General features: G+C 58.5%; 106 protein-coding genes, 2 tRNA genes and 1 pseudogene (1 of these 109 running past the window's edge). 49 read left to right on the top strand and 60 right to left on the bottom strand.

Features of this window, described 5'->3' with window-relative positions; genetic code table 11:
• Positions 1-120, top strand: partial view of a response regulator gene (locus IG617_RS00535; protein ID WP_209008182.1) — the end only. Its footprint begins 657 nt before the window's first position; 120 of the gene's 777 nt are visible here — the last part of the coding sequence; its start codon lies beyond the left edge, outside the window; the stop codon is at positions 118-120.
• Positions 117-1,529: an ATP-binding protein gene (locus IG617_RS00530; RefSeq protein ID WP_192106346.1), complete on the top strand. Its 1,413-nt coding sequence runs from the start codon at positions 117-119 to the stop codon at positions 1,527-1,529. Before IG617_RS00535 ends, IG617_RS00530 begins: the two co-directional genes overlap by 4 nt.
• Positions 1,530-1,542: 13 nt before the next feature.
• Here IG617_RS00530 and IG617_RS00525 read toward each other — a convergent pair whose 3' ends face one another.
• Both IG617_RS00525 and IG617_RS00520 read right to left on the bottom strand, forming a co-directional pair.
• Positions 1,543-1,884, bottom strand: a complete 342-nt coding sequence (locus tag IG617_RS00525; RefSeq protein ID WP_192106344.1) for an antibiotic biosynthesis monooxygenase family protein — start codon at positions 1,882-1,884, stop codon at positions 1,543-1,545.
• Positions 1,881-2,225 carry an NIPSNAP family protein gene (locus tag IG617_RS00520; protein ID WP_192106342.1) on the bottom strand — a complete coding sequence of 115 codons (345 nt, stop codon included), beginning with the start codon at positions 2,223-2,225 and terminating at the stop codon, positions 1,881-1,883. Before IG617_RS00520 ends, IG617_RS00525 begins: the two co-directional genes overlap by 4 nt.
• 76 nt (positions 2,226-2,301) lie before the next feature.
• On the opposite strand from IG617_RS00520, the gene IG617_RS00515 reads away from it, so the two are divergent.
• Positions 2,302-2,994 carry an ArsR/SmtB family transcription factor gene (locus IG617_RS00515; RefSeq protein ID WP_192106340.1) on the top strand — a complete coding sequence of 231 codons (693 nt, stop codon included), beginning with the start codon at positions 2,302-2,304 and terminating at the stop codon, positions 2,992-2,994.
• A gap of 103 nt (positions 2,995-3,097) precedes the next feature.
• Here the strand turns inward: IG617_RS00515 and IG617_RS21760 are convergent, their stop codons facing one another.
• Both IG617_RS21760 and IG617_RS00510 read right to left on the bottom strand, forming a co-directional pair.
• Entirely contained in the window at positions 3,098-3,226 is a 129-nt protein-coding gene (locus IG617_RS21760; RefSeq protein WP_274611753.1) for a hypothetical protein, read from the bottom strand.
• A gap of 225 nt (positions 3,227-3,451) precedes the next feature.
• Positions 3,452-5,614 (bottom strand): malate synthase G, encoded by a 2,163-nt coding sequence (locus tag IG617_RS00510; RefSeq protein ID WP_192106338.1) that lies wholly within the window; start codon positions 5,612-5,614, stop codon positions 3,452-3,454.
• Positions 5,615-5,962: 348 nt separating this feature from the next.
• Between IG617_RS00510 and IG617_RS00505 the strand changes: the two genes are divergently transcribed.
• Positions 5,963-6,880 carry a DMT family transporter gene (locus tag IG617_RS00505; RefSeq protein ID WP_192106336.1) on the top strand — a complete coding sequence of 306 codons (918 nt, stop codon included), beginning with the start codon at positions 5,963-5,965 and terminating at the stop codon, positions 6,878-6,880.
• An 86-nt stretch (positions 6,881-6,966) separates the two neighbouring features.
• Positions 6,967-9,498, top strand: coding sequence for a cation:proton antiporter (locus tag IG617_RS00500; protein WP_192106334.1), 2,532 nt, complete (start codon positions 6,967-6,969; stop codon positions 9,496-9,498).
• Positions 9,499-9,528: 30 nt separating this feature from the next.
• Here the strand turns inward: IG617_RS00500 and IG617_RS00495 are convergent, their stop codons facing one another.
• The 9 genes from IG617_RS00495 to IG617_RS00455 form a co-directional block, all read right to left on the bottom strand.
• Positions 9,529-9,735: a hypothetical protein gene (locus tag IG617_RS00495; protein ID WP_192106332.1), complete on the bottom strand. Its 207-nt coding sequence runs from the start codon at positions 9,733-9,735 to the stop codon at positions 9,529-9,531.
• A gap of 60 nt (positions 9,736-9,795) precedes the next feature.
• The gene (locus tag IG617_RS00490; protein WP_192106330.1) at positions 9,796-10,341 is read right to left on the bottom strand and encodes an SRPBCC family protein; all 546 of its coding nucleotides are present in this window, start codon (positions 10,339-10,341) and stop codon (positions 9,796-9,798) included.
• A 27-nt stretch (positions 10,342-10,368) separates the two neighbouring features.
• A complete protein-coding gene (locus IG617_RS00485; RefSeq protein ID WP_192106327.1) occupies positions 10,369-11,235 on the bottom strand; it encodes an XdhC family protein in 867 nt (288 codons plus the stop codon).
• A gap of 10 nt (positions 11,236-11,245) precedes the next feature.
• Entirely contained in the window at positions 11,246-12,448 is a 1,203-nt protein-coding gene (locus IG617_RS00480) for a vWA domain-containing protein (protein WP_192106325.1), read from the bottom strand.
• Between the two features lies 1 nt (position 12,449).
• Positions 12,450-13,334, bottom strand: a complete 885-nt coding sequence (locus IG617_RS00475; protein ID WP_192106324.1) for an AAA family ATPase — start codon at positions 13,332-13,334, stop codon at positions 12,450-12,452.
• A gap of 82 nt (positions 13,335-13,416) precedes the next feature.
• Entirely contained in the window at positions 13,417-15,837 is a 2,421-nt protein-coding gene (locus tag IG617_RS00470; RefSeq protein WP_192106322.1) for an aerobic carbon-monoxide dehydrogenase large subunit, read from the bottom strand.
• Positions 15,834-16,343, bottom strand: coding sequence for a (2Fe-2S)-binding protein (locus tag IG617_RS00465; protein WP_153769895.1), 510 nt, complete (start codon positions 16,341-16,343; stop codon positions 15,834-15,836). Before IG617_RS00465 ends, IG617_RS00470 begins: the two co-directional genes overlap by 4 nt.
• 14 nt (positions 16,344-16,357) lie before the next feature.
• Entirely contained in the window at positions 16,358-17,224 is an 867-nt protein-coding gene (locus IG617_RS00460) for an FAD binding domain-containing protein (protein ID WP_192106319.1), read from the bottom strand.
• A 490-nt stretch (positions 17,225-17,714) separates the two neighbouring features.
• Positions 17,715-18,989: an MHYT domain-containing protein gene (locus IG617_RS00455; RefSeq protein WP_192106317.1), complete on the bottom strand. Its 1,275-nt coding sequence runs from the start codon at positions 18,987-18,989 to the stop codon at positions 17,715-17,717.
• 370 nt (positions 18,990-19,359) lie between these two features.
• Here IG617_RS00455 and IG617_RS00450 point away from each other — a divergent pair, with 370 nt between their 5' ends.
• Positions 19,360-20,109 carry an SDR family oxidoreductase gene (locus tag IG617_RS00450; RefSeq protein ID WP_192106315.1) on the top strand — a complete coding sequence of 250 codons (750 nt, stop codon included), beginning with the start codon at positions 19,360-19,362 and terminating at the stop codon, positions 20,107-20,109.
• Between the two features lie 3 nt (positions 20,110-20,112).
• Here IG617_RS00450 and mnmC2 read toward each other — a convergent pair whose 3' ends face one another.
• Positions 20,113-20,853 (bottom strand): tRNA (5-methylaminomethyl-2-thiouridine)(34)-methyltransferase MnmC2, encoded by a 741-nt coding sequence (mnmC2, locus tag IG617_RS00445; RefSeq protein WP_192106312.1) that lies wholly within the window; start codon positions 20,851-20,853, stop codon positions 20,113-20,115.
• A 120-nt stretch (positions 20,854-20,973) separates the two neighbouring features.
• On the opposite strand from mnmC2, the gene IG617_RS00440 reads away from it, so the two are divergent.
• Positions 20,974-22,134 (top strand): NAD(P)/FAD-dependent oxidoreductase, encoded by a 1,161-nt coding sequence (locus tag IG617_RS00440; protein ID WP_192106310.1) that lies wholly within the window; start codon positions 20,974-20,976, stop codon positions 22,132-22,134.
• Between the two features lie 83 nt (positions 22,135-22,217).
• Here IG617_RS00440 and IG617_RS00435 read toward each other — a convergent pair whose 3' ends face one another.
• Positions 22,218-22,472, bottom strand: coding sequence for a hypothetical protein (locus IG617_RS00435; RefSeq protein ID WP_192106308.1), 255 nt, complete (start codon positions 22,470-22,472; stop codon positions 22,218-22,220).
• Between the two features lie 108 nt (positions 22,473-22,580).
• Between IG617_RS00435 and IG617_RS00430 the strand changes: the two genes are divergently transcribed.
• The 12 genes from IG617_RS00430 to IG617_RS00375 all read left to right on the top strand — a co-directional run bounded on the left by IG617_RS00430 (position 22,581) and on the right by IG617_RS00375 (position 32,984).
• Positions 22,581-23,051, top strand: a complete 471-nt coding sequence (locus IG617_RS00430; RefSeq protein WP_192106306.1) for a YbaK/EbsC family protein — start codon at positions 22,581-22,583, stop codon at positions 23,049-23,051.
• Positions 23,052-23,173: 122 nt separating this feature from the next.
• Positions 23,174-24,559 carry a multicopper oxidase family protein gene (locus tag IG617_RS00425; protein WP_192106304.1) on the top strand — a complete coding sequence of 462 codons (1,386 nt, stop codon included), beginning with the start codon at positions 23,174-23,176 and terminating at the stop codon, positions 24,557-24,559.
• A 130-nt stretch (positions 24,560-24,689) separates the two neighbouring features.
• Positions 24,690-25,517: an amidohydrolase family protein gene (locus IG617_RS00420; protein ID WP_192106302.1), complete on the top strand. Its 828-nt coding sequence runs from the start codon at positions 24,690-24,692 to the stop codon at positions 25,515-25,517.
• Positions 25,514-25,924: a hypothetical protein gene (locus IG617_RS00415; protein WP_192106300.1), complete on the top strand. Its 411-nt coding sequence runs from the start codon at positions 25,514-25,516 to the stop codon at positions 25,922-25,924. The genes IG617_RS00420 and IG617_RS00415 overlap by 4 nt, the downstream gene beginning before the upstream one ends.
• Positions 25,921-27,102 carry a cytochrome-c peroxidase gene (locus IG617_RS00410; RefSeq protein WP_192106297.1) on the top strand — a complete coding sequence of 394 codons (1,182 nt, stop codon included), beginning with the start codon at positions 25,921-25,923 and terminating at the stop codon, positions 27,100-27,102. Before IG617_RS00415 ends, IG617_RS00410 begins: the two co-directional genes overlap by 4 nt.
• Before the next feature lie 178 nt (positions 27,103-27,280).
• Positions 27,281-27,778 (top strand): peptidase associated/transthyretin-like domain-containing protein, encoded by a 498-nt coding sequence (locus tag IG617_RS00405; protein ID WP_153769907.1) that lies wholly within the window; start codon positions 27,281-27,283, stop codon positions 27,776-27,778.
• Positions 27,765-28,481, top strand: coding sequence for a ferric reductase (locus IG617_RS00400; RefSeq protein WP_254170397.1), 717 nt, complete (start codon positions 27,765-27,767; stop codon positions 28,479-28,481). The genes IG617_RS00405 and IG617_RS00400 overlap by 14 nt, the downstream gene beginning before the upstream one ends.
• A gap of 132 nt (positions 28,482-28,613) precedes the next feature.
• On the top strand, positions 28,614-29,243 hold the full coding sequence (locus tag IG617_RS00395) for a TetR/AcrR family transcriptional regulator (RefSeq protein ID WP_254170412.1): 630 nt from the start codon (positions 28,614-28,616) through the stop codon (positions 29,241-29,243).
• A 138-nt stretch (positions 29,244-29,381) separates the two neighbouring features.
• The gene (locus IG617_RS00390) at positions 29,382-30,290 is read left to right on the top strand and encodes a siderophore ABC transporter substrate-binding protein (RefSeq protein ID WP_192106294.1); all 909 of its coding nucleotides are present in this window, start codon (positions 29,382-29,384) and stop codon (positions 30,288-30,290) included.
• 15 nt (positions 30,291-30,305) lie between these two features.
• Entirely contained in the window at positions 30,306-31,295 is a 990-nt protein-coding gene (locus IG617_RS00385) for an ABC transporter permease (RefSeq protein WP_254170396.1), read from the top strand.
• On the top strand, positions 31,288-32,229 hold the full coding sequence (locus IG617_RS00380) for an iron chelate uptake ABC transporter family permease subunit (protein WP_338109925.1): 942 nt from the start codon (positions 31,288-31,290) through the stop codon (positions 32,227-32,229). The genes IG617_RS00385 and IG617_RS00380 overlap by 8 nt, the downstream gene beginning before the upstream one ends.
• Positions 32,226-32,984 (top strand): iron ABC transporter ATP-binding protein, encoded by a 759-nt coding sequence (locus tag IG617_RS00375; protein WP_192106291.1) that lies wholly within the window; start codon positions 32,226-32,228, stop codon positions 32,982-32,984. Before IG617_RS00380 ends, IG617_RS00375 begins: the two co-directional genes overlap by 4 nt.
• A 101-nt stretch (positions 32,985-33,085) precedes the next feature.
• Here IG617_RS00375 and IG617_RS00370 read toward each other — a convergent pair whose 3' ends face one another.
• The 3 genes from IG617_RS00370 to IG617_RS00360 all read right to left on the bottom strand — a co-directional run bounded on the left by IG617_RS00370 (position 33,086) and on the right by IG617_RS00360 (position 37,981).
• Positions 33,086-35,053 (bottom strand): TonB-dependent receptor domain-containing protein, encoded by a 1,968-nt coding sequence (locus tag IG617_RS00370; RefSeq protein WP_192106289.1) that lies wholly within the window; start codon positions 35,051-35,053, stop codon positions 33,086-33,088.
• 576 nt (positions 35,054-35,629) lie between these two features.
• The gene (locus IG617_RS00365) at positions 35,630-35,917 is read right to left on the bottom strand and encodes a DUF2218 domain-containing protein (protein ID WP_192106287.1); all 288 of its coding nucleotides are present in this window, start codon (positions 35,915-35,917) and stop codon (positions 35,630-35,632) included.
• Between the two features lie 78 nt (positions 35,918-35,995).
• Positions 35,996-37,981, bottom strand: coding sequence for a TonB-dependent receptor domain-containing protein (locus IG617_RS00360; protein ID WP_192106285.1), 1,986 nt, complete (start codon positions 37,979-37,981; stop codon positions 35,996-35,998).
• Between the two features lie 268 nt (positions 37,982-38,249).
• Here IG617_RS00360 and IG617_RS00355 point away from each other — a divergent pair, with 268 nt between their 5' ends.
• Positions 38,250-39,245 carry a helix-turn-helix domain-containing protein gene (locus IG617_RS00355; RefSeq protein WP_192106283.1) on the top strand — a complete coding sequence of 332 codons (996 nt, stop codon included), beginning with the start codon at positions 38,250-38,252 and terminating at the stop codon, positions 39,243-39,245.
• A 190-nt stretch (positions 39,246-39,435) separates the two neighbouring features.
• On the opposite strand, the gene IG617_RS21560 is transcribed toward IG617_RS00355, so the two are convergent.
• The 4 genes and pseudogenes from IG617_RS21560 to IG617_RS00340 form a co-directional block, all read right to left on the bottom strand.
• Positions 39,436-40,770, bottom strand: a complete 1,335-nt coding sequence (locus IG617_RS21560; RefSeq protein ID WP_338109933.1) for a TRAP transporter permease — start codon at positions 40,768-40,770, stop codon at positions 39,436-39,438.
• Positions 40,771-40,773: 3 nt separating this feature from the next.
• Positions 40,774-41,601 (bottom strand): hypothetical protein, encoded by an 828-nt coding sequence (locus tag IG617_RS21555; protein WP_254170395.1) that lies wholly within the window; start codon positions 41,599-41,601, stop codon positions 40,774-40,776.
• Between the two features lie 121 nt (positions 41,602-41,722).
• Positions 41,723-42,687, bottom strand: a pseudogene (locus IG617_RS00345) (TAXI family TRAP transporter solute-binding subunit).
• Positions 42,688-42,811: 124 nt separating this feature from the next.
• Complete coding sequence (locus tag IG617_RS00340; protein WP_192106281.1) at positions 42,812-43,726, bottom strand: LysR family transcriptional regulator; 915 nt, start codon at positions 43,724-43,726, stop codon at positions 42,812-42,814.
• A gap of 144 nt (positions 43,727-43,870) precedes the next feature.
• On the opposite strand from IG617_RS00340, the gene IG617_RS00335 reads away from it, so the two are divergent.
• From IG617_RS00335 to pyk, 3 genes are read left to right on the top strand one after another with little or no spacing between them, the layout of a single operon-like run.
• A complete protein-coding gene (locus IG617_RS00335; protein WP_192106279.1) occupies positions 43,871-44,944 on the top strand; it encodes a tartrate dehydrogenase in 1,074 nt (357 codons plus the stop codon).
• A gap of 6 nt (positions 44,945-44,950) precedes the next feature.
• The gene (locus tag IG617_RS00330) at positions 44,951-46,207 is read left to right on the top strand and encodes a glycerate kinase type-2 family protein (RefSeq protein ID WP_192106277.1); all 1,257 of its coding nucleotides are present in this window, start codon (positions 44,951-44,953) and stop codon (positions 46,205-46,207) included.
• 32 nt (positions 46,208-46,239) lie between these two features.
• Complete coding sequence (gene pyk / locus IG617_RS00325; protein ID WP_192106275.1) at positions 46,240-47,652, top strand: pyruvate kinase; 1,413 nt, start codon at positions 46,240-46,242, stop codon at positions 47,650-47,652.
• A 264-nt stretch (positions 47,653-47,916) separates the two neighbouring features.
• Here the strand turns inward: pyk and IG617_RS00320 are convergent, their stop codons facing one another.
• The 5 genes from IG617_RS00320 to IG617_RS00300 form a co-directional block, all read right to left on the bottom strand.
• A complete protein-coding gene (locus IG617_RS00320; protein WP_192107316.1) occupies positions 47,917-48,885 on the bottom strand; it encodes an oligopeptide/dipeptide ABC transporter ATP-binding protein in 969 nt (322 codons plus the stop codon).
• Between the two features lie 2 nt (positions 48,886-48,887).
• Positions 48,888-49,937: an ABC transporter ATP-binding protein gene (locus tag IG617_RS00315; protein WP_192106274.1), complete on the bottom strand. Its 1,050-nt coding sequence runs from the start codon at positions 49,935-49,937 to the stop codon at positions 48,888-48,890.
• A complete protein-coding gene (locus tag IG617_RS00310) occupies positions 49,924-50,811 on the bottom strand; it encodes an ABC transporter permease (RefSeq protein ID WP_192106273.1) in 888 nt (295 codons plus the stop codon). Before IG617_RS00310 ends, IG617_RS00315 begins: the two co-directional genes overlap by 14 nt.
• 2 nt (positions 50,812-50,813) lie before the next feature.
• Entirely contained in the window at positions 50,814-51,767 is a 954-nt protein-coding gene (locus IG617_RS00305) for an ABC transporter permease (protein WP_192106272.1), read from the bottom strand.
• Between the two features lie 125 nt (positions 51,768-51,892).
• On the bottom strand, positions 51,893-53,506 hold the full coding sequence (locus IG617_RS00300; RefSeq protein WP_192106271.1) for an ABC transporter substrate-binding protein: 1,614 nt from the start codon (positions 53,504-53,506) through the stop codon (positions 51,893-51,895).
• 390 nt (positions 53,507-53,896) lie between these two features.
• Between IG617_RS00300 and IG617_RS00295 the strand changes: the two genes are divergently transcribed.
• The 3 genes from IG617_RS00295 (at position 53,897) to IG617_RS00285 (ending at position 56,835) form a co-directional block, all read left to right on the top strand.
• Positions 53,897-54,628: a FadR/GntR family transcriptional regulator gene (locus tag IG617_RS00295; protein ID WP_276529797.1), complete on the top strand. Its 732-nt coding sequence runs from the start codon at positions 53,897-53,899 to the stop codon at positions 54,626-54,628.
• Positions 54,629-54,656: 28 nt separating this feature from the next.
• Entirely contained in the window at positions 54,657-55,820 is a 1,164-nt protein-coding gene (locus IG617_RS00290; protein ID WP_192106267.1) for an amidase, read from the top strand.
• Between the two features lie 94 nt (positions 55,821-55,914).
• Positions 55,915-56,835, top strand: a complete 921-nt coding sequence (locus IG617_RS00285; RefSeq protein WP_192106265.1) for an N-carbamoyl-D-amino-acid hydrolase — start codon at positions 55,915-55,917, stop codon at positions 56,833-56,835.
• Here IG617_RS00285 and IG617_RS00280 read toward each other — a convergent pair.
• Positions 56,832-57,569 (bottom strand): hypothetical protein, encoded by a 738-nt coding sequence (locus IG617_RS00280; RefSeq protein WP_192106262.1) that lies wholly within the window; start codon positions 57,567-57,569, stop codon positions 56,832-56,834. The genes IG617_RS00285 and IG617_RS00280 overlap by 4 nt on opposite strands.
• A 136-nt stretch (positions 57,570-57,705) precedes the next feature.
• Here IG617_RS00280 and IG617_RS00275 point away from each other — a divergent pair, with 136 nt between their 5' ends.
• Positions 57,706-58,401, top strand: a complete 696-nt coding sequence (locus IG617_RS00275; RefSeq protein ID WP_192106260.1) for an aspartate/glutamate racemase family protein — start codon at positions 57,706-57,708, stop codon at positions 58,399-58,401.
• 870 nt (positions 58,402-59,271) lie between these two features.
• On the opposite strand, the gene IG617_RS00270 is transcribed toward IG617_RS00275, so the two are convergent.
• A tRNA-Gln gene (locus IG617_RS00270) sits at positions 59,272-59,346 on the bottom strand.
• A 392-nt stretch (positions 59,347-59,738) separates the two neighbouring features.
• On the opposite strand from IG617_RS00270, the gene IG617_RS00265 reads away from it, so the two are divergent.
• The 4 genes from IG617_RS00265 to IG617_RS00250 all read left to right on the top strand — a co-directional run bounded on the left by IG617_RS00265 (position 59,739) and on the right by IG617_RS00250 (position 65,210).
• A tRNA-Pro gene (locus IG617_RS00265) sits at positions 59,739-59,815 on the top strand.
• Between the two features lie 417 nt (positions 59,816-60,232).
• Positions 60,233-62,410 (top strand): caspase family protein, encoded by a 2,178-nt coding sequence (locus tag IG617_RS00260; protein WP_192106258.1) that lies wholly within the window; start codon positions 60,233-60,235, stop codon positions 62,408-62,410.
• A 52-nt stretch (positions 62,411-62,462) separates the two neighbouring features.
• Positions 62,463-64,412, top strand: coding sequence for an adenylate/guanylate cyclase domain-containing protein (locus IG617_RS00255; protein ID WP_192106255.1), 1,950 nt, complete (start codon positions 62,463-62,465; stop codon positions 64,410-64,412).
• A gap of 69 nt (positions 64,413-64,481) precedes the next feature.
• Positions 64,482-65,210, top strand: a complete 729-nt coding sequence (locus IG617_RS00250; RefSeq protein WP_192106253.1) for a hypothetical protein — start codon at positions 64,482-64,484, stop codon at positions 65,208-65,210.
• Between the two features lie 18 nt (positions 65,211-65,228).
• On the opposite strand, the gene cysG is transcribed toward IG617_RS00250, so the two are convergent.
• The 10 genes from cysG to IG617_RS00200 form a co-directional block, all read right to left on the bottom strand.
• Positions 65,229-66,665 carry a siroheme synthase CysG gene (gene cysG / locus IG617_RS00245; RefSeq protein ID WP_192107315.1) on the bottom strand — a complete coding sequence of 479 codons (1,437 nt, stop codon included), beginning with the start codon at positions 66,663-66,665 and terminating at the stop codon, positions 65,229-65,231.
• 52 nt (positions 66,666-66,717) lie between these two features.
• Positions 66,718-69,414: a molybdopterin-dependent oxidoreductase gene (locus IG617_RS00240; RefSeq protein WP_192106251.1), complete on the bottom strand. Its 2,697-nt coding sequence runs from the start codon at positions 69,412-69,414 to the stop codon at positions 66,718-66,720.
• Between the two features lie 114 nt (positions 69,415-69,528).
• Positions 69,529-69,876 (bottom strand): nitrite reductase small subunit NirD, encoded by a 348-nt coding sequence (nirD, locus tag IG617_RS00235; RefSeq protein ID WP_192106249.1) that lies wholly within the window; start codon positions 69,874-69,876, stop codon positions 69,529-69,531.
• Positions 69,873-72,326: a nitrite reductase large subunit NirB gene (nirB, locus tag IG617_RS00230; RefSeq protein ID WP_192106247.1), complete on the bottom strand. Its 2,454-nt coding sequence runs from the start codon at positions 72,324-72,326 to the stop codon at positions 69,873-69,875. Before nirB ends, nirD begins: the two co-directional genes overlap by 4 nt.
• Before the next feature lie 5 nt (positions 72,327-72,331).
• The gene (locus IG617_RS00225) at positions 72,332-72,760 is read right to left on the bottom strand and encodes a globin family protein (RefSeq protein ID WP_192106245.1); all 429 of its coding nucleotides are present in this window, start codon (positions 72,758-72,760) and stop codon (positions 72,332-72,334) included.
• A 16-nt stretch (positions 72,761-72,776) separates the two neighbouring features.
• Positions 72,777-74,546: an ABC transporter ATP-binding protein gene (locus IG617_RS00220; protein ID WP_192106243.1), complete on the bottom strand. Its 1,770-nt coding sequence runs from the start codon at positions 74,544-74,546 to the stop codon at positions 72,777-72,779.
• Between the two features lie 9 nt (positions 74,547-74,555).
• Positions 74,556-75,638: an ABC transporter permease gene (locus IG617_RS00215; protein WP_192106241.1), complete on the bottom strand. Its 1,083-nt coding sequence runs from the start codon at positions 75,636-75,638 to the stop codon at positions 74,556-74,558.
• A gap of 92 nt (positions 75,639-75,730) precedes the next feature.
• The gene (locus IG617_RS00210) at positions 75,731-77,137 is read right to left on the bottom strand and encodes a CmpA/NrtA family ABC transporter substrate-binding protein (protein ID WP_192106239.1); all 1,407 of its coding nucleotides are present in this window, start codon (positions 77,135-77,137) and stop codon (positions 75,731-75,733) included.
• A gap of 350 nt (positions 77,138-77,487) precedes the next feature.
• Positions 77,488-78,657 (bottom strand): CmpA/NrtA family ABC transporter substrate-binding protein, encoded by a 1,170-nt coding sequence (locus IG617_RS00205; protein WP_192106236.1) that lies wholly within the window; start codon positions 78,655-78,657, stop codon positions 77,488-77,490.
• Between the two features lie 53 nt (positions 78,658-78,710).
• The gene (locus IG617_RS00200; RefSeq protein WP_192106234.1) at positions 78,711-79,298 is read right to left on the bottom strand and encodes an ANTAR domain-containing response regulator; all 588 of its coding nucleotides are present in this window, start codon (positions 79,296-79,298) and stop codon (positions 78,711-78,713) included.
• A 133-nt stretch (positions 79,299-79,431) separates the two neighbouring features.
• Between IG617_RS00200 and IG617_RS00195 the strand changes: the two genes are divergently transcribed.
• The 5 genes from IG617_RS00195 to kce all read left to right on the top strand — a co-directional run bounded on the left by IG617_RS00195 (position 79,432) and on the right by kce (position 83,504).
• Positions 79,432-79,692: a DUF7218 family protein gene (locus IG617_RS00195; protein ID WP_192106232.1), complete on the top strand. Its 261-nt coding sequence runs from the start codon at positions 79,432-79,434 to the stop codon at positions 79,690-79,692.
• Between the two features lie 68 nt (positions 79,693-79,760).
• The gene (locus IG617_RS00190) at positions 79,761-80,342 is read left to right on the top strand and encodes an exopolysaccharide biosynthesis protein (protein WP_192106230.1); all 582 of its coding nucleotides are present in this window, start codon (positions 79,761-79,763) and stop codon (positions 80,340-80,342) included.
• A 16-nt stretch (positions 80,343-80,358) separates the two neighbouring features.
• Positions 80,359-81,378, top strand: coding sequence for a YihY/virulence factor BrkB family protein (locus IG617_RS00185; RefSeq protein WP_192106228.1), 1,020 nt, complete (start codon positions 80,359-80,361; stop codon positions 81,376-81,378).
• Positions 81,379-81,606: 228 nt separating this feature from the next.
• Entirely contained in the window at positions 81,607-82,554 is a 948-nt protein-coding gene (locus IG617_RS00180; RefSeq protein WP_192106226.1) for a 3-hydroxyacyl-CoA dehydrogenase, read from the top strand.
• Positions 82,551-83,504 (top strand): 3,5-dioxohexanoate:acetyl-CoA acetone transferase, encoded by a 954-nt coding sequence (gene kce, locus IG617_RS00175; protein ID WP_192106224.1) that lies wholly within the window; start codon positions 82,551-82,553, stop codon positions 83,502-83,504. The genes IG617_RS00180 and kce overlap by 4 nt, the downstream gene beginning before the upstream one ends.
• A gap of 24 nt (positions 83,505-83,528) precedes the next feature.
• Here kce and IG617_RS00170 read toward each other — a convergent pair whose 3' ends face one another.
• The 8 genes from IG617_RS00170 to hmgA form a co-directional block, all read right to left on the bottom strand.
• On the bottom strand, positions 83,529-85,778 hold the full coding sequence (locus IG617_RS00170) for a sensor domain-containing phosphodiesterase (protein WP_192106222.1): 2,250 nt from the start codon (positions 85,776-85,778) through the stop codon (positions 83,529-83,531).
• Between the two features lie 254 nt (positions 85,779-86,032).
• Complete coding sequence (locus IG617_RS00165) at positions 86,033-86,230, bottom strand: DUF2783 domain-containing protein (RefSeq protein ID WP_192106220.1); 198 nt, start codon at positions 86,228-86,230, stop codon at positions 86,033-86,035.
• A 17-nt stretch (positions 86,231-86,247) separates the two neighbouring features.
• Complete coding sequence (locus IG617_RS00160; protein WP_192106219.1) at positions 86,248-87,864, bottom strand: FAD-dependent oxidoreductase; 1,617 nt, start codon at positions 87,862-87,864, stop codon at positions 86,248-86,250.
• Positions 87,865-87,894: 30 nt separating this feature from the next.
• A complete protein-coding gene (locus tag IG617_RS00155) occupies positions 87,895-88,416 on the bottom strand; it encodes a DinB family protein (RefSeq protein ID WP_192106218.1) in 522 nt (173 codons plus the stop codon).
• 5 nt (positions 88,417-88,421) lie between these two features.
• Entirely contained in the window at positions 88,422-89,372 is a 951-nt protein-coding gene (locus tag IG617_RS00150) for an MBL fold metallo-hydrolase (RefSeq protein WP_192106217.1), read from the bottom strand.
• Positions 89,373-89,510: 138 nt separating this feature from the next.
• Positions 89,511-90,527, bottom strand: coding sequence for a fumarylacetoacetate hydrolase family protein (locus tag IG617_RS00145; protein ID WP_192106216.1), 1,017 nt, complete (start codon positions 90,525-90,527; stop codon positions 89,511-89,513).
• A complete protein-coding gene (locus IG617_RS00140; RefSeq protein ID WP_192106214.1) occupies positions 90,524-91,423 on the bottom strand; it encodes an MBL fold metallo-hydrolase in 900 nt (299 codons plus the stop codon). The genes IG617_RS00145 and IG617_RS00140 overlap by 4 nt, the downstream gene beginning before the upstream one ends.
• Entirely contained in the window at positions 91,423-92,772 is a 1,350-nt protein-coding gene (gene hmgA / locus IG617_RS00135) for a homogentisate 1,2-dioxygenase (protein ID WP_192106212.1), read from the bottom strand. Before hmgA ends, IG617_RS00140 begins: the two co-directional genes overlap by 1 nt.
• A gap of 279 nt (positions 92,773-93,051) precedes the next feature.
• On the opposite strand from hmgA, the gene IG617_RS00130 reads away from it, so the two are divergent.
• Both IG617_RS00130 and IG617_RS00125 read left to right on the top strand, forming a co-directional pair.
• Complete coding sequence (locus IG617_RS00130; RefSeq protein WP_192106210.1) at positions 93,052-93,420, top strand: hypothetical protein; 369 nt, start codon at positions 93,052-93,054, stop codon at positions 93,418-93,420.
• 171 nt (positions 93,421-93,591) lie between these two features.
• Positions 93,592-93,852: a hypothetical protein gene (locus IG617_RS00125; RefSeq protein WP_192106208.1), complete on the top strand. Its 261-nt coding sequence runs from the start codon at positions 93,592-93,594 to the stop codon at positions 93,850-93,852.
• Here the strand turns inward: IG617_RS00125 and IG617_RS00120 are convergent, their stop codons facing one another.
• Together IG617_RS00120 and IG617_RS00115 are read right to left on the bottom strand one after the other, a co-directional pair.
• Positions 93,853-95,328: a helicase HerA domain-containing protein gene (locus IG617_RS00120; RefSeq protein WP_192106205.1), complete on the bottom strand. Its 1,476-nt coding sequence runs from the start codon at positions 95,326-95,328 to the stop codon at positions 93,853-93,855.
• 505 nt (positions 95,329-95,833) lie between these two features.
• Positions 95,834-96,052: a hypothetical protein gene (locus tag IG617_RS00115; RefSeq protein WP_192106203.1), complete on the bottom strand. Its 219-nt coding sequence runs from the start codon at positions 96,050-96,052 to the stop codon at positions 95,834-95,836.
• A 162-nt stretch (positions 96,053-96,214) separates the two neighbouring features.
• On the opposite strand from IG617_RS00115, the gene IG617_RS00110 reads away from it, so the two are divergent.
• The 3 genes from IG617_RS00110 (at position 96,215) to IG617_RS00100 (ending at position 99,101) form a co-directional block, all read left to right on the top strand.
• Positions 96,215-97,570 (top strand): tetratricopeptide repeat protein, encoded by a 1,356-nt coding sequence (locus IG617_RS00110; RefSeq protein ID WP_192106201.1) that lies wholly within the window; start codon positions 96,215-96,217, stop codon positions 97,568-97,570.
• Positions 97,571-97,727: 157 nt separating this feature from the next.
• Complete coding sequence (locus IG617_RS00105) at positions 97,728-98,420, top strand: cupin domain-containing protein (RefSeq protein WP_209008176.1); 693 nt, start codon at positions 97,728-97,730, stop codon at positions 98,418-98,420.
• Positions 98,421-98,540: 120 nt separating this feature from the next.
• Positions 98,541-99,101 carry a rhodanese-like domain-containing protein gene (locus IG617_RS00100; protein ID WP_192106199.1) on the top strand — a complete coding sequence of 187 codons (561 nt, stop codon included), beginning with the start codon at positions 98,541-98,543 and terminating at the stop codon, positions 99,099-99,101.
• 78 nt (positions 99,102-99,179) lie between these two features.
• Here the strand turns inward: IG617_RS00100 and IG617_RS00095 are convergent, their stop codons facing one another.
• Both IG617_RS00095 and IG617_RS00090 read right to left on the bottom strand, forming a co-directional pair.
• On the bottom strand, positions 99,180-99,797 hold the full coding sequence (locus IG617_RS00095) for a nitroreductase family protein (RefSeq protein WP_192106196.1): 618 nt from the start codon (positions 99,795-99,797) through the stop codon (positions 99,180-99,182).
• Positions 99,798-99,969: 172 nt separating this feature from the next.
• Positions 99,970-100,890, bottom strand: a complete 921-nt coding sequence (locus IG617_RS00090; RefSeq protein WP_192106194.1) for an AraC family transcriptional regulator — start codon at positions 100,888-100,890, stop codon at positions 99,970-99,972.
• Between the two features lie 95 nt (positions 100,891-100,985).
• Here IG617_RS00090 and IG617_RS00085 point away from each other — a divergent pair, with 95 nt between their 5' ends.
• Positions 100,986-101,735: an SDR family oxidoreductase gene (locus tag IG617_RS00085; RefSeq protein WP_192106192.1), complete on the top strand. Its 750-nt coding sequence runs from the start codon at positions 100,986-100,988 to the stop codon at positions 101,733-101,735.
• Between the two features lie 79 nt (positions 101,736-101,814).
• Here IG617_RS00085 and IG617_RS00080 read toward each other — a convergent pair whose 3' ends face one another.
• The 5 genes from IG617_RS00080 to IG617_RS00060 form a co-directional block, all read right to left on the bottom strand.
• Positions 101,815-103,329 (bottom strand): malonate--CoA ligase, encoded by a 1,515-nt coding sequence (locus IG617_RS00080; protein ID WP_192106190.1) that lies wholly within the window; start codon positions 103,327-103,329, stop codon positions 101,815-101,817.
• Positions 103,330-103,331: 2 nt separating this feature from the next.
• The gene (locus IG617_RS00075; RefSeq protein WP_192106187.1) at positions 103,332-104,690 is read right to left on the bottom strand and encodes a malonyl-CoA decarboxylase; all 1,359 of its coding nucleotides are present in this window, start codon (positions 104,688-104,690) and stop codon (positions 103,332-103,334) included.
• A complete protein-coding gene (locus IG617_RS00070; RefSeq protein ID WP_192106185.1) occupies positions 104,687-106,003 on the bottom strand; it encodes a TRAP transporter large permease in 1,317 nt (438 codons plus the stop codon). Before IG617_RS00070 ends, IG617_RS00075 begins: the two co-directional genes overlap by 4 nt.
• Complete coding sequence (locus IG617_RS00065; protein WP_192106183.1) at positions 106,000-106,488, bottom strand: TRAP transporter small permease subunit; 489 nt, start codon at positions 106,486-106,488, stop codon at positions 106,000-106,002. The genes IG617_RS00070 and IG617_RS00065 overlap by 4 nt, the downstream gene beginning before the upstream one ends.
• A 139-nt stretch (positions 106,489-106,627) precedes the next feature.
• Positions 106,628-107,596, bottom strand: a complete 969-nt coding sequence (locus tag IG617_RS00060) for a TRAP transporter substrate-binding protein (RefSeq protein ID WP_420826130.1) — start codon at positions 107,594-107,596, stop codon at positions 106,628-106,630.
• Between the two features lie 185 nt (positions 107,597-107,781).
• Between IG617_RS00060 and IG617_RS00055 the strand changes: the two genes are divergently transcribed.
• Positions 107,782-108,486, top strand: coding sequence for a GntR family transcriptional regulator (locus tag IG617_RS00055; protein ID WP_192106179.1), 705 nt, complete (start codon positions 107,782-107,784; stop codon positions 108,484-108,486).
• A gap of 43 nt (positions 108,487-108,529) precedes the next feature.
• On the opposite strand, the gene IG617_RS00050 is transcribed toward IG617_RS00055, so the two are convergent.
• Positions 108,530-108,880, bottom strand: a complete 351-nt coding sequence (locus IG617_RS00050) for a hypothetical protein (RefSeq protein ID WP_192106177.1) — start codon at positions 108,878-108,880, stop codon at positions 108,530-108,532.
• Between the two features lie 68 nt (positions 108,881-108,948).
• The gene (locus IG617_RS00045; protein ID WP_192106175.1) at positions 108,949-109,998 is read right to left on the bottom strand and encodes a YHYH protein; all 1,050 of its coding nucleotides are present in this window, start codon (positions 109,996-109,998) and stop codon (positions 108,949-108,951) included.
• A 76-nt stretch (positions 109,999-110,074) separates the two neighbouring features.
• On the opposite strand from IG617_RS00045, the gene IG617_RS00040 reads away from it, so the two are divergent.
• Positions 110,075-110,539, top strand: coding sequence for a MarR family winged helix-turn-helix transcriptional regulator (locus IG617_RS00040; protein ID WP_192106172.1), 465 nt, complete (start codon positions 110,075-110,077; stop codon positions 110,537-110,539).
• A 29-nt stretch (positions 110,540-110,568) separates the two neighbouring features.
• Here IG617_RS00040 and IG617_RS00035 read toward each other — a convergent pair whose 3' ends face one another.
• On the bottom strand, positions 110,569-111,000 hold the full coding sequence (locus IG617_RS00035; protein WP_192106170.1) for a MarR family winged helix-turn-helix transcriptional regulator: 432 nt from the start codon (positions 110,998-111,000) through the stop codon (positions 110,569-110,571).
• 78 nt (positions 111,001-111,078) lie between these two features.
• On the opposite strand from IG617_RS00035, the gene IG617_RS00030 reads away from it, so the two are divergent.
• The gene (locus IG617_RS00030; protein WP_192106168.1) at positions 111,079-111,444 is read left to right on the top strand and encodes an antibiotic biosynthesis monooxygenase family protein; all 366 of its coding nucleotides are present in this window, start codon (positions 111,079-111,081) and stop codon (positions 111,442-111,444) included.
• A 10-nt stretch (positions 111,445-111,454) separates the two neighbouring features.
• Positions 111,455-112,003, top strand: coding sequence for a cytochrome b (locus IG617_RS00025; protein WP_209008175.1), 549 nt, complete (start codon positions 111,455-111,457; stop codon positions 112,001-112,003).
• Positions 112,004-112,162: 159 nt separating this feature from the next.
• Here IG617_RS00025 and IG617_RS00020 read toward each other — a convergent pair whose 3' ends face one another.
• Positions 112,163-113,368, bottom strand: a complete 1,206-nt coding sequence (locus IG617_RS00020; protein ID WP_192106166.1) for a YHYH protein — start codon at positions 113,366-113,368, stop codon at positions 112,163-112,165.
• A gap of 132 nt (positions 113,369-113,500) precedes the next feature.
• Between IG617_RS00020 and IG617_RS00015 the strand changes: the two genes are divergently transcribed.
• From IG617_RS00015 to IG617_RS00005, 3 genes are all read left to right on the top strand, one after another.
• The gene (locus IG617_RS00015; RefSeq protein ID WP_192106164.1) at positions 113,501-114,091 is read left to right on the top strand and encodes a MarR family winged helix-turn-helix transcriptional regulator; all 591 of its coding nucleotides are present in this window, start codon (positions 113,501-113,503) and stop codon (positions 114,089-114,091) included.
• Between the two features lie 151 nt (positions 114,092-114,242).
• Positions 114,243-114,512: a hypothetical protein gene (locus IG617_RS00010; protein ID WP_192106162.1), complete on the top strand. Its 270-nt coding sequence runs from the start codon at positions 114,243-114,245 to the stop codon at positions 114,510-114,512.
• Complete coding sequence (locus tag IG617_RS00005) at positions 114,505-115,068, top strand: hypothetical protein (RefSeq protein WP_192106159.1); 564 nt, start codon at positions 114,505-114,507, stop codon at positions 115,066-115,068. The genes IG617_RS00010 and IG617_RS00005 overlap by 8 nt, the downstream gene beginning before the upstream one ends.
• Positions 115,069-115,343 lie beyond the last annotated feature (275 nt).

Here is a 115,343-nt window from a genome sequence, read left to right as displayed (position 1 = left end):
AATCAGGTTTCCAGGCTTCGTCGGAAGATCGAGAGCGATCCCAAGAACCCGACCCTGATCAAGACGGTCTGGGGCGGCGGCTACATGTTCACATCGGATGTGGACGGAGTTCACGGATGATCAGACGGATCGCAGATCGACTAAGGGCGACGAGCCTCGGCACTCAGCTTGTCGGCCTCTTGCTGCTCGCTGTCGTCGCCGCTCAGGTTATCAGCATCTGGCTGTTTCATGACGAGCGCAGGCTCGCGCTCCTCGAGGTCGCGCGGGACAATATCCTGATGCGCTCGATCTCGATGGTCCAGCTTCTGGAAAGCACCCCGGCCACATATCATACAAGCATCCTGAAAGCCTCGAGCAGCCGCTTCACCGCCTTCTGGACCAGTGAAAACCCGGTCGTGAAGGAAGACGCCGACACCCAGACCGAGCAGCGTCTCGAAACCTATCTGGGCAGCCAGCTGACGCCAGACCGTGAGGTCAATCTGGACCTGCTCGCAATCGGCCATGGCAAACAACCGAACCACCAGAATGCCGACCCGGCACAGGTCAAACGCGGCTTTCCTGCACGTCTGAAGCGCCTGGCGAAGCGGCAGGTTGATCTTGTGCTATCGATTCAGCTCGCGGACGGTGGCTGGCTGAACGTTGCGACCGACTACAAGCCGCCGCCCCGGACATTGTATCCGCTTCTGGTGCAGATGGTCCTGACGATCGGTGCGATCTTTATTATCGTTTTCCTGGCGGTGCGCCGTGTGGCGAAGCCCTTGCGGCACCTGGCTGGTGCTGCCGAAAAGCTCGGCCGCGGCGAGGATCTTCCCGCATTGACCGTGGAAGGTCCCAGCGAAGTCAGGGCGGTGACCCGGGCGTTTAACGAGATGCAGGACCGCCTCACCCGCTTCGTCTCGGATCGCACAAGAATGCTGGCGGCGATCAGTCATGATCTGCGGACCCCGATCACGTCGCTCCGCCTGCGTGCCGAGTTCATCGATGACGAGGAAAATCGAGAAAAAATCATCGAAACACTCGATGAGATGAGCCAGATGACGGAAGCGACGCTCGAGTTTGCGCGTGACGAAGCAAACAAGGAAGACGCGGTCCGTACGGATCTCACCAGCCTTTTGGAAAGCATTGCCGCTGACCAACAGGATCTCGGCCATTCGGTTTCGGTCTCGGACGGCGACAGGATCATCTTGTCCTGCCGGCCGCTTTCCCTCAAGAGAGCGATCCGAAACCTGATCGAAAACGGCATCCGTTATGGCGAAAGGGTCGAGGCGACCATCGCACGCGACGACAGCGAAGCAGTCATCCGTTTCCGGGACTTCGGTCCAGGCATTCCGGGCGCGCGGCTGGCAGATGTGTTCGAGCCCTTCGTCCGCCTAGAGGAGTCGCGCAGCGAGGAGACGGGCGGCATTGGACTGGGCTTGTCCATTACGCGCTCGATCATTCATGCGCACGGCGGCGAAATCACGCTTCGGAACCATCCGGACGGCGGGCTGGAAGCAACGGTTCGGCTTCCGGTCGAACCGTCCTCCTGAAGGCCACGAGGCCCTAGAGCACAGCACAGCTGTCGCTTGGGGCCTCGTCGCGCTCGGTCATCCCATAGTCGCGAATAACGCCCGTGACGCGCAGCCGATAGTCCTTGAACAGGAAATTGCGGCCCGCTGTCTGCGCCTTGCGATGGGCCATGACATTACGCCAGTCATCGAGGGCCTTCTCATCACGAAAGACCGAAAAAGACAGCAACTTTCCCGGTGTGGTCAGGCTTTCAAACCGCTCGACCGAAATGAAGCCGTCGATTTCTTCCAGAACCGGGCGCAAGTTGGCAGCAATGTCCAGATAGCGCGCCTTGTGCTCTTCATGAGGGTAGACTTCGAAAATCACGGCAATCATTGCTGGCCTTCTTCCTGTGCCAATTGGCTCGGTTGCGGAGTGGACGCGAGCTTGAGGAATGTCCGGTCCTCCCTCAAGAGAAATCTCTCCCGCTGCGCAAATTCATAGTTCTCTCGGCCAAGCGGATCCTCCGACAAGCGCTTGCGATAGGCTTCATAGGCGGCAAGGCTCTCGATGTTGTAAACGCCGTAGGCCAGAGTGCTCGAGCCTTCATGCGGGGCATAATAGCCGATGAGATCCGCACCGCAGCGGGGAATGGCGACGCTCCAGTTGCGGGCATAGGTCTCGAAAGCGGCCCGTTTTGTCGGATCGATGTGGTAGCGAATGAAGCAGGTGATCATGGCATTCTCCTTTGCGCTCAAGATCGCATCTCATTGCCATGTTGAAGGCGCACTATGCTTCGACTAGGATCGAAGTATGAGAGACGGACCTGACATTGCCCTCATCGGCTCGCTCATCGGAGACCCTGCCCGCGCGAACATGTTGACCGCGCTCATGAGCGGCAAGGCGCTGACGGCAAGCGAACTTGCCGCGGAAGCTGGCATCACGGCACAAACAGCCAGCTCTCACCTGGGCAAGCTGGCCAATGCCGGGCTGGTCGACCAGCGCAAACAGGGGCGTCACCGCTACTATGTGCTGTCCGATGACGATGTTGGCCAGGCACTCGAAAGCCTCATGGGGCTAGCGGCCAAGAAGGGACACTTGCGGGTTCGCACCGGCCCCAACGACCCTGCGCTTCGAAAAGCGAGGGTCTGCTACGATCATCTGGCGGGGGATTTGGGCGTGCGCATCTATGACAGCCTGCTTTCACAGAGCCACGTTGTGCCTGCAGATGACGGCAGCATTCGCCTGACGGAAAGCGGCGATGCCTTCCTGCAGTCGTTTGGTATCAATCCGGCCCAATCCTCGCGATCCCGCCGCCCCCAATGCCGCTCCTGTCTCGACTGGAGCGAACGGCGATATCATCTGGCGGGCTCTACCGGCCATGCCATCTATTTGAGGCTGCTTGAGCTTGGCTGGGCACAGCGCCTGGAGGCATCGCGGGTCATTCAGTTTTCCTCCTCCAGCGAAAAGAACCTTTTGGCTCAGTTTCCGATCTTGAACGGCTGACACCTGCAGAACACAAAAAACCCGGCACAAGGCCGGGTTCTTGAGTTTGAACGAATGCGTCCGATGGGACCCAAGCATTCGGGTGCTCTATCCTGACTTGCTGTCAGCTGTTCTTGTTTTTGTTCACTTCCGAAAGGAAGCGATAGAGCTTTTGGGGAAGCCACGGCAGGCGGTCACGATTGTAATCCTGACGATGGTTCACCAGTAGTGTTCGGGCGGTATGCACATTCATTTTCGGTCTCCTTCGACTTCTTTTTTTCGTTCTGCTCGACCTTACCCCTGCATAATATGCGCACTTTGTGCACTTTTACAAGGCGTACTTTGTGCACCTCACAATTATTTTTCTTTTGTTTGCTGGAAAAGCTGACTTCAGGTGCAGCTACGAAAACAGCCTTCACACTCAATGCGTGAAGGCTGCAAAAGTTTCAGAAAATCTGCTCAGACTGGGAAGATTCGGTCAGGCTGCCGTCTTCGCCTTGAACTCGATCCGCCGGCGATGCAGCACTGGCTCGGTGTAACCGTTGGGCTGTTCGGTGCCCTTGAAGACAAGATCGCAAGCGGCCTGGAAACCGATGGAACCATCAAAGTCATCCGACATCGCCTTGTAGAGCGGATCACCTGCGTTCTGCTCATCGACGAGCTTCGCCATGCGCTTCATGGTTTCCATGACCTGGTCCTCGGAGCACACGCCGTGACGCAGCCAGTTGGCGATATGCTGAGAGGAAATGCGCAAGGTCGCGCGATCTTCCATCAGGCCGACGTTGTTGATGTCGGGGACCTTGGAGCAGCCAACGCCCTGCTCGACCCAGCGCACCACATAACCGAGGATGCCCTGAGCGTTGTTGTCGAGCTCGGCCTGAATGTCTTCTGGAGACCAGTTCGGACGGGTCGCGACAGGCACAGACAAGATGTCCTCCAGCTTCGCAGCCTCGCGGGATTTCAACTCGGCCTGACGCTCGGCGACATTGACCTTGTAATAGTGCATGGCGTGAAGGGTGGCCGCCGTTGGCGATGGCACCCAGGCTGTATTGGCACCAGACATCGGATGACCGATCTTCTGCTCCAGCATCGCTTCCATCAGATCGGGCATGGCCCACATGCCCTTGCCAATCTGGGCGTGGCCCGGCAGGCCGCAGGCAAGACCGACATCGACATTGTTGTTCTCATAGGCGCTGATCCAGGGGGCCGCCTTCATGTCGCCCTTTCGGATCATCGGGCCAGCTTCCATCGAGGTGTGCATTTCATCGCCGGTGCGATCCAGGAAACCGGTGTTGATGAAGAACACACGATCCTTGGCGGCACGGATGCATTCCTTGAGGTTGACCGTCGTGCGGCGCTCCTCATCCATGATGCCCATCTTGAGGGTGTTGCGGGCCATGCCCAACGCATCCTCGATCCGGTCGAACAGCTCAACGGCGAATGCGACTTCTTCCGGTCCGTGCATCTTCGGCTTGACGATATAGACCGAGCCGGCGCGGGAGTTCGTGTTGCCGCCGTTCGGGCCGATGTCATGGAGGCCGATCAGCGAGGTGATCATGCCGTCGAGAATGCCTTCCGGCACCTCATTGCAGTCCTTGTCCAGCACCGCGTCGATGGTCATCAGGTGGCCGACGTTGCGCACCAACAGCAAGGAGCGGCCATGCAGGGTCACCTCACTACCATCCGGGGCGGTGTAGACACGATCCCCGTTCATGCGGCGGGTGACGCTCTTGCCGCCCTTCTCGAAGGTCTCTTCCAGATCGCCTTTCAGCAGGCCAAGCCAGTTGCTGTAGACAACAACCTTGTCTTCCGCGTCGACCGCCGCGACTGAATCCTCGCAATCCATGATGGTGGACATGGCAGATTCCAGAATGACGTCGGCGATATGGGCCTTGTCCGTCTTGCCGATCGGATGGTCCGCCTTGATGACGATTTCCAGATGCAGGCCATTCTTGGACAGAAGCACCTTGGACGGCGCGCCAGCCTCACCGACGTAGCCGACAAACTGGGCCACATCCTTCAGCGCGACGGCTCCCGACGCGGTCGCGACCTTCAGGGCAGCTCCCTCGACGGACAGACCCGTGATATCGGACCAGGAGCCGCTTGCCAGCGGAGCGCTCTCATCGAGAACCTTGCGCGCATAGGCAATGACTTCCGCGCCGCGGGCCGCATCGAAGCCGCCGGCCTGTGGCTTGGAGCCCATGGCGTCCGTTCCGTAAAGCGCGTCATAAAGCGAGCCCCAGCGGGCGTTGGCAGCGTTGAGCGCATAGCGGGCGTTCATGACCGGAACAACAAGCTGGGCCCCTGCAACGCTGGAGATTTCGGGATCGACGTTGTCGGTCGTGACGGAGAACGGCTTGCCCTCTGGCACAAGGTAGCCGATTTCAGTCAGGAAGGCCTTGTAGGCGGCCATGTCCGGCACGCCCGGATTGGCCTTGTGCCAGGCATCGATCTTGGCCTGAAGATCGTCGCGCTTGGCAACCAGGGCGCGGTTCTTGGGCGCAAGGTCATGCACGATTGCCGAAAGAGCTGACCAGAAGGAGGCTTGCTCTACGCCGGTTCCCGGCAACGCCTTGTCATTGACGAAATCGTATAGCTCTCGTGCAACCTGAAGGCCGTCTGCGTCAATGCGCGCCGTCATATCCCTGTCTCCTTGCTCGCTCAGTCTTTTCGATCATTCGATCGTGTCTTGGCTTTTCGACCATTCGATCGTGAATTTGGTTCGCGTGACGGTCGGATCTCGCGCGCGCGCAACCCCGCCCATCGAAGCCCTCTTTTTCGCGGCAACGACCCGCTGCGTCAATCCAGCGCGGACCGCAAGTACCTTTTCTATTTTGGAAAAGATAATTTCTATTTTCTCCCATCAACTTAGTTCGGAACCCTTATCAAATGCCCTTGCAACGCTCCGTTATTTCTGCGAAGCCGTTCAGGTGGCCGCATTCCGCCGCCAGCTGCTCCGACATTCACGCCAACCGTTTCTGGTAAACTAATGAGCTTCGCCGCCACGCTCTTTCGAGGCTATATTTTCGGCAATGCCGCACTGCTTTTGATCCTCACGACCTTGATGTGGGGCGGAAACACGGTGGCCGGGCGTCTGGCAATCGACGAAGTCTCTCCCATGGCCGTCGTGGCTCTGCGCTGGTTCATCGTCAGCGTCGTCATGGTCAGCGTGACCCTGCCACGGCTCAAAGCTGAATGGCCGCTGATAAAGGCTCATCTGGGCCGTCTGTCGCTGATGGCCCTTTTCGGCTTTACCGGCTTCAACTCGCTCTTTTATGTCGCTGCTCATCGCACGACCGCCGTCAATCTTGGGATCATTCAGGGCGCAATGCCTGTTCTTGTCCTGATTGGCGCCGTGCTTGCCTTCGGAGTCCGGGTCCGTCCCTTGCAGGTGGTCGGCATCCTGATCACACTTGCCGGCGTGGCGATGGTCGCCGCTCAGGGAGATCCGGACGTTCTCCTGCATCTGTCGATCAATCCGGGCGACGGCATCATGCTGATCGCCTGCCTGTTCTATGCGGGTTACACGCTTTCGCTTCGAAACCGGCCACAGGTCTCAGGCCTGGTTTTCTTTGCCGTTCTGTCGGTCGTGGCGGCACTCACGTCCATTCCTGGACTGTTTTACGAGCATGCCGTCGACACCCTTCAATGGCCGACCTTTCAGGGCTGGCTCGTGGTGCTCTACATCGCCCTTTTCCCATCAAGCCTTGCGCAGATCTTTTTCATGCGCGGCGTCGAGCTGATCGGACCTGCACGCGCTGGGGTCTTTATCAATCTGGTGCCGATCTTCGCCGCCGGTCTCGGCATTTTGATCCTGGGCGAGCCGTTTCATGCTTATCATGCAATTGCCCTTGTCATGGTGCTGGGCGGCATCTGGCTGTCAGAGCGCAAAACCGAGAAAAAGTAATAAATTCCAAAGCATGATGCCATTCGCCTCGCAATTGACCCAAGACGGCCTTGGCTTTACCGCAAGGGCTTGGCAAATTAGCGGATATGGAAACACCGATCATCGTTGCGGCCTTTGCCGGCCTGCTTGTCACCATTTCCCTTTTGCAACCACTGGCAAGAAAGCTCGGGCTTTCTCCCAGCGTGCTTCTGGCAATGGTCGGCACATTGATCGGGATCGCTGCAACCTACCTTCTCTACACGCCGCGCACTGACGCCTTCAACGAACTTGCTCTGGTGTTCGTCGACCCACCGATCGATTCAGAGAAGATCCTCTATATTTTCCTTCCGATCCTGCTGTTTCAAACCACTTTGACGCTCGACGTCCGGCGGATCTTTGAAGATATCGGCCCGATTTTGGTGATGGCGATCGTCGCTGTCTTTGTCGCCACCTTCTTCATCGGGTTCGCGCTCTATCCGCTTGCAGGTTTCTCCCTCGTGACGTGCCTGTTGCTTGGTTCGATCGTCGCAACCACGGACCCGGTCGCCGTGGTCGGCATCTTCCGGGACATCGGCGCACCTCCACGTCTTGGGCGAATCGTCGAGGGCGAAAGCCTTCTGAACGATGCGGCCGCGATCGTTCTCTTCGTCATCCTCCTCGGCATCCTGACCGGCACCCAGTCGCCCGATGCCAGCGAGGCGGCAATCGCCTTCTTCAGATCCTTCATCGGCGGTGTGATTGTCGGCACCTTGATGGCCCGCGCCTGCGTCATGGCGCTGCCGATCATGCGCGACCTGCCTCTGGCACAGGTGACGCTCAGCCTCGCCCTGCCCTACCTCATCTATGTCATCTCGGACCAGTTTGCCGATGTTTCAGCCGTGGTTGCCGTTGTGGCCGCCGGCATCGTGTTCAACCTTTATGGCCCCTCCCGTATTGCGCCCAAGAACTGGACCTTCCTTCAGGACGTTTGGGAGCAGATCGCGTTCTGGGCTTCGTCCCTGATCTTCGTGCTGGCATCGATCATGATCCCGAAACTGGTCGCCGGTTTCACGGAGCTTGATATTCTGCTCCTGCTCATTCTCGTGGTTGCAGCCCTTGCCGCTCGGGCGGTCGTGATCTTCGGCCTCTTGCCGATCCTTTCCGTGCTCAAGGTCGGCGAGCGAGTCAACGTGAAGTTCAAGACGGTGATGCTGTGGGGCGGCATGCGCGGCGCTGTCACGCTGACGCTTGCCTTGAGCGTTTCGGAACATGCTGCCCTGAGCGACGAGATTTCTTCCTTCATCACCAAGCTGGCCACCGGCTTCGTGCTGTTCACGCTTCTGGTCTATGGCTCCAGCCTGAAGCCCCTGATCAAGCTCTTGAAGCTGAACAGGCTGTCGCCGCGTGATGAAGCCCTCAGAAACCAGTTCCTCGTGTTGGCGCTTTCGGACGTGCGACAGGGCATCACTGAGGCCGCAAACGCCTATCAGATCGCGCCAGAGCTGTCTGAACGGGTGACGACCATATATGAAGAGCGAACGAAGACCGCGTCTGAATCCTCGGTGTCCCTGAAGGACCTCAAGGACAAGGAACGCGTGATCCTGGGCCTCGTCGCGCTGGCCGACCGGGAACGGGAGCTGGTGCTCAAGCATTTTCACGAGAAAACGATTTCCAATCGTGCGGTCTCCAAACATCTGGCGGCGGCCGGACGAATTGGCGATCTGACACGGACCGAGGGCCGTGCCGGCTACAACCGGGCGACCCGTGCGCCTCTGCAGTTCGGCATTCGCTTGCGCTTCGCTCAATGGCTGCATCGCAGACTGAAGATCCAGTGGTTTCTTTCGAACCAGATATCGGACCGGTTCGAATTTTTGCTGGTCAGCCGGATCGTCGCGGGGGAACTCATTGCATTCAACCAGCGCCGGATCCGGCCTCTGGTTGGGGATCGTGTCGGCGGCATTCTCAATGACACGCTCTGCGCCCGGCGCGAGGAAATCCTGCGCGCCATCGAAGCCCTTCGATTGCAGTATCCGGACTATGCCGATGCCCAGGAAGTGCTCTTCCTCCGCAACACCGGTCTTCGGCTTGAGGAGACGGCCTACGCCGATGCGCATTCGCAGGCGCTGATCGGCGCCGAACTTTACAATGATCTGACGGGAGAACTCTCAAACGCCCGGTTGAAGACACATCAGCGGCCAAAGCTCGATCTGGGCATGAGGACCGAAGACCTTCTCGGACAACACGAATTGTTCTCGAGCTTGAGCGACGCCCGGCGGCGAGCCGTCGCCAAATTGATGCGGCCCAGGTTCGCCATTCCCGGAGAGAAGCTGATCCAGATGGGAGACAAGGGCGACACGGCCTTCTTCATCTCCTCCGGCGCAGTCGAAGTGCGGACCGCCAACAGTTCTTTCAGGCTGGGGCGCGGAGAGATGTTCGGAGAAATCGCCCTGATTACCGGCAAGCCGCGTAGTGCGGACGTCAAGGCGCTTGGCTATTGCCAGCTGCTCACGCTTTCAGCGGCGGACTACCGGACGCTCGTGGATCAAGCGCCCGACATCAAGGCTCATATGGACAGTCTCTCGTCACGACGTCAGAGCATCAATGCCGGCAAGCATCTGGACACTGACGCTGACGAGAGTGCAGACAAAGAATCGACCTAGAAGTCAATAAGTGTTCTGTTTCTCAGAGACTTACCCTGCGGTGGTGCAGATGACCGACAGAGACTTGAGCATGGCCGCCTCGGCGCCGAAGCAACATGCATGGAGCATGAAAAAGCCGACTGAAAGAAGCGTGCCAGTCGCAAGCGCGCCAAGCAACCAGGGATCCTGACGGATTTCATCCAAGATATTGGCGGCCTCAAGCTCCTGTGACAGTCCAGCCTGTGCGTATGCGCTCATGATATTCCCCTCCACTCAGTGACAAGAGATCAGGCGCAAAAGCGCCTGATCGTATGATCGTCAGGCGTCTTCTTCAGCCGCCGTGTCCTTCTTGCCGAACATGCCCGACAACCAGCCTTTTTTGCCTTCAGCCTGATCTTCATCAGCCTCGTCCTCCGACTGACTTGGCGCAACGGTTTCGCCAAAGGTCTTGAAGAATTCCCCGGCAAGACGTTTCGACGTTGAATCGATGAGGCGCGAGCCGAGCTGTGCAATCTTGCCCCCGATTTGCGCATCGACATCATAGTGAAGAATGGTGGCGTCCGGGCCATCTTCTTCCAGGCGGACAACGGCGCCACCTTTGGCAAAGCCGGCAACCCCTCCGGACCCTTCGCCGACAATGCGATAGCTCTCCGGAGGAATCAGGTCCTCAAGGGTCACCTTGCCGCCGAACTTGGCCTTGACCGGACCAACTTTCAGCAGAACCTTGGCTTCCATTTCCGTATCGGAGTGCTTTACGAGCTCCTCACAGCCAGGGATGCAGGCCTTCAAGACATCCGCATCGTTCAGTGCCGCCCAAACGGTCTCGCGCGGGGCTTCGATGCGTTGGCTGTCTTCCATTTTCATGAGAAATTTCTCCAGTTTTCTTGAACGTCAGACGTAAACGGTTTCATTTGTTCCGCGCTGGTCTTTCCGGCGGATACGAAGAATTTCAGCGAGGATGGAGAGGGCAATCTCCTCCGGGGTGATCGCACCAAGGTCGAGCCCGGCGGGAGCCTTGACCCGGTCGAGTGCAGCCGGATCAATTCCCTCCGTCAGCAACTTGGCGCGCAGACTTTCAGCCTTCCGGTGACTTCCGACAAAAGCCACGTGCTCGGCCCCAACCGAAACGGCCGCCTTGAGGGCTGCCTGATCGCCGCGCCCTTGTGTCGCCACGACGAGGTAGCGGTGCGCCGTCGCTTCAACAGGAAGCGCATAGCCTTCGATGCGCTCATTGGCGGCGGCAAAAGCTTCCTGATCTTCCGAAGGGGCGCAGACGGTGACATCGAAGCCGACCCGTGGTCCGAGATCGGCAAGTGCGATTGCCACGGGGCTGGCTCCAAGGATCACCAGAGAAGGACGTGGCAGAACCGGCTCGACGAAAATATCCATGGTTCCCTGGCTCGGACACATGTTGCTGGCGAAACGGATGCCGTCCTTTTCTTCGCCGGCGGAAACACCGCGATCCTTGAGCAGGTCTTCCGGCTGAATGGAAATCAGGCGCGTTTCGCCGTCAGCCAAAGCTTCGCGCGAGGCCTTCAGCACTGCGCCACGGGCACAGCCGCCGCCGATCCATCCGCCAGCGATGGAGCCATCGGCACGGATCACCGCCTTTGCTCCGGCCTTGGCAGCTGTCACGGAAATGGTCCTAACGACTGTCGCGAGGCTGAAAGGCTCGCCTGCGCGCCGCAGGCGGCTCATGAGATCGTGTAGATCCTCGTGATCTCGTTGAGGCAAATTGAGGCTGTGGGAAGGTTTCATCGGATCGTCCTCAGAGCTTCGCGAGATAGGGTTCGAGCGCCGCCAGGGTGTCCAGATTGTGCGCCGGGGCAAACAGGTCAACATGGGGAAGTGCAGCGGACATCCCCCCTGCCGTCGGCTCATAGCCCTGCCACCCGATCAGCGGATTGAGCCAGACAATGCGTTTGCACCTCCGTCGCAGTGCCGCCATTTCCGCGCCAAGCTGCTGCGGATCGCCAGTGTCATAGCCATCAGACAGGATCATGACGCAGGTACGCGAATGGATGACCCTCGCCGCGTGCCAGCGGTTGAACTCGGCGATGGCCTCGCCGATCTTGGTGCCACCACCCACGCCCTGTGCCATCAATCCCATGCGATCGAGCGCTCTGGCTGCATCGCGTTCGCTCAGTGCCGAAGAGACATGCACAAGACGCGTGTGGAACAGAAACGCCTCCGCCTCGCGGAAATTGTCGAGGATGCCGTGAACAAACCGGGTGAAGACACCGGTGTAATTGTTCATCGACCCTGAGGCATCCAGAAGCACGACCAGACGCAGCTGGCGCTCCCGAGGCCCCTTTCGGATCAATTCAATTGGCGTGCCGCCGTGCGAGATCGAATGACGAATGGTGCGGCGCAGATCGAGGCGCGGGCCCTTGCGCTTTTGCCGGTCACGGCGGGTCAGCCGGACCCGCATGGAATGCGCGAGACGTTCGGCGAGCTGGTGTGCCCGTTCCATCGCCTCTGGATCGTGGATCTTTCGGAAGTCAGTCTGGCCAAGATTGTCGGCAATGCTTGCGCCCTCGCGCTTCGCATCGGTCTCGGCGTCGCTGTCCTCGTCTTCTTCCTCACCGGCTGTGCGCTCGACATCACCAGCGGGACCGTCGTTGGTTTGAACGCTTGCGTCGGCCAACTCGCGGATGGTCTTCACGCCCTTCTTGGGGCTATCGCCGACGCTCTTGATCGCTCCCTTGAGCCCCTTGGCAAACCAGTAGACGTCGAAGATCTCGTCAAAGGCGTTCCAGTCCGAACGGCGCCCGCAGAAAAGTGCGCGGAAGGCACCCTTCAGCTCATGGGGCCGCGAGGACAAGGGAGATCGGAGCAAGGCGAGCGCATCATTTGTTTCTGCCAAGCCAACCTTGAAACCGCTGTCACGCAGGGATCGCACGAAACCGGCAAGCCGCATGCGCAATGCGGCGCCGATGTCATCGCGGGTATCAAGGACAAGGGCGGACATGTCAGGCCACCTTGCCCAGGAGCCGGTCGGTCACGTCCTTGGTAACACGCGCCTGGTCTTCTCTTGTCTTCAGCACGCAGGCCAGCGTTTCAAAGATGAGCTCGCGCTGATCATGCAGGTTGTTGCGTCCGCCAAGACCAATCAGCGCAGAGGCCCAGTCGATGGTCTCGGCAACGCCGGGTACCTTGGCCAGATCTTCCTTGCGCAAATTGCCCATCAGTTCTGCGATCTGCAGCGCCAACTTGGCATCGAGACCCTCGACACGGCTGAGCAGGATCCGTGCCTCACGATCTGGCGCCGGATAGTCAACATAGTGATAGAGACAACGGCGCCGCAGGGCATCGGAGAGTTCGCGGGTGCCATTGGAGGTCAGCACGACACGCGGAATGCTCTTCGCCCCGACGGTCCCGAGCTCGGGGATCGACACCTGATAATCCGACAGGATCTCTAGGAGGAAGGCTTCAAACTCTTCGTCAGCCCGGTCAATCTCGTCGATCAGCAGAACCGGCGCCTTGTCCTGCCGGATGGCCGCCAGCAAGGGACGCTCCAGCAGGTATTTTTCGGAAAACACCGCTTCCTCGATCGCATCGGCGGTTTCGCCCGAGCCCTCATGAGCCTTGATCGCCAGAAGCTGGCGTTGATAATTCCATTCGTAAATAGCGTCCGAACGATCCAGTCCTTCATAGCACTGCAGGCGGATCAGATCGGTGTTTTCAAGCTTGGCCAATGCCTTGGCAACTTCGGTCTTGCCGACGCCGGCCTCGCCCTCAAGAAGCAGTGGCCGCTTCAGCATTTCGGTCAGGACCAGCGCTGTTGCGAGACCTTCGTCTGCCACATAGCCGGTTTCGGCCAGTGCCGTTGCCAGTTGCTGCTTGGTTGTTGTCATGGGACTGACTTCATCGTCACAAGGTGATCAAAAGGACTGAGCCACCGGCCGCGGGTCAGACCCGCGACCGGCATATTCAAACTCAGCCGTGTGCGCCCAGATTCTTGGCGACCTGCCAGACGCGCCATGCATCATGCGGCATCTGGATGTGCGTCGAGCCAAGGAAGCCGAAGGCGTCGTTGACCGCATTGGAGAAGGCCGGGACACCGCCCACATTGGGGCTTTCGCCAACGCCCTTTGCACCAATCGGGTGATGCGGGCTTGGTGTCACCGTGTGGTCTGTCTCCCAATGCGGGGTCTCCACCGCAGTCGGCAGGAAGAAGTCCATAAAGGACGCGCCCATGACATTGCCCATCTCGTCGTAGCTGATCTCCTGACCCATCGCGATGGCGAAGGCTTCTGTCAGGCCGCCGTGAACCTGCCCCTCAATGATCATCGGGTTGATGCGCGTGCCGCAATCATCCAGAGCATAGAAGCGACGGGTTTTGGCGACGCCAGTGTCGACATCGATGTCCATAACGCAGAAATAGGCGCCGAACGGATAGGTCATGTTGGGCGGGTCGTAGTAGGATACGGCCTCAAGGCCCGGCTCAATGCCGGGGGGCGGCGCGTTGTAGGCTGCCCAGGCGATTTCTTTCATCGACTTGCGCGCTTCCGGATTGCCCTTCACCTGGAACCCATCGATGTCCCACTCGAGATCGAACTCAGAGACTTCGAGCATGTGTGCCGCAATCATCTGCGCTTTCGCGCGGATCTTGCGAGCCGCAAGGGCGATGGCTGCACCTGCGACCGGTGTCGAACGCGAACCGTAGGTCCCAAGACCATATGGCGCGGTGTCCGTATCACCTTCCTCGACCATGATGTCCGCTGCCGGAATACCAATCTCGGTGGCAATGATCTGCGCCCAGGTGGTTTCGTGACCCTGGCCCTGGGACTTGCTGCCCATGCGAGAGATCACGGAGCCGGTTGGGTGAATGCGTATTTCCGCACTGTCAAACATGGCCACGCCGAGAATGTCGCAGTTCTTGGAAGGACCTGCACCGACGATCTCGGTGAAGAAGCAGACGCCGATACCCATGATTTCCCGGGTTTCGCCGCGTTTGAAAGCTTCCTGCTTGGCTTTCTGCTCCTCGCGCAAACCGCGGTAGTCGATGGCATCCATCGCCTTGTGCATGGCGGTGTGATAATCGCCGCTGTCATACTCCCAGCCGAGAGCCGAGTTGTAGGGGAACTGCTCCGCCTTGATGAAGTTCTTCAGGCGAAGGTCCGCAGGATCCATCCCAAGCTTTTGCGCCAGAACATCCATACCGCGTTCGATGCAGTAAGCTGCCTCGGTCACGCGGAAGGAGCAGCGATAGGCCACACCGCCCGGCGCCTTGTTGGTGTAGACACCGTCAACGGACAGATGCGCGACCGGGAAGTCGTAAGACCCGGTGACGATGTTGAAGAAGCCGGCAGGCCACTTGCTGGGATCGGCGCAGGCGTCGAAGCCACCATGATCACCCAGAACGTGGACCTTGAGGCCTGTTACAGTGCCGTCCTTCTTGGCCGCAATCTCGGTGGTCATGTGATAGTCGCGCGCAAAGGACGTGGTGGAGAGATTCTCCATGCGGTCCTCAACCCACTTCACAGGCTGGCCCGTTACAATCGATGCAACAATCGAGCAGATGTAGCCCGGATAGGCACCCACCTTGTTGCCGAAGCCGCCACCGACATCGGGCGCAATCACATGGATCTTGTGCTCGGGGATGGTCGAAAGCAGTGAGGCGACCGTGCGAATGACGTGAGGCGCCTGGAAGGTGCCGTAAAGGGTCAGCTCACCGTTCACCTTGTCCATGGACGCAAGGCACTGGCAGGTCTCCAATGGAGATGGATGGGTCCGGTGATAGGAGATCATCTCCTTGACCGTGACCTCGGCCTCGGCAAAGGCCTTGTCCGTGGCGTCTTCATCACCAACCGACCAGTTGAAGATATGGTTGTGATGCTTACGCGGTCCGTGAGCCCCTTCCATCTTGCCTTCCAGGTCGGGCCGCAGCACCGGAGCATCCGGGTCCATCGACTTGAACGGATCTACCAAGACAGGCAGTTCTTCGTACTCGACCTCGATCAGCTGGATCGCATCGTCGGCGATATAGCGGTCTTCGGCGACGACGAAGGCGACTTCCTGGTTCTGGTACAGCACCTTGCCGTCGGCCAGAACCATCTGGACGTCACCGGCCAATGTCGGCATCCAGGCCAGGTTCACACCCTTCAGGTCTTCCGCAGTCAGCACCGCGATCACGCCTGGTATTTTCAGCGCCTCGGTCGCATCGATCTTGGTGACCTTGGCGTGGGCATAGGGAGAGCGGACAAAATCGCCATGCAGCATGCCGGGCATCTTGATGTCGTCGACATACTTGCCCTTGCCCTGGGTGAAACGAATGTCTTCAACGCGCTTGCGCTTGCAGCCCATGCCTTCGAGGGCGGCTTCGCGCTGTTCCCGTGACGGGGTCATGTCATTCATTCTGCAGCCTCCTGATAGTCACGGCCGTTCAGCTTCGCTGCGGCGTATTGGATGGCCTTCACGATGTTCTGGTAACCGGTGCAACGACACAGGTTGCCCGCAATGCCAAAGCGGATTTCCTCTTCTGTCGGATCCGGATTTTCCTGAAGCAAAGTATGCGCACGGGTGATCATGCCTGGTGTACAGAACCCGCACTGCAGCCCATGCATCTGGCGGAAACCTTCCTGGAGCGCAGACAATGTACCGTCCGCGTTTGCCATACCCTCGATCGTGGTCAGCTCGGCATTGTTCGCCTGGGCGGCAAAGAGCGTGCAGGACTTGACTGACATGCCGTTCATATCAACGGTGCAGGCGCCGCAATGGGACGTCTCGCAGCCGATGTGCGGGCCGGTCAGGTTCAGGTCTTCGCGCAAAAAATGGATCAGAAGCGTACGCGGCTCAACGAAGCGCTGCACCTTCTTGCCGTTGACGGTCATCGTCACCGGGATCTGTTCAATCTCGCTCATGGTGTCTCTCTCCCTCAGCCTTTTGCGCGTTCTGCGGCACGGGCCAGAGCCCGCTCCAGCATGACGCCGGCCATTTTCGTGCGATACTCGGCAGGTCCACGGCCATCGGCCGCCGGCATGGTGATGGCTTCGGCTGCTGCGACAGCGCGCGTGACCGTGTCTGCATCGAGTGTCGACCCGTTGAGGATCTCACTCGCCTGAGCGGCATAAAGCGGTGTGTCAGCCACATTCGTCAGCGCGACCGAACAGCTTGAAACCGTGTCGCCGGACATGGTGACCAACACGGCGGCGGCAGCGGTCGCATAGTCGCCGACCTTGCGTTTCAGTTTTTCATAGGCAAAGCCATGGCCTGCCGGCGGGGTCGGGATTTTGACTGCCGTCACCAGTTCTTCGGGAGCAAGTGCCGTGAAGTAGGCCGCCTCGTAGAAATCGCGAGCTGCGACTTCCCGCTCACCATCCGGACCGGCGAGCACGTAGACCGCGTTCAGACATTGCATAAGACCAGGCAAGTCGTTGCCCGGATCGCCGTTGGCAACGTTGCCGCCGATTGTTCCCATGTACCTGATTTGAGGGTCTGCGATCATCAGGGACGTTTCGCGAATGATCGGCAGCTTGGCAATCAGCAGATCCGAGTTGACCAATTCGTGCTGGGTTGTCATGGCGCCGATAACGATCGTGTCGCCGACTTCCTGCATACCCTTGAGATCCGCAACGCCGCTCAAATCAATGAGATGTTCAGGCGCTGCCATCCGCAGCTTCATCATGGGGATCAGGCTGTGTCCGCCGGCCAGAGGCCGAGCTTCATCGCCGTGGCTGACCAGAAGCGATACGGCTTCCGCAACAGACGACGGCCTGTGATAGATAAACTCTCCGGGGATCACGTGCTTCCCTCCCTCATTCGCCAAACCGTCAGGCGATGACGATCAGCTTAAACCTCTCCAAGGTGGTCACCGCGTTCCCAGTTTGCCGGCCTGCGGATCCGCTCGCGAATGCGGATTGAACCGGAGGCGTTTCAGCATCGACTGGGCCAACTGCGACAACCGACCACAGGGTGCAAAGCAGTGCACTGCAAAAACAACGAGGCCTGCACGGACGGAGCGAAAAACGCATGGATTGCGAGATCTACGCACGAAATACGTCAGTAACATTGACGCATTTCATGACCTAGATCGAAGGCGCAAGGAAAATTAATTCCATATAAATCGGATACTTATAGGAAAATCTCAAAACCTGAAGGTGGTGATGGCCTAGACTCGGACGGCTTTGAACGCATCTGCACGAAATGCCGCTCCTGGGCATTTCGGACGCACCGCACATACACCTTATACGTGTCACGATAGGGAAGCCGCCATGAAACCTGACGCTGGCGCGCTATTGCGCGGCGGCCGTTGACTGCAGCTCATTGTCCCTATCATCGCGATCAGCGAGACGGGCTTTCACGCGGCTCCAACGGGAACGGCTGACGGGAACCTGGTGTGGCTCTTCGCCCTGCAGCGTCAGCACACCGCTGTCCCCGGCGCGCTTGTAGCCATCCACGCGCGTGAGGTTGACGATATGGCTGCGATGCACCCGGCTGAACAGTTTTGGATCCAGGAGCCGCTCGACTTCACTGATCGCCAGTGGGCAGAAAAGCGTTCGTGTTCCGTCGAACAACTGGGTGTAATGCGCATCGGCCTGGACCGAGACAACATCCTGAATACCGATCTGGCATTTCACACCATCACGCTCAACCGGCAGCGTTCGCTTGAAACCGGAGCTTCCTCGTTGACCTGGCGCTGCCTGCAGTCCCGCCGGCGGCCTCTTGGCATCAGTTCCCGCCGCCTGCTCCCTTGCCTCCGCGGGGATGGCATCTTCCATTTCTGCGTCAACATCATTCGCAGCAAGGCTCTGCGCTGCTGCTTCGAAGTCGCTGCCTAGGCTTTGCGAACCAGCCACCGCTTCCTCGCGGGCAGGCACGAGGGCAAGAAGGAAGAGGCCCGAGACCAGGAAGGCGACGCATGCCACCACAATTGCAAGCGTACCGGGCGAAACGGACGGTGACCCGAAGCCGACCACCGTGTCGCGCGGTGTGAGCGTCATGCCCGCCATCGCCGTGTAATGCATCGCCGAAATGGCAAGTGCGAGCACAAGGGCTGAAACGACCATTGGCGGCTGCCGGCCAACGCCGAAGGAGAGCCAGAGCGCGAGGCCGGCAGCGTTAAAGGCAACGAGAAAACTTGCAACGATATAGACGGGATCGTGGCTCATGTTCGAAGACGCATGGAGGGCGTACATGCCCAGATAATGCATGATGCAGATACCCGCCCCCATCACCAGGGCTGACAGGCCGAGACGAAGGGCCGTGAGAGACCCATGGCTGGCGGCAAATACGGCCAGACCAACGACGAGAACACACACCAGAAACGAGAGCAGCGTCGGCAACACGAGAAAATCGACGGCCACGGGCAGTTGCGCAGCGAGCATGCCGACGAAGTGCATCGACCAAATCGCCAGGGCCAATGTCAAAGCGGCGCCGGCAAGCAGCAACCTTCTGCGCGGATCAACCGCATCTGTCACCTGAACAGAAAGGCTCAAGCCAACGAAGCTGCCTTGAAAAGCAACCACCAGGGACAATGCAACGAGCCAGGGCTCGTGCGAAACGGACATGCAGGCTCTCCTCCCTCATGCGGTCGTTTAAGCGTCTTGCCAACCAGATTGAAGTTTAGACTATTGAAGCTGCGTCACCAAGCAACGAGACAAAAACAAATTCACGCCTCAAAGAATAACAGCGTTTCACAAAGCTGCTCAAAATTTAAATTCGCGCGGAAAATCACAGAAAATTTCGAGCGATACTCGCTCAAAACCAAGCAGAACCTAAGGGTGGAAAAGAAATCGGCGTAAATTCACAACCGAGACCTCGCGTTAAAGCTGTTGCCTGATTGCAAGGTCAAGATCCAGGACCGCGAACCGCCCTTGTCCATGTGTCTTTTGGCAAGGTATCTCTTGTCTCTCAACCATCCATCTGGAGGAAATAGCGATGGCCCTTGCAGGAAAAACCGTTCTCGTCACCGGCGCAAGTTCGGGAATTGGACGGCAAACAGCCAAGGCGTTTCTGCAAGCTGGCGCGAGCGTCATCCTCACGGGCCGGCGCCAGGAGCGCCTTCAGGAGACCGCCGATGAAAGCGGTGGGGATGCATTCTGCGTTCCCTGCGACGTTTCGGATGCCGATCAGATCGAGGACCTCTTCAAGGCGATCAAGCACCGATTCGGTCGGCTCGACGTCTGCTTCAACAACGCCGGAAACAACGTGCCCGCGAAGACCATCGACGAAATCACGGTGGCGGAATGGCAGACGGTGTTGAACGTCAATCTGCACGGCGCGTTTCTGATCGCACGCGGGGCCTTCGAGATCATGCGCCATCAGAGCCCGCAAGGCGGACGCATCATCAACAACGGCTCGATCTCCGCGCATGTGCCTCGTCCTGGTTCGGCGCCCTATACTGCGACGAAACACGCCATCACCGGGCTGACGAAGTCATTGTCTCTGGACGGACGGCCGTTCGACATTGCCTGCGGCCAGATCGACATTGGCAATGCAGCGTCTGAGATGACCGCCAACTTCTCGCAAGGTCTGCCACAAGCGAACGGCAGCGTCATGCCCGAACCGGTGATGGATGTGTCCCATATCGCCGACGCGGTACTCCATATGGCGGATCTCCCGCTTTCGGCCAATGTGCAGTTCATGACCATCATGGCGACAAAAATGCCCTTCGTTGGACGCGGCTGATCCTCAGCCTTTTTTTCCGACAGCCATCTCCCGCTTGCCGGCGAAGCCCTTGCACTTGTTGATGGCAAAGCCGGCAGTCTGAAGATTGCGGCGAACCCAGCCGGCGGAGGTGTAAGTCGCAAGGGTGCCGTCTACTGCCGTTAGCTTAAAAGCGGCTTTGAGCAACTCCTCGCCCCAAAGCTCCGGGTTTTTTGAGGGGCTGAACCCGTCAAGATACCAGGCATCAATTTCAGGCACGACGACCTTTCCGCGAACAGGTTCGTCGACCATCTCCCGCGCATCACCGACCGCCAAAAGAAGCTCGGCGCCCTCGAAGGCGAAGCGACACCAACCGGGTTCCGGAGCCCATGTCTGAAGAAGTTCTTTCGTTTCAGCTGCCAGTTCCGGAAAGGCGCCCAGCGCACGTTCCAGCTGATCTTTGGTCATTGGAAACAATTCGAACGACAGAAATGTCAGCTTTGGAGCCGTTCCAAGCCTACGCAGCGCTTGAAGCGTGGTGAGAAAGTTCAGCCCAGTTCCAAAACCGAACTCGGCGATTGCAAAAGTCTCGCGATCCTGCCAGCGCTCCGGAAGACCATTGCCGCCCAGGAAGACGTGGCGTGTTTCTTCGAGTCCGCCAGCGCGAGAGAAATAGGTATCCTGAAAGGCAGATGCTCTTGGCACGTTTTCCTCCAGCCACTCGAGGTCAGGCGCTGAATGCAACGCCGACACTGTATCAGGTGGCTTTGATGTCGTTTTGCTCATCGGGTGGTGTCCGGCAGCTCTTGAGTTCTTCCGCCTGTCCTTTTAAGCGGGCAGTTCCGGCGGATAAAGTCCGTTGCTTGTCTGTCCACCGTCCCCAGCTTGCTGGGCGAAAGGCCCGCCATGCCCACTGCCCTGCTCAAACGCTATGATCTTGCCTTGGTTGGAGGAGGTATATTCGGCCTCTCCATCGCTTATGAGGCCCTTCAACAGGGCATGAGCGTTGTCGTGCTGGAGGCAGACAAGGTGGGCGCCGGTGCGAGCGGCGGACTTCTGGGGGCGCTCATGCCGCATATGCCAGCGCGCTGGAACCCCAAAAAGGAGTTTCAGTTCCAGGCACTTTCCAGTCTCGAAGCCCACGCACGTGTGCTGGAAGCTGAGACAGGCCTTACCACGGGCTACAAGCGCTGCGGCCGGATCCTTCCACTGACCACCCAGGATAAACTGGATCATCATATTGAGCGCGCAGAGGAAGCGCTGGAGCGCTGGCAGCCCCAGAACACCGGCTTTAGCTATGAAGTCGAACCTGCCGGCAGCCGATCTGACTGGCTTTGCGCCGATGCTGCACCTTTCGGCATTGTCTATGAAACCCTTGCGGCCCGGATCTCGCCAAGAGCGTATTTGGGTGCGCTTGCCTCTTATGTCCAAGACCACGGCCTGCTGCTCGAGGGGACAGCCTATGAAGGATACGATGAAGCATCTGGCTCATTGCACCTTTCAAACATGGGACAAAAGCTTGCCGCCGACAGACTGGTTCTCGCGAGCGGCCCTGCCTGTTTCAAGCAGATTGAAGCCCTCACCGGTGAGATGATCGGGCGTGGTGAAAAGGGGCAAGCGCTCCTGCTGGAAGGGGCCGGCCTCGAAAATCACCCAGCCATTTATTGCGATGGCCTCTACGTTGTTCCCCATGACGATGGAACAATCGCGGTCGGCAGCACATCAGATCGCGACTTCACCACCGCGACCGTTGACCCGGAACGCACCGACGAGCTGATACGACGTGCCACGGCGTTCTGCCCTGCTCTGAAGGGACGCGAGCTTTTAACGGTTTGGGCAGGCATTCGCCCTCGCTGCAACAAGCGCGACGCCCTGGTCGGCCAATTGCCCAACAGTTCACGGGTCTTCGCAGCCACCGGTGGCTTCAAGATTTCTTTCGGCATCGCCCATCTGATCGCAAAGTGCCTGGTCGCAGAGCTCATGGGACAGGAGTCCGAGATTTCACTTCCGCCGAGCTACTTGCCTGGACACCATTTTTCGGAATTCGGCCAAGACCACACGCGTTGAAGAAGTCAGGTTCTAAATTGCTCGATCAAAATAAAAAAGGCGCCAAATTGGCGCCCTTCAGAAACTAGCGATTACGGCTTGGATCAGCCAAACACCAAGCTTGCCATGAAAAACAGAAGATAGCCAGTCAAGGCCATGGAGCCCCAGAACAGAACGTTCTTAACGACCAAAAAAGCATGCGCCGGCGGCGACTTCCGTCTGGTTTCGCCGATGTGTGCAGCCGTGAAAGCCATGGCCAGGAAACTCCGAAGTTCGGGTGTAATCTGCGAGAACACCCTAGCCAGGCCAAGTTTAACGGCGCGTAAAACAGGTTGGTTAATCTTTTGTAAATTTTCCACATCAACTGCCGCCTAAAAAGGGCGTACCGCTTCTGCTCCATTCGTCCTTGTTCACCTCTTCCAAGACATTACTCTCTGCCGCTCTAGTGCCAATCAAGGAAGCATGAAATGAGCCTCAACAGCGTTCGCAACCATCTTGCCGAGGCTGCGCCGGAGCTTCGCGTCCTCGAGACAGATGCCAGCAGCGCGACGGTTGAGCTCGCCGCAGCAGCCCATGGTGTTGAGCCGGCACAGATCGCAAAGACACTGTCCTTTCGATTGAAGGACGAGGTTTTCCTCGTTGTTGCGCGCGGCGATGCGCGGCTGGACAACAAGAAGGCCAAGACCGCATTTGGCGGCAAGGTCAAAATGCTGGGCCGTGAAGAGGTCGAGGAGATAACGGGTCACCCTGTCGGCGGTGTCTGCCCCTTCGGTCTCGCCAGCCCCCTGAAAGTCTACCTGGACGAGAGCCTCAAGGCCTTTGACGAAGTCATCCCTGCGGCGGGCGCAACCAACGCAGCGGTCCGCGTTTCACCGGTCCGCATGGCGGAGATCACGTCAGGCACCTGGGTCGATGTTTGTCAGGACCCTGCCAGCTGAGAACTGCCAGCGTTCTTGCACATCATATGTAAGCGGATGCGGCGATTGGGCGCCTTCGAACTCGTTGCAGGAAAACTTGAGCCTGCTAGGATAGTTTTCATCAACAAACGATGAGGCCCCAAATGCTTGGCATGTCCCGCCGGGAGTTTCTCCTTGGCAGTGCAGGAACTCTGACGGCCTTTGCCGGCGGAAGTCTGATTGCGAACCATGCGAGCGCCGCGGACCTGACGCTGCCGATCAAAACGCTGAGCCACAGCCTCCTGCCCGATACCGTCACGGAAAACATGATGGGATTTGGGGCGGGCGGACCACCACCTGTGCTTCGGCTCAAGCAAGGTGAAGCCTTCACCATCGATGTGGTCAATCAGCTGGATGAGGCCTCCATCGTGCATTGGCATGGCCTGCGCATCGACAACCGCATGGACGGTGTCCCCTATCTGACCCAGCAGCCCATTGAGCCCGGGGAGCAGTTTCGCTACACGCTCGTCGCACCCGATGCAGGCACGTTCTGGTATCATCCGCATTGCAACACGCTGGAACAGATGGCCAGGGGTCTGACCGGTGTCATGGTTGTGGAAGAGACAGAAGATCCCGGCTTCGATCAGGACCTGCCGCTGAACATTCGTGACTTTCGCCTCGCCGGTGATGGCCAATTCACCAGCCTCTTTAAGCCGCGCAATGCTGCAAGAGGCGGTACGCTTGGCACCGTGTCGACAGTGAACTGGCAGAGTGAGCCGGTCTATGATCTGCCTGCCGGCAGCCTCACCCGCCTGCGGCTCGCTGTCACCGACCTCACGCGGGTCGGCACCTATGATCTCAGCAAGGCTGATGCTGCCGTCATCGCGCTTGATTCCAATCCGCTTTCGAAGCCGATTGCCCCGGAAGGCATCGTGCTGTCACCGGGACAAAGGGCGGACATCGCCCTGCGTGTTCCCGAAACCGAGGGCGAGATCGTCACCTTGACCCGGCGCTCAGCCAAGGGCCCGAAGGTCATCGCCCGTTTTCGCGCAATTGGAACCAGCGCCGGCAGAAGCCTTTCCGAGCTGCGCCCACTGGCTCCCAACCCCGTGCCAGAAGCCGATCTTGCAAATGCAGAGGTTCTCGATTTCGTTTTCGGCTGGTCGCCGGAGAGCACGGCGCCCCAGCCCGGCATCTGCGGCAGCCTCGGATACACATTCTGGTCGATCAACCGCGTCGCCTGGGAGGGTGACACGCCTAACCCGGTTGAACCGCTTGCGCTCATGCGGCTTGGGAAATCCTATATCCTGCGGTTCCGCAACGAGACTCCCAACGCCCATCCCATCCACTTGCATGGTCTGTCGTTCAAGCTGCTGCGATCGAACAAGCGGGCCTTGCCTCCGCTGGTGACGGATACGGCGCTTCTCCTGGCCGAAGAAACCATGGAAGTCTCGCTCGTGGCCGACAATCCGGGCAACTGGGCTTTCCATTGCCATGTAATCGAACACCAGAAGACAGGCCTCACCGGCTACATCCGTGTTGATGCTTGAAAGAGCTTCCGCTCTGGTCCCGGCAATGTAATCAAATGCCCGGCCTTGATACATTTTATTGCTGCGGATCCTCTGGTCTCGCGGCACAAGGCCATTATAACCTTAATTCAGGTTCATCGGGGTTCTGGCTATGATTAGGCAAATATCGACTTTTTTCGCAATCGGCCTGCTGTCGCTTTCGCCGCTCGGATCACAGGCGCAAGAATTGACGATCGCGGATGCACACATCCACTACAGTCACGACGCCTGGGATATTTTTCCGCCCGCCAGGGCTATCGAGATCCTCAGGGACGCCAACATCCGCAAGGCTTTCGTTTCAAGCTCCAGCGATGATGGCACCCAGATGCTTTACGAGGAAGCGCCTGACCTGATTGTGCCCGTCCTGCGCCCCTATCGCCGCCGCGGCGAGACACGCAGCTGGCTGCATGATCCAACTGTCCTCGATCACGTCCGAAGCCGTCTCGAAGTCAATGAATACGCCGGCATCGGTGAGTTTCACGCCTATGGCGAGGACATCAACGGCGACGTGATGCAAGGCATCATCGCGCTGGCACGGCAGTACGATCTGTTCCTGCACGCTCATTCGGACGCCGAAGCGGTCCACCTGATTTTCAAGCATTTTCCTGAAGCACGAGTTCTCTGGGCCCACTCGGGGTTTGACAGTCCGGATGAGATCCGCGCAGTTCTGGAGCAATATGACACGCTCTGGGCCGACCTTGCCTTTAGATCAGACCACGCGTCTGGAAGCGCGGTGGACGAAGACTGGCAGAAGCTCTTTGAAGACTTTCCGGATCGCTTCATGCTCGGAACCGACACCTATACGCCAGAACGCTGGCCCTATATCGCCGCAAACGCGGACTGGAGCCGGGAATGGCTTGCCACCCTGCCGCCGGAGCTCGCCGCAAACATTGGCCACCGCAATGCGGAGGCACTCCTGACCGCGTCGAACAGCCAATGACGGCGAATATCGCCAGAGCAATCTGCTTTGTCGCGATGGCGGCCTTGCTCTCGGTTGCGCCGGCACTTGCAGATTGCGGCGATGAGACAGGTCTTTTGATCAAGGGCGACACCGCAGTTCTGCACGCCACGCCACCGCCATCTGCTCTTGAGGTCGGTGAGCCCTTTGCGCTGACCCTTGAGATCTGCGAGGCGGCGGCAGGCATGGAGGTCATCCGTTTAAACGCCCGCATGCCAGCCCATGGCCATGGCATGAATTATGAGCCGGAACTCTCACGTTTGGACGATGGACGATATCTCGCCGAAGGGATGCTCTTGCACATGCCCGGGGAATGGGAGTTCGTCGTGGATGTCCGGAGCTCCGATCAAAGCGAGCGGCTGACTGCAGCCGTTGACCTCAAGCCATGACCGGCCGGGCAGCGTCCATTGCCCTATTGATCTGCGTTGCAAGTTCGTCCTTTTTTGCGAGGACGGCGGCTCACGCCAACGATCGTTTCACCTCCGACGAACGGGCGATGATCAGTGCAAATGGTCCCTGGCCGCTGAATCCCACTCCCGACCCTTCCAATCGCTTTTCTGGCGACCAAACCGCGATTGCGTTCGGAAAGGACCTGTTTTCGGACCCTCGACTTTCGCGCGACGAAAATCTCTCCTGCACAAGCTGTCACGTACCAGAACTCGGTTTCACCGACGGTCTTGAGAGAAGCACGGGCATCGGCGAAGTTGATCGCAATGCGCCCGCGATCGCCAATCTCGCGAATTTTCGTTGGTTTGGCTGGGACGGACGGTCCGACACACTTTGGGGCCAGAGCATACATCCCATTCTCAACGACCTGGAGATGGCAGCAACGGCCGCTGACATCGCCGCTCAAATGGCTGGCCAGGAAGATCTGGCCGCGCGATATGAGCAGGCGACCCAGACCAACCCGGCTGATGAGACACCGGAGGCCATTCTCGTCAACACGGGCAAGATCCTGGCAGCCTATCAAGAGACACTGCGGACCCCTCGCACGCGTTTTGATGATTATCGTGATGCACTCGTTACGGGTGCCACAGCCGGTCAGGTCGCCTACCCCGATGCTGCCAAACGCGGCCTGAAGATCTTCACCGGCAAGGGCAAATGCAGCATCTGCCATTTCGGCCCGCTGTTCACGAATGGCGAGTTTCATAGCATCGGTATCAAGCACTTTGCAGCAGCAGATCGGGTCGACACCGGGCGATACGGCGGCCTGAAAGCCTTTCGCGAGAGCAAGCTCAACCGTCTCGGCCCCCATAGCGACGAAGACCAGGCGCTCGCGGCCAAAGCGCCAAGCGCCTACGCAGCCTTCCTTCACAGCAACTGGGGTGCCTATCGCGTGCCCTCCTTGCGAAATGTTGGCGCGACCGCTCCCTACATGCATGACGGCAGCCTGGCGACGCTTGAGGATGTTGTCGACCATTACTCCGACATGAACATGGACCGTCTCCACTCGGACGGCGAAACTCTTCTGAGGCCGCTCGATTTGTCGGCGCAAGAACGCGCGGACATCGTTGCGTTTCTGCACACGCTGACCGCCGCACCTGTCGCTTCTGCGGCCGGAGATTAGTCCGCGCTATCGATCGACAACCTTGTTCGAGAAAACGTGAAGAGAAATCCACGCCGCTGACATTACTTCGGCCCGCAAGAGCTCTATACTTACACCGTGGTGTTTCCATTCGCGCCCCACCGCTCTCGGTTCATTTGGCATCGGGCAAAGCGTCAAGTTATTCGAAGGAGAAACAGGCATGAAAGCCCCAGCCTACAACCGTCGTTCCTTTCTGATTGGTGCTGGTCTCTGCAGCGCCTCCCTCATCCGTCCTCCTTTGGGCCTCGTGTCCGCAGCAAATGCGGCAACCGGTGTGGCTCCGACAGCCTCCATGCGCGGCGGCAGCAACAACTACAGTCCAAACGCACCGCTGGTCGACAATCTGGGCAAGGGTTTCTGGGTCTCTGGAACAGTCAGAAAGGCTGGCGGCGGTGAGCCCCTTTCCAATGTGCGCATTCAGATCTGGGCGGCTACTGAGCGCGGCGGCGAGCGCGAACCGAGCAACCATGGCAGCGTTTTGACCGCCGCCGACGGAACCTTCCGGCTCGAGATGTCCCAGATTCTGCCCAACTTCGGCCAGCCTCATGCGCATCTGGCCTATGATGACGGAGCCTTCAAAACGGTATTTCTGCGCCCCGTGATGGGCAGCAGAAGCGATACCAGCGTCCAGGCCCATTTCGTCCTTGCATCAGCCTGACGCCGAGCGCCAAGGCGTGCTGCCAGACAACAAGCAAGCCGTCACCCGGCGCCTCGCCGGCTGCTTGGTCTGGGCAGCAGTGGCGGGACTTTCGCTCTGGCCGGTTCTGATTGCCGCTGCGAGCCCATACATCGTCGGCCGCAGCGCAGTCTACATCGCGGCAGGACTTGCTGGCGCGCTGTCGCTGGCGCTCCTCTTCGTCCAGCCGCTTCTGGCAGCAGGCCTTCTTCCTGGTCTGACCGGTCTACACGGTCGCCGGTGGCATCGTGTCGCCGGCTTTCTGATTGTGGCGGCCGTGGCGGTCCACATTGGCGGGCTTTACATCACCAGCCCGCCGGACGCCCTTGATGCCCTGCTTCTGGTCTCGCCAACTCCCTTTTCCATCTACGGTGTGGCCGCCATGTGGGGCCTCGTCCTGACGGTTGTGCTGGTGGCTTTTCGAAAGCACCTCCGCCTGCGCCCATTGGCCTGGCGCATCATCCACAACGCCCTGGTCGCGGGCGTGGTGGCGACCAGTGTCGCCCATGCCCTTCTGATCGAGGGCACAATGGGCAGCCTGTCGAAGATCGTCCTTTGCAGCTGCGCTGTGCTCACCACAGCCGCAGTTACCCTCTACCTTCGGGTGATCAAACCACGCCGCAAGCGAGAGGCTTTGGCCCAAAAGGCCCATGGAACGGCTTCTGACCTTTCCGCAAGATCGTGACTTCCTCAGCTTGAGACCTGCCATTGCCGAGAAATTCCAGACCCGTTTTCAGGACAGCATCAAACCATTCAAACAACGTTTGAAATTTTCCATCAATCAGTCTAAATCGATGGGGGGAAATGGGGAGTGGAAATGGTCTCGGAAACAACGGCACAACGCATTCTTCGGAACGCAGAACATCTGATGGCGTCAAATGGGATTGCGTCGACTTCTGTCCGACAAATTACGGACGCCTCCGAGGCCAATGTTGCTTCTGTGAACTATTACTTCGGCAGCAAATCAGAGCTTCTGCTGGAGTTGTTGAAAGACCGGTTCTCACAATTGGATGCTGAACTTCTGGCAAGGGTGAATGCCGTCGAGAAGAATGCCGCGGGAGCACGTCCCAAGGTGCGTGATCTGACAGCGGCCTATTTTGACGCTCTGGCGCATCTGGGTTTCAATTCGGAAACCGGGCAGCTGGATCCTTTTATTCTTCTTATTCAAAGAGCCGCTGCTGAGCAGGAAGAAGTTCTAGAGAAAGCCCAGGATTTTAGCGCGCCGGGCCTCTCCAAATTGATGTCTTTGTTGGCTGAAAGCATTCCTGAGAACCAGGGGCAGGACATTGAGATTAAAACACTTCTACGTCTGATGTTTACAACATCTGTTGCTGCGATGCCGACGATGAACGCCGAGCGCAAGAACGACATGCAGTTTTCAGCTGTCCGGGACTTCTTGTTTGCGGGGGTAGAAGCCTACCTGATGCGGATCGCAGGCAAAACCTGAGTTTAATGCTCTTGTAAAACCAGCCCACTTTTGGCATCACCGGACGACTTCAATTTTCGGCTTTCGTAAAGCCGCAATTCAAAACGAACGCTCAGCCAATCGATAGACATAGCCAGGCGTCCAGATATGGAGACGACAATGCGCGCATTTCGTTGGGCTGCTGTTATTTTGGCGTGTGGGCTCGGGAGTCAAATTGCGCTCGCTGATACCTTGTCGATCGAAACCGCCACGGGAAATGTCGATGTCCCACGCGGTCCCCAGAAGTTGGTTGTCTTCGACATTGCAGCCCTGGACACACTGAACGCCCTCGGGGTTCCGGTCGCTGGAACGCCTGAACAGGTTTATGTCGACTACCTGAAGCCTGTGGCTAAAGACGCCGAGAAAGTAGGGTCACTCTTCGAACCTGACTTTGAAGCCATAAATGCCCTGCAGCCTGATCTGATTGTCGCAGGTGGGCGATCCTCCAAACAAGTTGACGCGCTTTCAGAATTCGCACCGACCATCGATATGACGATTTGGGGCGATGGCCTTTTGACACAGGCGATCACACGGCTGCACGCTTATGGGGCACTGTTTGGCAAGGAAGACGCTGCTCAAAAATTGGAAGATGATCTCAATAGCGCCGTCAATGCAGTAAAAACACAAAGCACCGTTGCCGGGAAAGCTCTCATAGTGCTGACAAACGGACCAAAGATCAGCGTCTATGGCAAAGGGTCTCGCTTCGGCTGGCTCCATACAGAACTGGGAATCGAGCCGGTGATCGAAGACGTTAAATCGTCGACCCACGGCGAAGCGGTTTCCTTCGAGTTCATTCGAGATGCGAACCCGGATTGGCTTATCGTGATTGATCGTGCTGCTGCGATTGGTCAAGACGCAACGTTGGCGGCCGAGACTCTCGACAACAAACTGGTTGCCGAAACCACGGCCTGGAAGTCCGGACAGGTTATCTTTCTTGATGCGAGCAAGATCTACATTGCGGCAGGTGGCTATCAATCGCTGATGGGCACTTTGGCGGAAATTTCAGCGGCATTCCAGAAAGCCGACTAGTCGGATACCAATAGCTTGCGCCATCACTTTGCTCCCTTGCAACGGACATCGGCACTTTGGCCGATTGTCCTTGCGGTTGTCCTTCTCGGACTGGTCGCCGGGAGCCTCGTGACCGGAGCAGCGAATGTGTCAGCTCTCGACCTCTTTCGCCGCGGCGAAAGTGGCGACATCTTGCTTGTCAGCAGATTGCCCAGGACACTGGCGACCATCCTTACCGGAGCGTCTTTGGCTGTCGCTGGCGTCATTATGCAGACGCTGGTCCGCAACCGCTTCGTAGAACCGGCCACAACCGGAACCGGCGAATGCGCAGCCCTTGGGTTGTTGGCAACACTGCTTCTGGTTCCGGGCGCTCCCCTTTTGGCCAAGATGGCGATTTCCAGCGCCGCGGCATTTGCAGGAACGGCAATCTTCCTCGCATTGGTGAGCAGGCTGCCTCCGACCCAACCTCTCCTCGTTCCCCTGACTGGCATCGTCTACGGCGGAATAATCGGGTCTATCTCGATATTCATCGCTTATGAAAATGATCTGCTTCAATACATCTCCGTCTGGATGAATGGCGAGTTTTCCGGGGTTCTCCAAGGCCGCTATGAATTGCTTTGGGCGTCCGGTGCGGCCGCTCTGGCTGCCTATTTCTATGCTGATCAATTCACGGTCGCCGGGTTTGGGAAGGACACTGCACATGGTCTCGGACTGAGCTACCGGGCCGTCATGATCGCCGGCCTGAGCATCGTCGCCCTGATTACGTCTTTTACGGTTCTCACGGTCGGCATGCTGCCTTTTGTCGGACTGGTTGTGCCGAATATCATCAGCCGATTCCGCGGCGACAATACCAAGGAAACCTTGCCTCTTGTCGCTATCTTGGGGGGCGCTCTTGTGCTCGCAAGTGACCTTATTGGCCGCCTGATACGCTACCCTTACGAGATTCCCGCGGGAACAATTTTTGGCGTCCTCGGCACAGGCGTTTTCCTCTGGCTGTTGTTTGCGAGGCCAGCTCGCCGTGGCTAGAACCTTCTGCATTCTTGGCTTGTGCACCCTCCTTTCAATCACTGCTTTCATGGTCCTTGGCGCCCGTGGGAATTGGGATTTCATCCTGGTTTTCAGAGGCACGAAGCTGGTCGCGCTCGTCCTTGTCGCCACAGCAATCGCGGTTGCCACCATCGTCTTCCAGACCCTGACGAGCAACCGGATACTGACGCCGTCGATCATGGGTTTTGATGCGCTCTACATCCTGTTGCAGACTGCACTTGTGTTCATCCTTGGCGGCTTCGGGTTTGCGTCGCTCGCGCCGGAGTTAAAGTTCGCCCTGGAACTCTGCCTGTTGTCCGCAGCGTCCCTGGCGCTGTTCGGCAGTCTGATTGGCCAAGGCATGCATGACCTGTTTCGCATGCTTCTGGTTGGCGTTGTGTTCGGCGTCCTTTTTCGAAGCCTTACCGGGCTCCTGCAGCGGATGATCGATCCAAATGAATTTTCGGTACTTCAAGGATCCTTGTTCGCCAGCTTCAACAAGGTGGACACCACTCTTATCGCTCTTGCAACGCCATTGGTTCTCGCGTGCTGCGCCCTGGCCTGGCACAAGCGCAATGTTTGGGACGTGATGGCTCTGGGGCGCGAACAGGCCATCAGTCTTGGTCTCAACTACAAACGCGAGCTGATGGTGGGGCTTGCGTTGGTCACAGCGCTGATCGCCACCTCAACGGCGCTGGTCGGGCCGGTCGCCTTCTTCGGACTTCTGGTCAGCGCAATCAGCTATGAAGTGACGAAAACGCATCATCATGGTCCGATCTTCCTGTCGTCCATCCTGATTTCCATCATCGTTCTGGTCGGCGGTCAGGCCATCTTCGAACGCGTACTCGGGTTGGGGGCGACGTTGAGTATTGTCGTCGAATTCCTCGGCGGATTGGTGTTCCTGTTTCTAATCCTGAGGAGGGTTCGAGTTTGATCGAAATCGAAAATGTCACCTTCCATCATGGCAAGTCGCCAATCTTGAAGGACGTCTCGCTCACAATCAAAAGAGGCGGCATCACCGCACTGATTGGTCCAAACGGAGCAGGCAAATCAACACTGTTTGCTTTGATGGCAAGGCTGCTTCCCCTTCAGTCTGGCAAGATCTCTTTCGATGCCATGGACATCCGACAAACGCCTTCAAGGGAGCTTGCGAAAAAGCTGGCGATCTTGCGGCAGGACACCCATGTGGCATCCAGAATTACCGTGCAAGACATGGTTGGGTTTGGAAGGTTCCCACATCACCAGGGTCGCGCAACCAGCCTGGACCATGACAAGGTTCAAGCCGCTTTGAATGTCTTTGACCTCGCTGACATTGCAGAGCGCTTCATCGATGAATTGTCCGGCGGACAGCGACAACGCGTTCTTGTGGCGATGGCCTATGCACAGGACACGGAATATCTTCTCCTGGACGAGCCGCTCAACAATCTGGACATGCATTTTGCCCGCAATCTCATGCATCAGTTGCGCGATCTTGCCGACAACCACGGCAAGACGATCGTCGTCGTGCTGCATGAGATCAACTACGCGGCTGCTCATGCGGACACAATCATCGCCTTGAAAAACGGTGAGGTCGCCGCCCACTCCAGGACCGATGAGTTTATGACCGAGGAAGCCATTTCCCGGATCTATGACATGAGCGTCAAGGTCAAGGCCGTCGACGGTCTGAAGATGGCCCTGCACCACGTCTGAAAAAAGCAGCACCGGCTAGGTCGATGCTGCTCTCTTTGTCTTAAAAGTGGCAGGTCTGACCGGCCTCGTTCCTGAGGCCGATCTCAAGAGATTAAAACCAATCAGTATCGCAGTTTTGCCATCAAACGGAACGACCGGCCCGGCTCATAGAGAGGCGTGATCGAGTCGTATTCTCCGCCATAGGTTGCCCGATCAGAATAGGTCTGGTCGAAGATATTGTTCGCTTCGAGCCTGAGGGACAGGAAGTCGTATTGCTCAGGCTTGTATTCCGCATAGGCGCTGACGACCGTGTAAGGATCGACCGTCCCATAACCGGCCGAAACAAAGCCGTCATACGCCAGGGCAGCATCCAGGGTGGCACCAAGGGTGAGGTCGTACTTGTTGAACGTATGAGCAATTTCACCGGAGATGATCTGGCCGACTGCAGCGCCTATATTGATCAGATAGTAGGATTCAAAAGCACTATCAGCGAGGCTGAGGCGTGTATCGGCGTAGGACAGTTTTACAAAGCCGTTGCCCCAGTTGTAACCGCCCGAGAGCTTGTAGCCCCAGCTGCTGAAGTCAACATTGCTGGCCCCATCACGGTAGTCCCAGAACCGTGTGTTGAACACATCAGCGCCAGCAAACCAGCCCGTGTTCTCATACTTCAGACCTGCAGTCACGTTATCAGACCGAACCGGATCCAGGTTCGAATAGTCCCATGTCCGCCAATATTCGAAGCTCTCCTCAAGATCGATGCCGCCAAAGACATTGGAGTAACCCGCATTGACAGAAATGCCGTTGATGACTTCGACTTCAGCCGATGCGTTTCCGCTCAGGCCAAAATTGTCGAGATTGGTTCCATCTTTTCCCTCGAAATAGTTCCCATCAGCACGGCCACCGAACGAGACCTTGAGGCGGTCAATCGGGGTTAAGCGGGCTTGCGCGTAGCCGCCAATATTGGAGACCTTTTCGGTATAAGCCTCGCTTGGATCACTGTAATCCGAGGTTTGAGAAATGAAATCGACACCGGTTGTGACCGTATTGCCTTCGCTGATTTCGAAAACATTTTCGGCCTTCGCAGTCCAGGTGCCACCGGTGGATTCACTGTCGTAAGGCTCGGGAATCTTGAAGCTGTTCTCGCTGTAGCCAACGACGACCTTTGGATTCCAGAGGCCTTCAATCTCTTCCTTGCCAAAGTTGAAGGAAAAATTGCGCCGTGTTGTATCGTAAACGCGGGTGGCAGACGTTCCGTTCAATCCGCCGATATTGGCGCGGTACGGACGAAGCGCATCATCGATGATTTGCTGCGCACTGAGCTCAAACCGGTAGCCCGTACCAGTTTCATAAGCGCCTTTCGCCAAAAGGCTCGAGAACTCAGCTGCGGTGCCTGGCACTTCCCATCCATCGCCATTCTCATAGTCATCGCCATTTGCAAACTTGGCAAAACCGAGCAGCTCAAAGCCCTGATAACGCCCATAAGCTGCAGCGCTCTCAGTGAATGTGTTGCCGTTGGTCTCATAGCTCAGCGTCGCGAAGGCGCCAAAGTTCCGATCGTTGATCAGGAGGTCCTGGACATCGACCGTCTCATAGACAATCGAGCCGCCGAGAGCACCGAAGCCAGCATCTGCAGGCGCGACGCCCGGGTCGACCCGAACCGCCTTCAGAAGCGCTGGGTCAATGTAGTTGGTGCTCGTGTGATGAAAAATCCGGTTTCCCTGCTGGACGCCATCCACCGAGACCGCCAGGTTGTTTTCATCGATGCCGTTTACAAACACTTTTTGAGCCGTCGGGATGCCGCCGCCGACCGAAATCGAAGCGTTTCCGGCAAACAAGTCGCGCAAGGTCTGGGGATCCGTTCGCTGAATTTCCTCGATCGCGATGTAGATCGACTGCGCCCGGTCAGCACTGCCTTGATGCTTATCGAACCGGTCGGCCGCATCTGGAGACACCCGAATGGTGTCCAGGGTCACTTCACCGCTGGCCGTTGGGGCATCCGATGCATCCTGTGCATTTACGCTCCCGACAAAAAGCGCTGATTGTAAGACTGTGCCGGCAAGCAGCAGCGAAAGACGCACGCGTTCAAGCATGGCCAATTCCTTTGTTTTTGAAATTTCAAGATCAGCTGAATTCGGCAGAACAGCCGAACATGGCTCGAACCGCCCCCAGTTGCACGGCACAGCGGAGTTTATACATGAGTTAAATAGTCATGTAAAACACTGTTTGAAATAATGTTTTACGCGCGTCAAAATCGCTAAAAGTGAAAAATATTCAAAGGATACGAGTCGTATTTTCACTAATTATTTCAATATTTTAAACTCTACTCTCGAGACCCGAGCGGAATACAAGATGTCATTCTTGCGAGAAAAATATGGCTTCCGAAACACTGTGGTTACGGCAGACCTCCGCTGCCTTCACCCCGGCATCCTGGCGCTGTAAAAGCCCGGTGAAATGATCTTCTGTGAGCTGCGCAGGCGTCGTTCCGCCCGCCTCCTGACTGAGACGGGCGCTAAACAAAACTGGAGGAAATTCAGGGGTTCAGATCGGATCGGATCCAATCGCTGGCTAATCAGTCTCGCCAGCTGCAAGACCAATGAAAGGCGCACAGTGTCTCTGCAACTGCGCGCCTTTTCCGCTGGCAACTTAAGCCAAGCAATCAAGCATCTTTAAGCTGTCGGTCGCCATTCAAGCTTCAGCTCTTCTCGCCAAGCGAACCGCTCAATGTGACTGTCGATGACACCCTTCATCCGAGCCATGCTTTGATCTTCATCTGCTTCACAGCGGATTGTGAGGCTCGCGTCGGTGGCGAACATCTGGCAGAAGCCGAACGGAAATGACACCTCCCCCTTGTTGGCATCCCAATCTGCGGGAACCTTGTGGGCAAAGTGCTTGCAAAGTTGCTGGAGGTATTTTGAGGCTGAGGCGGTATGCGCTGTCGACGTGACGACTATCATTGCCCTGGCTATCCATTCTTGAACATAAAAGAGTGAGCCGGGAGACCCCGGCTCACGCGAAGAGCTTGATCTGCAAACTTAAAATTTGGCTGTTGCCGTCAAGAAGAAGCTCCGTCCTGGTGAATTGACCGGCGTCACACGGCTCGTCGTGCTGTAGCTTCCCCGGCTGTAATAGGTTTCGTCAAACAGGTTGTTGACTTCGCCGCGAAGCGTAAAATCCGTGTCACCGAGCTTCGGTGCCCATTGGGCGAAGATATTTACGACCTCATATCCCGGGATAGGGTTGTCATACCCGTTGTCTTCCAGATCCTGATTGGAATACTCGAAGGCTATTTCCGCGTTAGCGCCAAGCGTCAGATTCCAGTCTTGGAACGTGTATCCAGCACCAAGCGACAGCATGTCTCCGACCGGAACGCCACTGTTTGAGTCGCCGAAGAGCGGTATGCGGTCTCCATACTCAACATCGGTGTGGGTATAGGCGGCAGAAACGTAAGCGTTCTTCCAGTTGTAGCGAGCTGAGATGTCAAAGCCCTTCGAGATCAAGTCATCGCCGTTGACGCGCTCCGCAGTCGTAAATCCGGCGCCATATTCATATGTGGTCGTGTCGAACATCTTTGTATAGAAAAGGTCGGCGCCGACGACGAGGCCTTTGTATTCGTAAGACAATCCAACTTTTGCATTGTGAGCCGTCGTCGGGTTCAAATCGTCTGCATAGGTGTAATCAATGGAGTGGAACAGAGCTGCTTCGGCTTGCTCGATGCCTCCAAATACATACGCATAGCCACCGGTAAGTTTCAGGCCGTCGATGATTTCATAACCGAGGTTTACGTTGGGCGAGAGACCGAAATTATCGAACGTCTGGTCGTCCACCGAATGATAGCTCTGAAAATCGGCGCGCAGACCGGCTGAAACATCCAGCTTCTCGATAGGGGTGAGGCGTGTCTGCACATATGCGCCCACATTGGTGATGTCTTCAGCCGCGTCTGTCGAAAAATGGAAGCGCTCGATATCGACCTGATCATGGTAGAAATCGACACCGGCTGTCACAGTCCCCAAACCAAAATGAAACCGGTTCTGCAGATGGCCGCCGATCGATTGCAGATCGGAATTGAAATCTCCGCTTGCCCGCGTGTAACCGGAATTGTTGGGACGGTTGAGTGTGTTCTGATTGTAGTAAAGCAGCACTTCAGGGTCGAAGTTTCCGCTCGCCCCCTCCAAAGTGTACTTGAAGGTCGCCGTCAGCCGCTCATAAAGGTTGTCATTAAAGTCGGTTCCAACGGCTCCCATGTTGGTGCGCAGGCGCCGATAGCCGTCATCCCTGTAGTATTCTCCGGTCGCTTCAAACCGGTGGCCCTCAAGGCTCTGATAAGCCAACTTGCCAAGGCCATTCCAGAGATCGGTCGCGGTGCCGAGTTCCGTGAACCCGTCGCCGTCATCATAATCCTGCCCCTCGCCCCGGGTGATGGCACCCAGATACTCAAATCCCTTGGAAGCGCCATAAGCAGCGGTTGTTCCAGTCAGCGTCATCGAGTTTGTGTCGTAGCCGAAGGAAACCAATCCCCCCAGAGTCTGGCCTTCCTTGAGAAGATCCACTGCGTCGACCGTTTCAAAATCGACGCTGCCTCCGAGCGCGCCTGGGCCGCCGTCGGCCGGCGCCACACCGTCATTTATCCCGACAGATTTCAGGAACAAAGGATTGATGCCCAAGCTGCCATTGTGATGCCAGACGTTGTTTTTCTGCCGGGCTCCATCGACCGTTACATTGAGTTTGGACTCATCAATGCCGTGCACATAGATTTTTTGCGAAGCCGGACTGCCCCCTGCGGTCGCCACTGATGGCGTGCCCTGGAAGAGCTGTTTCAGGTCAACCGGCTGTGTTTGCTCGATTTCGTCGCGGCTGATGTTGGAGCTGGTTTCAAGGGTCTCGAATTCTTCAGAGCCGTCATCTTTGATGACAATGGTCTCCAGCTGCTGCACATCCTGGGCGGCGGCGGCCACTGCCGAAAGGGTCAGACCACTGACGGATGCCAAGATGGCCGCTTGCCTCACGATTCTACGTTTCATTTTTCAAACCCCAACCCTCGTCAGTCCAGCCGCGGCGGCTTCAGGCCTCCTCAACCGGACTTAAACTTGACTAAAAACATCATGTATTTGATAAAGGCAGCGTCACACTCAAACAATTCCGAAGGCGTTTGCGTGTCACTCAAACTCTTTTGCGAAACTGAATTTATGGCAAAAGTGCTTTCTCTATTAGGATCTTATGGGGAGCGTCAGTGACACAGCGAATGAGCCCCCGCCCCTCGACCTGCCCCGTTCTGGACACTTGAATCTCATGTTTGTTCCGCTTGATCGCCATAAGCACTACGTCACAAAAGAAGACCTTATGGATCAACCTGGCGCTCAACACATGCGTTGGGTCGGGCCTTCGCTTGAGACAAGCGATGAGGTTCTGCGCGGTGCAATCGGGTTCATGGACGTTGAGGAAGGGCTATCGGTTCATTATTCGAACGCTGAAGATCTGCACGACCTCAAAATTGAGACCGAATGCGGTCCCAGATTAAGCGCCTCCGTGTTTCTGGAGGGGCACGTCGACGCCTTTGTCGGCGACTTCAAAATACCAATGCCTTCCTATGACGATGACGCGCGTCATTGGTCACCGATCGCAACCGTGTTCTCGCAAAACCGCATTGAAAAATTTGTGAGGCATGCGCGCAAAGGTGTCCGCCTGAAGAAGGTGACCATTTCCATTTCGCACGACTGGCTCTTCGCCCATTTGGATCGGTCTGACCCCAGGTTCCATATTTTCAAGGAGTTCGCTGAGACGCATGTCTCGAGCTTGAGCTGGGTTCCCAGCACCCATGCAATTGGCCTGGCAGAACAGATCATCGCCGCTCCGAACAGATCGCCTTTTCAGCACCGTCTTTATATTACCGCACGGGTCTACGGGTTGCTGGATGAGGCCTTCCAGCACTTCTCGGAGTGCCCTGTAGATCCACCTGTCAAAGCAATAGATGGACAGGACCGGCATAGATTGCTGGAAATCGAGACCTTTCTTGACGATCAACGCGGCAATTGCCTCACGGTCGAAGAACTCGCCCGGCACATCGGCATGAGTCAGAATTCACTGCAGCGGCTGATCTCACGCGCCTACGGACTGTCAGCCTCCCGCTTCATTCGGAAGTTCGGTCTGGCAAAAGCAAGGACAGCCCTGGAACGGGATGGGCTCACGATCGCCGAGGCAGCGCACATCGCCGGCTATTCCTCGCCTGCCAACTTCTCAACCGCGTTCAAAAGAGAATTTGGCCTGACACCAAAGCAAATCGTTTAATAAAATCAGGCTTATAAACCGGACAGGCTGTTCTCTACTCGCTTGAGCCGGCGTTCGTTTGAAAATATCGGATCTTCTCGCGACGGCCCACTTGCGGCAGCAAGTTCCGAAGGAATGGAACGTCAATTCCATGCCTCCGGATCCCTGAGATCAAGTGCGCCGTGGTACCAACGCTATTCAGACGCCGCTGCTAGTCGGCGCCGCGGGCAACTACTTGCGGCGTCACGTATTTTTTCTGCAGCAGGAAGACCAATACGCCGATCCCGAGCCCGATCACGTCTGTGATCCAGCCGGCCTCGATCATGGCCAGCGCGGCCACGAGCAGAGCAATACGAGCTGCCGGCCCGGCCTTGCCGAAGAACCAGCCCTGAATGGCGCTGGAGAGCATGTAAACGCCGACAATCGCGGTTGCTGCCACATGCACCGTATCAACGAGCTCGCCCTGCATGAGCATCGCATCGGAATAAAAGAACATGTAGGGCACGATGAAAGCCGCCAGCCCGATGGAAAAGGCCTCAAAGCTGGTTTTCATCGGGTCAGACCCTGCAAGGGCAGATCCTGCGTAGGCCGCGAGGGCCACAGGAGGCGTGATTGCCGACATGACCGCGAAGTAGAAGATGAAGAAATGCGCCGTGAGTGGCTCAACGCCGAGGTTGATGATCCCTGGCGCAATGACACTCGCGGCCACCGCGTAGGCTGCGGTCGTCGGCATTCCCATCCCAAGCACGATGGACACGCACATGGCGAAAAACAGCGCCAGAAACTGGCTCTGATCCGCGAGGCTCAAGAGCAGGGCGGAGAAACGGGAGCCAATCCCGGTCAGTGCGATCACGCCAACAATGATGCCCGCCGCCGCACACACTGCGACAAGCTGCAAGGACATCCGGGCGCCGACCTCAAGGGCCTGGAACAGCCGCCGCGGACCCATCTTGTGCGGCGTCAGCCAGGAGACGACCGCTGCGGTCATCATGGCCAACGTTCCGCAGCGGATGACCGAGTAGCCGGCGAAAAGCGCATAAATCAGAACGACGATCGGCGTAAACAGATAGGCTTGCCGCAACAGCGTATCGAGTTTCGGCAGTTCCGAACGCGGAAGACCGGACATGCCGCCTTTCTGCGCCGCGATGTCGACGGTAAAGAAGATCGACAGAAAGTAGATGATCGCCGGAATAATCGCGGCCCAGACGATGTCGAGATAGGGAATACCGGTGATTTCGGCCATTATGAACGCGCCCGCGCCCATGATCGGCGGCATGATCTGACCACCGGTGGAGGCTGCGGCTTCCACCAAAGCTGCCGTTTGCGGCTTGTAGCCCACCTTCTTCATCATCGGGATTGTCAGACTGCCGGTGGCCACCACATTGCCTGCCGACGTGCCGTTGATCATCCCCATCAGCCCGGAGGCAAACACAGCTACCTTTGCAGGTCCCCCGCGTTTGTGGCCGGCCGCAGCAAACGAAACATTCACAAAATACTCACCAACCCTGGTGACCTGCAGAAACGACGCAAAGACGACGAATAGGATGATTTAGGTTGACGAGATCGCAATCGGCGCACCCAGGATACCGTTGTCGGTGAAGATATAGGTGAAGAAGCGTTTGGCGGTGTAACCCTTGTGCTCGAGAATTCCAGGCAGCCATGGCCCCAGGAATGCATAGGCGACGAAGATACTTGCAATGATCACCAGCGCCAGACCGGCAAGGCGGCGGGTCAGCTCAACGATCAGAACCACCCCGGTCAGAGCTGCCCACATGTCAGATGGCAGGGCCATGGGCATTCCGGCCCGAAGCTGCAGCTGCTCGGAAAAGAAAACAATGTAGGTGATCGCTGCAACGGAAGAGACAGCCAGAAGCACATCGCCCGGAGATGTCCGCCCACGTTGCTTGCCCCGGAAGATCCAGCCATGCAGGATCGCCGCGCAAGTCCCGACAAAAAGCGGCGCACCATAGTATTTGAGAGCCCAGATCGGCGGAAATTCCTCCCCCATCAAACCGTTTATCCAGATGGCCGAAACCATGGCAAAGCCGGTCAAAATACCCACGCCGGAGACGATCAGCAGCAACCAGTCGAGCACACTGCGCCGGGACGCATCGGACGCCCCTGTTGTTGCGCTGTAGATCAGGAAGCCGAGCACCAAGCCGCCACCGACGTGGATCAAGCGGTAAGTCCAGGTCTCAAGCGGCCAGACATTCATTACCAGCAAGTGAAAGACCGTGTAGCAAACACAGGCCGTTGCAATAAACCAGTGCCAGTTCCTGTTGAATTCGCGCTGGTTGCTTACCGTTGGTTCGTCGTCCACCTGGGCGCTTGCGGTCTGGGTCTCAATTGTAGAGGCCGGATTGTTATTATCTGTCATGGCTGGGGTGTCGCCCTGTAAATCCGCGGACCTTTCACGGCCTGCAGCTTAACCTTGGTCATAATGAACAGGCGGGAAAATTCCCGCCTGAGTGTTTAGGTGAAAGTCGAAAACGCCGCTGTTATTTCAAAGCAGGCGGAATCTGATAGCCGTTTTCCTCGAACCAGCGAACCGCACCGGGATGGAACGGCATGAAGCTGTTCTTGGCTCCGTTTTCCGGCAGCGTTTCTTTTGCGGCCTTGTGGCTCTGAACCATGCGATCGTTGTTTTCCATCGCCAGCTTGGTCAGCTCATACGCCAGGCTTTCGGGCATATCTTCACTCGCAATTGCAAAGTTCCATAGAGAAACGGTGCTGACGTCTTCTGGCTGATCATCATAGGTGTTCGCCGGAATGATGAAGGGCGACATGGCAGGCTCGGCCTGCATGAACTTCGCCATTTCGTCGCGAGACATGCTGAGGAAGATCACATCGTTTTCAACCGCAACTGGCTGTAGGCACCGGTCGGCAATCCCGCTGCATAGACAAATGCATCGATCAGACCGTCTTTCAGCTGCCCTGCGGTATCGCTTCCGCCGGCATTTCTGATGGTCACATCCATGCCCGCGGCCTTGAAGTAACGCGGCCAGTAGGTGCCCGATGTTCCGCCGGCAGGGCCAACGCCAACGCGCTTGCCTTCAAGGTCTGCAAAGGACTTGATGCCCGAACTTGCAAGGACCGCAGCCTGCAATGGGGTTTGATACATCGGGAAAAGGGCACGGATCTTCTTGTGCTCAAAGCCCGGCATCAATTTGCTCTTGCCAGTCCAGGCCTCATAGGCAGGCCCCATAGTGACAAAGCCCATGTTATGCTCGCCTGTCTCAACCAGCGTCACGTTCTGAACAGGACCACCAGTGATCTCGACACTGGCCGTCACATCAAGCGCTTCGCCGACCATGGTCGCAAAGCCGCTACCGTATCCGAAGTAGGTTCCACCCTGGCTACCGGTACCGATCGTCAGGTTTGAGGGCCAGCCTTCGCGGTCTTCGGCAAAGGCAGAGGTCGCAAGCGTCCCTGCGACCGCGACAGAAGTCGCAATCTTCAACATTTTCATCATGAACAGTCTCCTCCCAAATAGAGCACAAAGAGCGTGCCCTTTGAAAAGACGCTACAGTGATAAAAATCACCGGCTCAACAGCAATCGATTATATAAAAATTTGAAATAATAGAAATCATGCGGTTTCCGCAAGGTTTTCCAACTGCTGATCAAGCACATCAAGAAACCCGTCGCGCGCCGGGTCTCTCGTGTCACGCAGCCAAACGGCCGACAATGCGAGCTTGTTTCTGGCCGAACCGGCAGGAACAGTCAAAGGAACGAAGGTCACGCCGCCAACGGCCAGTCTCGACGCCCATCTTGGGACAATCGCGAGCCCCAGCCCTGCACTCACAAGATTCACGATTGTCTGCTTTTCCTCAGCAATCTGCGCCACCCGCGCCGTCAAACCCGCCTCGATAAACAGCTTCATCGTCAGGTCGTGGCTGTGAGGCCTGGACCGCCGGTCCGGCACAATCAGCGGTTCGTCAGCCATGTCATCGACGGAGATAACCGACTGGGCTGCCAAGGGGTGACTTGCTGGCAAGGCCACCACGGCGGTTTCATGAAAGAGCGGCCGAAACATGAGGCGTGGGTCTTTCAGTTCCGGCGGTCGAACCAGGGCGACATCAAGCCGGCCGGACAGGAGACGCGGAAGCAAACGGATGGTCTTCTGTTCCAAGAGCTGAAGATCCACATCAGGATAGGCGTCGCGAAAATGCGGAAGCAATTGCGGAATCAAGCCGGCCGCTGCGCTGTCGATCGCGCCGACCCGCACAATCGATCTTCGTTCCCTCAAGGTTTCCCTGAAAACGGTCTCGACCTGGTCAACGCGTTCCAGAATATCCCTCGCCGCAACCACAAGCCTCTCCCCGTCCTGCGTCAAGGCAACGTTTCGAGTGGTACGCACCAAAAGCTTGCATCCCAGGCTTTCTTCCAAAAGCTTGATCTGCCGCCCGAGGGATGCCGGCAGCATGTCGAGTTTCTGCGCGGCACGGCCGAAGTGGAGGCTGTCGGCCACGGTGATAAAGCAGCGGAGTTGACGGAGTTCCATAGCGCCCTTCAATTATATCAATTTTTTATATGATCGAATGAGCATTGTTGTCTCGATGTCAAGTTGCGATTGTTACCGCGACAAACCGGCAGCCGGCGAATGAAACCGCATCATGCTGGAAAAACATGCTTTTAGGGACGAGACATGCGGAACTATCAGATTGCGGCAATTCCGGCAGATGGAATTGGGCCAGAAGTCATTGAAGCTGGTGCAGAAGTACTGGCAGCCCTTGGCCAACGCGGCGACGGTGTCGATTTCAAACTGAAATTCTTCGACTGGGGCTCGGATTACTACAAAAAGCATGGCGTCATGATGCCGGAAGACGGCCTGGAGCAGCTCAAGCCGTTCGACGCCATCTACTTTGGCGCCGTCGGTGCTCCTGATGTTCCCGATCATGTGACGCTCTGGGGTCTGCGCCTGCCGATCTGCCAGGGTTTCGATCAATACGCCAACGTCCGCCCGACCAAGATCATCCCGGGGATTACCTCTCCTTTGCGCAATGTCGGTGTCGGCGATCTGGACTGGGTCATCGTACGGGAAAACTCCGAAGGCGAGTATTCGGGCAATGGTGGCCGGGCCCACCGTGGTCTTCCGGAAGAGGTTGGCACCGAGGTCGCGATCTTCACCCGCGTCGGCGTCACCCGCATAATGCGCTATGCGTTCAAGCTGGCACAGTCCCGACCGCGCAAACAGTTGACCGTGGTGACCAAATCCAATGCCCAGCGCCATGGCATGGTCATGTGGGACGAAATCGCCGCTGAGGTCGCACAGGAGTTTCCCGATGTGACCTGGGACAAGATGCTCGTCGACGCGATGACCGTTCGCATGACGCTGCATCCGCAGAGCCTGGACACCATTGTCGCCACCAACCTCCACGCCGATATCCTATCGGACCTTGCGGGCGCCCTTGCAGGTAGCCTCGGTGTCGCACCGACGGCCAACATCGACCCGGAGAAGCGTTTCCCCTCCATGTTCGAGCCAATTCACGGCTCAGCGTTCGACATCACCGGCAAGGGCATCGCCAATCCGGTCGCGACCTTCTGGACGACAGCGCAGATGCTCGATCATCTCGGTGAAACAGGCTCTAGCTCACGGCTCATGTCCGCGGTCGAAAAAGTCTGCGAGGCAGGCATCCTCACACCCGATGTTGGCGGCAAGGCCACCACGCGGGAGGTGACCGATGCCGTGATCGAGGCGATCCGGGGCTCCAACACCTAAGGTTCCATGGATACCAATCAGACAATACAGCTGCTGCGGAGCGTTTTCGCGGCAGGTGTCGCTCGCGCTGATCCCCGTCAGGCATTGGCCTCCTACCTTCCCGAAAAGCCCAAAGGGCGCTGTATCGTCATTGGCGCGGGAAAGGCATCGGCCGCCATGGCTCAGGCTGTCGAGCGCGCCTGGCCCGACGTTGCCATAACAGGTGCCGTGGTCGTTCCCTACGGCCACGGCGCGGTCACCGAAAACATCGACGTTCTTGAAGCCTCGCATCCGGTTCCCGACACAAACAGCGTCGAGGCGGCGCTCCGGATGGTGTCGCTTGCCAGTGAAGCCAAACCTGACGATCTCGTCCTGGCCCTCATATCGGGAGGCGGCTCGTCTCTCTTGACGCTGCCCGATCCTCGCCTGAACCTTGCCGACAAGATCGCGGTCAACAAGCTGCTGCTGAAGTCTGGCCTCACTATTTCGCAAATGAACCAGGTGCGCCGCAGGCTCTCTGCGGTGAAAGGCGGGCGCCTGGCCCTGGCGGCGAGAGGCGCCCGCGTCGTTACCCTTCTGATTTCCGACATTCCCGGGGACACGCCCCATGATATCGCCTCGGGCCCCACCGTCCCGGCGCCGGACACAGACAGGGACATCTCTCACGTCATCGCCCAATTGGGCAGCACATTGCCAAAGGCCGCCGGCGAGCTGCTACGTGAGCCCCCCGCCCCACTGCCAGGTTTTGAGGCCGACTACCGGATGATCGCGACGCCGCGCATGGCGCTGGAAGCTGCATCCGAGACGGCTCGAGAGGCCGGCATCACGCCGATCATCCTTGGCGACGCACTTGAAGGCGAAGCCCGGGATGCCGGGACGCTTATGGCTGGCATAGCCACCTCTGCATCCTTGCACGGTTCCCCTGCCAAGCCCCCCGTTCTTCTCTTGTCAGGCGGCGAAACCACGGTGACGATCGGATCGGAACAACCTGGGCGGGGCGGCCGCAACACGGAGTTCCTGCTTGCCCTGGCGCTCGCCCTGCAGGGCCGGGAAAACATCTTCGCTTTTGCGGGTGACACCGATGGCATTGACGGCAGTGAGGATGCAGCAGGGGCGATCATCACACCCGACACTCTGACCCGCGCGGCGACCGCAGGTCTCGATCCGCGCAAGATGCTCGCCCGCCATGACAGCTATTCCCTGTTCAATCAGCTGGACGATCTGATCGTCACCGGCCCAACCCTGACGAACGTCAACGACCTACGAGGCATCCTGGTCCTCTAGAGACGTCACGTCCCCTTTTTCCGGAGAGATCAATGGTACCCAACAAAAAGGCAAAGGTCGTTGCGACGGTCGGCCCGGCCAGTCAATCGCCATCCATGCTGAGAAAACTCGCGCAAGCCGGCGTCGACATGTTCCGTTTGAACTTCAGCCACGGTGACCACGACGCCCACCGGAGTGTCATTACCGCCATACGCGAGCTCGAAGTCGCATTGGACCGGCCAATCGGCATCCTGCAAGACCTGCAGGGCCCGAAGATCCGTCTCGGCAAGATCGCCGACGGGAGTGCCCTGCTTTCCAATGGTCAGGTGGTTCAGCTTGTGCCGACCGAAATGTCCAACGATGACAGCTGCTTTCCGCTTCCGCACCCGGAGATCTTTGCCGCCATCAAGCCCGGTCGTCAAGTCCTGATCAACGACGGTCAGGTCCGTCTGGAAGTCATTGACGCCGCTGAAGATATGATCGACTGCAAGGTCATCGTCGGCGGCCCAATATCCGACAGAAAGGGCGTCAACTTGCCCGACACCGTACTTGATCTTCCCGTCCTTACTAAAAAGGACCGACTTGATCTGGAGTTTGGACTGCAACACGGCGTTGACTGGGTGGCTTTGTCTTTTGTCCAAACCGCAAGCGATCTTGATCAAATACGCTCCCTGATCGAAGGCAGAGCCGGTCTGGTTGCCAAGATCGAAAAGCCCTCCGCTCTTCTGGATCTGGAAAACATCATCGAAAAATCAGACGCCTTGATGGTGGCGCGCGGGGATCTGGGTGTTGAAATCCCTCCGGAAGAAGTTCCTGCCAAGCAGAAGGAAATCATCCGTCTTTGCCGCACACACGGGAAACCGGTCATCGTTGCGACGCAAATGCTGGAATCCATGATTTCTTCGCCGACGCCGACGAGAGCAGAAGCCTCAGACGTTGCAACAGCGATTTACGATGGCGCCGACGCGGTCATGCTGTCGGCGGAAAGCGCGGCAGGCGCCTACCCGGAAGAAGCCGTCACAATGATGAACCGGATCATTGTGCATACTGAACAACATGGCCGGCAGATCCATGGCTTGCGAAACTCACCCGCGCCAAACGGTGAACCGAACAAGGCGGTTGCCGGGGCCTGTACGCTTCTATCAGAGGAAATCGATGCCGAAGCCATTGTTGCTTTCACCACAACAGGCGCAACGGCGATGCATCTGGCAGCACAACGTCCAGGTCGTCCGCTGATCGCAATCACGCCGTCGATCGAAGTCGCAAGACGTCTCTGTCTGGCCTGGGGTATCCAGCCACTGGTCAATGAGACTGCGCTCGATCACGAAAACGTCGTTGACTACGCGCGCCATCTCCGCCGCGTTCCACGAAACGGCCACGCGTCAAACCAGATCATAGTCGTCTCGGGTTCGCCCTTCGGCCAACCAGGCAGCACCAACAACATCCGCGTTGCTGATCTGCACTAGGGTTCAACCAATTGGCCCTGCGCCTGTTTTGGGTCCAGGACGTTCTGCGGGGGCAGCAACCAACCGCACTAACGTCAGACTGGCTTTCGCGTCAGACGCTCCCCAGTGGCTTCCAGGATCAACGCGGTCTCATCAGTTCGCTGAGGGTTTAGGCCATTGGCTCACCAATCCGGAAGATGAAGCCGGGCTAAGGATCGTCAAGGTGCATTGTGCCAGGCGTGACGTATTGATTTTACAGGCCGCACTCGAAGAGAAATAGGCAAACTATACGTTTGCCGTCTCCAAGACGCAGGCGACCTTATGCTGACCGGAGATGTCAACCACAGGCGGCAAGGCGCTGCGGCAGCGGTTGGTTGCCTGGGGGCAGCGATCAGCAAACGAACAGGCGTCCGGTGCCGTCTCCAGGGCGGGTGGAGAACCAGGAATTGCATCGAGACGCTGGCCCTTGACGGCCCCGTGTAGATTGGCGGCAAGAAGCCCTTTGGTGTAAGGGTGGCGCGGATTTTTGATCACCTCGGCGGCCGTTCCAGACTCCACCAGATTGCCGGCATACATGACCGCGATCCGGTCCGAGACCTCAACAGCAACTCCAATGTCGTGGGTGACAAAAATAACGCCCATGCCAAACTCCTTCTGCAACTCTCGAAGCAGAAGCAAAATCTGGATCTGGACCGTGGCATCCAGAGCCGTCGTTGGTTCATCGGCCAGAAGAAGCTTTGGGCGGCAGGATAGAGCCAGCGCGATCATTGCCCTCTGACGCATGCCTCCGGACATCTCGTGCGGATAGGTCTTCAGGCGCCGTTCAGGCGACGGAATGCGCACACGCGTGAGCATGTCGAGCGCTACGTCCATGGCGGCAACACGGCTGACGCCCTTGTGCCGCATGACGGTTTCGGCAATCTGCTCCCCGACGGTATAGACCGGGTCGAGAGCCAGCGCGGGTTCCTGGAAGATCATGGACACTTCGCCACCGCGATGGCGAGCCAGTGCCTTGCCAGACAAGCTCATGACGTCGGTTCCGTTGACACGGACCGAACCTTCCAGCTCGCTGCGTTTGGGCGGCAGCAGGCGCAGCAGGGTTTTCAGCGTCACGCTCTTGCCAGATCCGGATTCGCCTAGGAGGCCCAGCATTTCACCCGGCTGCAGGGAAAGGTTGAGACCATTGATCGCGTGGACAGTGCGTTCGCCCTTAAACCGTACCTTGAGGTTTTCGAATTCGACCAGTGGGACCACACTCATTCTGCGACCTCCTTCAATGCCTGGCTGTGCCCGGAGGTTGTGTCCTGAAGGTGGCAGGCCGCAAGGTGCCGCTCCGAGCCGCCAATGACACTGAGTTTTGGCTTGGTCTTTGAGCAGATGTCTTCAGCAAAGCGGCAACGCGTGTGAAAGCGGCAGCCGGTGGGCGGATCAATCGGGTTTGGTGGATCGCCTGCAAGTGGCGGTTCCTCGGTGCGGTTGTCCGGATCCATCGAGGGCATGGCTGCGAACAGGGAGGCGGTGTAGGGATGCGCCTGTTTCGCGTAAATGGCATCGGCAGGACCGACTTCCACGACCTCACCCAGGTACATCACCAGAACCCGGTCGGAAATATAACGCACCACGTTCAAGTCATGGGAGATGAAGACATAAGTAAGGCCAAGTTCTTCCTTAAGGTCGTTCAGCAGGTTGAGCACCTGGGCCTCAACGGATTTGTCGAGCGCCGATACAGCTTCATCAAGAATGACCAGCCGGGGAGAGAGAGCAAGCGCCCGGGCAATATTCACCCGCTGACGCTGACCGCCGGACAATTCGTGGGGATAGCGCTCGGCGAAACGTTCAGGATCCAAGCCGACCCGGCCCATCAGCCCCCGTGCGACCCCTGAAGGGTCCGCATGTCCATGAATTTTTGGGCCGAAAGCGATGGAATCCACAATGGTCAGGCGCGGATTGAGGGAGGCATAGCTGTCCTGGAACACCATTTGGACGCCGCGGCGCAATTCCTTCAACTTGATGTCTGTTCCCAGTGCATCACCATCATAGATGATTGAGCCGTCATCCAGTTCGATCAGCCCAATGAGCAGGCGGGCTGTTGTGGACTTACCGCAGCCACTTTCTCCAACGATGCCGAGGGTCTCCCCCTTTTGCACCTCGAAAGAAATTCCATCGACGGCGTGGACGGTTGCTGTCTTGCGGTTGAGCAGGCCCGAGCGGATCGGAAAATGTTTCTTCAGATCCTTGGCGATGATCAGCGGCTGATGCGGTCCCCCGCGATCAGTTTGGCCGAAGCTGGCTTCAGTCTTTGACATTCATTGCACTCCGAAGACCATCGCTGAGAAGATTGAGGCAAAGAGATGTGATGAAGATCATCACGCCCGGCAGGGCCGCGATCCATGGATTGATGTAGATCGCCGTGCGCAGGGTGTTGAGCATGAGACCCCATTCGGGCTCGGGTGGGCGGACGCCAATGCCAAGGAAGGACAGACCGGCCGCCAGGATCATGCAGACGCTGGTCAGGCTGGTGGCATAAACGAAGATCGGGCCGAGCACATTGCCTATGACGTGGACGCGAATGATGGTCAGGGCGCTGCCGCCCGTGGCCCTCGCCGCATCGATATAGTCGAGCGCCCTGACGCTAGCGGTCGCGCTTTCGGCAACCCGGGCAATTGGCGGAATGAATACGATCGTCAGGGACACCAGGCTGTTGATGATACCGGCACCCAGCGCACTGGAAATGGCGATGGCCAGCAGCACGGATGGGAACGCGAAGAAGACATCGACCGTACGCATGATGATCGTATTGATCCAGCCACCGACATAGCCCGCCACAAGACCGAGCGTAGAGCCGATAAAGAAAGCCAGGACAACCGGAACCAGACCGACGAAAAGAGTAAGCCGACCACCATAGATGAGCCGGGCCAGCATGTCCCTGCCCTGTTCGTCGGTGCCAAGTGGAAAGCCTGGAAAGCCGATTGGTTTCAGCCGTTTGATCATGCTGGCTTTATAAGGGTCGTTAAGTCCGAGATATGGAGCGAAGATCGCTGCCAGGATCAGCAACAGCACGACAATGGTGCACGTCACGGCAACGGGATCGTTCAAGAAACGTTTAAACACACCGGCCCAGTAGCCAGGTGCCTTGCGGACGGGTTCTGCAACCTCTGCCGTATCAGCAACGACGGTCATGGTCAGGACCTTTTGATGCGCGGATCGATGGCGGCCTGGGCCACGTCGACGATCAGGTTCATGGAAACGAAGAACAGTGCGAGCACGAGGATAGTGCCCTGCAACAAGGGCAGGTCGCGTTGGAAGATCGCGTTGGAGAGGAGAAAACCGGAGCCGGGCCAGTTGAAGACCGTCTCAATCAGGATCGACCCACCAAGAAGATAGCCGAGCTGCAGCCCCATGACGGACAAGGCGGTCGGGGCGGCGTTACGGATTACATGGCGCAGAACATCGCCGTGGCGCATCCCTTTTGCATAAAGGGCCTGCACGAAATCCATGGAGAAGATATCGCCAACCAATGCCCGGACGGTCCGCGCCACGATGCCGATGGGAACAACGGCAAGGGTGACGGAAGGCAGGATCAAGTGCTTTATATGCGCATAATCCCAGGCCCACTGGCCGGACCCGCCGGGACCTGCGCCCATCGATGGCAGCCAGCCGAGCTGGACGGAGAAGACGATGACGAGCACGATGCCAAGCCAGTAGTTGGGCACCGAGACACCGGTGATGGCGAAGGCCGTGACCAGTCGATCAATGATCGTGTCTCGGAAGTAGCCTGCGATGAAACCGAGCAATAGGCCTATCGGAAAGGCGATTACGCTGGCGGTGAACGCGAGCAAAAGCGAGTTCTTGACCGCGGAGAACACCTCGCCTGCGACCGGGCGACCTGTTGCGATGGACTTGCCGAGATCACCGGTGACCGCCTTGCCGATCCAGATCGCATATTGAACAGGTAGCGGCTTATCGAGCCCATAGGCAGAACGCATGGCCGCCTGCTCTTCCTGCGTGGCGTCGACCGGCATGATCGCCGTCAACGGATCTCCTGGAGCTATATGGACCAGCAGGAAGCAAATGATGCTGACGCCAACGGCAACAGGCAGGACGTAGACCAGTCGGCGTATGAGATATGCAAACATTGAGGCGGCCGTGTGTTTTTGGCTTCGGGCTATTGGGCAGCGAACGGGGCTGGCCTACGCGGACCGCTGGGCGCGGCAGAACGTTAAGAGAAGTTCGCGAGAAGGCCCCGCGAACTTCTGTTTTCTTATTCTTCGATCGTGATACCGGAGAAGTTCTGGTACCAGTTCTGAGCCTGAATGAAGCCCTTGACCTTCGGGCTCATGGCGCGTGGCGCCACGTCGTGGGTCACCATGAGGAAAAGCGCGTCATTGACGTATTTCTCATGTGTCTTGCGCAGCACCGCGTTCTGGGCTTCGGGATCAAAAGTGGTCTTGATCTCGTCGAACAGAGCCTGCATTTCCGGGTCGCAATAGTGGCCCCAGTTGGTGCCGTTCGGTGCAATCAGGTCACAGGAAAGATGCCGGATCAGTCCGGTGAACGGATCCTGGATAAAGTAGGTGAAGTTGATGGACTGGGAGCCGTCGACGCTCGGATCTGCAGCACCTGCACGCCACAGATTGATCATCTGGTTCCATTCGACAACCATGAACTCAACTTCAATGCCAACTTCTGCCAGGCTCTGCTGAACGTATTCGTTCATCGGCAAAGGCAGCATCTGACCGGAGCCGGACGGCGAGATCAGCGCTTTGGCCTTAATCGGATTTTCCGGACCGAAACCGGCTTCAGCCAACAGGGCCTTGGCAGCTTCTGGGTCATACTTCACTTCGAAGGTTGGCTCGCCGAACCACTGGCTGGCTGGAGGAAGGAACCCTTTCGCCGGAATGGCGAGGCCACCGAGGAGCGCTTTCAGGCCGTCCCGGTCGATAGCCAGGTTTGCAGCCTTGCGGACGCGAATGTCGTTCCAGGGAGACCCTTCCAGGCGCGACAGGTGCCAGGTCCAGTTGTGTGGGTAGGCGTTGGAGACGATTTCCATGCCATTGCCGGTCAGGGCGGGAATGGTGTCTGGAGCCGGTGCTTCGATCCAGTCAACCTGCCCTGAAAGAAGGGCTGCAGTCCGGGCATTCGGTTCTGGCAGCGGCATCAGGACCATTTTGTCCAACTGCGGTACACGGCTTGCGTCCCAATAGGCTTCATTGGGGACCAATTCTGCGCGTTCACGCGGAACGAAGCCAGTCAGTTTCCATGGGCCGGTGCCGGAAGGGGCCTTGGCCACTTCTTCCCAATTCTTGTCGAGCGCTTCCCAGTTTGCCTTGGACGACATCAGGATCCAGGCGAGCTGGTAAGGCAGGGTCGCGTCCGGGGTCTTGGTTATAATTTCAAGAGTGAAGTCGTCGAGTGCCTTATAGGAAGCCACGGCAGGAATGCGGGACTTTCCCTGCGCAGACTGGCGCGGATCATACTGTTCGCTCTCCGGTACCAGCAGCTTGTCGAAATTCCAGACAACATCATGTGCCGTGAACGGGCTGCCGTCATGGAAGGTCACGCCTTCGCGGATCTTGAACGTCCATTTTGTGTTGTCGTCGGGATCAACAGTCCATTCGGTCGCCAGGCCCGGGATCAACACTGAGGCCTTGTCTGCACTGGTCAGATCCCACTCGATGAGGGAATCATAGACCGTGTAGCCCATGAAGCGCATACCTTCGCCGCCCTGGTCGGTCTGACCGGTGGTGAGAGGGATGTCCGACGCTGTCATGCCGACACGGAGCGTGCCAGCTGCCCAGGCGTCGAATGACACTGTTGCGAGGGCGGCAATTGACAGGGCTGCCAATGCGGCTCCCCTTAGGTTTCGTAGTGCCATTGCTGATGTCCTTTTTTCAAAGTCAGCTGATTACAGTCGGAAGGCCGACAGCAGATTGAATGGTCTTCTCGAAACGTTTCCCCGCGAAAGCCAGTTTTGGCCGCTTAGTCCGATCCTTCCGCGCTCGTTGCGCTGGAGGCCGGTTATTGGCCCGGTTCAGCAGCGCGCCTTAGGTTTCGGAGCTGCCTGTCAGGCGGTGTATGACATTTCTTCCATAATCTTTCGCGCCTGCCCATCGCTTGCAGAACGACAGAAAGATTAATTAAATCAATGCCTTTAACTTAATTTCCCTCTTGCCGAGTAGTCGTTTATCAGGTACCCGTTTTCTGGTCTGACCAGTTTACCGTAAAACAGACCAGAAAACGTGCAAGGGTAAAATTTGAGCATTTGATGTCCAGATTGACAGCATTGACTGAAGGCGACGCAAGCCAGACAGAGGGCCCTGATCGGGAATCCACTGTGCCGGCCAGAGTCGCCAAGGCGCTTCAGCAAATGATTTGCGACCAGGGCTTGAAACCGGGCGACGCGTTGCCGTCGCAGCGGGAGCTTGTCACCCTGCTTCAGGCCTCCCGTCCCTCCGTTAGGGAAGGCGTATCAATGTTAGAAATGCTCGGAATTATCCGGGTGGAGGGGCGCAGGGGTCTGTTCGTCGCCAATGGGGATGGCCAGCGTCCGATCGATTTTTGGCCGTTCCACAAGGGGTATGATCTTCGTGAGGTTTATCAGTTTCGTATCGGCTTCGAACCGGACGCTCTTGCACTGGCTTTTTCAAGGTTGACCAGCGACGCGCTCCAGCGTCTGCGCCACCATGCGGAGGCGCTGATGATCGCCGCGCGCCAGGGCAATGCCGTGGTCGCCGCGGAACAGGACACCGCCTTCCACGACGTTATTTTTGAGTATTGCGGCAATCGAATCTTTCTGGATATCCGCAGTCATTTGTCGAAGGCGATGAAGGACAGCCAATGGGTGCCGATGGTTATCATTGAAAGGGTCGGCGACACGGCTCGTGAGCACCTTGCCATCGTCGATGCGTTGGAGGCTGGAAATTGTGCAGACGCTTGTGCGGCATTGCGAGATCATATCCACGCGGCGGCGCTTCGTTGCGACCTTCACTTAACCTGATAAGGCCCATAAATCGGAGTTGACTTGAATGATAAAGGACACCGTTGCCGCATTTTCCGAGCTCCTGCCCGAACCGGTTGCAGGTGCATCTGGACCGCTTGACGGATTGTCTTTTGCCGCCAAGGAAAATTACGAGTTCGCAGGGCGGGTGGCCTCCAACGGAAATCCTACATGGAAGGCAAGTCATCCCCCGGCGGAAAAGTCCGCTGCTTGCGTCGATACGTGCCTCCAGGCAGGCGCATCATTTGTCGGCTTTACGCATATGGATGAGCTCGCCTACAGCATTATCGGTGCCAACGCGCATTTTGGCACTCCCGTGAACAGTGCAGCACCAAGCCGTGTGCCTGGTGGATCATCTTCCGGATCGGCCGCCGCGGTTGCGGCTGGCTTGGCAGACTTTGCCCTTGGCAGCGATACCGGCGGCTCTGTGCGCATTCCTGCCGCCTTCTGCGGCATCTTTGGACTGCGAACAAGCCACGGCCGCATATCATCAAACGGACTGGTGCCTTTGGCTCCCTCCTTTGATGTGCCGGGATGGTTTACGCGTGATCTGGACACGATGATCCGTGTCAGCGCTGCCTTCGGGATAAATGCGGCGCAGGGCAAGCGACCTTCGCGTCTCTGGTTGCCATCTTCGGTGTGGTCCGGGATCGATCCGGATCTGTTCGCGGCCTTAAAGCCAATGATCGACCGTTTGGCAGCATTGTTGGGACCTGCAGATACGAGCTCCTTGCCAGAACAAACTCTGGAGCACTGGTTCGAGACCTTCCGCGTCCATCAGGCCTATGAGATCTGGAAAACAGTTGGCCCCTGGGTGTCTTCGGCCGCTGCGCATTTCGGGCCTGGCGTGACTGAACGCCTTGATATGGCCAGCAAGATCAACGGCACCGAGTTTGCCAAGTCTGCCGCTGATCGAGCGTCGATTTGCGCCGCCATGGATACCCTCATGGATGACAGTACGATCTTGGTTCTGCCGACCGCCCCTGGACCGGCGCCGGAACTCGCTGCCAGCCAAGAGGACCTGGACGCGGCGCGAAAGGCGATCATGTGTCTGACCAGCATCTCCGGTTTGAACCGCTATCCGGAACTGACGATTCCAGGCGCAGTTGTCGGCAAAGCGCCTGTGGGGCTGTCTCTTGTCAGCGCGCGTATGCAAGATAACGATTTGCTGGCTTTGGCCGGTTTGATGTGAGGTACAGCCTCTCCCAGAAGAGCCGATCACATGGAAACACTGGGAATATTTGCAACTGCGCCTCCTGATCAAGGACACCCAAAAAGGCTATGATATGTCACGTAATCTGGTAATCGCGGCGGCTCAACTGGGCCCAATTCCTCGCGCCGAGAGCCGGTCTTCTGTTGTTATTCGAATGATGCAACTGATGGAAAAAGCGGCATCGCGTGGGGCGGAGCTTGTGGTGTTTCCGGAGTTGGCGCTGACCACCTTTTTCCCGCGCTGGTATCTGCAGGATCAGAAAGATATCGACGCTTTCTTCGAAACACAGATGCCCTCTGAGGAAACTCAGCCGCTTTTTGAGGCAGCTATCCGACTGGGCCTGTCTTTCTCCTTCGGCTATGCGGAAAAGACACAGGATGCGAAAGGCGAAACGCGGCGTTTCAACACGTCGGTGCTGGTTGGTCCGAGCGGCGAGGTATTGCTAAAATACCGGAAGATCCATTTGCCAGGCCACTCGGATCACGAAATTTGGCGGCCGTTTCAGCATTTGGAGAAACGTTATTTTGAAGTTGGAGACCTCGGCTTTCCCGTAGCTGAAGCTTTGGGTGGGCGGATCGGCATGTGTATCTGCAATGATCGACGCTGGCCCGAAACCTTCCGCATTCTCGGACTGCAAAGGGCCGAGCTGGTGCTTCTTGGCTACAACACGCCAGTTCATTATCCGCCTGCTCCTGACCATGACCACCTGCAGGATTTTCACAATCATCTGTCCATGCAGGCAGGGGCCTATCAGAACGGCGCATGGGTCGTTGGAGTTGCCAAGGCCGGGCACGAAGAGGGCTGTGATCTGATCGGTGGATCTTGCATCATTGCGCCAACAGGTGAAATTGCCGCAAAATGCGTGACCCTTGGAGATGAGGTTATTGTTGTGGAGTGCGATCTGGATCGCTGCCGGGAGATTCAGGACAACATTTTCAATTTTGCTGCCCACAGGCAGCCGGACCAATACGGCCTGCTGGTAGAAAAAGCTTAGGCCTTTGGATCGATTTTGAGCGACACCTCAAGCTCATCCCGCCAACGCGCTGTCCAGGTTTCTGGGCAGGAGACCTTCTGAATTCCGCTTAGCGAGCCGGTGATCACCCAATGTCCAGCCTTGAGGCCACCCAGGGTGTCGCCGCCGAAGTTGACGTAGGCTCGAATGGATTCCACGGGATCGATATCTTTGGCCTCAAAGGGCTCAGGTGTTTGGTTTCGGAAAAGGCTTAACTCTTTAACGGGCGAAGAAATATCGCCTATGAAAGGACGTACCATTCCGAGAACAAGGCCTGCATTTGCGAAACAGTCTGCAACGCGTTCGGGCCGATCAAGATCGACTGCTGTCAAACGCCAGTCGACCAATTCAAATGCAAGTGCAACACTTTGAATGGCGTTCAAAATTTCCTGACGCGAATAGGACTGTCTATACCGTACGGGAAGGTCATGTTTGAGCTTGAAGGCAATTTCGGTCTCGAGTGCGTTCACATGAGGGAGCGTCACGGGAGCCTGATGAACTGTTCCTGCAAAGATCGGAGCAGCGACACCGCTATTGGAACTGCGGGCTGCGACCTTCCAACCTGCGACTGCCAGCCCGAGGGCTTCGGCAACCGCTGTTTGCACGGCATAACCGTCTGCCTCGTTTTCAGGCCGACAACTCTTCGGAAGACGCGTCAGCGTCGTGCGCGCTCTCCGCGCTTCGACGATCAATTGTACTGCTGCTTCGATGCTCATTCAGGTGAAGGACTTCCGTCGGAGGACGAGGGACTTCCAAGCAATAGGAGGCTTGATTGCGCGACACAAGCTATTGTCCTGGTCGAACAGTTTACGCACCAAAGTGTCTTGAAGACAGCAACAAGAAGTAACCTCCATGCCTCGTTCTTCACCGAAGACCCACCTCTGCCGGGTCGCTCTTGTCAATCCCAACACATCGCAAGCAACGACCCAGGCAATGGTCAACATCGCAGCTCGCGCTGCGCCGGAAATCGAAATCGTCGGTTTTACTGCGGCGTCTGGAGCAGGGTTGATCAGCAATGAGGCCGAATTGGCCACTGCGGCTGAAGTTGTTGCTGCGATGGACCCGGTCGTGTTCAACGGGTACTCAGGCGTAATTGTTTCTGCGTTCGGAGATCCCGGACTGCAAGCCTTGCAAGGTGCATTGGACATTCCGGTCGTCGGGATCGCGGAGCAAAGTATGGCGAGTGCTGCTCAGGGCAACAGACGCTTTTCGGTTGTCACCACCACTCCGGAATTGACCCGCTCGATCCAAGCATGCGCTGAGGTCTATAGCTTTGGCGCTCAGCTGGCGTCAATCAGAATAACCGAAGGGGCGCTGCACGAAACAATGGCCGATCCGCAATTGCTTTTGACCAGACTTCAAAACGGAATTGCACAGGCAATTGAAGAGGATAATGCAGAAGCCATCATCATCGGCGGCGGCCCGCTTGCTCAAGCTGCGAGCGCGCTCGCCAAGCATACAAAAGTACCGCTAATAGAGCCGGTGCCAGCAGCCGTTCTGGGTCTCACCGCACTTCTGGGCCGCATGGACCCGAACTTCCCACTATAAATCTGGCCGATCGTCAGCACCAGCCAGGTATTGGCGCGCCAACCGCGAGGCTCGCCATTACCTGCGGAGCTTGCTGGGCAAGCCAGCCATCAAATGCTCGCGGGTCAAGGTCATCGAGGTTGCTCGCCTTATATTTGGTGTAAGCGGCAAGCCCAGCGAAGGTGAGTTCGGCAGATCCAATTGCTTTTTGTTGGCTTGACAAGTCTGGCGAGGTACCGGTGCTCGCGTGACATTTTCATTAGCCTCCTAATTCTGGGAGGGTGGAGATGTAGATAGGCAAAGATCAACCCGGACATCCTTCAGACCACGATGCCGTTCACCCGGCGCAAGCCGGCGTTGAGGCAAAACTGATTGTCGGTCATCATAGGGATGGTTCCCCAGCATCTTCAAAGACATCTTCACAGGCGTCTCCAAATACCTCGTCAAGGGATCAGGTGCTGATCAAGAACCTCAGGGCTGCCCACCGCTGGTACAAGGCGGTTCAAAAGGGCGATAGTTTTTCTGAAATCTCCAGGCGCGAAAACACTTCAGTCAACACAGTCCAGCGGGTCATACCGCTCACGTTCCTGGCACCGGATATTGTCCGGGATATACTGCGAGGGCATCAACCCGTCTCCCTCACATCGGATTGGCTGTTGCGCCAGACACTGCCGTCCGATTTTGAAGACCAACGCGCGCTAATCCAGTCGCTCACCTGATCTCCCCAGCCGCAAATCCCATGCGCTAAAAACGCAAACAGAGACTTTTGGAACCGTGAGCGGAATAATCCGCAATTCGCGCCTTCAATACCAAAACCGAGACAGCACGAGCCTTTGAAAGTCCGGGCACTTGCCGACCAAGCATGAGAAAATATTGAAATTCTCGGAAAAATGGCTGGGGTGGAAGGATTCGAACCTTCGCATGGCGATACCAAAAACCGCTGCCTTACCGCTTGGCTACACCCCAATACCGTGGAGACGGTGTATAGCCCCGCCGTTTGGCGAGTGCAAGACCCGTAGCGGCATAGAATAAGGGGCCCCGGTGGGGTTTTCCCCAGCATCGATAAGATGGTGCCGGAGTGATCAGAGAGCCGGATCGGAAGTGCACGCCAAACAGACCTTTTTCATGGCGCCAGCAACGGGTCCCAAAAGCCGCCTTTGGGAACGCCAACCAACCTCCTGCAGGTGGGCGAAACAAACCGGCCTGCACGGCTGAGATCCTGAGACGGCGGAATTTTGCCACAGCAAACGACAAGCCTCTTGCGGGGTGAAAAAAGCGGTGCTAAGAGACCGCCACATCAGCGAGACGCCTCGTTTCGCTGTTCCCGACAAGCTTTTCAAACGCTTGAACTACTGGATCGGAGTGTAGCGCAGCCTGGTAGCGCACCTCGTTCGGGACGAGGGGGTCGGAGGTTCGAATCCTCTCACTCCGACCATTTTCTTTTCTTTGATCTCACAGACTTATAAGCTGCTTCTGCCGTTTTCTGTCGAACGCAATTGAGGCGTGGACAGTGTCGTGGTCCTCACGCTGGCCTCGACTTTCGGGCAAGCCTCGTTGTCCCCCCGATACGCAAGGTGCTTACGCTCGCCAACCGCGCGGTCACCTCGCATCGCGATGGGCACTACGCCCCTCACTTATCCCACCGCCGAGGGATACGGACGTCGGCCCGCAGCCCTTCATTGATCAAGCGCGCGAAAATACGTCCGCTTCCGACTAGGACCTCATTGTGACCAGCATCACGCATGTTTCCGAGGTTTCCTGATAGAGCTATAATCTGAAAACTGCGCGGTTCCCGCATTGACGGGAGCGATCAGGACGGTTCAAGCTCAACGCGAAGGTCCGGGGGAAGATAATGAAACCGCTATTCACACGACGCTTTCGCCTCGTCATGGCTGCATGCTTTTTCATCTGCTCGCCGCTTCTCGGGCCGGCCTTGGCGACAGAGCGTCTCGCGCTGGTGGTCGGCAATGCGGACTACGACAGCTCAACGCTGGCGCGTTTGCAGAACCCGGCAAATGACGCGGCGCTGATTACGGACAGTCTGAAATCAACCGGTTTTGACGTCGACCTCGTTCTGAATGCCGACCTGCGCACCATGAAGCGCGCCGTTCGAGACTTCACCGACAAGCTTAAAAAGACCGATCCGGGCGCCATCGCTGTCGTCTATTACTCCGGCCACGGCTTTGAAGCCGGTGGTCAAAACTACCTCGCCCCGCTGGGCGCGGACCTGCGCGATGAAATCGACGCTGAATTTGAGGCCCTGTCAGTGGACTGGGTCCTGTCCGCGGTTGAATCGGCTCATGACGGCGCGAACATCGTTATCTTCGACGCCTGCCGCAACACCGCCCTGTCGCGTTCAGCCGGGGGTACGGTCGGCGGCTTTGCCTTTTTGAACAGCACGCCGCGCGGCAGCTTCATTTCGTTCGCGACGGCACCTGGAAGCACGGCCACGGATGGCCAGGGGCTCAACAGCCCCTATACGCTTGCCATTTCGCGCGAAATCCTCGTTCCCGGCGCAACGGTCGAAACCGTGTTCAAGCGCGTACGCAAGCAGGTGGTCGAAGCCACAAATGGCGATCAGGTTCCCTGGGATCATTCGTCCCTGACGACAGATATCGTGCTGACACCGTCGGACACCATGGGCGAGGGCCAAGTTGCAGCAAACGCACCAGCTGATGCGAGCACGATCCAGCTGGAGCTGCAATTCTGGAATGATGTCAAAGCCAGTGACGACAGGGCGCAAATCCAGGCCTATCTCGATCGCTTTCCCGGCGGCTCATTCGCAGAGCTCGCCAAGGCGCGGCTGGCGCAGATCGGCAGCAGTCCCGCTGGCGAGATTGAGCAATTGTTTGCAAAGCTGCAAAGCCGGTCCCTGCTCGTTGAAAATCCGCAAAGTCCGCTCGAGTTTTATGCCAATGCGCGCATTCGCGAGATCAAGGGCGACTATCCAAAAGCTCGGCAGGATTATCTGAAATATTTCGCATTCGGAGAACCTCAGGTCGACCCCCACATCCGGTTTCAGGCCGTGCTGAGAGCCCAGGAGGGCCGGGCCGGTGCGCGCGAGTTTTATCACTCGCTAACCCAGGGACGCAGCGATCCGACAACCTTGTTTGCCGAAATCCTGTTGCAGGAGCGCGACGAACGGATCCGGCGTTTCAGTGCCTTCGTCGATGCCTATCCGGAGTTCGTCCCGGCCCTTTACGAACTGAGCCTTGATTACTCCCAGTCCAGGCTCGGCCAGCAGTCGACGGCAGACAAGACGACGGAACTCGATCTTTTGACGCGTTTCCTGGAAGGCGTGGAAGACGGCCGGTACCTACGGTATTTCATCGACCAGCAAATGGCGGCCCAGCGCATCGAGGACGCCAAGTCGCGACTGGCGGCGCTGTCAGGCCTCAACACCCAGGCACTTGCCAATCCGGTCAAGCTGAACGCCATGCGCAGCAATCAGGGCTGGATGCTGTCCCTGGCCATTGCCGACAGCGCGCAGGAAATCTTCGTTCGCCTGCCGGGCGAAGACTTCCGGTCAACCGGATTTGTCAACGGAGCTCTCAACCCCACGACCGGACAACCGATCCCCTACCCCGCCTTCGAGTTGCCGGGAAATGCCGGTCCGACCGACGTGGAGGTGCAATACACCGATGTTCATGGCGATGTGCGGGGCCCGTTTAAGATCGCGTTCAATCCGAATGCTGCTCTGATCAAGTCCCAGAAGGACATTCTCGAGCGTTTGTCGAACGGCTGGGTCAGCTACCAGGATTGGGATGGCAAGCAGCTGGCCTATTTCACCCAGTTGATCAGCTATCGCTGCGCCATTGCATCGGTTCGCTACGCCGTGAACAGCGATCAACCCGATACAGCTTTCGAGATCGGTGAATGCGATCCTGACAACCCACATGCGATCCCCAGAAGTGGACCAGGATCCGTCGTCTTCGCGAATATTCCAAAGTCAACGGAGTATGTCTCCGTGCAACTGACCTATGCGGACGGCACGACTTCGGACGTGAAGCGCTTCGACGCCCCGAAATGATCCTTTTGCCTCGAAGACCCGGTGACCGCTTTCCGATCGGTGCCTCAAAACGATGATGGCACAAAAGCCAAGGCGGCAAGGTCGCCCGTCCCAGAGACTTCTGGTCGCCCTTGCTGTTGGCGCGTTGGCAGCAGTTCTGTCCCTGCCATTGGCGTCGCGCCTCGGGCCGATCCTGGACGACCTGCTCGTGATCTCCGTTTTCGGGGATTGTAACGATTGCGAAAATGATATCGTACTCGTGACAATCACTGAAGAAACCCTGGCGCAATTTCCCTACAGGTCGCCGATCGACCGCGGGTTTCTCGCCGAGCTGATAGAGACCATTGACGCCGCCTCACCTCAGAAGATCGGCTTGGATGTGCTCATTGACGGGCCGAGCGAACCTGCCAAGGACAAGCAGCTGCTTGATGCGATCGACCGATCCAGTGCACCCCTCATTCTAGCTGAGGCGGGCACCAGGGAACGGCTGACGCATGAGCAGGCGGCCTATCTTCAGGCCGTGATTTCAGATCGCCAGAGCGGGTCCATCGTGCTGCAGCGGGACGAGGCCGACGGCGTTCTCCGGCATCTCCCGCGGCTTGAAGACGAAAGCGGCACGACCGTTCGAAGCTTCGCCGAAGCTCTCTCTGGGGAGTCTTTGGCTGAAGAGAAGGCGATAGGACGCATCATCTATCAATACAGATCCGACGGCACCTCGCCCTTTCCGCAGTATCCGGCGCAAACAGTCGCATATCTTCCGAAGGCCTGGTTCACAGACAAATACGTCCTGATCGGGACCGACCTTCCCTATGTTGATCAGCATCCGACACCAATGGCTTCACTGGCGGGTTCGGAAGCAGGGACGTTGACGGGCATAGAGGTTCACGCAACCATTCTGGCGCAGCAGCTGTCCGGACGTTCGCTTGGGTCTGCATCCTTTCTCAACACCATTGCCTTGATGGTACTTGCCGGGCTGGCTGCGAGCTTCGGCTTTCTGGTGATTGCACGCCCTCTCACCTACTTCACGCTGCTTTTTCTGGCGATCGGCGCATACCTTCTCGCCGCGTGGATGCTGGTGTCGCTGGAGATCCTGCTGCTTCCTGTCCTCGGCCCGCCAGCTGCAGCCGTGTGGTCTGCGCTCATCATGGCACTGATGCGTTGGCGCAAGGATCGCTCGGAACGGGTCTTCCTAAAAACAGCCTTCTCAAAATATGTAAGCCCTGCGCTCGTCAAGCGTCTGACCAGTGGTGACATCTCTCTCAAGCTCGGCGGCGAAAAGCGCCCGGTCACCTATCTGTTCACCGACCTCCAGGGCTTCACCAGCCTGTCGGAGACCTTGCCACCGGAGCAGATGGCCGAGCTGCTTAACAGTTATCTGGACCGCATCTGCGATCTGGCGACCGAGCATGGCGCGACCATCGACAAGATCATTGGCGATGCGGTCGTCTGCTTCTTTGGAGCGCCGGATGTGGATCCGGACCAAGCCAGCCGCGCTCTTGAATTGTCTCTCGCACTGGACACATTTTGCGAGAGCTTCCGGGCAGACGCCAACGACCGGTCTATTGCTCTCGGCGTAACACGGATCGGAATTCACCACGGCGAGGCCGTCATCGGAAATTTCGGCGGCAGCCGGTTCTTTGATTACACGGGAATTGGCGACACTGTGAACACTGCCGCGCGCCTGGAAGGGGCGAATAAGTTTCTCGGTACACGCATTTGCGTCAGCAGCGCAGTCGCCTCCGAATGTCCCGGACACCACTTCCGCCCGCTGGGCGATCTCGTTCTGAAGGGCCGGAGCCAGCCGGTTGCCTGTTTCGAACCGGTTTCCGACCAAGATCTTTCTTCCGCCTGGATGCAGGCCTATCTGGCAGCCTATCAGAAGATGTCTGACGCCAGTCCGGATGCGCTGTCCTGTCTTGAAAGCGTCGCCGCGTTGAAACCAGGCGATGGACCAACCCAACTTCACATTGAGCGATTGCGCGATGGCTCTGTTGGAACGAAAGTAACGCTATCGGGAAAATGATTGGCAGCCGCCTTTCTGCGGAGCAGGACGCGGTCTATGGTTTTGGCGAGAACCCAGGGAGCAGTTCAAATGCGATACATGGCATGGCTTATGGCCCTGGTGCTTGGTTGCTCTGCCGTTCCTGCCTGGGCGGACATGGTCGTCGTTGCGGCCAGCGGGGACACTGACCACCTGCCGGGTGATATTCTGGCGCCCACGTCCGTGCTGACCCTGCCCGGCGAGGCCCGTGTCACGATCCTGTCCCAGGACGGCAAGATGCGCGTGATCGACGGCCCGTTTGAAGGTTCGCTCGAGGACGAGAGCTCGGCGAAATCCACTTCGCCTGTTCCCGCAAGCTGGGATGCTCTGAAGGTTCTTTTGGGCGACCCGGACGCGCGGTCAAATGTGCTTGGTGCGTCGCGCAACCTTGACGGTGCATTTCGCATACCCGCCAGTATCTGGCACGCCAGTGTCGACAGCTCCGGTCCGCGTTGTGTCCGGCAGTCGGAGTTGACCCTTGCACGTAGAGACGCCTCAGTTTCCGCCGTGGTCTCGGTGCGGAGCTCCGCCGGGCGCATCACCGACATTTCCTGGCCCAAGGACCAGACCACTTTGACCTTGCCGAGCGATTTCGCCGCCGACGGGCGTTTGGCGGTGAGCATTGACGATGACCTGAGAACGCTAACCCTCAACACCCTTCCGGAAGCTTTGAAGGAGGCCCTGCCCGGCTCGCTTCTGACCTGGTTTGCGGAATACAATTGCAAACGTCAGGCGATTGCGCTGATCCAACGGATCCATGACGGTGTTGAAGTGAACTAAGAGCTCCGGGTCAAAGGTTCACGGGAGAGAGACGGTCGCCAAGTCCTGCTCGGGCTGCCCAGGCACAGCCATCGTGCCCGCCATATCGAACACTTCTCCGACGCCAATTAGCACCGGCTCGCTGGTATCAAGCGCAGCGACCCCCAGTTCAAGATCGCGGAGCCTGCCCTGCCAACGCTTTTCATCGGGCCTCGCGATGCCTGCCATAACGACAACCGGCGTCGAGGGTGAGCGTCCCTCCCGGATCAACCGGTCCGAAATGCGACCGGCCATACGGCCGCCCATGTAAAAGACGGTGGTGGTCGCGGGGTCAGACAGGCCAGCCCAGTCCACGCTCTCCTGCAGGTCGCCCTTCTTCGAATGGCCCGTCACGAAGCGCACGGCCTGTGCATGATCGCGGTGGGTGAGCGAAATTCCAAGAGCCGAGGCCATGGCCGACGCAGAAGTCACGCCCGGAACCACCGCGACCGGAATGCCTTCTGCCTGCAAGCGCTCGATTTCTTCGCCAGCGCGGCCGAAGATCATCGGATCTCCTGACTTGAGACGCACGACGTTCTTGCCCTTCTTGGCAAGCTCCACCATCAGATCGTTGATGTCTTCCTGTTTGCAGCTCTCGCGGCCGCCGCGTTTGCCCACCAGCATGCGCTTGGCCTCTCTACGGGCAAGCTCCAGAACCTCATCTGCAACAAGATCATCGAAGAGGATGACGTCGGCTGCCTGGAGCGCGCGCACGGCTTTCAATGTCAGCAGTTCAGCGCTGCCTGGCCCCGCTCCCACGAGCGTTACCCGTCCTTCTTTTACTGTTTGCGCGACACCTGTTGCTTCAACCAGAGCTGCGACCTCCGCCTCCGCTTCGGGCGCGTCCCGCTCCGAAAATGCGTGATCGGTGAAGAGCTCCCAGAACCTGCGGCGCTGGGGACCTGGTGCCAGTCGTTCCATGACTGTGCTGCGGACCCTGCCCGCCAGCCCTGCCCAACCGGCCAAAGACAATGGCAGAAGCGTCTCTATCTTGCGCCGGATCGCCTGCCCCAGGATCGGCGCGACGCCATTGGTCGAGATGCCGATCACCACAGGTGAGCGGTTGACGATAGAGCCGAACTGGAATTCGCAAAATGGCGGATTGTCGATCACATTGACCGGGACACCCGCGGCTTTTGCGGCACAATAAAAGGCCTGCGCCTCGCCGTCGCTTGCCGCATCTGCAATTGCCAGCGCTGCACAGGCAAAGCTGTCCGCCCCCCAGGGTCGCGCATGATGAACAAACCGTCCGTTCACGCCGCCTGTCTTTAAAAGGTTCGCCATCACCGGATCGAGATCTTCGGCGTAGACGTGAACCTCGGCCCCCGCCGCGGCCAGAAGCTCTGCCTTCCAGGCTGCCGCCTCCGTCCCGCCCGCCAAGAGGATCTTGCGCGTTTCCAGAGGAAAGAAGACCGGCAGGCTCGCCAGTGGTCCCATGCGCGGAGGACGGCCGCGGGACCTCGATGGCGCTTGTGCGATCGATTTGACCTCAACCGGCTTGCGCGATGTCGACATCAGCCGTCTCCTTGTCGTTGAGGCCATCCAAAAGGCTTTTGATCTCGGATCGGCAGGACCCGCAGTTGGTCCCTGCCTTGAGCACTGAGCCAATGGCGTCGACAGTTGCCGCGCCTTGTCCGGCGGCAGCAGTGATCTGATTGACGCCAATCTGGAAGCAGGAACACACAATCGCGCCTGGGTCCGGTCGATCCGCCGCCGGCCGGCCAGCCAGCACTCGGTAACGCTCGATCGTATTTTCGGCTTTTGTCTCCAGCAGAGATGCGGCCCATTGCCGGGATACGGCAACCGGCTCCGGCGCGAAGAAAAACGTCGCTACAAGATCGCCGTTATCCCAGAGAGCCAGGCGCTGCACGCCCTCGCCCCCATCCTCATAGCTGAGGAATGCTGCCTCGTCGGTGTCCCCGGGCAGAAGTGCGCATGCCATCTCTTTGAGATCGTCTTGACCCAGTCCTGCAAGTTCGACACGCCACCCACCCGGCGCTTGAGCCAGAGCCCAATAGTCAGCCGGAATGCCTTCCGGCTTGTCGCGCAGGACTGCAAAGCCGTACCAGCTGCACGAAACGGGCATCAGAGCGACAGGCGTGAATTTCGATCCGGGCTGACCGGAGAAGAGATCCGTATCGGGAGAAACCACCGCATCGACACGGCCTTTCGAGGCAAATTGATCGGTCCAGTGCATGGGCACGAAGACAGATCCCTTCTGCGCCTTTTCGCTCACCAGTGCCCTCACCACGACGCGGCCATGGGGGCTTTTCACCTCAACCAGCTCCGCGTCGCCAAGACCGATCGCAGCGGCGTCTTCGGGATGAATTTCTGCGAAGGGTTCCGCGATGTGAGACGACAGGCGCGCGGTTTTCGCCGTGCGCGTCATGGTGTGCCACTGGTCGCGGATACGGCCCGTGTTGAGGACGAAGGGATAGGCGCGCTGCCGTCTGGCGGGCGCCGTCGTTTCTACAGCGACGAAGTTGGCCTTACGGTCCTTTGTAAAAAATCCACCGCCAGCGAAGAACCGGCTGTCACGCTTCGGCTCTCCCGCGCGTGCGGGCCATTGCACGGGAGTCAGATCGTCATAATCCTGCTGGCCAATATCGGCGAATGCGCCGATGTCAAAGTCACGTGTTCCATCGTTCTGATGAGCAGACAGGGCCGCATGTTCCGCAAAGACCTCATCGACGCCCGCGTAATTGAACCCTTCCGCAAAGCCCATGCGCTTTGCCACTTCGCACAGCGCCCGCCAGTCCGCCCTTGCCTCGCCGGGCAGGTCCAGAAAGCGGCGCTGCCTGGAGATCCGGCGTTCGGAGTTCGTAACCGTGCCGTTCTTCTCGCCCCACGCTGCGGCAGGCAGCGAGACATGGGCGTAGGGCAGCGTGTCGACCTCTGTCGAGACATCGGAGACGACCACAAAGGGGCAATGCTTCAAGGCAAGGGCGACTTCATCTGCGGCGGGCAGGCTGTCGACCGGGTTGGTCGCCATGATCCAGATCGCCTTGATGCGGCCGTCACGCACCGCGCCGAACATGTCAACGGCCTTGAGGCCCTGGCGCCGGGCCATCTTCGGGCTCTGCCAGAAGTCCTGCACCAACTGGCGATGCTCCGGGTTTTCAATGGCCATATGGGCAGCGAGCATATTGGCCAGTCCACCAACCTCGCGTCCCCCCATGGCGTTGGGCTGTCCAGTGATGGAAAATGGCCCCATGCCTGCACGGCCGATGCGACCGGTCGCAAGATGGGTATTGATGATTGCATTGACCTTGTCGGTGCCGACGACCGACTGGTTGACGCCCTGACTGTAGACCGTGACGGTCTTCTCGGTACGCGCGACCATGGTGTAAAACGTCGCAAGATCGCGGACTGACAGACCGGTCTGCTCTGCGACCTTCGCCATGTCCAGCGGGCCTGCTTCTGCCAGTGCAGCTTCAAAACCATGCGTGTGTTGGTCGATGAAGGATCGGTCAAGGCCGTCTACGTCGGAAAGGAAGGAAAGCAGGCCGTTGAACAGGGCCACGTCTGTGTCTGGCTTGAGCGCCAGATGAAGGTCCGCAAGTTCGCATGTGGCCGTCCGGCGAGGGTCAACAACGACAACCCGAAGCGCAGGGTTTTCGCGTTTCGCCGCCTCGATGCGCTGGAAGATCACCGGATGACACCAGGCAAGGTTCGAACCGACCAGAACAATCAGGTCCGCAAGTTCAAGGTCCTCATAGGTTCCAGGAACGGTATCAGACCCGAATGCGCGTCGATGACCGGCAACAGAGGAGGCCATGCACAGGCGAGAGTTGGTGTCGATGTTCGCCGAACCGATATAGCCCTTCATCAGCTTGTTCGCGACGTAGTAATCTTCGGTCAGGATTTGGCCCGAGACATAGAAGGCAACACTGTCAGGTCCATGCTCTTCGATGGTCGCTGCAAACTTTGACGCGATCAGATCAAGGGCCTGATCCCAGGACGCCTGCTTGTCGCCGATCTGCGGATAAAGCAAACGATCGCTCAGTGAAAGCGTCTCCGCCAAAGCCGACCCCTTGGAGCACAGCCGGCCAAAGTTGGCTGGGTGATCCGGATCGCCCTTGACGGTGACATTTCCATCGGCTGCGACGTTCGCGAGAACACCGCAGCCGACGCCGCAATAGGGACAGGTGGTTTTAACCGTGGCTTCTTGTCCTTCTTCGGTCACCTGTCTCTCTCTTTCTTGTTTCCTCGCCAGATCCGGGCTCTGCCTTTTTGGTCTATTCGGCTTTCTGGTCGATGGGGATTGTTAGGCGATGGGGCCTTTTCTTGAAATCCGTGGTCAGCCAGCGGCACGAGACGCAAGGGCATCAACTGCCAGCAGGATCTTGCCACCTTCCACCTTTGCCGGTGTGGTCAGGACCGCTCCCTCGTCAGCCCCTTGAGCAAGGCCCGTTGCCAGATCGAAGACCCAATTGTGCAGCGGACAGGTGACCGAGGAGCCGTGGACGATGCCATTGCTGAGCGGACCGCCCTTGTGCGGGCAACGGTCGTCCAGGGCGTAGACCTCGTCGTTCACCGTGCGGAACACCGCAATGCAGCCAGCATCTGTCTTGACGACGCGGGCGCCCTGGCGCGGAATGTCGGTGAGGTCGCCGATCGCGACCCAGTCCTTGGCGACGACGTTCATTCTGCAGCCTCCATAGACAGGATCGCCATGGGCTTGAACTCATGCTTGTCCTTGCCGGAGACGCGCTCCGACCATGGGTCGACCTGGGCAAATTTTTGAGAGAAGACGAAAGCGTCAAAGTAGCGTTTGCGCATCGCCGCATCATCCATGATCTGACGCCGGATTTCCTCAACGCCGATCCGCTTGGCCCACTTGTAGATGCGCTCCAGATAGAAGCCCTGCTCGCGGTACATCTGGGCAAGCGCGACGACGTGTTCGAGCGCCTCTTCCTCTGTTGTGACATTGCCGAGGATTTCCGTGCCCTTGATGTCGAGACCGGCCGCCCCGGCAAAGTGGATCTCATAGCCGCTGTCGACACAGACGATGCCGATGTCCTTGCAGGTGGCTTCCGCGCAGTTGCGAGGACAGCCCGAGACCGCCAATTTCAGCTTGGCAGGTGTCCAGGAGCCCCACATGAACTTCTCAAGCTTGATGCCCAGACCAGTCGAGTCCTGCGTCCCGAAGCGGCACCAGTCCGTACCGACACAGGTCTTTACCGTGCGCAGGCCCTTGGCATAGGCCTGACCGGAAACGAAGCCTGCCTCGCCCAAGTCAGCCCAGACGCCCGGCAGGTCTTCTTTCTTGATGCCCAGCATGTCGATGCGCTGGCCGCCGGTGCATTTGACCGCTGGTATGTCGTATTTGTCGACCACATCGGCGATGGCGCGCAGTTCCTTCGACGAGGTCATGCCACCCCACATGCGCGGAACGACCGAATAGGTGCCGTCCTTCTGGATGTTGGCGTGCACGCGCTCGTTGATGAAGCGAGACTGGTAGTCATCAGCGTATTCATCAGGCCAGTCGGCCACCAGATAGTAGTTCAGAGCCGGACGGCACTTTGCGCAGCCACAGGATGACGTCCATTCCAGCTCCTGCATGACCTCCGGAATGGTCTTCAGTTCCTTGGCCTTGATCAGCCGGCGCACATCGCCATGACCAAGATCCGTACAACCGCACATGGGCTGGACGGCGGTCGGGTCATAGGCATCGCCAAGTGTTGCGACGAGAAGCTGTTCCACAAGACCGGTGCAGGTCCCACATGACGCGGACGCCTTGGTGTGTGCCCGAACGTCGTCGAGCCCGGTCAGACCCTTTTCATGGATGGCATTGACAATGGTACCCTTACAAACGCCGTTGCAGCCGCAGATTTCTGCATCATCCGGCAAGGCTGCAACGGCCGCCGTAGGGTCCAGGGGGGCGCCCCCCTGGTAGGCTTGGCCAAAGATCAACGTCTCTCGCATTTCGGAGACGTCCGTTTCCTTCTTCAATAGGTCGAAGAACCATGGACCGTCGGCCGTCTCTCCGTAGAGAACCGCGCCAATGATCTTGTTGTCCTTGAGAACGAGCCGCTTGTAGACCCCGGCCGATGCATCGCGCAGGACGATTTCTTCGCGGTCCTCGGCCTCTGCAAAATCACCCGCCGAGTAAAGATCGACGCCCGTGACCTTGAGCTTCGTTGCGGTGACCGAGCCCTTGTATTCTGACCTGCCCCCGAGAAGGTTGTCTGCGATGACGCCGGCCATTTCGTAAAGCGGTGCGACAAGGCCGTAGCACATGCCGCCATGCTCAACGCATTCGCCAAGTGCAAAGACATCGGCGTCAGACGTACGCATGTCGTCCGAAACCATGATGCCGCGGTTGACCTCAAGGCCCAAGGACTTTGCCAGATCGCCGGACGGCCGGATGCCGACTGCCATGACGACGATGCTGGCCTCAATCTCGCTGCCGTCGTCCAGCTTGATCCCGGCAACCTTCCCGGCGCCGTTGTCGAGGATCTCATGGCTGTTGGCCTTGGTCCTTACGTCAATGCCACGGCGCTTGAACTCTTCCTCGAGCAAATAGCCGGCCGCCGGATCGAGCTGGCGCTCCATCAGCGTCGGCATCAGGTGAAGCACCGTCACCTCCATACCCTGCATCTTGAGACCTGCAGCAGCCTCAAGACCAAGCAGACCGCCTCCGATCACAATGGCCCGGCCACCGTGAGCGGCCGCGTCCTTCATCTTCTCCACATCGTCGAGATCGCGGTAGGTCAGGACACCTTCGAGATCCTTGCCCGGCAGTGGAATGATGAAGGGATTAGATCCGGTTGCTATAACCAGCTTGTCGTAAGCTGCCGTGATGCCGTTTTCCGACGTGACGGTTTTCGCCTCGCGGTCGACCTCGGACACTCTCGCCGACTTGTGCAGAGTCACGCCATGGTCGGCATACCATTGGTCATCGTGGGTGATGATGTCTTCATATGTCTTTTCGCCGGAGAGAACCGGAGACAACATCAGCCGGTTGTAGTTCACCCTCGGTTCCGCGTTGAAGATCGTGACGTCATAGGCGTCCCGATCTTTCTCGAACAGGAATTCCAGCATGCGCCCGGGCGCCATGCCATTCCCGATAACAACGAGTTTCTGTTTTGTCATTTTGATCACTCTGCTGCTTCGGTGCTGCCGGTGTAGGCAGCCTCGATCATCACGCCGGAAAGCGCTGTGTAAGCCTCGACCCACGCTGTCTTTGTTTCTTCGGTGAAAGCATCGCCAAGGCCCTTTTCCAGCGTCCAGATCAAGGCTTCTCCAACAGGCGCGTAGTGTCCGGCCTTCACTCCGTAATCCACGTGCTTGACGGCAAGCGCCTTGGCTACAGGAAGGACGGCCTCGAGGTTGGTCAGGCCATTGACCACCACCCCGAGGGTCGTCATCAGCTTGCGCCCCTGCTCGCTCAAATCGGATTTGAAGAGCGGCGTGACTTCGGGAGCAATCTCGAACAGGCGGCCGTAGAAAATGGCGGCAGCCTCATCCGCAATGGGAACAACTTTGGCGAAGGATGTTTGCACGAGCTGGATTTGGTCTGGCGTCATGGCATGCTTCCTTTGGCTACTCGGCCGCCTCAATGGCTGCCTTTTGACGGGCGAGCCGGCTGGCGCGTTTTTGCTGAATGGATTGAAGCTGTTCCTCGCTCGGATCCGCGCCGCCCTCATAGGCTTCCAGGAAGTCCAGAAGCTCCTCGCGGTAGGCGTAGTAATCGGGGTGAGCGAGCAGTTCCTTGCGTGAACGTGGACGTGGAAGATCCACCTCCATGATGTTCCCGATCCGGGCGTTGGGACCGTTCGACATCATCACGACCCGGTCGGCGAGCAAGATCGCCTCATCGACGTCATGGGTGACGCAGACCGCAGTCACCTGGGTGCGCTTCCACACGTCCATCAGGACGTCCTGCAATTCCCAGCGGGTCAGACTGTCGAGCATCCCGAATGGCTCATCGAGAAGAAGCAGCTTCGGAGACAGGGCAAAGGCGCGTGCGATGCCGACGCGCTGCTTCATGCCGTTCGACATGTCGGCAGCCGCCTTTTGCATGGAATCCCCGAGACCGACCTTGGACAGGTAGTATTCGATGATGTCGGTCTTTTCCGCCTTGGTGGCATCCGGATAGACCTTGTCGACACCGAGCTCGACATTCTCATAGGCGGTCAGCCAGGGCATAAGGCTTGGCGCCTGAAACACCACCGCCCTGTCAGGGCCCGCCTTGGTGACGTGGGTTCCGTCCAGGACAATCGCGCCCTCAGTGATCGGGTTGAGCCCCGCGACCATCGACAGGACCGTGGACTTGCCGCAGCCCGAGTGGCCGATCAGAGTGATGAACTCACCCTTCTTCATCTTGAAGTCGAAGCCGTCGACCACGGTCAGCGGGCCCTTGGGCGTCGGATAAACCTTCTTCAGCTGGCTAAACTCGAGGTAGCGGTCTTCCACCTGGGTCTGTGCAGCCCGTTGATAGGCGTCAGGCAGTTTGTCCGCCTTTGTATCCTTGCCCGGCCGCTGTGTGATCGGCACGATGTTGGGCAGGGAAATCTCGCGTTCGTTCTCCGAGCCGCGCTCGGCCCCTGCTTCCATCAGATATTCGGTGATGGATGCACGCAGGTGGATGAAATCATCGTCCGAGTTCATTTCCGCACGGTCGCGCGGGCGCTTGAAAGGCACGTTGAATTCCGGTCCCAGCGTTGCCTTTGCGCCAGGCTTCAGGGGAATGATCCGGTCCGCAAGAAGGATAGCTTCATCCACATCGTTGGTGATGAGAATGATCGTCTTTTTTTCTTCTTCACAGATCGCCGCGAATTCATCCTGCAGTTTGGCGCGGGTCAGGGCGTCAAGCGCTGAAAGCGGCTCATCCAGCAGCAGAAGCTCCGGCTGCATGGCCAGTGCACGGGCAACGGCAACACGCTGGCGCATTCCGCCAGACAATTCAGCCGGCATGCGATCACGTGCGTGCTCAAGTCCAACCATCTTGATGTATTTGTCGACGATCGCGCCGCGCTCTGCGGATGGCTCTTTCTTGAACACGCTGTCGACAGCAAGAGCGACGTTTCCCGCTACCGTCAGCCAGGGCATCAGGGAATAGGACTGAAAGACAACGCCCCGCTCCGGGCTCGGTCCATCGATCTCGCGACCCTTGAAGACAATACCGCCCGTATCCGGCTCGATCAGACCCGCCAGAAGCGAAATCAAGGTGGTCTTGCCCGTGCCGGAGAAACCGACGATGGCGATGAACTCGCCCTCGTCCACTTTCAGATTGATGCTGTCCAATACGTCAGTGCGATGGGCACCTTCGCCGTAGGACTTTGATACGCCTGAGATCTCGAGGAATGACATGGTCGCTCCTTACCGGTTCGCCGAGAAAGTGAAGGCGCGCTGCAATGCATACATCAAGCGATCGAGCATGAAGCCGATGATACCGATGGTGAAGACGGCGACCATGATCTTTGCGAGCGACTGGGAAGAACCGTTCTGGAATTCATCCCAGACGAATTTTCCAAGACCCGGGTTCTGCGCCAGCATTTCAGCGGCAATCAGAACCATCCAGCCCACACCCAGTGAGAGGCGAAGACCAGTGAAGATCAGGGGAAGCGAGGACGGCAGCACCAGCTTGGTGATGGTCTTCCAGGTCGGCAGCTGAAGCACGCGGCCGACATTCATGAGATCCTTGTCGACGGATGCCACGCCAAGCGCAGTGTTGATCAGGGTCGGCCACATGGAACACAGGGTGACCGTCACGGCTGAGATCAGAAGCGACTTGGTCAGCCAGTCCCAGGGGTTAACATACGTCGCAGAGATGATCATGGTGACGATGGGAAGCCACGCAAGCGGGGAGACCGGCTTGAAAATCTGAATGAGCGGATTGATGGCGCCGTTGAAACTGCGCGACAGACCTGAGGCGATGCCGAGCGGCACTGCGATCGCGGTAGCGATCAGGAATCCAAGACCAACCGTGATGAGGGATGTGCCGATCTGGTCAATGTAGGTCGGCTTGCCGGTGTAGGTCCGGTGCTTGACCTTGTCGGACTTTCCTGCGGCAACAAGCTTGGCGTTACGGACGTCCTGGCGCTCATAAAAGGCATCGGCCTTCTCGCGCTCACGAACGTGATCTTCCCAAAGGTTGACCGTTTGCGTCCAGACCTGGGCAGGTCCGGGAACCGCCCCAAGAGACGTCTGAACCTGAGGTGCTAGAACACCCCACAGAACCAGAAAGGTCGCAATCCCGAGCAGCGGGATCACCAGAACGCGCTTCAGCTCGCCCATCTGTTCTTTGACGCTGTCGCCTGCTGCGATCTTGAGCAGAGGCACCAGCCAGGAGAAGCCCAATGCATCCAGCCAGCTCGATGCCTTGTTGATCTTCGTAAAAAGACGCTCCCGGCGCGCGGCGCGGGCAACATCAGAACCTGCTGAAATGTCGGCATTGGCCATGGACATGGTCCTTTGTCTGGAAACTTTTTGTCGTGTTCTTGTTTTTCAGGTGGCGGGCGGAAATGCCCGCCACCTTGTTTTATTGAGCGCGATCAGCCGCCGACGACTTCGCTGCCGTCCACGATCTGCTTGCCTTTCAGGCCGATCGGAAGGCTGTCGATGTAGGCATTGGGCGTGCGGCCGTCGTAGGCGATGCCGTCGATGATGTCGGCAGCTGGTGTCGGCTCACGGTAGCCGTCGGTTTCCCAAGGGAAGTCGGCTTCAGCCACATGACCTTCTTCGACCAGCATTTTTGCAGCCTGCAGGTAGATGTCCGGGCGATAGACGGACTTTGCGACTTCGTCGTACCAGCTGTCCGGCTTGTGCTCGGTGATCTGACCCCAACGACGCATCTGGGTCAGGTACCAGACCGCATCCGAGTAGTAGGGGTAGGTCGCGAAGTAGCGATAGAAGACGTTGAAGTCCGGAACGTCGCGCTTGTCACCCTTCTCGTATTCGAAGGTGCCAGTCATGGAGTTGGCGATGACTTCAGCGTCTGCACCGACATATTCAGAGCGCGACAGGATCTCAACCGCTTCCATACGGTTCGCGTTGTCGTTCTCGTCGAGCCACTTTGCTGCCCGGATTAAAGCCTTGGTCAGAGCCAGCGTTGTGTTTGGGTACTCCTCGGTGAACTCCCTGGTCAGGCCAAAGACCTTCTCCGGGTTGTTCTTCCAGATCTCATAATCGGTGATGACCGGAACGCCGATACCCTTGAAGACAGCCGCCTGGTTCCACGGCTCACCCACGCAGTAGCCATAAATCGTGCCAGCTTCCAGAGTGGCCGGCATCTGCGGCGGCGGCGTTACGCTCAGGAGCGCGTCGCCCTGGATCTGGCCGGAGATATCGGTCTTTGAGTAGTAGCCAGGATGAATGTCGCCGGAAGCCAGCCAGTAGCGAAGCTCGTAGTTATGAGTGGAGACCGGGAAAACCATGCCCATGTTGAAGGGCTTGCCTTCATCCTTGAACTGCTCCACCACCGGCTTCAGGGCGCTGGCCTTGATCGGATGCACCGGCTTGCCGTCGTCCTCCATTTCCAGGTGCGGCTTCATCATTTCCCAGATTTCGTTGGAAACGGTGATGCCGTTGCCGTTCAGGTCCATGGAGAATGGCGTCACGATATGAGCCTTGGTGCCGAAGCCGATGGTGGCCGCGATCGGCTGGCCCGCCAGCATGTGCGCTCCGTCCAGTTCACCGGTGATGACCCGGTCCAGAAGAACCTTCCAGTTCGCCTGAGGCTCGATGGTAACAAAAAGACCTTCGTCCTCGAAGTAGCCCTTCTCGTAGGCGATGGCGAGCGGCGCCATGTCGGTGAGCTTGATGAAGCCGAACTTCAATTCGTCCTTCTCGACATCAAGCATTTCGGCCTGAGCCGGCATTAATGTTGCCGTCAGTCCAGCGGCGAACATTGTGCCAAGCAAAAGCTTGCGGCCAATGGTGAGCGTGTCTGTTTTTTTCATCACTTGCTGATCCCTCATTCTGGCAAGTTCCCGGCCTGTTTCACCCGGCACGGGGTAGAAATAAAAAAAGCCGCCGATGGATCATCACATGCGGGAGGAGCATGGTTTGATCACATCGGCGGCTTTGCCGTTCCGCCCTGCTTCGGGCGTTATCTCTGGAAGGCCTTCGTTGGCTCTGCAGACTACTATGCAGGGTCCGTGCCAAATTCCTCATTTCGCCGTTTTACACTTCTTATCAAGACCTTAACCGGATCTCGACGTAGCTTCTTATTTTGGCGGCGCATCATTTTCGGGCCCATTTCTTCAGCACCCGTCTATTTTTTACGCACCTGCAGCATATTGGTGTCTGCTCAAACCTTGAGGTCAAAGGCCTCGACATAGGCCTCAATCGCGTCGGGATCGAAGGGTGTCTGATCGAAGAAACGGGCCGGCTGAGGCTGCCTGAGGGCAGACTGCTCTCCCACGCCGCAGGCTCTGCGGTAGATCGCGCTGGAGAAGGTGTCCCTGACGATATCAAGGTCCGCTGCGTTAAAGCCTGCCTGCCCCCAACGCACCATCTGGGAATAAAACCACAGACCATGCTCCAGGCGCGGGCAATGGGCGAGCGGACCCGAGAAAGTCATGAAGGGGATGTCCAGAGCGGGACCCGCCTTGCTCAACCGCATCTGATCGGTCAGCGCTGGCAAGCAGAGGTTTGCGGGACAATCAAGGAACTCGGCGGATGCCAGCAAAGCTGCGAGTTGCGGCGCGTTTTCCTTGTTACCGCACCATTCAGCAGATCGGACCAGGGATCTCACGAGGCGGTCCAGGCGATCTGGATTGCGCTCGGCCCAACTTTCGGTCACGCCCAGCACCTTTTCGGGGCTCGCCGGCCATATGGCTTCCTTGAACGTCGCAATTCTCCCGGTGCCCGCGTGAACAGCTGCGGTGTTCCAGGGTTCGCCGACGCAATAGCCATCGATCTGGCCAACGGCCAGGGCGTCAGGCATCAGCGGAGGCGGCAGAACGGTGATCTCCACATCTGCATCCGGGTCGATGCCCGCAGCGGCGAGCCAGTAGCGCAGCTCATAGGCATGACCTGAAAAAGGATGCACAACGCCGAAGCGCAAGGGATCGCCACCCGCGGTCTTGCGCTCAGCAATCACCTGGGCCAGCGCAGCGCCGGTCGAGGCGGGATCGCCCTCCTCTCCCGCATCTGCCGCAGACATCTGGTCCCAGATTGCGCAGGACACCGTAATCGCATTGCCCCCCAGGCCAAGGGCCATGGGAACGCGCATGGGCACGGCAAGACTGGTGATGTTGAGCGATGCGGCGATCGGCATGGGGCCGAGCATATGCACAACGTCGAAATGGCCGACCGAAATGCGGTCCCGGATGTTGGCCCAGGAAGTCTCACGCACCAGCTGCAGGTCGATCCCCTCTTCCTCGGCAAATCCGAGGCGAGCTGCTGCCACCAGCAGGGCGCTGTCGAGAAGCGGGATGTACCCGGCAATAACGGTGTCGCTGGACCGCGTACTCATGGGTCTGTCCTGTTCGAAGTGTCTGACAAGAAGAAGGAGAGCATGTCCATCGCCTAATCCTCCAAAAGGCCGCTGGCGATGACGAGCCCCTGCGCCACCTCGATGATCTTCCGGCTCTGGTTCATTGCCGTCTTGCGCAGCAGGCGATAGGCCTCATCCTCAGAGATGCCCTTGGACTTCATGATGATGCCCTTGGCACGGTCGATGGTCTTGCGCTCGGCCAGTTCGGTGCGCGCTTCTTCCAGCTCCCGGTTCAGGCGCGAGTAGGCGCGAAAGCGGCTGATCGCCATGTCCAGAATCGGCTTGACCCGCTCCTTTTTCAGGCCGTCAACCACATAGGCAGACACGCCTGCATCAACGGCTGCCTCGATCGAGCCGCTTTCGGACTTGTCGACAAACATGGCAATTGGGCGCTGAACCGCACGGGTGACCTGAAAGATGTGCTCCAGCTGATCCCGGTTCGGGTTCTCCAGATCGATCACGATCACATCCGGCTCGATGGTGGTGATCTTGCGCAAAAGACCATCCATCTGATCGACAACAATCACCTTTTCATGGCCGGCATCACGGAGCCCCTGCTCGATGATGGAGGCCCGGATCTTGTTGTCGTCGATGACCAGTATGGAAAGCGATGGCGTCATGGCGCCATTATGCGCATGCGAAATAATTGTGCAACGCATCATGAGCCTTGGAATTGCTTTCATCCCGCTTCTTGGGAACTTCGGCACCCTTGGACCGTTTGAGAAAAGGAACGCGTGAAGAGGAGAGCAATCCATGACCAAGTCACATGGCCCGTCGATCAAGGACGATGCGCTTTATGAAGACCTTCGGGATGACGGCATGAGCAAGGAAAAGGCGGCGCGCATTTCCAACGCAAAAGCCGGCGGCGGAACACCGTCCAAGAATGGCGGCACGTCTTCCCCCTATGAAGAGTGGACAAAGGACGAGCTCTACGAACGGGCTCAGGACATTGGCATCGACGGACGCTCTTCCATGGCGAAGGACGAGTTGATCGAGGCGCTTCGTTCTCATTGAGCAGCGTCTTGGCACGTTTAACGAGGATGGACGGTTGACGCCTGATCGATCGCGCAGGGAACAGTCGCATGTCAGAGAGATCAAACAGCTCGGTGACCGGAGTGCTGGAGTCACTGGAAGATGAAGTGAGCTCCAACGGCGCCGATGTGAATGCCATTCTCAACGCGTCTGGAAGTCGTGCGGCCGGGCCACTGCTGTTCCTGCCCGCTGTCGTGATGATATCGCCGGTCGGCGCAATCCCAGGCGTTCCGGTCGTTCTTGCAACCCTCATCATCCTCGTCTCCGCCCAGATCCTGATCGGGTCAAGCCGGATCTGGCTGCCACGTTTCATCAGACAGCGCTCGGTTCCAAAGGACAAGCTGCTGTCCATGCTCGACCGGATCCGCCCCTACGCGCGGCAGGTCGACCGTTTCCTCGGCAATCATCTTTCCATCCTGGCCAGACCGCCGATGCCGCGGGTTGTCGCCTTCCTCTGCATTATGCTCGCGCTCGCGGTTTTTCCCGCAACCCTGATCCCGACCGCCGCCGCTCTTCCAGGCGGTGCCATTGCCCTGCTGTCGCTGGGGCTTCTCACGCGCGACGGCCTCGTGACACTTGCCGGCTTGCTTGCAACCGGTGCAGCGGTCTATTTCCTGCTTTTACTTTCCTGATCAAGGGTTGCCCTGTATGTCCGGTAAATCACAGCCCTCTGCCTTTCATCCCGAGGTCGTCTCCAGCTCCCTGGATGACGATGCAACGCGTGGACGGCATGCAAGCAGCCTCCGCGGCATCCCCGCAAGAGGCTGGATAGACATCGGCCTACGGGTATTCGGGCAGCTGCAAAAGGACCAAATCGGGCTCGTCGCAGCTGGTTCGGCGTTCTTTATCATCCTGTCGATCGTTCCCGCTCTCGCCGCCTTTGTCTCGCTTTACGGACTGTTGACGGACCCGAGCAGCCTCGCGCGACAGATCGACCAGCTGGATGGATTGATCCCGGCAAGTGCGCTCGACATCATTCGCAGAGAACTGGAGAGGCTGATTTCAAGCCCGGGCAAAAGCCTCGGGCTTTCCTTTCTCTTTTCGCTCGCGCTCGCGATCTGGAGTTCCAACAAGGGCGTCAGCGCGCTCTTTCAGGCCATGAATGTTGCCTACAACGAGAAGGAAAGCCGGGGGTTCTTTCACCTCAAGGCCCTTACGCTGCTGTTCACGCTGAGTGTCATGGTGTTCGGCCTCATTCTCTTGAACGCAGCGGTTGTCATTCCTCTGGCGTTTCAGTTCCTCGGCCTCGGCGTCATCTATTCCTTGCTGGCTGGCACCTTCGTGCCGCTCGTGGTCGTCATCATGAGTGTGATCGGCATCAGCGCCCTCTATCGCTGGGGTCCGAGCCGCAAGCCTGCAAAGTGGCGCTGGATCAGCCTTGGCTCCTCGGGCAGTGCCCTGGGCCTCGTCTGTGTTTCAGCCGGATTTGCCTACTATCTGTCGAACTTCGGCAACTACGGGGCGACCTATGGCTCGCTGGGCGCGGTCATCGGCATGATGATGTGGATCTACCTATCCACCTATGTGGTTCTGCTGGGCGCTGAAGTGAACGCGGAGATCGAGCACCAGACCGCAAAAGACACGACCGTGGACCCGCAAGAGCCCAGAGGCTCAAGAGACGCGGCCGTCGCCGATGATCTGGGTGACAGCCAGGTGCCTCGCTCCTGAGCGTGAAAACGCGCAGCCGAAGATGCAGCACGACCTAGCCCAAAGTGATGCGGCGACGGCCTGTGACGACCGGCTTCCTCGTCAATCTGCACAAGCGAACACTTTCGCCCCACTCAAGCCTTTTCTCTTGAGCGTGAATTTGCTTGTCTTTTTGAATTCGGAGCCTGTGAGGAGGCGGCGCATTCCCAATTTCGCGCGGCAAGGCTCCAGCATTCGGGAGAAGACACCATGTCGAAGATCGCTATCGTGGGGTCCGGCTTTATCGGCCGGGCCTGGGCCATCTCATTTGCCCGCGCGGGCTACGAGGTTTGCCTCTGGGACGTGGACCCGGCGGCGCCAGAGGCCGCGCTTTCCTATATCGCAGATGTGCTTGAAGACCTGGCGGCAAACGACCTGCTGAACGGGCAGGAACCGGCGGAGGTCATGCCCCGGCTTTGTGCCGAAGCCGACCTGGCGACCGCGCTGAAGGATACGATCCACGTCCAGGAAAACGCGCCGGAAGATCTGGAGATCAAGAAGGACCTCTATACACAGCTCGACAAGCTCGTCGCGCCGGAGACGATCCTTGCCAGTTCGACGTCGGCCCTTCTGCCGTCCAGATTCACCGAACATCTCGACGGTCGTGCACGTTGCCTTGTGGCGCATCCGATCAATCCGCCCTACCTGATCAAGGCTGTCGAGGTTGTCCCCTCCCCCTGGACCAGTGCAGACGCCATGGAGGCCACCCGCCGGCTGATGATCGAGGCCGGGCAATCGCCGATCATGATGACCGGCGAAATTGACGGCTTCATCATGAACCGCATGCAGGGCGCGCTTCTGGAAGAAGCCTTCCGGCTGGTCGAGGGAGGTCATGCCAGTGCAGAAGATGTCGATATCGGTATCCGCGAGGGGCTGGCTGCCCGCTGGGCCTTTATGGGTCCATTCGAGACCATCGACCTCAATGCCCCGGGCGGCGTGCGGGACTATGCGACCCGCTATCAAGGCATGTTCGCCAATATGTTCGAGCAGATGAAGACCCGCGTTGACTGGGCAGGTCCCGTGCTCGACGAGATCGAAAGCGATCGCCGCAAACGTCTGGCGTCCGACAAACTCGAAGAACGCCAAAAATGGCGGGACCGGCGTCTGATGGCGCTGGCGGCCCACAAACGCGCGCAAGACAGGGAGACAGGACAATGAGTGCAGCCAGTACAGCCAATCCGCTCAAGGGCAAGGTGATCATCACCTGTGCGCTCACGGGTTCCATTCATACGCCGACCATGTCGCCGCATCTGCCGATCACACCGGATGAAATCGTCGCCGAAGCCGTCAAGGCCGCAGAGGCTGGCGCAGCCGTGCTGCATCTTCATGCACGAGACCCGGAAACCGGCAAACCGGATCAGACCTCCGCGGGCTTTGCGCGCTTCCTGCCGCGCATCAAACAGTCGACCAATGCTGCGCTGAACCTCACCACCGGTGGCAGTCCCTATATGACGGTGGAGGAACGGGTAAGACCAGCTGCTCAGTTCAAGCCCGAGGTGGCGTCCCTAAACATGGGATCCATGAACTTCGGCCTGTTTCACCTTGCGGAGAAATACGACAGCTTCAAGCATGACTGGGAAAAGCCGTTTCTGGAGTCCACCCGCGATCTGGTGTTCCGCAACTCCTTCAAGGACATCGAATACGTCCTGTCGACCTGCTACGAGAACGACACCCGCTTCGAGTTCGAGTGTTACGACATCTCGCACCTCTACAACCTCGCGCATTTCGTCGATCGGGGCCTCGTCAAACCGCCGTTCTTCGTTCAATCGGTCTTCGGTCTTCTCGGCGGGATCGGAACCCATCCCGAAGACGTCCTGCACATGAAACGGACCGCAGATCGCCTGTTTGGAGATGCCTATCGATGGTCGGTGTTGGGAGCAGGCTCGGCCCAACTCAGGATCGCCGCACAAGCGGCTGCCCTTGGCGGCAACGTTCGGGTCGGGCTCGAGGACAGCCTTTGGGCCGGAAAAGGCAAGCTGGCCGAATCCAGCGCAGATCAGGTCACGATGGTCCGCAAGATCATTGAGGGCCTTGGGCTTGAGATCGCAACGCCGGACGAAGCGCGCGAGATCCTGTCGCTCAAGGGGCCTGACAAGGTCGGATTTTAAAGAAGAAGCAGCATCGCGGCGCGTCTAGATGACGTAGCTCACAGGCGCCGCGATGCTTTGCTGATCTGCAAGGGCCTTTTGCAACTCGGCAGCATCGACCGCATCGCTGAAGAGAGATCCCTGGGCCTGATCACAGCCTATGGACTGAAGGAACCTGGCTTCCGCGTAGTTTTCCACGCCGGCCGCGATGACCGTCAGATTGAAGCTCTTCGACAGATCGACGATGGAGCGGACAATCAAGGTGTTCTGGTGAGACAGGGACAAAGCCTTGATGAATGACCTGTCGATCTTGATCGCGTCGATCGGATAGTCGCGCAGATGCGTCAGGGACGCGAAACCGGCACCGAAGTCATCGAGCGTGATCGAGACGCCCGCCTCGCGCAGATCGGACAAGATGCGATGCACACATTCGATTTCGTCATTCAGCAGAACATTCTCTGTCACCTCGAGACGGATCATGTCTGGCGGAATGCTGCAATCGCTTAGCTGCGACAGAAATCCGGACGCGAAATCATCGGTCTGGAACCAGTATTTCGATGCGTTGATGCTGATCCGTCCGGGCGTAAAGCCCTGGTTCTGCCAGTTCTTCAGATTTTCCAGCACAATCTGGAAAACGCTGCTGTCGACGACGCGCGCGCTCTCAGGGTCCTTAAAGGCATCCCAGAAGTCGTCAGGCCCAAGCAGGCTGCCGTTTGGCTCGGACACGCGCACAAGGGCCTCCGCCCCTTTGATCGACATGTCGCTCAGATCCACTATCGGCTGATAATGCGCCTTGAGCCGGCGCGACCGATGTGCGCTGCGGACAACGTCAATCGCCTTCTGGCGGCTGTCAAAAACCTGCCTCAACGTCTTTTCATAGTAGCCGACCCGTCCACGCCCGGAGCGTTTGACCCGGTAAAGGGCCATGTCAGCGCATTTCATCAGGTCCTCGGCGGTCGATGCGTCCTGCGGGGCAAAGGCGACGCCGATCGAAGCGCTGACATAAACGGATGTCCCTTCGAAGGGGACAGGTTCCTTGATCCGTGAAATCAGTTTGTTCGCCGTCTCGGCGGGTGTCTCGGGGCCACTCAATGGCACGATGACGGCGAATTCATCTCCGCCGACCCGTGCGCAAAAACTGCCCTTGCAGGAGATTTCCCGGATCCGTTGGGCGACCACCCGAATGACCTCATCCCCGGCCAGATGACCAAGACTGTCGTTTGCGAGCTTGAAACCGTCCAGGTCGATCAGGATCAGGGCATGCTCGCGCGGCGCACCGCCGCAGCCTTTCATCATCTCCTCCAGCTCGGACTGAAACCAGTGCCGATTGCCAAGGCCGGAAAGCGAGTCGACGTGAGCGGCCTGCCAGAGCACCTGCTCGTGTTCGTACTGTTCCGTAATGTCCTGGATGACGCCGATCAGCATTTCTTCATCTGTTCCGGCGTCTTCGAGCTCGCCCATGAAACGGACACGCCGTTGCCGACCGGTGTGGGTGACGAAATCCGTCTCGACGAGAAATGGCGCCCCGACCTCAATCGACTGAGAGATGATGGCCTCCACCTCCGCGCGCGCGGACTCCGGATAGAAGGACAGAGCCATTTCAAGGTCGAGCGGCGTTCCGATCGGCAGGTCGTGCAACCTGTAGACCTGATCGGACCAGGTCAGAACGTTCGTATTACGGTCGAGCCGCCAAGCGCCGATTTTGGCCAGGCTCTCGATCTGCTTCAGAAGCTTGTGCTGGCTCGCGACCTTGGCGTTTTGCGCATGAGCCAGGATGCTCGACTGCTTGGCGAGTGCCATGGTCTTGTAGGAGCGCAGCAGTCCCTCGACCACCAACGCCAAGCGTTCCAGCTGCTTTAGTTGAAATTCGGTAGGCTGGCGAGGCTTGTCGTCCATGACGCACAAGGTCCCCAGATAGTGGACCTGGTCAATGGAAAGAGGGTAGCCGGCATAGAACCGAATATGGGGTTCACCCGTCACCTGCGGGTTGTCAGCGAACCTCGGATCCTTCTGCGTATCCGGAACCACCATGGGCTTTCCGGTGGCGATCGCGTGGCTGCAGAACGAGACATCGCGCGGCGTCGATTCCACCGAAACGCCAACGCAGGATTTGAACCACTGCTGCTGTTCCTCCACGAGGCTCACGAGCGCGATCGGACACTCAAGGATGGATGCCGCCAGCTCGGTGATGGCGTCAAATTCGGGGTCCTTGGGCGTTCGAAGTATATCCAGAGCGCGCAGGGACGATAGACGTCCTGCTTCGTTCTCCGGCAGAGGATAGCTGCCTGCGCCCATACGGTCCCCACTACGTCATTCAACGTGGCAACCCTAGCGGGAATTTCATAACAAAATTAAAATCCCAAAACTGTAAATTTACTCCTTGTTAAAATTCACTATCAAACAATAAATCTAACTGAAAATACTTATAGCCTTCCTCTACCACATACATCTCGAAAGAAAACAATTACCATCGATTTGGAACACGTGATTTTCGATGAATTGAACAATATCAAAAGAATCACTCATCGCAACGATCGAACGTTTAACTCTCAGGAACTCTTCTCTTTTTCGCGTGTGGCCAGTTCCAGTGCTTCCGTCAATTTATCCTGATCGCCAACAAACGCTGCCAGCACCAGGACCAGCCGCGCGTTCAATGCGTCGCTCTCTGCCTTGCTGAGCCCTTCGTGGGCCGCGAGGAGCTGCGCATAGAAGTCATCAGGGTGGGTGAAGCCGGTCTTGTCGATCATATTGCCTGGAGCCTTCGTCATTGCATTACCGAATTTGCAAGCACAGTGTCCATAGCGGCAGCAACGGCCCCGGCGTCATAGTCCAGCCACCTGGCCGCAACATGCTGATCGGGCCGCAGCAGATAGACCGCAGCTTTGGCGTCCGACAGATAGCGATCCCTGAGGTCTGATCCCACATTGCCTTCGGAAATGGACAGGCCGCGCAGGACTATCCCGTCATGATCCGTGCTCTTGGGCACCTCGCACCCTAGACCCAGCAGCGTGAAACCGTCCGGCAGCTGGTTCAGCAGCCAGCCTTTGCCCAAGGGCGCGTCGCAAGCCGGGGCGCCTGGCCGGGTTCGCTGCGGCAGTTGAGCAATGATCTCGCCATTGAGCGGAGATCCGTCATAGGTGCTGGGCAGGGACAGCCGGCCGGAATTGACCATGGGGCGGGCAAAAGCATGCTCCTCGGCCAGATCAAGAACCGCATTGCGGAAAATCCTGCTGATGTCAGACTTCGGGGTGATGAAATCCGTCGAGCGACTTGAATTCAGAATGTTCTCATCGGCCGCCTGAACACGCTCCACGTCATAGCTGTCGAGCAGACCATCAGATGCCTTGCCTTGCAGAACGAGTTTGAGTTTCCACGCGAGGTTTTCCGCATCCTGAAACCCGGAATTGGCACCCCGCGCGCCGAATGGCGACACCTGATGTGCGCTGTCTCCTGCAAAGAGCACCCGGCCATGGCGGAACCTTTCCATGCGGCGGCACTGGAAGGTGTAGATGGACACCCATTCGAGTTTGAACTCGACGTCTTCCCCGAGCATTTGCTTCAGGCGGGGAATGACCTTTTCCGGTTTCTTCTCTTCGTCCTTGTCGATGTCCCAGCCAAGCTGCAGGTCGATCCGCCAGACCCCGTCGGGTTGCTTGTGCAGGAGCGCCGACTGTCCCTTGTTGAACGGAGGATCGAACCAGAACCAGCGCTCCACCGGGAAGTCGGCTTTCATGGTCACATCGGCGATGAGGAAATTGTCTTCAAAGACGCGCCCGATGAAATCGAGACCCATCATGCCGCGGGTCGGAGAATTGGCGCCGTCACAGGCGACGAGCCAGTCACAGGTGAGATCGTAGGCGCCTTCCGGCGTTTCAACGGTCAGGCGGCTGCCTGTAGCAGAGGTTTCAAGCGCCGACAGCCTGTTGTTGCCCCGGATCTGGATCGGCTTGCCTTCAGCCTGCAGCTGGCGCACACGCTCGACGAGATAGAGCTCGCAATAATACTGCTGCAAATTGACGAAGGCGGGATGCTTGTGCCCTTCCTCCGGCAGCAGGTTGAAGTCATAGACCTTGCGGTCGCCGAAGAAGACCTGCCCGACGTTCCAGACAACGCCCTTCTCCACGAAAGCATCTGCGCAACCAAGCCGGTCCATGATCTCCAGCGTGCGCTTGGAAAAGCAGATGGCCCTGGAGCCGAAGCTGACCTTGTCGTTTTCGTCCAGGACCACGACGGGAACGTTCGACATGGCCAGATCGATGGCGGTTGCCAGCCCCACCGGGCCGGCGCCGACGACCACGATCGGATGATTGACTGTTGATGTTGCATCCTGATCCGGCGAACGCTCGTAGGGATAGAGCGGCGTTTCGAAGATCTGGGTCATGCCTTCCTCCCGGGAACCAAGGACATTCGTCTATTGCAGTTTTTGGGCCGCGTCATGCCGGTCGAACTCAAGAAAGAATTCATCCAGCTGAGGAGGCGCTACACTGGTTCTGGACAGCATTGCGTGGGCCTGCCCCCGATGATGGATCTGATGCTGAAAGAGATGCAGCAAGGTGCGGTCGATCCGCTCCCGGCGAACACCCTTTTCTCCCCGGTCCTGATCTACCGACTTTGTCAGGTCATCAGTCAAAAGAGCATCACAGAAGGTGATCAGGGCTGCATCCACGTCGCTCTGCATTGCCTGAAGTTCGGCAGCTGTTCGCGGCAGGAGATCATCATAAAGCGAAAGCCCCCGACCCTCTTCCTTCAGCGCATCCAGATAGTAGCGATCGACAGCGAGGATATGCTGCAGCGTTTCCCGGATCGAGGGAAAGAAGCCGGAACGCCCGGCCTCAAACTCGATTTGTGACAGCTGGCAGCAAGCGTCATAAAGGCGCTGGTTGGCCCAGGCGTTGTTGCGCGCCTGAAGACGCAGCTGCTCGATTGCCTCCATGCGCATTACCCCTGCAGCTGCGCCCACATCTCAGCATCGCGTTCAGCGGTCCAGATCCGCGGCGTTTCGATGCCGCGCGCCTCATCGAAGGCCCGGGCCACGTTGAATGGCAGGCAATGTTCGTAGATGGCGAAGTCCTTGAACTTGTCATCGCACTCGGCACGCACCGCCTCCCAGGCTTCCTTCAGCGTGCCGCCACGGGCAACGACCTTGGTCACCGGGCGATAGGTGCTTTCAACAAAGTCACGGGTGCAATCGATGGCGGCTTCCACCATATCCAGACCGATCAACGCATCCCCGCGCCCCGGTGCGATCGCCTGAGGATCGAAGGAGCGGATCATGTCCAGCGTGTCGCCCCAATCCTCAAAGTGGCCGTCGCCGCAGTAACAGGCAGAGTGATATTCAACGATATCGCCCGTGAACATCACCTCTTCGTCCGGCACCCAGGCGACAATATCTCCTGCCGTATGGGCGCGGCCGAGATGCATCAGATCCACCCGGCGTTTGCCCAGATAGACCGTCATGCGCTCGGAGAAGGTCGTTGTCGGGTAAGTCAGGCCCGGAATGCTCTCATGGCCCTGAAACAGGCGCGGGAAGCGCTCGAATTCGGACGCCCAGTCCTCGGCGCCACGTTCCTCGACCATTGCACGGGCGGCATCGCCCATGATCACCGTCGGAGCGTTGTAAGCCGACGCTCCCAGAACACGGACAGCATGGTAATGGGTCAGCACCAGGTGGGAAATTGGCTTTTCGGTGACCGAGCGGACCTTCTCGATCACCTTGTTCGCAAGGCGTGGCGTGGCCTGCGCCTCGATGATCATGACGCTGTCGTCGCCGATGATCACGCCCGAGTTCGGGTCCCCTTCTGCGGTAAAGGCCCACAGGTCACGGCCGATCTCCGTGAAGGAAATTTCCTTTTCCGCCATGTCGCCAGCTGATGCGAATTTCTTGGTCATGTACTCGTCCTATATATGCCCGCGTCTCAGCGGCTTTTTCTGTCTCGGCGCGTGAACGCCCAAATTGCTGGTATTCTCAGACGTCCTCTCGCCCTGCCCAGATCTGCCACGAGCATGGCGGCGGCGGCCAAATGTCGATTACGAGGCGTCGTAGGGCTGAACCACTTGCTCAATCGCCCCGAAGATCGAATGGCCGGTCTTGTCCATCATTTCGATGCGGACCGCATCGCCGAACCTCATGAAAGGCGTTTCCGGCTGTCCGAGTTTGATGGTCTCGATCATGCGGATCTCGGCAATGCAGGAATAGCCAACCCCGCCTTCCGAAACCGGCTTGCCCGGACCGCCATCCAGCTTGTTCGAGACCGTGCCCGAACCGATGATTGTTCCAGCAGACAGAGGCCGGGTCTTGGCGGCATGGGCAATGAGCTGCGGGAAATCGAAGGTCATGTCGATGCCGGCTTCGGCGCGGCCAAAGGCCTTGCCGTTGTAATCAACGCGCAGCGGCAGGGAGAGCTTGCCGCCATCCCAGGCATCGCCCAGCGCGTCAGGCGTGACGGCGACCGGGGAAAACGCCGAGGAAGGCTTGGATTGAAAGAAACCAAAGCCCTTGCCGAGTTCCCCAGGGATCAACCCGCGCAGGGACACGTCATTGACGAGCATGATGAGGCGGATCGCGGCACGTGCCTGCTCGAGGCTCGCACCCATGGGCACATCGCCAACAACCACGGCAATCTCGCCTTCCATATCGATGCCATAGGCTTCGTCCGCCATGAGGATCGGGTCGCGCGGCGCCAGGAAGCTGTCGGAGCCGCCCTGATACATCAGCGGATCCGTCCAGAAGCTGTCCGGCATGTCCGCGTTGCGTGCCTTGCGCACCAGCTCCACGTGATTGACGTAAGCCGAGCCGTCTGCCCACTGATAGGCGCGGGGCAGCGGAGACAGGGCGTCATGTTCATGAAACCGCAGGGACGGAACCGCATCATGGTTGAGGCTCTCGGCCAGCACCTGCAGCTTTGGTGCCACCTTGTCCCAATCGTCGAGTGCGGCCTGAAGCGTCGACGCGATATGCATGGCCTCGGTGCAGCGGGTCAGTTCCTTGTTGACGATGACCAGCTTTCCGTCCCGGCTGCCGTCCTTGAGCGATGCAAGTTTCATAAGCGTTTCCTCGGTATCGTCAGACCGTCGTATCCGACCGTTGTTGTTCCTGAGAATTCGGGCGCACAGGCGTCGAGCCAATCCTGCTCTTCAAACCCTGGCAGGTCCGCCGGGATCAGATGATTGAGCACCAGATGAGACGTTTGCGCGCTCGCTGCGATCCTGGCCGCATCAGGAGCCAGCGTATGACTGTCCATCAAGTGCTGACGCAGCCGTTCACCGTTGCCCGTGATTTCAACGATCCGGTCCACGCCATGCTGCAGCATGGCTTCATGCACCAGGATATCGCAGCCACTTGCAAAATCGGCGAGCGGCGGGAAGAAGGCCGTGTCGGCCCCGAACACGGCAGACCATGAACCGATGTCGTCGGCGGCATCGAACCTGAGTGCAAAACAATCGGTGACCGGCGGATGATCGACCCGCAGGGCTGACACCTTCAGCGCGTCATCCTGGATGTCCAGTGCGCCCTCGCCGATCAGTCGGATCTCTATGAGATCACGCAGATCCGGCCGGCCCTCATCCTCGATCCTGAGATCGATGTCATAGCGCATCGAGGCCAGGAAACCGTCCCAGTAGTCCTGCAGATCGGCCGGACCATGGATCGTGACCTTTTTCGACAATCCTGTCGTCCAGGCCGTGTGGATCAACGGGCCGAGTTCCAGCACGTGATCGGAATGCATGTGGGTGATGAAGATCAGGTCCAGCTGTTTGAGCCAGACGCCTGCCTCGACAAGACCACGGGTCACTCCAAGCCCACAGTCAATGACGCAAGTCCGGCCTGCGATCTGCAAGAGAGAACTGGTGGGTGACGGGCCGCCCGGCCGGATGGCCGGACCGCCCTTGGATCCCAGAATGACCAGGCGATCCTGCTCGGCGTCTTCCGTTGCCTGTGCCATCACTTGTTCCAGTTGCCCTCGGGCGTGCCGTCGAATTTCTTTTCAAGGCTGTCCCAACAGTCGATGTAGTCGTCCTGCAGAGGAGCTTCCTTTGCAGCAAATCTGGTCAGATGCTGCGGAAAGCGGGTCTCGAACATGAAGGACATGGTGTTGTCCAGCTTTTCAGCCTTCAGATCCGACGTTGATGCGCCCTCAAAGGCATTCTTGTCCGGCCCGTGAGGCAGCATCATGTTGTGCAGGCTCATGCCACCGGGAACGAAGCCCTTCGGCTTGGCATCATACTGGCCGTAAATATTGCCCATCAGCTCGGACATGATGTTCTTGTGATACCAGGGCGGACGGAAGGTGTCTTCGGCTACCATCCAGCGCTCCCGAAACAAGACGAAGTCAATGTTGGCGGTTCCCGGAACCCCGGACGGCGCGGTCAGAACGGTGAAGATGGACGGATCGGGATGGTCGAACAGGATCGATCCGACCGGGCAATAGGTGCTCAGATCGTATTTCACCGGCGCATAATTTCCATGCCAGGCGACGATATCCAGCGGCGAATGGCCAATCTTCGTTTCATGGAACTGGCCACACCATTTGATGGTGATCTTGGAGGGCGTGTCGCGGTCCTCGAATGCAGCGACCGGCGTCTTGAAGTCGCGGCGATTGGCCATGCAATTGGCGCCAATCGGTCCGCGTCCCGGCAGCTCAAACTTCTGGCCATAGTTCTCGCAGACAAAGCCACGGGCGGGGCCTTCGAGAAGCTCCACCCTGTAGACCAGCCCACGGGGGATGATCGCGATTTCCTGCGGCGCAAGATCAATGACGCCGAGCTCGGTCGCCAGGCGCAGCTTGCCTTCCTGTGGCACGATCAAAAGCTCGCTGTCGGCGGAGTAGAAGTATTCGTCCACCATGGAAGCTGTGACCAGATAGATGTGGCTCGCCATGCCCACCTGCGTATTCACATCTCCGGCCGTTGTCATCGTGCGCATGCCGGTCAGCCAGGTCAGCTCTTCCGCCGTATGAGGCACCGGGTCCCAGCGGTACTGGCCGAGCGACACCACGTCGGGATCTACATGGGGCGCCGACTTCCAGAAAGGCAGGTCGATTTTCGCGTAACGGGTGGAATGCTTCACGGACGGCCGGATGCGATAACACCATGTGCGCTCGTTCTGATGGCTGGGAGCGGTGAACGCCGTGCCGGACAGTTGCTCGGCATAGAGGCCATAGGGGCATTTTTGCGGGCTGTTCATTCCCTGCGGCAAAGCGCCAGCAAGGGCCTCGGTCTCAAAGTCGTTGCCAAAGCCGGGCATGTACTCGAGCGCATTTTGACCCGCGGTCTGAACGCTGTCGTGACGCATGTGCTGGTTCCTCCCAAAAACGGGGCGCATGTGAATTAGTTTCACTTGTAACTTTCTGGCCAAGAAGGGTCAAGCCTCGAAAACGCCTGATCGACCCGGACCTCCCGCGCATTGTCCAAACCTACATGAAATCGCAGGTCTTGAGCCGTTTCGCGCCCCTTTGCCGGTCAAGGAAAGACAAAGAGCGACGCTCAGACCTGCCCGCCTACCGGGCTCCTACTTGTCATTCGCGAGATTGTTCGCTATAAGAACAAAATAAGAACATTTGAGGTTTGAGACATGCGCCTTCCGCTGACCGACACCCCAGGACCTGAAAAATTTATCGCGGCACACGCAGCCGGCATTGGCTATTCCCGGCTCGGCCTGCCTCAAGACCAAATCGACGGTGGAGAGGCGCAGAAGGGTGACGCTACGCCTGTCACATCACCCGAAGTTCAGACGATCCTGCTTTATCTGCGCAAGACGCGCAAGAAGGCAGAAACCGTAAGAGAGAATGCACCTGCAGGCAGCTATCTCGATGGCGTCCTCAGCCGCACGATTGCCGGCATTGACCAGGAAATCAGCCAATTGCGATACCTGCTCAACTCAGCCGATGATGCAACGAAAACGCTTTCCGGCAGACCGCAGCGCATGCGTCCTGCTCTGTGAATCCGGCTCGATGGGAACGCCGCTAGTTGAGACAAAGCGAAATTAACTATTTCTGAATGTTTCGAGATCTGCTTACTCAAGTTTAGTTTACCAGACCTTCGCGCAATGATAGCAATAGATGCAGATTAACAGGTTGTTAACGATCAATTCTATTGGGCGACGGGGCACTCAATGTTTCTGGCTGACATGACGACATTTGCGATGTGCCTCATCTACATGCTGCTGGCACTTCCGTTTTTCACTGTGTGCTGGCTGGAACTCGAAAGCCGCGAAGGCACGCATCCGATCTGCTATGCGCTGATCCTTTTGATCACCGTCTTCTGGCCACTGGTCACCGTTGCCATCGCAATGCTTGTGCTCTTGTTGCAATCGTTTGCGCCCGCGCGCCTCAACGCCGACCGGCCTTCCAGCACAAATCCGCCCGTGGTCTGATCAGGCTGCCGCTTCGTCGCCTGGTGCTGTCTGCCAGCCCAGATCGGTCAGCGTCACGATACGGTTGCCGCGCAGGTCTGTGGCACAGACCAGAAAACCGCGCTCTTCCATATGACTGAGCAGCCAGCGCGCCCGCCCGGGAGACCGGGTGCCGTAAGCTGTCGCGATCTCGATATTGCCCGGACACGGCGCCTTCGCGAGTGCCGCTTTCGCCAAAAGCAGATAGACCCCGCGCATGTCCTCGGGAAGTTCGGCGGCGATCAGCTCGGCCTGCTGCCAGTCGCTGTCGTCCACATCGCCCTTTTCGACGCCGGCACGCGCGACAGAGAGCTTTTCGCGGAAGGCCTGCAAATCCGGTGCACCGCCGGCCAGCTTGGCGATGCGGCAGCGCACCTGAAAGTCCTGATAAAGCGAGGCAATCGGCTGAAACGCGGCGTCCGGCTCGTCAAGAATCTCGCCAATGATCTTGTCGATGGTTCCTTCGCGCTCGCCATAGTCGAGAAGGCTTGCGGCCGGTTCAATCTCCGCCCCGGCCGCGTCCTCCGCGCCAGACAGCTGGGTCAGAACGTCAGAGGTGGAGGCAACCGGCTCGGGCGCGCGAACACGCCGGGGCGCTTCCTCATCGGCCGAACGGGTGAAGATCAGGTCCTTGGCCTCTTCCTTGGGCTGGTCCGGCAACGGCATCAGCTTGTGGGTTCCACCACGCCCTGCGGTTTCGACCGGTCCGATCTTCACAGACACCGGTCGGCGCGAGAGCGCGGGGCCGAGGGCGACGAAATGGCCCCGATCGAGGTTGCGGAAAGTCTCCGCTGTCCGGCGTTCCATGCCCAGAAGATCGGCGGCGCGGGCCATGTCGATATCGAGGAAGGTGCGGCCCATGAGAAAGTTCGATGCTTCGGCGGCGACGTTCTTGGCGAGCTTTGCCAGCCGCTGTGTCGCGATGATGCCCGCCAGACCGCGTTTCCGGCCGCGGCACATGAGGTTGGTCATGGCCCCCAGAGAACGCCTTCGGGCTTCTTCGCTCACTTCCCCGGCGGCGGCCGGGGCGAACAACTGGGCCTCATCGACCACCACCAGCATCGGGTACCAAAGGTCCCGGTCAGCATCGAACAGGCCATCAAGGAACGTGGCGGCGGCCTTCATCTGCCGGTCGGCGTCGAGACCTTCGAGGTTGAGCACGACAGACACGCGGTGCTGGCGCACACGGCCGGCGATCATCTGGAGGTCTTTTTCCGTGCCGACCGCATCGACGACCACATGGCCGTATTTCTCGGCAAGAGAGACGAAATCTCCCTCCGGATCGATGATTGCCTGCTGGACCCAGGGCGCGGACTGCTCCAGCAGGCGGCGCAGAAGGTGCGATTTTCCCGATCCGGAATTGCCCTGTACCAGGAGCCGGGTGGCCAGAAGTTCTTCCAGATCCATTCCGGCACGAGCGTTGCCCGCCATTTCCCCGATGTCGATACTAACCGTCATTCATCATCCCGAAGATCGCCGTCGGCGATACACATGCTTTTCTTGGCCTTTGCCCGTCTGCGGCGTCATGATCGGGCCGGCAGACGGAGCAGGCACTCGGAAATGCCCAAGACGCCATATTCAGATACCAAGGTTCCCTGATTCCCGGGCCTGCGCAACGCGAAGCGCGCGCTCTCCTTTCGGAAAGCCACAGGCAAAGCGTCTTTGAAATCGCGACATGAGCCCGGCACTTCAATTCAGCACCTTGGACGCCCGCAGTATCTACAGCTCTTGAGCAGCCGGGGCAACATGTGCGCCAAAGAAGAAACCCCTGCCGCCGGATGGCGACAGGGGCTGGGTCGGTACCTTGATTCAAGGCGGCGATGGGGCCTTTTTTTCGACCTGGGGATTGGCAAACCAGGGGCCTTTTGACCTTCCTTTCGGTTTGCCTTCCCCTTCACGGCTCATCTACTGATGCTCCGCAAATGTTATTTCAGTGCCAGCATTTTGCCGGCGGGGCGAGCCGCTAACGGGCGCCCAATCTCGTCAGATGCTTCAAGATCTCGCCTTCAAGACCCTCCAGGGTCTCTGCGAGATCGCTCTCAAATGCGGCGTCGCCGCCTTTGGCAAGCTCTTCAAGCATCACTTCATAGTCCCGGCAGATCTCGTCAAAGACCTCATCCAGCAATCGCAAGCTGACGATCTCTTCCGCTGCGAGACCGAATTTCTTCTGCCATCCCGTCAACTCGCGCCTCCTATGCCCGCGTCTGAAAGATTGCAGGGAACAAATTCGATGCACCCAACATCCACCGGAATTGTTATAAACAGGGAGTGTTTCACGGTTTAGTTCACCGGTTTCACAGTGTATCACCCTTCTATCACGCCGTTTCGGAGGATAAGATCGGGTATGGGCGGCAAGGAAAAAATCGAAGCACCAACGCTTCCGGACAGGGATTCGATCGAGGAAACTCTCGATGCCATCTGTGCGAGTGACGGCTTCGCTGCGGCGCAGCGGCTTCAGGATTTTCTTCGCTATGTGGTCATTGAGACCTTCGAAGGACGGGGCGCGCAAATCTTCGGCAAGACAATTGCCGAAGATGTCTACGAGCGCTCTCCCGACAAGGAAGGCGACAGTTCAAATCTGGTGCGCGTCGATGCGCGCAGACTTCGCCGTGCCCTCGAGAATTATTATGCCGGTCCGGGTGAAAACGACCGCATCCGCATTCACATCGACCCTGGTCAATATGCCGCTCGATTCGAAATCGCGGAACGTCGCGCTCCACCTGCGGCATCGCGATCTTTCTGGCGGCCGGGTCCCGTCGTGCTTGCCATCGCAGCAACAGCAGTCCTCGCGGTCGCCATCTTCTCTGTCATCCACATGTTCGTCTCTCACGAACATGAAACCGTTGCCCTTTCTCCGGCAGCCCCGCCGGCTGAAAGCCATCGCACGGCAAAGCGCGAAGCCTTCCTTGAAAAATCACCGGCCTCGGTCCACGCGTTCAACCTGACAGAGCAGGCTCGCAACTTCTATTATCCCGAGCTTGGCAAGAAGCCGCTGGCCGAAGCCCGCGCCTTGTATGAGAACGCCGTCAAACTGGATACGCACTATTTCGGCGCACATGCAGGGCTGGCGCAAGTGATCGGCTTTCAATCCTTTCACTTGCCGCCGGGTGCAGAGCGAGATGCCCTGCTGGATCTGGCTGAATTTCACGCCAAGGAAGCCGAAAAATACAACGCTGCTGACGCGTGGACCCAGTCCGCCCTTGCCTGGGCCGCCTTTGCCCGCCGCGACATTCCCGACGCCCGCATTCACGCTGCCCGGGCCTTGGAGATCGCGCCAGCAGACCTGTTTGCCGTCGATTTCGATGCCCTGATCTCGGTGCTCAGTGGCGACTACATTCGAACCATCTCGGTCACAGATCCCGCGCGCTATGCAGATCTTCCCCTGGATGGGCACCTGTTCCAGATCTGTGTCGGAGTTGCGAAATTTCACCTCGGTGACTTTACCGGCGCCATTGCCGCCCTTGAGAGAAACATGGAAACCGGCGGCCCCTCCGGACCGATCAACTTTGCCTATCTGATTGCAGCCAACCAGAAGGCCGGAGAGCTGGAACACGCGCGCCAGCTGCTCGAACAGTTCCGGACAACCTGGCCAACCACCCGGTTCGACCTGTTTCTGTATTCCTTCTTCATGGAGCGCGCGCCGGTCGACGATCTTGTGGCTGCTCTCAAGGAAGCTGGGTGGGAACCGCCGGAGACCTGAGCCAGCGGCGTCAAGTCACCCGAACCAGATCACGGGCCGGTCACGGCCGCCCTTTATTCAGATCACGGTCTTTTCACATACCAAGGCCTTTGCAGTTTGCCCGGCGGACCTTATCTGCAAGTCAGACACTTGCTGCTGCCATTGAAACAATCGGCTGATGGAAACAGCAGCCTCCATCGCAGGGACGTTCAAACTCATGCAAATCCACGCTGACCTTTCCAAACGCGCGGTTGTCGACAGCACGTCGCTTGACTGGATCGCATCGCCGATGGCCGGCGTTGAGCGCCGGATGCTGGAACGAGATGGCGCAGAGGTTGCGCGGGCGACCAGTCTGGTGCGCTATGCTCCGGGCTCGTCATTCTCCGCTCACCGGCATGACCTTGGTGAGGAATTTCTGGTCCTCGACGGCGTCTTTTCTGATGAAACCGGGGACTTCCACAAGGGCATGTATGTCCGCAACCCTCCCGGCTCCACTCACATCCCGTCTTCTGCGCCAGGCGGGATCATCCTCGTCAAATTGCGGCAGATGGAACCGGATGACGATACCTATGTCAGGGTCAACACCACAGACGCAAGCGCCTGGCAGGACGGGCGCAAGGGTGAGGCGATCCTGCCGCTGTTCGCGAACCCGCATGAGCAGGTCGACATGTTGCAATGGACCGGTACCTGCACATTCGGCCCGGTTTCGCTTCCAGGCGGCGCAGAGTATTTCGTGGTTTCGGGCAGCTTTTCCGATGACGACGGCACCTATGGCGAAGGCACCTGGTTGAGGCTTCCGCCCGGATCCAGCCACACGATCCGCACCGAAACAGGCGCAAAGGTCTGGCGCAAGACAGGCCACCTGGGCTGAACCTCTCAGCAGATCTCCCTCGCCCTTTTGCCGATGGACAAGATTAAAAACATATGATTTTCTGCATGTGTTGTATGCTAACCGGATACACCGGCGCTTGCGGCACCTGCGGAGGAAATCATGAAAACGATCTTCACGGGCCTTATGGCTCTGGCGCTGGTCTCCAGCGCCGCTGTTGCTGCCGATGGACTGCCGATCCGTGACAAGGACACGGTGGTCACCATCGAGACCGAAGATGGCGCCTTCGACATCACGCGCGACAAGACCGAGGCAGCGCTGATCGGCGGTGTGCTCCAGCCGATGGTGCCCGTCCCAGGCGTGACACCGGTCGGGGAACTCGACGTTCTGGAGGCGCTGGAAACGCACAGCGCCAAGGTCGTGGACATGCGGACGCTGGAATGGCGGACACAGGCGACGATCCCCGGCAGTGTTCACATCCCCTACACTGAAGTTGCCAGCCGGCTCGATGAACTCGGCTGCACTGGCTCATCCGGCGACTGGGACTGCACTTCTGCAGACAACGTCATTGCCTTTTGCAACGGACCGGCCTGCGGCCAGAGCCCGATTGCCATCCGCGCAATGGCCCGCGAGGGCTTTCCGGCGGACAAGATCTTCTACTATCGCGGCGGTATGCAGAGCTGGATCGTGCTGGGCCTGAGCACCGCCGAGGACATGTTCTGATCCGACCTCCACGGATGACACCTGCCCCGGCGAACCAAGATCGACCGTCGGGGCTTTGGTCTTCGTCAGCGGCCGCTGTCAGGCCCCGAAGGTGCCGTTGAAGGCAATTTCCGCCAAGGGTTTGCGAGGGCTTGGAAGCTCGCGCGCCTGAAGTCCTTCAGCAAGGGCTGCGGCATCGCCGCGCTTTCCGATGGCAAAGGCGATTTCCGCCTTGAAGCGCAACGGCACGTTGAGCGCCTGGTGAATGTCTTCCGTCAAAATTCCGGCCATCGCATGGGTGTGATAGCCGAGAGACGATGCCTGAAGGGCGGCCTGCGCCCAGGCAGCGCCTGCGTCGAAGGAATTGGTGCCCGCCGGACGGGTCTCGCCATTCTGGCCGTCGATCTGCGTATCGGACAGCAGGAAGACCAATGCCGAGGCATGCTGCGCCCAGTCCTTGTTGAACGGGTTCAAGAGGTTCACCAAGGTATCCCAGCTGTCATCTGCGCGCCGCGCATAAACAAAACGCCAAGGCTGAACGTTGAAGGCGGAAGGCGCCCAACGCGCTGCTTCCAGAATGGTTTTCAGATCGGCTTCCGGCATGTCGGAGCCGTCAAAGGCCCGGGGCGACCAGCGGTCGACAAAAAGTGGGTCGACGCCGTGTCCAGCGGTCCGGTGATCCGATATCTGAAATTCCTTGGTGGACTGGATTGTCATGGCCATCTCCTGAAGCACATTGGGGCACCGGCCGACCGGGCCGGTGAACGCCTTTAAAGCCGTTGGTTTGCAATGTGCCCATTTTTATCTTTTATTCAAGATACTTTCTGCAAAGATAAATGACCAGTGTGTTTCACCAGATTGAACAATGCCGGAAAGACGCGAGTTCCGCTCACTCTGCCGCGGGGATGGCTTTCGCGAACCGGGCCGGCGGGCGGCCGACATGGCGGGCGAAGGCCGTGCTGAAGGCACTTGTCGAACCATAGCCGATCCTGTTCGAGACCTCCGCAATGCCATGACCACCGGAGCGCAGCATGTGCTTTGCAAGTGTCATCCGCCAGTTCAGCAAATAACTCATGGGCGGAACCCCAACAATCCGGTTGAAGCGCGTGAAGAAGGCCGAGCGGGACAATCCCGCCTCTGTCGCCAGTTCAAGCACTGTCCAGGCCCGGTCAGGTTCATGATGCAGGGCGCGCAGCGCTTGCCCGATCCGCGGATCTGCAAGGCCACGCAGAAGGCCAGGTGTCGCCTCGGACTGTGTCTTGGAGCGAAACGCCTCAATCAGGAGGACTTGCAGGAGATGCTCAACCACCACATCCCGCGCCGGCCGATCCGCGCGTGCCTCGTCGCGAACCAGAGCGGTGAGGGTCGCAAGGCGGCCCTCACCGCGCACCACGACCATCTCGGGCAACAGTGACATCAAAAGCTCGGAATCCGGACTGGCGAAACTGCAGTGACCGATCAGCTGCTGAACCTCGGGGCACGTCTCTGCCAGACCTTCCGGACGACCGATGCGTGCGACTCCATCTGACCCAAAATCAGGGTGACTGACGAGGCCCGGAGGCGGCGGTGGATCGAGACTGGAGACCGTCAGGCCTGTCACCTTCGGCACCAGAACGAAATCTCCGGCGCGCAGCTCCAGAGGTGCCTTGCCATCGATATCAAGTAGCAACCGGCCGACCAGCAGCATGCAATAGAAGACCTCATCGACGTCCTCGCGACGCACACGGAACGGCCCAGAGGCTTCCGCAAGCTTCGAATAGGGAGCCTGAGGGCGCAAGAGGGAGATCACTTCGGAGAGCGGATCGAGCATTTCGGACTTTCGATAACAAACGAAGGATTTCCAACCATAGAACATCCGATCAATTCGGTCGATATCAGAGACATCCAACAGCAGGAGACTTTGCTATGAAGACCGTTTTGATCACAGGATGTTCCTCCGGATTTGGTCTCGAGACCGCACGCCATTTTCTAAAACAAGGCTGGTCCGTCGTTGCCACGATGCGGCAACCGGATAAAACGCTGCTGCCTGCCTCCGATCATTTGCGGGTCCTGCCTCTGGACGTGACCAACACGCAGAGCATCGCCCAGGCAGTCGCCGCGGCCGGTCCGATCGATGCGCTGGTCAACAACGCCGGGATAGGCTTGCTGTCGCCGTTCGAAAGCACCGCGGAGGAGACCATCCGCAAGATCTTGAAAACCAACACGCTCGGCACTTTCGAGATGATCCGGGCCGTGCTGCCGCAGATGCGTGCAAAAGGCGCAGGCGTCATCGTCAACGTCTCGTCAAGCGTCACACTCAAGCCGCTACCGCTGCTATCGATCTACACGGCCAGCAAGGCCGCCGTGAACGCCTATACCGAGTGTCTTGCGCTGGAACTTGCTCCCTTGGGGATACAGACCCGGCTGGTTCTTCCAGGTCAGGCTCCCTCGACCAGCTTTGGCAGCAACGCGCGCTCCCTCATGGCAGAGGCGACGGAAACCCCTGCGGCCTACAAGCCTTTCATGGAGGAAGCCATGAGCGCGCTTCAAAAAAACGCGGCCGCCGAGCCCACAAAAACGGATGATGTGGTTCAAGCGGTCTGGCGCGCGGTGACAGATCCGAATTGCCCGCTGCATCTGCCTGCCGGCAGTGACGCCGAAGCCCTGGCCGTCTAGCCAAGATTTCAAGGGCAGCGGAAAACCGCTGCCCGAGGCGCTGTTCAATGTCTCTCTCTTTGGCGCAGCGAAAAGACTGTTAGCCTTCGAAGTCCGCCTTGAATTGATCCCTCAGGACATTCTTCTGGATCTTGCCCATGGTGTTGCGCGGCAGTGTGTTGAGGACATGCACCTGTTTGGGCTGCTTGAACTTGGCGAGCTTGTCCGCGAGCGCTTGCGTTATGGCAGGTTTGTCCAGCTTCGCGCCTTTCTTTGGAGCCACAACCGCGACGACGCCTTCGCCAAAGTCTGGGTGCGGCACGCCAATGACGGCGCTTTCGGCAACGCCCTCAATTTCGTCGATCGCCGCTTCGACTTCTGCTGGATAGACATTGAAGCCGCCGGTGATGATCAGGTCCTTGGACCGGCCGACAATGGCCACATAGCCATCGGCATCGATGCGGCCCATGTCGCCTGTGATGAAATAGCGGTCCGCACGGAACTCCTCGGCGGTTTTCTCAGGCATGCGCCAATAGCCCTGGAAAACGTTGGGACCCTTGACCTCGATGATGCCAACATCGCCCTGATCCAACGCGCGGCCGGTCTTTGGGTCGGCGATCCTGAGCGCAACACCCGGCAAGGGAAAGCCCACCGTTCCCGGACGCCGGTCGCCTTCATAGGGATTTGAGGTGTTCATATTGGTTTCGGTCATGCCATAGCGCTCAAGGATCGCATGGCCGGTGCGCGCGCTGAACTCCTTGTGCGTCTCGGCCGACAGCGGCGCAGAGCCCGAAATGAACAGGCGTATGTGCGCCACGAGGTCGCGGGTGAAGGCTTCGGAGCCCAGCAGCCGGGTGTAGAAGGTCGGCACGCCCATCATCGTCGTCGCCCGTGGCAACAGCCCCAGGACCGTGTCCAGATCGAACTTGGGCAGGAACAGCAAGGATCCTCCGGCCATCAGCAAACAGTTGGTGGCAACAAAGAGACCATGCGTATGGAAGATCGGCAGGGCATGCAACAAAACGTCGTCTGCGGTGAACTGCCAGTATTTGACCAGCGTCCTGGCATTGGACGCCAGGTTCTCATGGCTGAGCATCGCCCCCTTCGAGCGGCCTGTGGTGCCAGACGTGTAAAGGATGGCGGCCAGATCATCGGCATCTCTGGCGACATCCTCGAAGGTGTCACTGGCGGCCTCGGCAAGGTCTAGAAGGGAGCCTTTGCCTGACGCATCGAGGGTCTGAAGGCTTGCACCAACTTTTGATGCGGTCTCCTGAAGCGCATCTGCACGGGAGGGATCACAGACAAAAACCGCCGGTTCGGCATCGGTGACGAAATAGTCGATCTCCGCGGGGGTGTAGGCTGTGTTCAACGGCAAGAATACGCCGCCTGCCCTCACCGTCGCCAGATAAAGCATCAGGGCGTCCGGTGTCTTTTCCACCTGAACCGCGACGCGATCTCCCGGTGCAAGCCCCAAACGGACCAGCGCATTGGCATAGCGCGCGGACCGGGCAATGACATCACCGTAGGAAAGCGACGTCCTGTCAGCCGTCTCCAGGAACGTCTTGGCAAGATCCGGCATGTTGGCGCGGATTTCGGAGAAAAGGTGATTTGTCATTGTCAGCTTACCGGCGTCAGTTGTTTGGCTTCGGGTACGGCTTTGGCAAGACGGGTCACAGCAGAGCTTGCCGCAACGGTTCCGTTGGCCGCATAGGATTCGTGATTTCGTTCTATGTACTTGAGATCATAAAGGTAGTTCACCATCAGGCCGTGAGCTTGGGCCAGACCGTTGGGCGACAGGTCGCCCAGCCAGTTGACCCGCTCCAGCCGCGCACCATTGCCGATGTGAAAACGGGCTACTGGGTCAAGCGGGCGGTTGTTGCGGTCTTTTTCGCGGGTCAGATAATGGGCGCAGAGGTGCGGAAGAACGGTTTCCAGTTTCTTGGCGGCTTCCGCATCTTGAGGCCAGTCAGGCTCGGACAGGGCCGAGATCTTGTCCTCATCGAGCTGCGCGGCAATCTGGCCGTCCTCATCCTTGAGGGCACGGGACAGCCAGCGGGCGAAGCCTGGAACGGGCGACAGCGTCACAAACGTCTTCAGGGACGGCAGCTCCCGCCGCAGCTCCTCGACCACTTGCTTGATGAGGAAATTGCCGAAAGAGATGCCACGCAGGCCCTTCTGGCAGTTGGAGATGGAGTAGAAGACTGCCGTGTTGGCTTCCTCCGCGGTGATCTCTGCGCGCTGTTCTGTGAGGATAGGCCCGATCGCACCGGGAATTTCGCGGGTCAAAGCGACTTCCACGAAGATCAGAAGATCGTCGACAAGCGCGGGATGGAAGAAGGCGTAGAGTCTCCGGTCTGCCAGACCGATGCGCCGGCGCAGGTCCTCCCAGCCGTCGATCTGATGCACCGCTTCATAGGCGATGATCTTTTCAAGAATGTTGGCCGGCGTGCTCCAGTCGATCCTGCGCATGACCAGAAAGCCGCGATTGAACCATGAGGAGAACAGATGTTCGAAATCACGGTCCACGTCCCGGAGGTCTGGTTGTTCGCGCAGAAAATCCAAAAGGTCCGAGCGCATGGCCACAAGGGCCTTCGTGCCGCCCGGGGCAAGGTTCAAACGCCGGATCAGCTCCTGGCGCCGGGGCTCGGACACCGAATGCAGCCGGCGCAGGAGCGACATGTCTTCCGGCGCATCATTAAGCGCTGCCGCCGTCTCGCGCACCTTGTCCAGATCCGCTCCGAATTGATCCCGCAGGGACAGAAAGAAGGAGAGCTTTCGCTCTCCGTCCAGCTGCTGATAGATGGACAACACTTCTCCGGCGAGCGCCACGCCCGACGCTTCGCCGCGACCGGTCAAGAGCGCCTCGCACAGGTCGACGAGCGGCACTTCGCCGTTCCGCCCTCGTCCCGCGTCGAGCAGGGCCCGGCCCTGCTCGGTGATAGACGTCAAAAGTTCGCCGAAGAAGCTGGTGTTCATAATGCCTTGCCCATCATCAGTTCGGGAAGCCAGGTCGCAATGCCCGGTACGAGACAAAGAAGGATGATACCGACCACCATGCACAAGACATAGGGGATCGATCCGCGCAGGATCTCGGCCAGCGTGATGTTCGGCGCAATGCCGTTGATCACGTAAAGGTTCAGGCCAACCGGCGGGGTGATCAATCCGATTTCCATGTTGATCGTCAGAACCACCGCAAACCAGTAGGGATCAAAGCCCGCCTGCAGAATGATCGGCAGGAGGATCGGCGCTGTCATCAAGATGACGGCGACCGGCGGCAGGAAGAACCCGGCGAACAGCAGGAAGCAGTTGATGATCGCCATCAGGACCCAGCGGTTCACGTCGAGAGCTGCGATCCATTCGGCGATCGACTGGGTGATGAACATGGACGACAGCGTGTAGGAGAAGAGCTCCGACGCACCGATGATCATCATGATCATCACGCTTTCCTTCAGCGTGTCGCGGAACATGCCGGTGACCTTGGTCACGCTCCACATGCGGTAGATGACCACCACCAGGATGATGCAGAAAAGCGCGCCGACACCGGCAGCTTCCGACGGTGTGGCAACGCCTCCATACAGCACATACAGAATGCCGACGATGATCGCCAGGAAAGGCAGCACCCGCGGCAGGGCGGCAAAGCGTTCCTTCATGGTGAAACGTTCGGTCAGTGCGGACAGGCCGATGCCGCGGCGGCGGCAATCGTAGATCGTCCAGGCCATGAACAGAGCCGTCAGCATGAAGCCGGGGAGCAGACCGGCCAGGAACAGGCGGCCGATCGAGGTTTCCGTGGCAATTCCGTAGACGATCATCGTGATCGATGGCGGAATGAGGATGCCGAGGGTTCCGCCCGCCGCGATTGAGCCCGAGGCGATCTCATTGGGATAGCCGCGCTTGGTCATCTCCGGGATGCCCATCTTGCCGATGGCAGCACAGGTTGCCGGCGACGAGCCGGAAAGCGCTGCAAAGATCGAGCAAGCGCCAATGTTGGAGAGAACGAGGCCGCCGGGCACCCGGTTCAGCCAGCGGTCGAGCGCCTCATAGAGGTCCTTGCCTGCCGGAGACGATGCAACGGCTGACCCCATCAGGATGAACATGGGAATGGAAACAAGACCGAAGGAGGCCAGGCCGCCAAAGAAGGTCTCGCCCAGAATGGACAGGCTTCCGGCCCCGTCGACAATCAGGAGCGCAGCGATGGAAACGAAGCCGAGTGCGAAGGCGATCGGAGTGCCGATGCCCAGAAGCGCAAGCAGGGCGAAAAGGATGAGAAGGCCAGTAAACAGCGGGCTCATGCGGGCTCACCTCTCCAGATCTTGGCGATTTCAGCAATGTATTGCAGCGTCATCAGACCGACCCCCAGAGGCAGGGGCAGCAAGGGAATCCAGAGCGGAAGCGCCCAGACTGTGTCCGTGGTCCAGCCGTAGGACCAGGCCTCCTCGAAGTAGGTCCAGCCGGACCAGGCGAGCAGGGCGCAGAACAAGAGCCCAATCAGACCGGCCAGCGATTGAACGACTTGTCGCGCAACGCCGTGGAGCTGGAGATAAAGCAGGTCGACGTTGACATGGCCCTTTTCCATAAGGACGAACGGAGACGCCAGAAATGTCATCGCGACCAGGGCATAGATCACATATTCGGTCTGCCAGACCGTTGAGGCATTCAGAAAGTAGCGCATGACCACCATCTGGGTCACGACCACAATAGCCGAGGCCAAAAGAAACAAGGCAGCGACGGCCGCCAGGCGGGACAGGGCCGAAACCCAGCGAATGTAAGCAGTCATGAATGTGGTCCGACGTCAGACAGCCTTGAGCGCTCGAAAGCGCCCGCAACATCTATGAGTATTTGCAGGTGAGAAAAGTCCTCCGAACCTGCGGCTTGACGCGCACAGGCCCGGAGGAACTTGAGCTTGAAGCCGCGCGTTATTCGACGGCCAATGCCTTGTCGATCAGCTCCTGGCCGCCATCGACCTTCTCAGCAAAGTTTTTGTAGGAAGTCTCCTTTGCGATCGCGAGCCACTGGTCGTAGTCGTCACCCGACATTTCCACGACCTCAACACCCGCGTTGGAATAGGCTTCCACCAGCTTGTCATCGAGACCCTTGGCTTCACCCAGGAAGTATTCTTCGGCGACCTTGCCGGCAGCCAGCAAGGCCTTTTGCTGGTCTTCGTTCAGCTCGTCCCAGCTGCGCTTGGACATGAGGATCGGCTCATACATGAACCACAGGGCGTTCGCGCCCGGCTTGGTCAGACAGGTTGCCTGCTCATAGATCCGGTAAGACACGAAGGAGCCGGAAGACGTGTTGGCCGCGTCCAGAACGCCGGTCTGAAGACCGGTGTAGATTTCGGACGATGGCATGGAAGCGATGGACGCCCCTGCCCCAACCAGCATCTGTTCAAATGCAGGACCTGCTGCGCGGGTCACCTGACCCTTCATGCTTTCCGGGCTGGTGATGCACTGCTTCTTGGACGCAAAGGCACCTGCGAGCCAGGCATCGGCCAGGACCACGACGCCAGCATCATTGATGACTTTCTTGATGTCATCCATGAAGGGCGACGTGTTCAGGCGTGAAGCGCGGTCGTGATTGCGCACGAGACCCGGCATCAAGGTCGCGGAAAATTCCGGATGACGGCCTGAGGCATAGTCAAGCGGGAATGCCGCGATATCCAGCACACCCTTGACCATGGCGCCCCACTGCTCGCGTGGCTTGAACAGGGACTTGCCCGGATAGACCTGGATCTTCAGGTCGACATTGGCATTGGCGACTTCGCGCGCCAGGATCTGGACCATCTCGTCGCGGACGTCGCCCTTGCCACCTGGCCACTGGTGCGATGCCTTGAGTGTTGTTTCAGCCTGAGCCATCGGAGATGCGGCAAGCATCGCGACGCTCATGGCCAGTGCCGTTTTCGTAAAATAGTTCATTATTTCCTCCCATCGGGGGCGAGCGTCCGGTTCCCGGCCTTCCGCTCCTCATGCCCCTTGCGGCGTTTTCCGCCTTCATGCAGGCAATCATACAGCGCGCATGCGAGTCAACGATTTTTGTATACAAGAATAAGCTCTTTGCATATTTTGAAAAGATGACAAAGCATCCGACCAGAACCCGGCGGGCCCAGGCCTTGCGTGAAATGCTGGAAAACGACATCGCCACGGGCCGCTATCCGGCGGGCTCACGTCTGGACGAAGTCACTCTGGCCAACAGGTTTGAAGTCTCGCGCACACCGATCCGCGAAGCCCTGATCGAATTGTCGGTCGCCGGCCTCGTCGAGATTCGCCCACGCAGGGGCAGCTTCGTGCGCGACATCGGCATCGCGCGTCTGATCGAGATGTTCGAGGTGATGGCAGATCTTGAGGCCAGTTGCGGCCGGCTGGCGGCGCGGCGGATCACGTCGGTGGAGCTGGCCCGGCTGAAGGCCGCCCACGAAGCCTGCAATGAGGCCCAGCGCGGCGGCGATCCGGACGCCTATTTCCGCGCCAACCAGACCTTTCATGAAACCATCTATGCCGCCAGCCACAACGGCTTTCTGGCCGAACAGGCACTGCATCTGCAGAACCGGCTGAAGGTCTACCGACGCTTGCAGCTGAGAGTGCCGAACCGGGTTTCCAATTCGCTGGCCGAACATGACCAGATCGTCGGGGCGATCGCGGCGGGCGATGCGGCTGCAGCGGCCGAAGCCATGCGCCAGCATGTGCTGATCCAGGGCGAACGTTTCAACGACTTCGTTGCGTCAGTCGCCGCCCACCGTCAGGAAACCTCAGCCGAGCAGATCAACGCGGCCGAGTGAGATGCGTCCCGCGCCGGGCACAGGACGCTTTGCAGTCAGTCGATCAGCCGCGTGGCTTCGGACCACCGGCAGGCACGCAGGCCATCGCGCCGTCACCACCTTGAGGCGGCGCCTGGCAGGTGCCGGTCATCGCGTTGCCATCGGGAAGGGTGACCCGGCAGCTGTCGTTCGCAGCCTTTGACTGGCAGGCTTCAAACGCCTCGCGCGGCGGACGTCCGCCCTGAGGACCGCCCTTGCCGGACTGCGCCAGCTGGACGCTTTCGAGCTGGATTGGCGTGAAGGGAGCGGCCTCATCTGCCATCACAGATTGGACCAGACCGGCCTGGACGAGACCAGACAGGGCCATCAACGCAGCGGCAGCAGCCGGCGCGAAGCGCAGGGACATCAGTTTCATTTGAACTCTCTTGTTTAAGCTTCAGGTTCAGTTTTGGGGGAGTTTGCCCGCAAGCGGGCGCCGTGACCTCAGGGCCGCGGAGGACGGCGGCTGGCGTCGCAGGCCATGCCGCTTTCGGGCAGGACACAGCCAGTCTGGGCCGCCAGGCACCCGAGGATCTGGTTCGAACCGGCAGAGCCGACGTGATAGTGATAGGGCAGCCCCTCACCTTCACGGCCGTAACAGGCATCCAGGCCTTCCGGCTCGGTGCCATCTGCCATCAGATGCGGAAAGATTGCATGGCCGTCCATGGCAATGCCGATCTGCCCGCCATGGGCTTCCACGGCCTCAGGGTCTGCCCTGTTCAGCGTCGTAGCACCCGGCGACAGGCAATCGGTCACCGCATGATAATGATAGCCGACATGCAGGTTCACATGGCCGCCGCAGTCATCAAACGGCGCGATGGTATGTGCACCCAGGATGGCATCCAGCGGAGCAGGTCCATCGAGGCGCACCCCATTTGAGGCGACGCCCGAGCCACCACGCTGGGTCGGCTGTTGCCTGGTGCTGGGCACGGGCTCCAGCGGGATGACATAGGTCACCGAAGCCTCTTCGGGCATATACTCCGGCAGGCACTGGACACAGTGGTTTTGGTACTGCGGATCAACATCCGGCCGGGCGGCCGCCTCGCAGGCCTCAAGGGTGCCGGTGTAGCGCACGTCGCCGGTTTCCGGATCGTAGAGCTTCCATTTGGAATCGCCATAGACCTCTGCCAGCCGCGTGATGAAGTCGCCATCAACATCGACCGCCTTGCCGTCCAGGAACCAGATGCCGCCTGCCTCAGCGCCTTGGGAGATGTTCGTCGGACACCAGGGACCCGGCGTGTAATCCTTCGGATCGGGACGGACGGTGATGGAGAAGCAGGTGGTCTTTGCCCCTTCCGACAGGGTGCAATCAACCTTGGTCGGCCCCTCGACGATTTGCGCGCCGGAAAAGAAGCTGGCGACACGGGCAAGGTCGGTGTCGGTGGGATGCTCTCCGTGGGCGGCGGCGGGCCCGGCAAGGGCAAGGGCCGCGAGGGTGGAGAGCAGGCCAACAGCCTTCGCAGATCTGTGGATTTCGGCCGAATTCAAGCGCATGAGGGTCCCCTCAATGTGTTTGCAATGGTCGCCCCCGACTTGTTGCGCGAAAACACTTAGTATATTAACAATCATCATGCAAGTTGATCAGATCGATTTTCACGGACTGCTGCACAGCGCCAATCTCGTCGAGACGGAACTGCGCAAGAAGCTGGCGCCTTTGGGGGTTCAGCCGCGTCAGGCGCTGGTGCTGGAAGCCATGAGCCGCATGGGGCCTGTGTCCCAGGTGGAGCTGGCTGCGACCTTCGGCGTCACCGCCGCCAGCATGAGCACCATGACCGAACGGCTGCTGGCGGCAGGCTATCTCACCCGCTCTGTTGACCCGGCCTCACGACGGAGCAACATCCTGGAGCTGACCGACAGCGGCCGCGCCCTGCTGAACGGGATCGTCATCGCCTGGTCGGAGGTGGATGCGGTCATCAAGGCGGTTTTGGGCGACGATGCACCGGCGTTCTTCACCCTCGCCCGCCAGCTCCGAAATGGCCTGGGCGGCAAGATCCCCGGAACGGACCGTCACGCTGCTTCCGGCGAAGAGGTCTAAGCGGCGGAATGGAGCTTTGAGCTCCGCCGTCATTCCGACCGCATGGTACCTATGACCTTCTGTATCAGCCCCAAGAAGATCACCTTCTCGCTCTCACTTAACATAGCCAACGCTTCTTGATTGGTTTCAAGTGCGGCGCGATAGGCATCAGCCTTGATGGCCTTCGTTTTGTCTGTCAGCCAGATTTGCTGGGCCCTGGCATCTTGTGGATGTTTGGTGCGCTTGATCAGTCCATCGCGCTCCATGCGGGTGAGCGTGTTCGCAAGCGTCGCCTGTTCAACGTCGATTTCACCCAACAACTCGCGTTGCGTGAGGCCATCCCCATTCCATAGTTCGAGAAGAATGGGAAACTGCCCGGTTGCGATGCCCAAGGGCTGGATACGATCCTGGAGTTCCCGAGCGAACAAGCGCGCCAAGTGATTGATCAGATAACCCGCTGAGTCTTCTTTATCGAAAAGCATGACAGACGCTACCATTTGCATAGCATGCTATGCAATTATATATAGCTTGCTATCAATATCTCTCTGAGGAAAAATTTCATGAGAAAATCCGCCCTGGCTGCCGTGACAGCCCTTCTATTCACCAGCAATCCGGCATTTGCCGCCAACGAAGAAGCCGTAACGCTGATCAATGCCTTCGTCGTGCCAGTCGGCAAGGAAGACGAGGCGATTTCGTTTTGGGAGCAGGCCGCCGAATTCATGAAGAAGCAACCCGGCTATATTTCCACAGCGCTGCATCAGGCAATCACGCCAGATGCGAAGTTCCAGCTGATCAATATCGCAAAATGGGAAAGCGCGGATGCCTTCAAGAAGGCCCATCTCGCACTGTCGCAGGAAAGTGGAATCGAGCGCGTCGACGGGGTGGTTCCCTCACCTGCGCTCTACTCGATTGTAAGATCGGATTGAGGGTCAGAAAATGTCCATAAAGAGTACCCCAAGCCGCTATGGATTGGTTGCGGTTACAATACATTGGCTCAGCGCGCTTTTGATCATTGCCTTGCTGGTGTCCGGTTTTCGTGCGGGCAACACGGCCGACCCCGGCGCGAAGTTACAGATTTTGAGCATCCATGCCCCGCTTGGCATCGCCATTCTCGCACTGACCGTGCTCCGTATCTGCTGGTGGAGCTTCGCAGACCAAAAGCCCAAACCTGTTGCGGGCACACCGAGGTGGCAACATGCGAGCGCAAGCGCCGTCCACCAGCTCTTTTACGTCTTGATTGCTGTTCTGTCCTTAAGCGGCATTGGGCTGCTTGTCATGTCAGGTGCCAATTCCATCATCCTCTTTGGAGTGTCCGGTCAATTGCCCGAATTCTCGACCTATCCGCCGCGGATACTTCATGGAGTCGGCGCAAGGGTCTTGGTGGTGTTGCTGCTGGTCCATACTGGCGCGGCTGTGTATCACCATCTCATCAGAAGGGACCTGCCGATCACTCGAATCTGGTTTCGCCGCAGTGACACAGGTTAAGAACTCAGTGTTCAGACATTGGCGGCAAGATCCCCGGAACGGACCGTCACGTCACTCCCAAACACCCCCCCCCAAACAGCCCCCCAGTCAGCCCTCAAGTCAGCGCCTAAAGACGCCGACTGAGGGCTGAGTGCGAAACGCGCTGGCGCCTTTCCGTCCCTAGCGACCTGGCCGGGGCAGCGCTGCCTGAAGGGCGTCGACCGTGACGCCGAGTTTGCCGGCAACCTCGCTGAGATCCGCACGCGGGCCACCGGCTTCGATCAATGTCCGGCGCAGCAGATCGGCATCCACGCCCAGGGTCTTGGCCACCGCGTCAAAGTCAGGGCCACCCGGTCGACCAGGCCCACCTGCGCCATCGGGTCCGGGACCTCCAGGTCCGCCGGGCGCCGAGGCGGAGCCGATGCCGTTGCTTGCGGTCGTGGAAAAATTCTCCTGTGCCACGACCCCGACCAGACAGGCCGGCAGATTGGGGAAGCTCTCGCTGGCGTGGTAGTGATACACCGGCTCGCTGCCCTCCTCGGTGAGACCGACATGTCCGCCGCATTCGTCCAGGCCCCTCGGCACAGAGCCATCGTGTTCGCGCGAGCCATACATGGCAAACCCGTCGAAGGCATAGCCGAACTGGGCCGTCTGATCCTGCTCGACATTGACACAATCCGCGTCGACACCTTCCTTCTCAAAGAGCGCGTTCACATCCGTGGCGGTGGCGTGCCAGTGATACCATCCACCCGGGTCGACGTGGCCACCGCAGGTGTCGAGCGCCGGCATGTGACCGGTGTCCAGCACGGAGGGCGCGTCGGCAAAGATCGGCACGCCATCAAGCCCGATCCCGATCTTCGAGACCGTTCCAAGCATGGCCGGCTCCTCCGCCATCACCGGGGTGACCGGAATGAGAACCGTCATCTCGACGTCCGTATCCACCGAACCGGATATGCACTCGTTGGGCTCGGTCGGTCCCTCGATCCGAATGTCGAAGGAATAGACCTCACCGGCCTCGTTGAAAAACGTGTAGCCCTGGGCGTCCAGCATCTTCAGAAAATCGCCGTCGATCCGGTACAGTCCGACCTCGTCGCCATCCCAGTTCCAAATGCCGCCCTCATCGTCCAGCGTCGCCGGGCAGAAGGGCCCGATCTCGAGGCTGTCGGGCAGATATTTCACGACATATTTGGCGCATTGCGCCGCCTCGCCATTCTCCAGCGTGCAGTCCACGACTTCGCTCGGCGCGGCAAGGGCGGCCTTTTCGACCGAATGCGCACCGGCGTGTCCAAAGGCGCTTGTCGACAGGGCCAGTCCGCAGGCGGCAGACAGCATCAGGGTCTTGTACGGGGCGTCCGTCTGTCTGAGCAGCGACGGGATCAGGGGCATGCGGTTGGTCTCCTCGATTTGGCAGAACCTGGGATTTTGGCAGATGCTGTGTCACGCGCGGTCTCGGCATTGCGCCGCCCGCACACAGCCCCTACAACAGCTTCATGTCAATTTAATTAGGACCCTAACCACATGGATGCAATGGAGCAAGGTTCAGATCTTCCTGATTCAGATGGGCCGGATTCAGACGGGCCGGAGTCGAGCCAGTCAGATTCAGATGGGCAAGCTTCGGATCGCGACGCGCCGGGCTGGCAGCGCTCGGGCAAGAAGGGTCCGGGGTTCCTGCTGCTGGCACACTGCGCGCATCTCCTGGACGAGCGTCTGCGCGTGTTGCTGAAACCGCTCGGCCTGCACACGGGTCAGGCGCGGGTACTTCACGCCCTCAACCGCATGGGCAAGGCTTCGCAAAGACAGCTGGCCGACCAGTTTAATGTCACGCCCGCAAGCATGAGCCAGATGACCAAGCGTTTGATCAACAACGGCTTCATCGAGGTTCACAGCGACCCGGACGACCGGCGCACCAGCATCCTTCTGCTGACTGCCAAGGGGCAAGACCTGCTGACCAGGGTGTTTGCCGTCTGGGACCAGATCGACCAGATCGTCATCGGAGAAATCGGCGCAGACCACGCCGAACAGCTTTTCACCAACAGCCGGAACCTGCGCAACGCGCTGGGTGGCCGCGCCCCTGGAACGAAGCCTGCGCCGGACGACGCAGACGTGTAGAACAAGGGCGTGAACTTATGTGCTGCCAACACGCGCCGATTGCGCAGCGGCAAAGGCAGCATGACATCACGCCCGTTCTTATGGTCCAATGCCGTCGAGCATATTGATGCCTTATCTTGTCGATTGACAATTTAAAAGGGCGGGCTATATTTTGCCTAGAAAGAAGCACCCTTCGAAGGAAATCGAGAGCGTTCTTCAGGAGCTGGAAAAGCTCGGATGGAAACTGATCGAGGGCAAGGGGCATTGCTGGGGCATTCTGCGGTGCCCGGCGAATGATCAGGACTGTCGTTGTGGAGCGTTTTGCCAGATGTCGGTCTGGTCGACGCCGAAAAACCCTCAGCAGCATGCCAAAAAGCTCCGCCAGAAGGCCCTCACCTGCGTGAAGCTTGAGAAGAAGAACGAAGGACATCCCAATGGCTGAGGACTTTGAATTCGAACTGGTTTTTGCGCTCCCTGACGGGGACCATGATGCCTTTGCCTTGTCCAACGCCATCTTCGAGGCCGGGTTCGAGGACGCTCTGGTCGGCTCCGGCACGGCCGGTTTGCTGGCCGTTGAGCTGGAGGCCGAAGGCGATGACGCGGAGAACGTGATGCTTGAGGCCGCAAGGGCACTGATCAAGGCCCTGCCCGAAGGCACCACTTTGCGCGAGGTTCGTCCGGACCTGGTGAGCCTGGCGGATGTGGCCGAGAAGCTCGAGGTGCAGCGGCAGGCGCTCCAGCAGCGCAAAATGCCTCTCCCGGTCGCCGGCGGTCTTTATCGGATCGACGAGATCGTCGAGGTCGTGACCGAGGCCTACAAGCCCCAGACAGGCCGCCGGCGTCCGCGGTTCAACATGGCCGCTGCGTCGAAATGGTTCCGCTCTGGCCCGGCCGCCCGGCGGGTGAATGCACAGCTGACCATGGAAGAAATCGACCCTGTCACGATCGAGCGGAAACCGCGGCAAGAGCGCGAAGAGTCCACCCAAATCCACCTGTGAGACGGTGTGAAAACATTTCAAAAATTCAGCAGCGCTGCCCCCTGCCCATAATCAAGAATTGACACTAAACTCAATTGTAATCACTGAACTGCTCTATAAAGCCTGCTTTAACCACTCTTTCTCAAACTCCGAAAGCTTGGATAACGGCTGACCTGCCACGGGATTTTTCCTCCACTGTCGATTAGAGTCCGACCCAATTTGAGGACGGACAATGAAGCGAACAAGATTCACGGACGAGCAGATCATCGGGATCCTCGCCGAGCATGAGGCGGGTG

The sequence above is a fragment of the Roseibium polysiphoniae genome (genome assembly GCF_014842925.1).
GTDB classification, from domain to species: Bacteria; Pseudomonadota; Alphaproteobacteria; order Rhizobiales; family Stappiaceae; genus Roseibium; species Roseibium polysiphoniae.
The sequence above is the reverse complement of the archived record's forward strand: the minus strand, read 5'-3'. Positions and strand labels throughout refer to the sequence as shown.

Coding starts and splice junctions, on each gene's coding strand:
- IG617_RS00155 (WP_192106218.1), bottom strand. CDS start 88,416: ATGGAGGCAATCGAGCAGCTGCGTCTTCAGGCGCGCAACAACGCCTGG.
- IG617_RS00285 (WP_192106265.1), top strand. CDS start 55,915: ATGTCACGTAATCTGGTAATCGCGGCGGCTCAACTGGGCCCAATTCCT.
- IG617_RS00275 (WP_192106260.1), top strand. CDS start 57,706: ATGCCTCGTTCTTCACCGAAGACCCACCTCTGCCGGGTCGCTCTTGTC.
- IG617_RS00130 (WP_192106210.1), top strand. CDS start 93,052: ATGCGCCTTCCGCTGACCGACACCCCAGGACCTGAAAAATTTATCGCG.
- IG617_RS00405 (WP_153769907.1), top strand. CDS start 27,281: ATGAAAGCCCCAGCCTACAACCGTCGTTCCTTTCTGATTGGTGCTGGT.
- hmgA (WP_192106212.1), bottom strand. CDS start 92,772: ATGCGTCACGACAGCGTTCAGACCGCGGGTCAAAATGCGCTCGAGTAC.
- IG617_RS00370 (WP_192106289.1), bottom strand. CDS start 35,053: ATGCTTGAACGCGTGCGTCTTTCGCTGCTGCTTGCCGGCACAGTCTTA.
- IG617_RS00505 (WP_192106336.1), top strand. CDS start 5,963: ATGAGCTTCGCCGCCACGCTCTTTCGAGGCTATATTTTCGGCAATGCC.
- IG617_RS00055 (WP_192106179.1), top strand. CDS start 107,782: ATGACAAAGCATCCGACCAGAACCCGGCGGGCCCAGGCCTTGCGTGAA.
- IG617_RS00525 (WP_192106344.1), bottom strand. CDS start 1,884: ATGATTGCCGTGATTTTCGAAGTCTACCCTCATGAAGAGCACAAGGCG.
- IG617_RS00225 (WP_192106245.1), bottom strand. CDS start 72,760: ATGACGCCAGACCAAATCCAGCTCGTGCAAACATCCTTCGCCAAAGTT.
- IG617_RS00085 (WP_192106192.1), top strand. CDS start 100,986: ATGAAGACCGTTTTGATCACAGGATGTTCCTCCGGATTTGGTCTCGAG.
- IG617_RS00510 (WP_192106338.1), bottom strand. CDS start 5,614: ATGACGGCGCGCATTGACGCAGACGGCCTTCAGGTTGCACGAGAGCTA.
- IG617_RS00205 (WP_192106236.1), bottom strand. CDS start 78,657: ATGAGTACGCGGTCCAGCGACACCGTTATTGCCGGGTACATCCCGCTT.
- IG617_RS00500 (WP_192106334.1), top strand. CDS start 6,967: ATGGAAACACCGATCATCGTTGCGGCCTTTGCCGGCCTGCTTGTCACC.
- IG617_RS00150 (WP_192106217.1), bottom strand. CDS start 89,372: ATGACCAAGAAATTCGCATCAGCTGGCGACATGGCGGAAAAGGAAATT.
- IG617_RS00120 (WP_192106205.1), bottom strand. CDS start 95,328: ATGACGGTTAGTATCGACATCGGGGAAATGGCGGGCAACGCTCGTGCC.
- IG617_RS00360 (WP_192106285.1), bottom strand. CDS start 37,981: ATGAAACGTAGAATCGTGAGGCAAGCGGCCATCTTGGCATCCGTCAGT.
- IG617_RS00005 (WP_192106159.1), top strand. CDS start 114,505: ATGGCTGAGGACTTTGAATTCGAACTGGTTTTTGCGCTCCCTGACGGG.
- IG617_RS00170 (WP_192106222.1), bottom strand. CDS start 85,778: ATGGGCGCAGGCAGCTATCCTCTGCCGGAGAACGAAGCAGGACGTCTA.
- IG617_RS00030 (WP_192106168.1), top strand. CDS start 111,079: ATGAGAAAATCCGCCCTGGCTGCCGTGACAGCCCTTCTATTCACCAGC.
- IG617_RS00160 (WP_192106219.1), bottom strand. CDS start 87,864: ATGACCCAGATCTTCGAAACGCCGCTCTATCCCTACGAGCGTTCGCCG.
- mnmC2 (WP_192106312.1), bottom strand. CDS start 20,853: ATGAGCAAAACGACATCAAAGCCACCTGATACAGTGTCGGCGTTGCAT.
- IG617_RS00310 (WP_192106273.1), bottom strand. CDS start 50,811: ATGACCGTCGTTGCTGATACGGCAGAGGTTGCAGAACCCGTCCGCAAG.
- IG617_RS00060 (WP_420826130.1), bottom strand. CDS start 107,596: ATGAGCGTCGCGATGCTTGCCGCATCTCCGATGGCTCAGGCTGAAACA.
- IG617_RS00395 (WP_254170412.1), top strand. CDS start 28,614: ATGGTCTCGGAAACAACGGCACAACGCATTCTTCGGAACGCAGAACAT.
- IG617_RS00280 (WP_192106262.1), bottom strand. CDS start 57,569: ATGAGCATCGAAGCAGCAGTACAATTGATCGTCGAAGCGCGGAGAGCG.
- IG617_RS00330 (WP_192106277.1), top strand. CDS start 44,951: ATGGATACCAATCAGACAATACAGCTGCTGCGGAGCGTTTTCGCGGCA.
- IG617_RS00015 (WP_192106164.1), top strand. CDS start 113,501: ATGGATGCAATGGAGCAAGGTTCAGATCTTCCTGATTCAGATGGGCCG.
- nirD (WP_192106249.1), bottom strand. CDS start 69,876: ATGAACGTCGTCGCCAAGGACTGGGTCGCGATCGGCGACCTCACCGAC.
- IG617_RS00200 (WP_192106234.1), bottom strand. CDS start 79,298: ATGACGCCATCGCTTTCCATACTGGTCATCGACGACAACAAGATCCGG.
- IG617_RS00190 (WP_192106230.1), top strand. CDS start 79,761: ATGTCAGAGAGATCAAACAGCTCGGTGACCGGAGTGCTGGAGTCACTG.
- IG617_RS00515 (WP_192106340.1), top strand. CDS start 2,302: ATGAGAGACGGACCTGACATTGCCCTCATCGGCTCGCTCATCGGAGAC.
- IG617_RS00305 (WP_192106272.1), bottom strand. CDS start 51,767: ATGTTTGCATATCTCATACGCCGACTGGTCTACGTCCTGCCTGTTGCC.
- IG617_RS00045 (WP_192106175.1), bottom strand. CDS start 109,998: ATGCGCTTGAATTCGGCCGAAATCCACAGATCTGCGAAGGCTGTTGGC.
- IG617_RS00250 (WP_192106253.1), top strand. CDS start 64,482: ATGCGATACATGGCATGGCTTATGGCCCTGGTGCTTGGTTGCTCTGCC.
- IG617_RS00420 (WP_192106302.1), top strand. CDS start 24,690: ATGATTAGGCAAATATCGACTTTTTTCGCAATCGGCCTGCTGTCGCTT.
- IG617_RS00335 (WP_192106279.1), top strand. CDS start 43,871: ATGCGGAACTATCAGATTGCGGCAATTCCGGCAGATGGAATTGGGCCA.
- IG617_RS00095 (WP_192106196.1), bottom strand. CDS start 99,797: ATGACAATCCAGTCCACCAAGGAATTTCAGATATCGGATCACCGGACC.
- nirB (WP_192106247.1), bottom strand. CDS start 72,326: ATGACAAAACAGAAACTCGTTGTTATCGGGAATGGCATGGCGCCCGGG.
- IG617_RS00105 (WP_209008176.1), top strand. CDS start 97,728: ATGGAAACAGCAGCCTCCATCGCAGGGACGTTCAAACTCATGCAAATC.
- IG617_RS00455 (WP_192106317.1), bottom strand. CDS start 18,989: ATGTCCGTTTCGCACGAGCCCTGGCTCGTTGCATTGTCCCTGGTGGTT.
- IG617_RS00300 (WP_192106271.1), bottom strand. CDS start 53,506: ATGGCACTACGAAACCTAAGGGGAGCCGCATTGGCAGCCCTGTCAATT.
- IG617_RS00070 (WP_192106185.1), bottom strand. CDS start 106,003: ATGAGCCCGCTGTTTACTGGCCTTCTCATCCTTTTCGCCCTGCTTGCG.
- IG617_RS00040 (WP_192106172.1), top strand. CDS start 110,075: ATGCAAGTTGATCAGATCGATTTTCACGGACTGCTGCACAGCGCCAAT.
- IG617_RS00145 (WP_192106216.1), bottom strand. CDS start 90,527: ATGAAACTTGCATCGCTCAAGGACGGCAGCCGGGACGGAAAGCTGGTC.
- IG617_RS00520 (WP_192106342.1), bottom strand. CDS start 2,225: ATGATCACCTGCTTCATTCGCTACCACATCGATCCGACAAAACGGGCC.
- IG617_RS00100 (WP_192106199.1), top strand. CDS start 98,541: ATGAAAACGATCTTCACGGGCCTTATGGCTCTGGCGCTGGTCTCCAGC.
- IG617_RS00465 (WP_153769895.1), bottom strand. CDS start 16,343: ATGAGCGAGATTGAACAGATCCCGGTGACGATGACCGTCAACGGCAAG.
- IG617_RS00450 (WP_192106315.1), top strand. CDS start 19,360: ATGGCCCTTGCAGGAAAAACCGTTCTCGTCACCGGCGCAAGTTCGGGA.
- IG617_RS00290 (WP_192106267.1), top strand. CDS start 54,657: ATGATAAAGGACACCGTTGCCGCATTTTCCGAGCTCCTGCCCGAACCG.
- IG617_RS00315 (WP_192106274.1), bottom strand. CDS start 49,937: ATGTCAAAGACTGAAGCCAGCTTCGGCCAAACTGATCGCGGGGGACCG.
- IG617_RS00080 (WP_192106190.1), bottom strand. CDS start 103,329: ATGACAAATCACCTTTTCTCCGAAATCCGCGCCAACATGCCGGATCTT.
- cysG (WP_192107315.1), bottom strand. CDS start 66,665: ATGGGACCACTGGCGAGCCTGCCGGTCTTCTTTCCTCTGGAAACGCGC.
- IG617_RS00050 (WP_192106177.1), bottom strand. CDS start 108,880: ATGAAACTGATGTCCCTGCGCTTCGCGCCGGCTGCTGCCGCTGCGTTG.
- IG617_RS00180 (WP_192106226.1), top strand. CDS start 81,607: ATGTCGAAGATCGCTATCGTGGGGTCCGGCTTTATCGGCCGGGCCTGG.
- IG617_RS00340 (WP_192106281.1), bottom strand. CDS start 43,726: ATGGAACTCCGTCAACTCCGCTGCTTTATCACCGTGGCCGACAGCCTC.
- IG617_RS00210 (WP_192106239.1), bottom strand. CDS start 77,137: ATGAAAAAAACAGACACGCTCACCATTGGCCGCAAGCTTTTGCTTGGC.
- IG617_RS00295 (WP_276529797.1), top strand. CDS start 53,897: ATGTCCAGATTGACAGCATTGACTGAAGGCGACGCAAGCCAGACAGAG.
- IG617_RS00490 (WP_192106330.1), bottom strand. CDS start 10,341: ATGAAAATGGAAGACAGCCAACGCATCGAAGCCCCGCGCGAGACCGTT.
- IG617_RS00025 (WP_209008175.1), top strand. CDS start 111,455: ATGTCCATAAAGAGTACCCCAAGCCGCTATGGATTGGTTGCGGTTACA.
- pyk (WP_192106275.1), top strand. CDS start 46,240: ATGGTACCCAACAAAAAGGCAAAGGTCGTTGCGACGGTCGGCCCGGCC.
- IG617_RS00530 (WP_192106346.1), top strand. CDS start 117: ATGATCAGACGGATCGCAGATCGACTAAGGGCGACGAGCCTCGGCACT.
- IG617_RS00110 (WP_192106201.1), top strand. CDS start 96,215: ATGGGCGGCAAGGAAAAAATCGAAGCACCAACGCTTCCGGACAGGGAT.
- IG617_RS00485 (WP_192106327.1), bottom strand. CDS start 11,235: ATGAAACCTTCCCACAGCCTCAATTTGCCTCAACGAGATCACGAGGAT.
- IG617_RS00415 (WP_192106300.1), top strand. CDS start 25,514: ATGACGGCGAATATCGCCAGAGCAATCTGCTTTGTCGCGATGGCGGCC.
- IG617_RS21555 (WP_254170395.1), bottom strand. CDS start 41,601: ATGACAGATAATAACAATCCGGCCTCTACAATTGAGACCCAGACCGCA.
- IG617_RS00425 (WP_192106304.1), top strand. CDS start 23,174: ATGCTTGGCATGTCCCGCCGGGAGTTTCTCCTTGGCAGTGCAGGAACT.
- IG617_RS00185 (WP_192106228.1), top strand. CDS start 80,359: ATGTCCGGTAAATCACAGCCCTCTGCCTTTCATCCCGAGGTCGTCTCC.
- IG617_RS00475 (WP_192106324.1), bottom strand. CDS start 13,334: ATGACAACAACCAAGCAGCAACTGGCAACGGCACTGGCCGAAACCGGC.
- IG617_RS00165 (WP_192106220.1), bottom strand. CDS start 86,230: ATGATCGACAAGACCGGCTTCACCCACCCTGATGACTTCTATGCGCAG.
- IG617_RS00355 (WP_192106283.1), top strand. CDS start 38,250: ATGTTTGTTCCGCTTGATCGCCATAAGCACTACGTCACAAAAGAAGAC.
- IG617_RS00260 (WP_192106258.1), top strand. CDS start 60,233: ATGAAACCGCTATTCACACGACGCTTTCGCCTCGTCATGGCTGCATGC.
- IG617_RS00440 (WP_192106310.1), top strand. CDS start 20,974: ATGCCCACTGCCCTGCTCAAACGCTATGATCTTGCCTTGGTTGGAGGA.
- IG617_RS00090 (WP_192106194.1), bottom strand. CDS start 100,890: ATGCTCGATCCGCTCTCCGAAGTGATCTCCCTCTTGCGCCCTCAGGCT.
- IG617_RS00495 (WP_192106332.1), bottom strand. CDS start 9,735: ATGAGCGCATACGCACAGGCTGGACTGTCACAGGAGCTTGAGGCCGCC.
- IG617_RS00220 (WP_192106243.1), bottom strand. CDS start 74,546: ATGTCATTCCTCGAGATCTCAGGCGTATCAAAGTCCTACGGCGAAGGT.
- IG617_RS00065 (WP_192106183.1), bottom strand. CDS start 106,488: ATGACTGCTTACATTCGCTGGGTTTCGGCCCTGTCCCGCCTGGCGGCC.
- IG617_RS21760 (WP_274611753.1), bottom strand. CDS start 3,226: ATGAATGTGCATACCGCCCGAACACTACTGGTGAACCATCGTCAGGAT.
- IG617_RS00035 (WP_192106170.1), bottom strand. CDS start 111,000: ATGCTTTTCGATAAAGAAGACTCAGCGGGTTATCTGATCAATCACTTG.
- IG617_RS00140 (WP_192106214.1), bottom strand. CDS start 91,423: ATGGCACAGGCAACGGAAGACGCCGAGCAGGATCGCCTGGTCATTCTG.
- IG617_RS00470 (WP_192106322.1), bottom strand. CDS start 15,837: ATGAATGACATGACCCCGTCACGGGAACAGCGCGAAGCCGCCCTCGAA.
- IG617_RS00410 (WP_192106297.1), top strand. CDS start 25,921: ATGACCGGCCGGGCAGCGTCCATTGCCCTATTGATCTGCGTTGCAAGT.
- IG617_RS00430 (WP_192106306.1), top strand. CDS start 22,581: ATGAGCCTCAACAGCGTTCGCAACCATCTTGCCGAGGCTGCGCCGGAG.
- IG617_RS00020 (WP_192106166.1), bottom strand. CDS start 113,368: ATGCCCCTGATCCCGTCGCTGCTCAGACAGACGGACGCCCCGTACAAG.
- IG617_RS00215 (WP_192106241.1), bottom strand. CDS start 75,638: ATGGCCAATGCCGACATTTCAGCAGGTTCTGATGTTGCCCGCGCCGCG.
- IG617_RS00480 (WP_192106325.1), bottom strand. CDS start 12,448: ATGTCCGCCCTTGTCCTTGATACCCGCGATGACATCGGCGCCGCATTG.
- IG617_RS00125 (WP_192106208.1), top strand. CDS start 93,592: ATGTTTCTGGCTGACATGACGACATTTGCGATGTGCCTCATCTACATG.
- IG617_RS00365 (WP_192106287.1), bottom strand. CDS start 35,917: ATGATAGTCGTCACGTCGACAGCGCATACCGCCTCAGCCTCAAAATAC.
- IG617_RS00255 (WP_192106255.1), top strand. CDS start 62,463: ATGATGGCACAAAAGCCAAGGCGGCAAGGTCGCCCGTCCCAGAGACTT.
- IG617_RS00195 (WP_192106232.1), top strand. CDS start 79,432: ATGACCAAGTCACATGGCCCGTCGATCAAGGACGATGCGCTTTATGAA.
- kce (WP_192106224.1), top strand. CDS start 82,551: ATGAGTGCAGCCAGTACAGCCAATCCGCTCAAGGGCAAGGTGATCATC.
- IG617_RS00390 (WP_192106294.1), top strand. CDS start 29,382: ATGCGCGCATTTCGTTGGGCTGCTGTTATTTTGGCGTGTGGGCTCGGG.
- IG617_RS00075 (WP_192106187.1), bottom strand. CDS start 104,690: ATGAACACCAGCTTCTTCGGCGAACTTTTGACGTCTATCACCGAGCAG.